The organism is Sphingomonas sp. SP6 (genome assembly GCF_058313435.1).
The window spans coordinates 167,655-281,537 of the sequence record NZ_JBZFLG010000001.1 but is presented as its reverse complement, the minus strand read 5'-3'; the positions used below and the strand labels follow the sequence as shown (position 1 = coordinate 281,537).

The following is a 113,883-nucleotide window of genomic DNA, read 5'->3' as shown; positions in this document are numbered from 1 at the left end:
GCCAGCGCCAGGTTGATGAGTGCGTACCGGTGCGCACGCCTGCGCGCACGCTCCTTCCCGAACGGGATCGGCAGCAGCGCAATCATCGGCGAGTGGCAGCGCTTGGGGCATTTCAGCGCATAGTGAGCGGTTCGCCAGTCGGTGTTGCCGCCATTGTTGCGCACCTCGGTGATCAGCGCATCCAGCTCCCAGATCTCGGTCGCCTTGCAGCTCGTACAGGTGACCCTGACCTGGGCCTCGACGCGGTGGAGGTCGGAGAGGGTCTTCGGCGGGCCGACCACGGCGCCTACAGCGGCAGCGCCATCTGTCCCGCGGGCGCGACCTCGACGGGACGCATAATCCGCTCGGCGATGATCGCGCCCAACTCGAGCGCCGCCGCCTCTCGTATCCGCTCGCTCGGCGCGGCAATGCCGATTCTGACCCAACCGGGGGCGGTGAGGACCATGGCAGCGAGGGCGAAGGGCGAGGGCGTGTCCATGACGAACTTGTTCCCTCTTTGATCTGATTCGTCCAGACCCGTCGATGCGATCTGCGGCGAGTTGATGACGGCGGTGTGCTCCCTATCTCTCGGCGGCGTATGCCAACCTCTTCCCCTCTCATTCTAGCGATCGGCGACAGTCTAATCGCCGGCTACGGCTTGGCGGAGACCGACAGCTTCCCGGCCCAGCTCGAGGCCACGCTGCAGGCGACCCACGCCGGAGCGCGCGTGATCAACGCGGGCGTGTCGGGCGACACGACTGCTGACGTCCGCCGCCGCCTGCCCAAGGTGCTGTCGAAGCTTCAGGTGCTTCCCGCGCTCGCGATCGTCCAGGCTGGACCCAACGATGTGCTGAGAAGCGTCCCGCCCGCACAGACCCGCGAGAACCTGTCTGCGATCCTCGTCGAGCTTGGTCGTTGCGGGATGCCGGTGCTGTTGACCACCGTCGAGCCGCCGGCGTTTCTTCGCGACCGCACCCGCGCCTACGCGGGGCTGCACACCGAGGTCGCTGCGGAGCAGGGCGCCGTCACCTGCGGCTTCTTCCCCCCCGGCGTGCTCGGGCACCCTGACATGGTCCTCTGGGACCGGGTCCATCCAAAAGCGCGCGCGATCGCGGCGGTCACGCGGGGCAATGCTGCCGACCGTCGTGCGGCTGCTCGACGGCCCAGTCGCGGCCACCGGATCGCCGGTTTAGCTCCGGAGCGATCCTCTCCAAGACGCCGATGCAGGGTTGCCAGCTAAGGACCGGGGCGCGGCGCTCTAGGGGAGGAGCACGTTCTTAGACTTCGTTCTCTTTACGTTCTGTCCTACAGTGCTGGACTGGGCTAGATGGACGGGCGAAAAGGAGAGGCTTCATGATTCCCCTCGACGCATCACTCTTGCTTGCCGGCGCGGCGTTGGTCACCAGTTTGTCGTCGCTGGTGTGGTCATTTCGGCGGAAGCCGTGACGGGAGAGGCAGGGAAGCATTCGTGACGGCACCGTCCACGATCTCCCCGCCGACGGCCGCCGCTTCATGCAGCGCGCCGAGGTGGCGTTGATCGCTCCGGCGGCGGTCGGCGCGAATAGCCGTTCTGAGATCCTCCACGGCCAGTACGGCTCCTCGGCACCAGCACCTGCCAAAGATCACCCCGATCGCGGAGTCGATTTACGAAAAAGCGACGGGGTGCCTTGGCGGCGAACGGTAACCCCGCGGATGTCGCGCATTAGTAAAGCCCACGCGGCAGCAAAGACTACATGATCCTGGCGGCTCAGTGATTCAGGAGACTTCCAACACGCACTGGATGCGTGACGTCGCGATCAACATGCCGAGTAGAACGCCGTCGCCGTCCGGCTGTACCAGCTTTCCCTCAACAAAGCGTTGGCGGGTGATGCGCTCAGCAAGCTCGCCCAACGTGGCGACGGCGACATCAAGTTCAACCACCTGGGTAGAGCCTAAGAGATGAAAATGAAAATTCGCCATGGATTGCTTAATCGCCGAAAAAGTCTGAAAACGATCTCGATAAAGCGCCCTTTGGTACCAAAATGCTGCTTAAATTTTCGGCGGGCTGCCTGTGCTAGCCGCTGTGATCACTCAACACACTCAGATTTGCTCAGGGACTGACGAAAAACACGATCTAGGATCGTGGCGATTCTGCGCCACTCTTCACCGATCCGGCCTCCCTGGCTCGCCTTGGCCATCACACGCCCAAGCATCAGCTCGCGCTCCACGTAGGCAACAATCTTCCGATAATCCTCCCGGTGTTCCGCCGCTCCGCGGTCGGCCAAAGCCTGAAGCTCGCACAAGTCATGTGGGCCCTTGAGACGGTTGGCGCGGTCGCAAATCACGCGCACGTTTCCGGGCACGTAACCTCTTGATGGCACAATGCGATCGAGCGACGGAGACGCCCCTGTTCGGCGACTCCCAATCTCCAGCCGCACTCCAAAAACCGGGCAAGTCAACGGCAACGTGATCGATCCCCGGGGCAGCGCGAATGTGATGCCGCGCTGTTTGGCGCGCTTGTACGCACGATCCCAGATCGACCGCTCCGGCTGCTCGAGTCGGCGACGGCGAAGGTAGCCCCGCATGTACGCCGCATTGCACTCGCGGCAGACGTCGCGCTTCGTCGGCTTGCCGTGATGAGGACATTCAGGAAAGAGGCTGTTCGAAGAGCTCATGCACCACGCTCCATGCGAGTCGTTGGCGTTATATTGCAATGTTGGTGCTAAAGGTCAACGCAGATGGCGACCGAGGTGGTTACGGGATCTCAGCTTCGCGCAGCTCGCGGCTTGTTGAACATCTCCGTGGCCGAGATTGCCGAGCAGACCGGATTGGCGGTCAACACGGTTCGTAGAGCGGAGGCGACCAATGGACCTGCTCCGGTCACCACTGCCAACATGAACGCTCTCAGGGGCAAGCTTGAGGAGGCGGGAGTGATGTTCATCCCGCCCGATGATCATGGCCCTGGCGTGCGGCTTCGCGCGATTGAGCCATTGCCTTCGCAGGCGCGGCGGCGATCCGGAGGCGGAATCACGCCCGCCTAGCCCCATCGGTCGACCACCCCTAATTTCGGCGTAGCACGACGAACAGCCGTCCTGATTTTGGCCCCGGTTTCGGTTCGGGGGACCCAGACCGGATACCCCCTACTAAGGGGTAAAGCACGCCGTAGGTGCCCCTCCGAACCACTATAGCTCGCGCTCACGAGTTCGATCAAACGATGGGATCCCGCTACCGGCGCGGTAGACGACCACTGTCCCCATGACTCGTCGCCCTCCTATGCGGCCCAGAGGAACATCGCAGGTCGTCTGGACTCTGTGGAATTCCGCCATCCCCTTACGGCAGCAAAACTCGCTTCTTACCCGGATGCGTGACGCTTTTGGGTACCTACCGAATCTGATTGTCGCGGTCTACCCTGTGGGCATTGAGCCGAGTCAGCTTGCGAACGTGAGCGGCCGGCACCCTCACGCCGGTGTCGCGTAGAGGGACCCCATCCGGGATGGCTTCCCCCCTTGCACTTAGGCCCTGGCAGGTCGTATCACAGTCGCGCCTCGCAATGGCTTAGTCACCAGCGCGGGGTGTGCATCACGCACGGAACACGGGTCCGCTCAGTCGGGCGGCCCGCTGAATAAAATAGCCCCGCGAGGGGTGAATATGCGGGGCGTGCCTTCCCCGTGTTCGCGCGTGACTAACCGTCCCGGCGTTGCCGCCGGGCGAGCGCGGGAGAGTCACACAGTGAGGTCAATCATCATCGCCATCTGCGTCGCGGCCATTCCGGCAGCGGCGTTCGCCGCACCCCGGCCGCTCACCCCGGCCGAGAGGCAGATGATACAACACGAAATCCAGTCGGGACTTGCTGATCCGGAGAGCGCGCAGTTCAAGCTCGGGCCGGACCAGACCGGAACGGATGAGTACTGCGGCATCGTGAATGCGAAGAACGCGATGGGCGGATACGTCGGCTTTCGACCATTCAAGGTCTTCGTGGTTCGGGATAAGGCCGGGCGCATCACGAGGGCTCACGACGGCTCAGTTATGAGCGTCCCCTCGGGCGGTAGCGACGATCTGCTGGCCGTGTCCCACTCGATTGCGATCCGGAACTGCAAGAGCGAGGGGTTCACCATCGACTACTAAGGGTTCGCCTCACCCACAACTGAATCCGCCCTGCCGGGATCAGCACGCCGCAACTTGCGCCCTCCTCCACAAGGATGCCCTCAAGGAGCGGCTGCAAGCGAGCATCTGATGAGCTTCGCTGATCCCGAGACCGGCACGTCCAGGATGGGTGCCTGCTAGCCGCCGATCAGGAGGAAGCGAAAGCGTGCCATTAAACACCCTCCCGCTGACGATACCATGCCCCTTTCCATTTCACCTCCTGGACACCGGCTTTTGGGTACCTTCAGGTAAAAGGACGAGTAAGTTCGCCCCGCTACTGCCCAGGCGCCGATTCTCGCGCTACAACAATTCGTTGACGTACTCACCAATGGCCGATCTGCGATCCGACGGTCCGGGTCGTACACAAAAAGCGACCTGATCCGAGCGCTGCGTCGTCAACATAGCCCCCAAGAACACTGGAGAACACGACTTAAATTCGAGGTGTACCAGATCAAACGCACGATTTCAGCGGTTTCACACTGATCCCACATGGTACACGGTCAAAATGATGATTTCTAACGCGCTCTTTGAACATCATGCCAGGTTTTTTCGCGCCGGCCGCTCAAGTGCTGACTTGATACCTCAGCCAGGATGCAGGTTCCAGCTGTAGCTTTTGATTATTGTCGTACAAGCTAGTATCAGAGCTCGTCAATCAAAGTCATAGATACTGGAATCGGCTTCCTGTCCGGTTGCAATTTGAATGTGGAGCGCGATTCTTCGGCAGCGTAGTATCGGTGCGCAGATCAAAGACAATCCGCCGCAGGTTCGGCGAGGGTCGCGCGTGCCGGGTCGCCCAATTTTTCTGTTCCTTGTAGGTCCCACCCTTGGCCGACTTGGGATTACGATCCCTGCTCAGAGCTGCTAGGAACACCCCGGCGGGTCCGCCGAAGCAGAATTCATTCCGCACAAAAAGCTAACTCTGCAGGCCAGCCTATTGACGGCTAATGCGCTCGATTGACGAGCTCGCGGTGCGGGGCGGCAATCAATATCCGCCCGGTCGCACATGCTGTTCGGTGGTGGCAACTTGAGGAGGCGGTCCGCTCAAACGAGCTAAGCGGCAGAACGACTGGCCCATATATAACAGGATCGCACCGTCGTCGTGGCGAACGCTTCAAGGCCTTTCTGAAATTGTCGGTGCTAGCCTGACGCTAGAGGCATCAAGCTGCGCGAGATTGCCGGGCGGATCTCATCCGCGCGCTTATCCCGTGCTTATCCTTTATCAACCGGCAATCTCGCAACCGGCGAGACTGCCGCTAAGTAACTGAAAAAGTGGCGCGAGTGACGGGGCTCGAACCCGCGACCTCCGGCGTGACAGGCCGGCGCTCTAACCAACTGAGCTACACCCGCTTGAGAAAGCGTTGAGGCGCGCCCTCTATGGAAGGGGCTCGGGGGTGTCAACGACGGATTTCGACGCTCGCCCGCGCTCCCGCGGCGGTCGGACGAGCGCGCCGTGCTCGAACAGGAACCCGGCGATGTCGGGCTTGCCCGCACCCGCCGCGATCGTCTGGACGATGATCAGGATCGGCACCGCCAGGAGCGCGCCCAGCGTCCCCCACACCCATCCCCAAAAGCTGATCGAGATGAGGATCAGCACCGGGTTGATCGTCAGCCGATGCCCGACGATCAACGGCGTCACCACGTTCGCCTCGACCAGGTGAATCCCGTACATCGTCGCCGGGGCAGCGAGCGCGGTCCAGATGTCCGAGAAGGTCATCAGCCCACCCACCGCCAGCAGCAGCGCCGCGATGACCGGCCCGAAATAAGGGATGTAGTTGAACAGCGCCACGATGCCGCCCCACATCAGCGGGAACGGCATTCCCAGCAGATGCATCGCGAAGGCGACGATCAGCCCCAGCACGATGTTGATGGCGGTGATCGTGCCGAGATAGGCCGACACGTCGTCCACCACGTCCTGGATCACCCGCGCGGTCGCCATCGCCCCGCCGAAGCTCGACCGCCCGGTGATCGTGCGCTCGCGCATGCCGGACCAGCCGGAAAGGAAGAAGAACACGACGAGGATAGAGTAGAGCGTCTGGATGATCACTCCGGGCGCCGAAGTCGCGGCGAGTTCGAGGATCGAGCTGGGCGGCGCCACCGCGGAGGTCGGCGAGGGACGGACCGGGGTCGACGCGATCTGCCGCATCGCCCGGTTCGCATAATGCTCCAGATTCGAATACAGATCGAGCAGCGGTGCCAGATTGTGCTGGATCCGCCCGATCCGCGTCGGCAGCAGCCGGAAGAACTCGGTCGCCGGCACCACGATCGCGGCGAGCGCGACATTGGCGGCGATCAGGAACAGCAGCACGCAGGTCAGCGCCGCCACTGCCGAGGGGATCCGGCGCCGCTCCAGCCATTCCAGCAACGGGATCAGCGCGATCGCGATGACGATGGCGGCGGCGGTCGGCAGGAAGAACTCGGACCCCGCCGACAGCGCAAACGGCATCCCCACGCACAGCCCGATCCCGGCGATCAGCGTCAACGCCGCCAGCAACCGGTCCCGGCGAAGCACGACGCTCCCGTCCTCCACCGGCTCCGTCGATACTCCCAGATCGGCCACGCATCCTCCTCGCTCGGCCGGCGAACGTAGCGGCTTTCCCGAGCCTTGTAATCCCGGCTAGCAGCGGCGCCATGAGCGAGACGATCCTGGTCATCGACGAGGGCACCACCTCCACCCGCGCGATGCTGTTTGCGGCGGACGGCCGCTGCCTGGCGACCGAACAGACCGAACTGACCCAATCCTATCCGCGCCCCGGCTGGGTCGAGCACGACGCCGCCGAGATCTGGCGCAAGACGCTCTCCGCCGCGGGCGCGATGGTGGCGCAGGCAGGCGGCCCCGCGAACGTCGCCGCGATCGGGATCACCAATCAGCGCGAGACGATCGTCTTCTGGGACAAGGCGACCGGCGAGCCGCTCGCCCCCGCGATCGTCTGGCAGGACCGCCGCACCGCCGAAGATTGCCGCGCGCTTCGCGATGCCGGTCACGAGAGCGCGGTGCAGGCGAAGACCGGCCTGCTGCTCGATCCGTATTTCTCGGCCTCCAAGATCGGCTGGGCGCTGCGCGAATGGCCGCAGTTGCGCGCCGCCGGCGACCGGCTCGCGATCGGCACGGTCGAGAGCTGGCTGGTCTGGAAGCTCACCGGCGCGCACGTCACCGACGCCTCGAACGCCAGCCGCACCAACCTGATGACATTAGCGGGCGGCTGGGACGAGGGATTGTGCGACCTCTTCGGCGTCCCCCGCGCGGCGCTGCCCGAGATCGTCGACTGCGCCGGGCGCTTCGGCGAGACCCGCCAGTTCGGCGACGCCATCGCGATCTGCGGCCTAGCCGGGGACCAGCAGGCCGCGACCGTCGGCCAGGCGTGCCTGAGCATCGGCGACACCAAGGCGACCTTCGGCACCGGCGCGTTCGTGCTGACCCAGTGCGGCACGACCCCGCGGACATCCACCCACCGCCTGCTCTCGACAGTGGCGTGGCAGATCGGCGGCGAGCGGCATTATGCGCTCGAAGGCTCGGTGTTCGTCGCCGGCAGCCTGATCAAATGGCTCCGCGACTCGCTCGGGCTGATCGCCGACGCCCGCGAGACCGCCGCGCTCGCGCGTTCGGTCCCCGACAATGGCGGGGTCTATCTCGTCCCCGCGCTCTCCGGCCTCGGCGCGCCGTGGTGGGAACCGGGAGCCCGCGCCGCGCTCTCCGGCCTCAGCTTCTCGTCCACCAAGGCGCATGTCGTCCGCGCCGCGCTGGAGGCGATGGCGCACCAGGCGCACGATCTGAAGACCGCCTTCGCCGCCGACGGAGCGGACTGGGGCACGCTCAAGGTCGACGGCGGTATGGTCGCCAACGACTGGATGGCGCAGGATCTCGCCGACATGCTCGCGGTGCGCGTCGAGCGGCCCCGCTTCGCCGAGACGACCGCACTCGGCGCCGCGATGCTCGCGGGCGTCGGCTGCGGGCTGTTCCGCGACCTGGCCGAGGCGAGCGCGATGCGTGGCGCGGTTGAGGCGTTCACCTCGAAGCTCGATGACGCGGCGCGCGACACGCGACTCGCGGGCTGGCGAAAGGCGGTTGATGCCGTCCTCGCCTGATTGGGAGGTTGCCGATCTGGGCGGCGCGCGCGTGCTGTTCGTGATGGCGGTCGGCCAGGAATATGGCGCGCACCTCTCGGCGCGCTTCCGCCCGCTCTTCACCGGCGTCGGTCCGATCGAGGCGGCGCTGGAGACCGGCGTCGCCCTCGCATCACTGGCGGAAAAGCCCGACCTCGTCGTCTCCCTCGGCTCCGCCGGCTCGCGCCGCTGCGAACTCGGCACAGTCTGTCAGGTCTCGTCAGTCTCGTGGCGCGACATGGACGCAAGCCGCCTCGGCTTCGACCGCGGCGTCACCCCCTTCCTAGACCGCCCCGCCGTCGAGCCGTTGCCGACCCCCCTCTCGCTCCCGACCGCGACGCTCGCGACCGGCTCCACCATCGTCGGCGGCGACGATTACGACGGCATCGACGCCGACCTCGTGGACATGGAGACCTACGCCGTCCTGCGCGCCTGCCACCGTTTCGGCGTGCCGATGATCGGCCTTCGCGGCGTGTCGGACGGACCCGGCGAGTTAGAGGGGATCGACGGCTGGACCGCGCTCCTCGAGCATCTCGACGAGCGGCTGGCGGTCGCGGTGGACGAACTGGCCAAGGTCCTGAGCGAAGGGTGGCCCACGCCGGCAGAGTGACCGCTCGCTTCCAAGGCCGGAGCCCCGCTATTCCGCAGTCATGGCCGTTCCGGCGCGTTCAGCTTCACCAGTGCGCAAAAGCCGTTCGCCTGCCGCTCCGCCAGCGCGGTCTTCATCATCCGCGCCTGAAACCAGCTGTAGTTCATCGGATTGAGCGGCCCATCCTCGCCGCGCGAAAAAGCCGGGTAGGCGCGATTGAAGAAGGCGACGGCGTCCTCTGCCGGCGGCACCGGGTCGGGCAGATCGTCGGTAAATCCCGTGATGTTCGCGATCCGCTTCGCGACCTGACCATCGGCTCCCGGCTGCAGCGACCAGAATGCGACCCCGATCCGGTTCGCCTCGAGCTCCGAGTCCCAATAGGACAGCCTTTTGTAGCGACCCGAAAGCCCTTGGAGGTAATGCCCCAACTCGTGCGGCACGATGTAGCTGTCGAACATCTCCCGATACATCGCCTCCGGCGCCAGACCGAGCGTGCCCTTCTCCGACCAGGCCGTGATTGCGCCCCGGCTGTCCGCATCGAGGTTCGCCCAGTTGGTTAGATGCACTGTCCGGTCGTCCTCCGAATAATGGACATCGATCGACTTGGCCGGATCGACCGTCACCTTGGGCACGAATGGCGGCGTCACGCCGCACGCCCGCACCGAAGCGACGAAACGGTCGCGGATCGACTCGCCTAGCTGCTGCACGCTCGGCGACGACGGCGCGGGGGCCGTCGCCCCGACGCACCCGATCGCGGCGACGGCGGCGAACGCCCTTACGCTCTTGACCTTACGCAGCATCGTCGATCTCCCGTTGAAAGTCCTCACGCCCGCGGTACCTGTCGCCGGTAGCTCAGCGCCTCCGCGACATGGATGCGCCCCACGCCCTCGCTGCCCGCCAGGTCCGCCACCGTCCGCGCGACCCGCAGGATGCGCGTATAGCCACGCGCCGTCAGCCGCATCGCCTCCGCCGCCTGCGCGAGCAGCTTTCGCCCCGCTTCGTCCGGCGTGGCGATCGCCTCCAGCACGTCGCCGTCCGCCTCGGCGTTGGTCCGCAGGCCCTTCCCCGCGAACCGCTCGCGCTGGAGGCCCCTCGCCTCCGCCACCCGCGCAGCGACCTCGGCAGACCCCTCCGCCGGAGCGGGCAGCACCAGATCGGCGGCGGTCACCGCCTGCACCTCGACGTGGAGGTCGATGCGGTCGAGCAGCGGCCCCGACACCTTCGCCTGATAATCCGCCGCGCATTTCGGCGCGCGCGAGCAGGCCAGCGACGCATCGCCGAGATGGCCGCAGCGGCACGGGTTCATCGCCGCGACCAGCTGAACGCGCGCCGGAAAGGTCACATGCGCGTTCGCCCGCGCCACCGACACCTCCCCTGTCTCCAGCGGCTGGCGCAGCGAATCGAGCACCGCGCGCTGGAACTCGGGGAGCTCGTCGAGGAACAGGACGCCCAGGTGCGCCATCGACACCTCGCCCGGCTTCACCTTCAGCCCGCCCCCGGTCAGCGCCGCCATCGACGCCGAATGGTGCGGCGATCGGAACGGACGAGTCCGCGTCAGCCGCCCGCCGGTGAGCGTGCCGGCGACCGACTGGACCATCGACACCTCCAGCGCCTCGGCGGCGTCGAGCGGCGGCAGGATGCCGGGCAGGCACGACGCCATCAGCGACTTGCCCGCGCCGGGCGGGCCGACCATCAGCAGGTTGTGGCCCCCGGCGGCGGCGATCTCCAAAGCGCGCTTGGCGGTCTCCTGGCCTTTGACCTGCTTGAGGTCCGGCCCCCTGCCCATCGCCTCGACCTCGCCCGAGGCCGGCGCGGCGAGCAGCCCCTGCCCGCGCAGATGGTTCATCAGCGACAGCAGATCGGGCGCGGCGAGCACCTCGACCTGCCCCGCCCACGCGGCTTCGGAGCCCTGCGCCGCCGGGCAAATCAGCCCCTTGCCCTCCTGCCCGGCATGGATCGCCGCCAGCAGCACCCCCGGCGACGGCGCGAGCCGCCCGTCGAGGCTCAGCTCGCCGACCACCACGTACTCCGCCAGCGTCTCGACATCCAGGATGCCCATGGCGCCGAGCAGCGCCAGCGCGATCGGCAGGTCGAAGTGCGATCCTTCCTTGGGAAGGTCGGCCGGTGACAGATTGACCGCGATCCGCTTGGGGGGCAGCGACAGCCCCATGCTCGCGACCGCGCCGCGCACCCGCTCGCGGCTCTCGCTCACTTCCTTGCCGCCCAGCCCGACGACGTTGAAGGCGGGCAGGCCGGGGATCAGCTGCACCTGCACCTCGACCGCACGCGCATCGAGCCCGAGATACGCGACGGACGAGACGATCGAGACCATGATTCCCCCTGGCTGGGCGAACGTTAGCGAGGACATCGGGGGGAACAAACCCCCGACCCCGCTCCTCAGCATGAGGAGGTCGCGCTTGGCCACCGTCTTGCATCGGCAACACACCGGCTCCACATGCACCGGCGTTGACGAACATGGCCCCTTCCTCTATGCGCGCGCCTTCCAGGGCCGTCCCCATCTCCTTCGGAGCTGTGGCGGCCTTTCGTATTTCAGATTCGGGAATGAGCGATGAAGCGGACCTTTCAGCCGAGCAACCTGGTGCGGGCGCGCCGTCACGGCTTCCGCGCGCGGATGGCGACGGTGGGCGGCCGGTCGGTGATCCGGGCGCGCCGCAACCGCGGGCGCAAGAAGCTCAGCGCCTAACCGGTTCGCGAAGCGAAGCGGCCACAAAGATCGTCACCCTGACGAAGCGCCGCGATTTCCTTGCGGCGAATGCGGGGAAGCGCGCGGCAATGCCGGGGTTCGTGCTGCTGGTGCATCCCCGCCGCGATGGCGACCCGGCGATCCGGGTCGGCTTCACCGTCACCAAGAAGATCGGCAACGCGGTCGTGCGCAACCGGATGAAGCGCCGGCTGCGCGCGTTGGCACGCGAACTGCTGCCGACCCTCGGCGTGGCGGGTGCCGATCACGTCCTGATCGGCCGATCGAGCGGGATCGAGCGCGACTATGCGGCGCTTCGCGGCGAACTCGCGAAAGCGCTGGGCAAGGTGGCGCGGTGATCGCGCGCCTCCTCATCCTCGTCGCGCGCGCGTGGCAGCTCGGGCCGTCGGTGATCCTGCCGCCCTCGTGCCGCTACAGCCCCTCGTGTTCGGCCTATGCAATCACCGCGCTTCGCCGCTATGGCGCGGCCAAGGGAAGCTGGCTCGCGGCGAAGCGGATCGCGCGATGCCATCCGTGGGGCGGCCACGGCTACGATCCGGTGCCCTGATGGCGGGGCGAACGACCAACTTGGGGCACCAGTGAGCAACGACAACCGAAACTTCGTGCTGTTCGCGGTGATCGCGGCGCTGATCCTGTTCGGCTGGCCGCTGGTCCAGTCGCGCGTGTTCCCCACCGCCAACCCGCCCGCCACCAAGATGGTCGACGGCAGGAGCAAGCCGGTGGCGAACCCGGGCGCGGACCCGACCGCCGACGGCCCCGTCGCGGTTCGCAACCGCCAGGTCGTCCTCGCCGAGACCCCTCGGGTCCGCATCCAGACCCCGCGGCTTGAGGGTTCGATCAATCTCAAGGGCGCGCGGATCGACGATCTGGTGTTGACCCAGTACAAGGAAACGATCGCCAAGGGCTCGGCGCCGATCCGGCTGCTGTCCCCCGCAGGTTCGCCCGACGCCTATTTCGCCGGTTTCGGCTGGCGCGGCGACGGGCTCCAGGCGCCGTCGCCGGACACCGTCTGGACCGCGTCGGCGCCGGTCCTCTCGCCCGATCGGCCGGTGACGCTCACCGCGGCGAATGCGGCCGGACAGAGGTTCGCGATCGAGCTCACGGTCGACAAGGACTATATGTTCACCGTGCGTCAGACCGTCGCGAACGGCGGCGCGCAGCCGGTCTCGGTCGCCGCCTATGGGCTCGTCAACCGGGTCGGCATTTCCAAGGACCCGGACACCTGGACGATCCATATCGGTCCGATGGCCGCCCATAACGACCGCGCCGATTACGACATTGACTTCAAGACGATCGACAAGGGGACGCAGCGTTTCTCGACCACGGGCGGCTGGCTGGGCTTCGTCGACAAATACTGGCTGACCGCGATGATCCCCGATCAGGCGCGACCGTTCGACGGTCAGTTCCGGCCGGGCGCGAACAAGGCCTATCAGGCCGACTTCTCCGGGGCGGCGCAGCAGCTCGCACCGGGTCAGGCGCTGACCCAGACCACCCGCTTCTTCGCCGGTGCCAAGGAGGTCAACACGCTCGACCGCTACGAGGACCGGCTCGGCATCGCCCACTTCGGCAAGGCAATCGACTGGGGCTGGTTCGAGATCGTCGAGAAGCCGATCTTCAAGTACCTCGACTGGCTGTTCCGCATGATCGGCAACTTCGGCGTCGCGATCATCGTCCTCACCTTCACGATCCGCGGCCTGATGTTCCCGATCGCGCAACGCCAATTCGCCTCGATGGCGAAGATGCGCGCGGTGCAGCCGAAGATGAAGGCGATCCAGGAGCGGCACAAGGACGACAAGGTCCGCCAGCAGCAGGAGATCATGGCGCTTTACAAGGCGGAGAAGGTCAATCCGCTCGCCGGCTGCGCGCCGACGCTGCTCCAAATCCCGGTGTTCTACGCGCTCTACAAGGTGCTGATGCTGACGATCGAGATGCGCCACCAGCCGTTCGCGCTGTGGATCAAGGATTTGTCCGCGCCCGATCCGGCGACGATCCTCAACCTCTTCGGCTATCTCAACTTCACGCCGCCGCACCTGCTCGCGATCGGGGTGATCCCGGTGCTGCTCGGTATCTCAATGTACTTCCAGTTCAAGCTCAACCCGCAGCCGATGGACGACGCGCAGAAGCAGGTCTTCGCGCTGATGCCCTGGGTGCTGATGTTCGTGATGGGCGGGTTCGCGGTGGGCTTGCAGATCTACTGGATCACCTCGAACTGCCTGACGATCCTCCAGCAGCAGCTGCTCTACGCGCGGCATCTCGAGCTGAAGGCGGCTCCGGCAAAGTGACGGACGAAGACATTGAGGCCGCGCGCAAGGTCTTCGCCGGCCCGATTTCGTTCCTGAAGTCGGCTCCCACGCTCAGTTTCCTCCCGGACGCCGACGTGCCCGAGGTGGCGTTCGCCGGCCGCTCGAACGTCGGCAAGTCGTCGCTCCTCAACGCGCTGACCGGCCGCAAAGCGCTCGCCCGCACCTCCGTGACGCCAGGGCGGACGCAGGAGCTCAACTTCTTCGACGTCGGCGAGCCGCTCCGCTTTCGCCTCGTCGACATGCCCGGCTACGGCTTCGCCAAGGCGCCCAAGGACATGGTCAAGCGGTGGCGCTTCCTGATTAACGATTTCCTGCGCGGGCGGCAGGCGCTCAAGCGCACGCTGGTGCTGATCGACAGCCGTCACGGCATCAAGGATGTGGACCGCGAGATCATGGCGATGCTCGATACGGCGGCGGTGAGCTACCGGCTCGTCCTGACCAAGGCCGACAAGATCAAGGCAACCGACCTCGCCGAAGTGACCTCGCGGACCGCCGAGGAGGCGCGCAAGCGCCCCGCCGCCCACCCCGAGATCATCGCCACCTCCAGCGAAGGCGGCCTGGGCATCCCCGAGCTCCGGGCGGCAGTGCTGGACGCGATCGGCTGAGACGGCGGCTGCCCACGCCGCCGACGCGATCTTTCCCCTCGTCGGTCAGAAGACGACGTGGACCTCGCCGCCGATGACCCGCGGCTCGCTGATCATCCCGGTAAGATTGTTGAAGTCGATTGCCGAGATCGCCCGGTACTGGTTGGTGATGTTGCGCGCGAACGCGCCGACCTCGATCCCGCTCGGCATCCGCCACGCCAGCTTCAGCCCGCCCTCGAGCTGCGGGCGGCCGCGGAATTCGGCGGCGTCGTAGAGGAAATAGTTGATCTCGCTGCGATACGCCCAGTCGGTATAGGCGTAGATCTCGCCCCCGCCGATCGGCACGCCGTAGCGCACCGTCCAGTTGGCGACCCAGCGCGGTGCCTGGGGCAGCCGGTTGCCGTCGATCAGCACCCGCGTCGCCCCGTCGGAATCGAGAACGGTCGGGTCAAGGATAGTGCAGGTCGCGCACAGGCCGACGCGCAACGACGGATCGTGGATCTGGGTAAAGTTGTAGCTTCCCGAGGCGGTGATCGCGAGTTCCGGCGTCGGCCGCGCCTCGATCTCGGCCTCGGCACCATAGCCGATCGCATGGTCGGCGCTCAGCAGCCGCGCCGAGTTCGACGCGCCGCCGACCGCGGTCAGCTGGAGGTCGTCGGTGCGATACCAATAGCCGTCCACCGCGAAGTTGAGCCTGCGGTCGAAGGTCGTCCCCTTGATCCCGCCCTCACCCGAAATGGTGGTCTGCTTGGGCGCGGTGGTCTGGCGGCTGCCGAAGGTCACACGGTCCTGGATCGCGGGACCCTGATACCCCGTCGCCGCGCGCGCATAGAGGTTGACCTCGGGCGTCACCGCATAGGTGGCGCTCGCGTCCCAGGTCACCTCGCCACCCTTCACCCGCGCCTGCACCGGCAGCTGATAACCGAACAGATTGGGCGAATAGCCGCTGACCCGATCGTATTTATTGTCATGCGAGTAGCGCAGACCGCCCCGCAACGTCAGATCGCCGATCGTGTAGTCGAGCGAGGCAAAGACCCCGTAGTTTTCGTTGCGATTATTGTGGAAGATGTCCTGGTTGTTATCGGCGGCCCGGTCGCCGGTTGCGGCGGCGTAATTATACTCGTGATAGGTCAGTTGCTGGTTGAAGTAATAGACGCCGGCCTGGACGATGAACCCACCGAAGCTGTCGGAGGCGAAGCGGAACTCCTGGCTCAGCTCGGTCGGGCGCGTCAGCCCTCCCGTGTTGGACGGGAACAGGCCGACGTTCAGCGTGCCGATCGTACAGCCGGGAATGAAGGCGTAGCAATTGCCGCCGTCGATATCGCCGGTCGACTCGACCTTTGCATGCTCCAGCCCGAACACCGAGTAGAAGGTGCCGAGCCCGTCCTCGTGGTGGTCGATCCGCAGGTTGACCCCCAACTGCGTCATGCTCTGGCTGGTATAGCCGTCGAGCGCGACCTCGCGCGGGTCGAAGCCGGCGTTGAACTCGTTGCTGCCGGGTTCGAACAGCCCGGCGCGGAAGACGCGCGGCGTTCCGTCGAGATCGCGGACGTGGACGCCGAGCAGCGCGTTCCAGTCGCCGCCCGAATAGCCGAGCTGGAATCGACCGGCGGCGTCGCGATACCCCTCGAGGTTCCGGTTCGCGACGCCGGTCGTCGAAGTGTTGTGGACGTAATCGTCACGCCGCTGGAGCAGCCCGGACGCGCGGAACGCGAAGCCGTTGCCGAGCGGCAGGTTGACCGCGGCATCGGTATTGACCGTGTTGAACGTGCCCCAGCTCGCGTTGAGGTGGCCGGAGACCTCGGTGTCCGTCGGCTTGGCGGAGTCGAGCTTGATCACGCCCGCCGGGGTGTTTCGCCCGAACAGCGTTCCCTGCGGCCCGCGCAGCACCTGGACGGTCTGTAGGTCGAACACCGGGAACGCCTTGAGCATCGGATTCTCGAGCGCGACGTCGTCGAGCACGACCGAGACCGGCTGCTGCGCGTTAGGGTCGAAGTCCGTGTTGCCGAGGCCGCGGATGTAGAAGCGCGGGAAGGTCCGCCCGAACGATGATTCGGCTTGGAGGCTCGGCACGCGCGCCGCGAGGAACCGGATGTCGAGGCCGGACGAGTTGATGACGTCCAGCTTCTCGCCCGAAATGGCCGTGACCGCGACCGGCACGTCCTTGGCCAGCTGCTGACGGCGCAAGGCGGTAACGACGATATCGCCCGGCTGATCGCTCTCTGCGGCAGCCGGCGCGGGCTGCGCGATCTCGGCGTCGCTCGCGCTGATCGTCTGGGAGGCCGCCGGAACCGCGGTCAGCATGGCCAGCGCGCTGCTGGTCAGGACAAGTTTCGTCATCGCGCGCATCGCGGCATCCCCCCGTTCGGATTGGTCTCAGGCCCTCACCCGGCAGCGCGCGCCCTCTCCCCCGAAGCGCTGCGCCGCCTTCCCCATCGGGCCGGACCGGCTCGGTCGCAACCGATTCGTCACAGCCGCGTCACGAAGCCGACACGCAGTGACTTCGCGGTCACAGTCCCGGCGCACCGATCGCGCATTCGGTCGGAAGCTCAGACGCTTGCCGGGCTGGTCCATAAAGAGGGCGGCGGCTCTTACGGATGGACGCTCGCCGGCAGCGCGCTCGGCAGCGGCCGCGGCAGCCGGCCGAGCGGCGCGTCGAGGGTGGCGAGATCAGCGCGTCCGCAAAGGGTTCGCGTCACATCGGGCAGCGCCGCCTCTTCGGCGTCGTCCTGCGGCCTGGGCAGTTGCGCGCGCACTGCGGTCGGAACGGCGACCGTCAGCAGCGCGGCGGCGAGCGAACCGCCCGGCACCGTCCTCGCCCCCTCATCGCACTCTCCCGCGGCCCCATCGCGTTATCATCCGGCGATCGCGGGCTCGTCCAGCGGCTTGCGGCTCGACTCCCGCCGTTCCGCTCGCCAAGGACGGCGGCATGAAGCTCATCATCGGCAACAAGGCCTATTCCTCCTGGTCGCTTCGCGGCTGGCTCGCCTGTCGGCACTCGGGGCTGCCGTTCGAGGAAGTCGTGGTCCCGCTCTACGACGAGGAATGGGAACACCGGCGCGAGGGGGCGGAGTTCGCGCCCTCTTCGGGCAAGGTCCCGATCCTCTGGGACGGCGATGTCGTCGCCTGGGACAGCCTGGCGATTATCGAGTTCCTCGCCGACCGGGTGGGCCGCGACCGCTTCTGGCCGGCGGATGAGGCGGCACGCGCGACGGCGCGGTCGGTGGCCGCGGAAATGCATTCCAGCTTCACCGCGCTCCGCCGCAAGCATTCGATGAACATCCGTCAGGTGTTCGCCGCGACGCCGCCTGACGACGACGTGATCGCGGACCTCACCCGGATCATGCAGCTCTGGGCGGACGCGCGGGCGCGCTGGGGCGGGCGCGGCGATTTCCTGTTCGGCGAGTTCGGGGCCGCCGACATCATGTTCGCGCCGGTCTGCACCCGGATCGTCACCTATTCGCTCCCCGTCCCGCGCTTCGCCCAGGCCTATATCGCCGCCGTCCTCCAGCATCCCTTCCTGCAAGACTGGATCGCCGGCGCGCAGGAGGAGGACTGGGTCATCGAACAGTTCGAGCAGCCGGCGAGCGCCGTGTGACCGATCCGCTCGCGCTCGCGACCGCGCTGATCGCCTGTTCCAGCGTGACGCCGGCGCGGGGGGCGGTGTTCGACGTGCTAGAGGCGGCGCTCATCCCGCTGGGCTTCACGACCCGGCGGTTCGTCGAGGGCGAGCCGCCCGACGGCCCGGTCGAGAACCTGCTCGCGGTGCGCGGCGGCGACGGCCCGCACCTCGCCTTCGCCGGGCATGTCGACGTCGTCCCGCCGGGCGAGGGCTGGACCGCCGACGCCTTCGCCCCGGAAGTGCGCGACGGACTCCTCTACGGCCGCGGTGCGGTCGACATGAAGGGCGCGGTCGCCGCCTTCGTCGCCGCCGCCGCGCGCGAGCCGGACGCCGCGATGAGCCTGATCGTCACGGGTGACGAAGAAGGCCCGGCGACCTTCGGCACCCAGGCGCTGATCGCGCGGATGGCCGATCTCGGGGTCGCGCCCGACCTCTGCCTGGTCGGCGAGCCGACGTCGGATCAGCGCTTCGGCGACACGATCAAGATCGGCCGTCGCGGCTCGACCAACATCTGGATCGACGTCCCGGGCCGACAGGGCCACGTCGCGTACCCCCGGCTCGCCGACAATCCGATCCGCAGGTTGATCGCAGCGCTCGCCGAGATCGACGCGGTCGTGCTCGACGACGGGACCGAGTGGTTCCAGCCGTCCAACATCGAGGTCACCGATCTCACCGTCGGCAATCCGGCGACCAACGTCATCCCGGCGAAGGCGTCGGCGCGGCTGAGCATTCGATTCAACGACCGGCATCGCGGCGCGGACCTGATCGCGCGAGTCGAGGGAATCGTGCATCGCCACGCGCCCGCCGCGACCGTCCGTGGGCGCGTGTACGGAGAGGCGTTCGTGACCGCGCCCGGCGTGCTTTCGACGATCGTCGCGGATGCGATCACCGCCCGCCTCGGTCAGCCGCCCGCGCTGTCCACCACCGGCGGCACCTCCGACGCGCGCTTCCTGTCGAGGCTCTGCCCGACCGTCGAGTTCGGCCTGGTGAATGCGACGATGCACAAGGTCGACGAGGCGGTGGCGGTCGCGGACCTCTACGCGCTCGCCGACATCTACGCCGACGTCATCCGGCGTGTGGCCCTGAGCGGCTGACGCCGGGCGATCCGGTCAAGACCTCGCCTCCCGCGCCCGGCGAAGGATCAGATAAAGCGCGCCGGCGCCGCCGTGACGCGGATGCGCGCCTCGTATCGCCGCGATATGCGCCGCGTGCCGCGATGCCGCGATCCAATCGCCGACGGCCGCGCGGATCGCCCCGCGCGCATGCGGACGCTCGCTCTCGGGACGCGGCGGGCGGCCGGTGACGAGCAGCACGACCCGGTCCCCCCGGGCGATCGCCCGATCGAGCGCCGCGTCGAGCAGGTCGTGCGCCGAGTGGAGCGTGTGACCATGCAGGTCGACCGTCACGTCGGGAGACACCATCCCGCGCGCCAACCGCTTGTCCCAGCCGCCGTCGAGAGTGGCGGACGGCGGCGCGAGCGTCGAAGGCTTCGGCCCGAAAGCAGACGCGGTGCGGCGGCCGCCGACGCCGGCACGCAGCAGATCGGCGAATTCGGTCTGGGGCGGGACGGGCGAGGACCGGATCGCCGGAACGACGCTTGGAGAGGTGACGGCAGCACGCTGGGCTCTGGCGGGTTGGGAGCGAACAGGCTTGCGGACGGCCGCAGGGGCGGTCGCGGGCGTAGGTGCGCGGAGCGGTCGGACGCTCTCCATCACGCGCTTCCACAGCGCGGCCTCGTCAGGGAAGAGGTTGCGCGCCACCGACCCGGCCCCCGCCCGCCTGGAATCGCGCCAGCGTGCCGACCGGCAGCAGGACGAATGCCGTACCCCGCGCGCTCATCCCCCCGGCGATCGCCTCGGCCTCCTCGCCTGCGCCCCAGAAGGTGTCGAAGCGGTTCGGGCCCTTGATCGCGCCGCCGGTGTCCTGCGCGATCCAGACGCCGTTCGCGTCGGCGCGGTCCATCGACAGCAGCACGGGCGCGCCGAGCGGCACGAACTTCACGTCGGCGGCGACCGTCGTCCCGTCCGCGACGGGAATGCCGAGCGCGCCGAGCGGCGGCCCGGACAGCTCGCGGAAAAACACGAAGCTCTTGTTCTCGCGCATGATCGCCCGGCCTTCATCCGGGTGCGCGTGGAGCCAGGCGACGATCCCCTGCATGTTCGCCTGTCCGGGCGCGAGCAGCCCGCGCGCCTTCATCAGCGCGCCGATCCCGGTATAGTCGCGCCCGTTCTGCGTGTCGTAGCCGATGCGGAGCACATCGCCGTCGGGCAGCCGGACGAGCCCCGATCCCTGGACCTGGAGGAAGAACAAGGCGACGGGGTCGGCCGCCCAGGCGAGCACCCGCGCACGCCCGTCGAGCGCCCCGCCCTCGATCGCCGTGCGGTCGTAATACGGGACGAAGCTGGTTCCCTGGACGCGGCCCCTGATCTTTCGACCCTTGAGCGAGTCCGAGAACAGCCCGAGGTCGACATCGACCAGATCGGTGGGACGCGCATAGATCGGCGTGTCATAACCCCTGCGACGCTCGCGCGCGCCGGCGATCTCGGGAACGTAATAGCCGGTCGCGAAGGCGCGGCCGTCGCCGATCTGCACCGCCTCGAAGCTCGTCCGGAAGAAAGCGGGCGCGTCGCGGTCGCCGGTCGCCGCGGCGGCGTCGCACGCCGCGCGCCAATCCGCGCCGCGGGTCAGCCCGGAGGTATCGACGCGGCGGATCAGCGAGGGGCAGGACGCGCGGAACGCGGCGAGCGCGCGGGCGGCATTGGCCGGATCGATCCGCAGCGTCCCGGCCTGCGGCGCCGGGCTCAGCGGCGTCTGCGCCCCGGTCGGCCCGGGCGGGACGGCCGCCACCGGCACGGGAGCGATCGGCGTCGCCGGGGTCGGCTGGCGAACCGGCAAGCGTGGTCCGGGGCGATACGGCTGGGCTACCTCGCCGATCCGGGTCGGCGACGACGGGGCGACGCCGCCCACGCAGGCGGACAGCGCCAGCGCGCCCGCCAGCGCCGCGGCCCGCATCGCCCGCATCACGCCTCGTCGGTGTCCGCGAGCTTCCAATTGGGATCGCCGCTGCGGAGCGTGCGTGCGAACGTCCACACGTCGTTCGTCACCACCGCATCGTCGGTGGAGCCGGCGATCGCCTGGCCGTCGGCATCGCGGGTCACCGCCGCGATGTCCGCGTCGAAGCGGACCATGATCCGCGCCTCACGACCGGACAACGTGGCATCCACCACTTTCGCGCGCTCGATCGAGACCAGTCGATTGTCCAGCGTGTGTCCCGCCTCCTCGCGCGCCCGAATCGCATCGTCGAAGGAGGCGAAGACCTCGCCGGTCACCAACTCACGCAGCGCCTCGCGGTCGCCGCGCCAGAACGCCTCGAGCACCATCCGGTAGGCGGCCTGTGCGCCTTCCAGGAACTGCGACACGTCGAAACCCGGCTCGGCGGCGATGATACCGCGCATCCCACCTTCAGCCCCGGTGTCGATCACCCGCGGCGCCGCCTCGCGGACCTCGGGCGTGGCGTCGACCGTGCGCGACGGCGGCTTGACGCCAAGCCGCTCCTCCGCCGGGCGCGGCAGCGGCTGTTCGTGCCCCGTGCGCTTGCCGAGGACCGTGTAGAGCCTCAGCGCCAGGAACGCGGCCACCATCATGAGCAGGATTGCGTAGAACACCGTTCCTCCGATCGGGGCGAACGCATTATATAGGCCAAGGTTGCCCCATTTCCAACCGCCCGCCCGCGTTGAACTCGCGCGCCGCCGCTGCTACGCGCCCCGCGACCAGCTGGCGGGCGACCCGCCGCCTCTCTCGCAGGACACTCTTCGATGACCGATTTCGGCGGACCCCAGAACGATCCGGTGGGGAATGGTGCAGACACCCTCCCCGCGGTCGGCATGATCTCGCAATATGTGAAGGATCTGTCGTTCGAGAATCCGAACGCGCCGGCAATCTACCAGAACGAGCAGCCGCCCGAGATCGCGGTCCAGTTCGACATCGCGGCCAACCAGGTCGGGGACGAGATCCACGAGGTCACGTTGAAGGTCGAGGTGCGCGCCGAGGCCAATGGCCAGGTCGCGTTCATCGTCGAACTGTCGTTCGCCGGTCTATTCGGGCTGCGCAACGTCCCCGCCGATGCGCTGCAGCCCTTTCTGCTGGGCGAGGCCCCCCGCCTCCTGTTCCCGTTCGCGCGCCGCGTCGTCGCCGACGCGATCCGCGACGGCGGCTTCCCGCCGCTGATGCTCGATCCGATCGACTTCAACCTGCTCTATCACCAGCAGGCGGCGCAGCAAGCGGGTGGCGCGCTGCCGGGCCAGTTCGGGCACGCTTGAGGCCCGTCGGCGGGCCGATCGGATGAATCTCACCCGCGCCCTCGGCTCGGTCGGAGGGCTGACGCTCGCCAGCCGGGTGCTGGGCCTGGTCCGCGATTCGCTGTTCGCGCGCTTCGTCGGCGCGGGCTTCGCGTCCGACGCTTTCCTGATCGCCTTCCGCCTGCCCAATCTGTTCCGCGCGTTGTTCGCGGAAGGGGCGTTCTCGGCGGCGTTCATCCCGATGTTCAACCGCAAGGTCGCCGATCCGGACGGTAAGGGTCTGCCCGACGGCGTGTCGTTCGCGACCGACGCGCTCTCGGTGCTGCTCCCGGTCCTGGTCGTGATGACCGCCTTGGTCGAGCTGGCGGCCTGGCCCGTGACCTGGCTCCTCACCTTCGGCTACAATGGCGCGAGCCCCGATCGGTTCGCCGATATCGTCGAGCTCTGCCGGCTGACCTTCCCCTATCTGCTCCTCATCAGCCTCGTCTCGCTGCTCGGTGGCATCCTCAACTCGCTCGGACGCTTCTGGGTTGCCGCCGCCGCGCCGATCCTCCTGAACCTGACGCTGATCGCGGCGCTGCTGTTCCTCCACACCGCCCAGCCGCTCGCGACTGCGCGGACGCAGGCGATCGCGGTGACCGTCTCGGGCGCGCTCCAGCTGCTGTGGCTGTGGTGGGCGTGCCGCCGCGCCGGCGTGTCGCTGCCGCTGCGCCGGCCGCGGCTGTCACCGGACGTGAAGCGGCTGATGTCGCTCATCTGGCCCGCCGCCGCGGGCGCGGGCGCGGTGCAGATCAATCTCGTCGTCTCGACCGCGCTCGCCGCCTCGCTGCTCGCGCACGGCTCGGTCACCTACATCTACATGGCGGACCGGGTGAACCAGCTCCCCCTCGGCCTCGTCGGCATCGGGCTCGGCACGGTCCTCCTCCCCACCATCTCGCGCCAGCTCGGCCGTGGCGAGGAGGCGGCGGCGATGGGGACGCAAAACAGGGGCATGGAGCTGGCACTGTTCCTCACCCTGCCCGCGACCGTCGCGCTGATCGTCGCCGGGCTGCCGATCGTCTCGGCGCTGTTCCAGCACGGCCATTACACCCCCGCGGACGGCGTCGCGACGGCGCAGGCGCTCGCCGCCTTCTCAGTCGGGCTGCCGAGCTACATCCTCGTGAAGGTCCTGACCCCCGGCTATTATGCGCGCTCGGACACCCGCACGCCCGTGCGCTACGCCACGATCTCGATGGCGGTGAACCTCGTCCTCAACCTCGCGCTGATCGTGCCCTTGCAGCACATGGGCCCTCCGCTCGCGACCGCGATCGCCTCGACCGTCAACGTGGCGCTCCTCTATCGGACGCTGGTCAAGCGCGGGCAGTTCGTCCCCGACGCGCAGCTCCGCCGCCGCGCGCCGCGCTTGGTGATCGCGTCGCTGCTCATGGGCGTCGCGCTGTATTTCGCGAGCGACCTGTTCCGTCCATATGTGACCGGGCCGAGCCTCACCCGCTGGGTCGCGCTTGCCATGCTGGTCGCAGGCGGCGGGCTCGTCTATGCGGCGGCGGTGTTCGCGACCGGGGCGCTGCGCCCGCGCGACCTCCGCCAGCTCCTCCGTTCCCGCTAAGGAAATCCATGCGCGTCGTCTCCGGCATTAAGCCCACCGGCAATCTCCACCTCGGCAATTATCTCGGCGCGGTGAAGCAGTGGGTGGCGATGCAGGACGCGGTGCAGGCGCAGGGCGGCGAGACGATGTACTTCATCGCCGACCTCCACGGCCTGACCGAGTTCATCGCCCCCGTCGAGCTCCGCACTAACACGATCGAGATGACCGCGACCCTGGTCGCCGCCGGGATCGACCCCGCGCGTTCGATCCTCTGGAACCAGACCCGCGTCCCCGCGCACAGCGAGCTCGCCTGGCTGCTCAACAACGTCGCCCGCGTCGGCTGGCTCAACCGCATGACTCAGTTCAAGGACAAGGCGGGGAAGAACCGCGAGGGCGCGTCGGTCGGCCTCTACGACTATCCCGTGCTGATGGCCGCCGACGTTCTGCTCTACAACGCCACCCATGTCCCGGTCGGCGAGGACCAGAAGCAGCATCTGGAGCTGGCCCGCGATATCGCTGCCAAGTTCAACCTGGACTATGCGGTCGAGCTGTTCACCCAGCCCGAACCGCTCGTCAGCCAAGCCGCGCCGCGGATCATGTCCTTGCGCGATGCGGCGGCGAAGATGTCCAAGTCGAACCCGTCGGAACAATCGGTCGTCAAGCTGATCGATTCGGACGAGACGATCGCCGACAAGTTCAGGAAGGCCAAGACCGACCCCGAGGTCCTCCCGGCGACGCTCGACGAGCTAGCGGGCCGGGCCGAGGCGCGGAACCTCGTGACCATCTTCGCGGCGCTCGCCGATCGCGAGGCGCAGGATGTGCTGACCGACTATGCCGGCAAGGGCTTCGGCCAGTTCAAGCCCGCGCTCGCCGATCTCGCCGTCGCCAAACTCGCGCCGATCCGCGACGAAATGGTGCGGCTGCTGGCGGATCCCACCGCGATTGAGGCGATCCTGGCGGACGGCGCGGACAAGGCGCGGACGCTGGCGGCGCCGCTGCTGGCGAAGGCGCAGTCGGCGATGGGGCTGGCCGCCTGACTTTCGCTGCGGCGAGGAACAAGGCCGGGGTTGCCAGCGAAAAGCCGACCTTTGTCTATGCGGCACTGCAATCGACGTCGTCTCTACGATACGCTCATTCTCGACGGTGCGGTGGCTCTCGTCGCCAGAGGTAAGGTCCTAACTACGGAGGCCCATAGCAACGCCCCAGCGTGTGCGTGTTGATGATGGCATCGTACCGTGCCCTATCCCCCCAATTCTCCCATCAGCACCCGCACTGCCGCATCCACCTCGCGGTCGGTGTCGCGCAGCTCCTCGATCCGTCGCACCGCGTGGATCACCGTCGAATGGTCGCGGCCGCCGAACTTGCGGCCGATCTCGGGCAGCGAGCGCGTCGTCAGCCGCTTGGCAAGGTACATCGCGATCTGCCGCGGCCGCGCGATCGCGCGCGCGCGGCGGGCGGAGATCAGGTCGAGCGGCTTCATGTCGAAATGCTCGCAGACGCGCTTCTGGATCTCGTCGATCGTGACCCGCCGCACCGCCCCGCGGAGCGTGTCGCCCAGCGTTGCCACCGCGAAATCGAGGTCGACGCCCACGCCGGTCAGCTGCGCATAGGCGATCACCCGGTTGAGCGCACCTTCCAGCTCACGCACGCTCGCCGTGATGCGGGTGGCGAGTAGCGTCAGCACGTCCTCGGGCACCTCCGCGCCAAGGTCGGCGACCTTCCGGTCGAGGATCGCGCGGCGCAGCGCCGGCTCCGGCGCCCGGATGTCCGCGATCAGTCCGGAGGTCATCCGTCCGGTGATCCGCGGATCGATGCCGTCGAGCGCTTGCGGGCAGCGGTCCGCGGCGATCACCAGCCGCTTGCCCGCAGCCATCACCTCGTTGACGGTGTGGAAGAACTCCTCCTGGGTCGCGTCCTTGCCGGCGATGAACTGGAGGTCGTCGATCAGCAGCAGGTCGCACCCGCGCAGGCGCGCCTTGAACGCGAAGGTGTCGCGCGCGCGCATCGCCTGGACGAAGTCGAACATGAAGCGCTCGGCCGACATCACCAGCACGCGGGCCTCGGGCGAATGCGCCAGAAAGGCGTGGGCGATCGCGTGGCACAGGTGGGTCTTGCCGTTCCCTGTCCCGCCGTGGAGGTAGAGCGGGCTGAACCGCACCGGCCCGCCGTCGGCCAGCGCGCGCGCGGCGTTGAACGCGACCCGGTTGGAGGCGTCGACCACGAAGCGATTGAAGGTGAAGCGGGGGTCGAGCGCGGGGCGTTCGGCGGGGGCGGTCTGCTCGGCGGGCGCCGCCGCGCGTGGGGCCGCCGCGATCACCGCGACGTCATTGGCCGCGCGGGTCTCGATCGAGACGCTGCGGACGCCCGGCAGCACCTGACGGAACTCGAGGAGCAGCCGGTCGGCGTAATGATTGCGGACCCAGTTGGTCATGAACGCCGACGGCAGCGTCAGCCGGACGGCGGTGTCGTCCCCGCCTTCGGCCAGCTCCATCGGCTTCAGCCATTGGTCGAACAGACGGACGCCGGCCGATTCGCGCAAATTCCTACGCACCCGCCCCCATGCGCTGACGACCACGCTCGCTTCGTTCCGGTCCGCCTGCGACTGCACCACGCAACACCTCTCCCGTCGTCGAAGCGCCCCCGCCCCGACGTCCTGATTTCCGACTCACAGTCCCCCCGTGGCGGCGCGATGGCCGCAGCGGACCCGACGATGTTCAAGTGGGCGCACCGGCGATCACCGACGCGACACGCAGGGTGTACGAACACCGGCGGGAGTCGATCAAGGCCCGGATCGTGACGTTTCTGTGAATCTTCCCGCTTGACTCGGATTCATGCGCAGAAATCCGTCGAAAATCTTACAAAGCATTGTTTTTATGAGAGGAACACAGCTCAGAGCCGGTTCGGGCCCAGACGAATCGTGGATGGACCTAGACTTGCCTGGCGGCTCCGGGTCGAGCGTACGCGGGCATGAAAAAAGCCCGCCGGACTCGGTCCGGCGGGCCACGATCGGTGACGGCCGTTCGGGGTCAGGCGAGCGCCGACACCCGCTTGGTCAGGCGCGAATATTTCCGGCTCGCGGTGTTCTTGTGGAGCACGCCGCGCGCGACGCCGCGCTGCAATTCGGGCTGCACCGCCGCCAGCGCCTCGGTCGCCGTGGCCTTGTCACCCGAGTCCAACGCCGACTCGACCTTCTTGATGAAGGTGCGGATGCGGCCGAGACGGTTGCCGTTGATCTCGGCCCGACGCTCGTTCCGACGGATCCGCTTCTTGGCCTGCGGCGTGTTCGCCATGATATTCCCTTGATCTCGCGACGATGAAAAAAGGGCGCGCAGGCGCCCTTGTGAAGCGAGGTCCCTAGCGAAAGAGCCGCGTCGCGTCAACTCCGCTGGCAGGTCGGGCACCAGAAGGTCGAGCGCCCGCCGTCGGCCCGCCGCCGGACCATGCCCCCGCAGCCGCACGGCTCACCCTCGCGGCCGTAGACCTTGAACTGCTTGGAGAAATAGCCGAGTTCCCCCGACGGATGCGCGAAATCGCGCAGAGTCGATCCGCCCGCCGCGATCGCCTCCTCCAGCACGCGCCGGATCGCCGCGACCAGCCGGGTGAGGCGGGCGCGCGAGATCTGCCCCCCTTGCCGCCCCGGCGCGATCCGCGCCTCGTACAGCGCCTCGCACACGTAGATGTTGCCGAGTCCCGCGACGATCCGCTGATCGAGCAGCAGCGCCTTGATCGGCGCGGTGCGCCCGTCGAGCGCCTTCGCCAGGCTGGCGGCGGTCAGCGCGTCGCTCAGCGGCTCGGGGCCGAGCGCCGCGAACGGCGGATAGGCGGTGAGCGACGCCGTCGGCCACAGATCCACCGAGCCGAACCGCCGCGCGTCGTTGAGCGCGAGCCTGTGCCCCGCTCCGGTCTCGATCACGAGATGGTCGTGCTTGCCGATCTCCTCGGGATCGACGCGCCACCGCCCGCTCATCCCCAGATGGAAGATCATCGTGTCGCCGCGATCGGTCTCGATCAGACCGTATTTTGCCCGGCGACCGAGCGCGACCACCGCCGCCCCGGTCAGCCGCTGGCGCAGATCGGGCGGGAAGGCGCGGCGCAGGTCGCCCCGGCGCGTGTCGACGCGCGCGATCCGCTGCCCCGCCAGAACGGGGCGCAGGCCCCGCACGGTGGTTTCGACTTCGGGAAGCTCGGGCACGCGCCCCAGCTAGGTTGCGTTTGCCCGCCCCACAACCGCCCGCTAGAGCGCGCGCCATGAGCAATGCTGCGAGCGATACCGTTTCCTTCGGCTATCAGGACGTCGACCCTGCCGAGAAGACCGCGCGGGTCGGCGGCGTGTTCAAGAGCGTCGCTCCCAAATACGATCTGATGAACGACGCCATGTCGGCGGGGATGCACCGGCTGTGGAAGGATCGCTTCGTGCGCCGGGTCCAGCCGCGCGCCGGCGAGCAGGTCCTCGACATGGCCGGCGGCACCGGCGACGTCGCCTTCCGCCTCGCGGCGGCGGGCGCGAGCGTGACCGTTGCCGACATCAACCCGGCGATGCTCGAGGTCGGGATGGGCCGCGCGCAGAAGCGCGGAATTACCGGGCTCGTCTGGTCGGAGGCGAACGCCGAAACCCTCACCTTCCCCCACCGCTTCTTCGACGCCTATACGATCGCCTTCGGCATCCGGAACGTCACCGACATCCCGGCGGCGCTGCGCGAGGCGCACCGGGTGCTCAAGCGCGGCGGGCGCTTCTTCTGCCTGGAGTTCTCGACGACGCTCTGGCCCGGCTTCGCCGAGGTGTACGACGCTTATTCGCACAAGGTCGTGCCCCGGATCGGGCAGGCGCTGGCGGGTGACGCCGACAGCTATCGCTATCTCATCGAGTCGATCCGGCGTTTTCCCGACATGCCCACGTTCGAGGGGATGATCGGAGAGGCAGGATTCGTGCGCACGGCCGTCGAGCCGATCATGGGCGGGCTGGTCGCGATCCATTCGGGCTGGAAGATCTGACGCATTGACCCGCCCCGCCGTCCACCTCTGGCGGCTCCTGAAATGGGGTCGCATCCTCGCGCGTCACGGGGCGCTTCGCGGGATCGAGCGCGATCCGAACACCCCGCCGCCGGTCCGCCGCCTGGCGCGGATCGCGCGCTTCGGCGCGCGCGTGCCGAAGACACCGCGCTACGCCGATGCGCTCCAGGCGATCGGCCCGGCGGCGATCAAGCTCGGCCAGACGCTCGCGACCCGGCCCGACATCATCGGCGACGACGCCGCGCACGACCTCGTCCGCCTCCAGGACGCGCTCCCGCCGGTGCCGTTCGCCGCGATCTGCGAGCAGATGACCGCCAGCCTCGGGCGGCCCCCGTCAGAGGTCTTCGCCAGCATCGAGGAGGCGCCGATCGGCGCCGCCTCGATCGCGCAGGTCCACCGCGCGGTCACCACCGAGGGCCGCACGGTCGCGGTCAAGGTGCTGCGTCCCGGCGTGATCGAGGAGTTCGCGCGCGCGATCGACACCTACGAATGGGCGGCCGCCCAGCTGGAGGCGATGGGCGGCGAGCTCGCGCGGCTCCGCCCCCGGCTCGTCATCGCCACCTTCCGCCGCTGGACCGCGCGCGAGCTCGACCTGCGGCGCGAGGCGGCATCGGCGTCCGAGCTCAAGGAGGCGATGGAGGCGGAGCCCGGCTTCCACGTCCCCGCGATCGACTGGCAGCGGACCTCGGGCCGCGTGCTCACGCTCGAATGGATCGACGGGATCAAGCTCGGCGATCGCGAGGCGTTGCGCGCCGCCGGCTACGACCTGCCGACGCTCGGCCGCACCTTGGTCCACGCCTTTCTCCGGCAGACGATCGTCGACGGTTTCTTCCACGCCGACCTCCACCAGGGCAATCTGTTCGCGATTCCGGGCGCCAACGGGCAGGGGCGCATCGCCGCGATCGACTTCGGGATCATGGGCCGGATCGATGCGCGCGCCAAACGCTGGCTCGCCGAGATCCTCTACGGCCTGATCACCGGCAACTACCGCCGCGTCGCCGAGATCCACTTCGAGGCGGGCTACGTCCCCGCGCACCACAATGTCGCCGAGTTCGCGACCGCGCTGCGGGCGGTGGGCGAGCCGACGCGGGGCCTGCCCGTCAAGGACATGTCGATCGGGCTGATGCTCGATTCGCTGTTCTCGATCACGCGCGATTTCGAGATGCAGACCCAGCCGCACCTGCTGCTGCTCCAGAAATCGATGGTGATGGTCGAGGGCGTGGCGACCTCGCTCGATCCGGACATCAACCTCTGGGACACCGCGCGCCCGGTGGTCGAGGACTGGATCAGGACCGAGCTGGGGCCGGAGGCGGCGATCGCCGACCGGCTGGTCAAGGACCTGCGTACGCTCGTCGGCCTGCCCGATCTCGTTCGGCGGATCGAGGAGCGCTTTCCCGCCCCCGGCGGTGCGCCTCCCACCCCGCCGCTCAAGGAGATCGAGCTGGTCCGGATCGGCGGCGGCTGGCGCTATGCGGTCATCTCCGCGATCTCGGCGGCAGCAGGCGTGGCGGTCACCTGGGGGCTGCTCCACTGAGCGCGCGGACGACGCTGTGGCTCGCCGAGCCGTCGCGCTTCGCAGGCTGGCGCACGGGCCCGGCGCGGGCGGTGCTCGCGCTCGCGCTGCTGCTGATGGCCGCCTGCTTCCTCAATCCGGAGTTCTGGCCCGCCACGCCCGACACTCCGCGGTCCTATCAGGTCGCGCCCGAGGATTCGGACCTCGCGCTGTACGATGCGATCGTCGAGCAGGTGCGCCACGGCGGCAATTATTATCAAGTCACCGCACAGGAACTGCGTGCGCGCGAAGGCTATCCGCTGCGCCCGTTCGTCACGTTCCGGATGCCCACGCTCGCCAGGCTCCAGGCAGCGCTTCCACCGGTCCTCGGCAGAGTGCTGCTTGATCTGCTCGTCGCGGCGGTCGCGCTCGTCTGGATCGTCCGGATCATGGCGGCCTTTCCGGACGGTCCGGCGCGGATCGTCGCCGCGCTGCTGCTCGGGGCGGCGCTATTCACCCCCGTCCAGCCGCTTCTCTATCCCTCGCACGAGGTCTGGTCGGGGCTGCTGATCGCGCTCTCGCTCGGCGTCTGGCGACCGGGCCGGTGGGTCGAGGCGGTTGCGCTCGGCACCGCGGCGGTGCTGATCCGCGAACTCGCGGCGCTGTACCTGGTCGTGATGATGGCGTTCGCTTGGTGCGCGGGCTCGCGGCGGGAGGCGCTGGGCTGGGCCGCCGGCCTCGCGCTGTTCGCCGCCGCGCTGGCGGCTCACGCCTGGGCGGTCGGGCAGGTGACCAACCCCGCCGACGTCGCCTCCGACGGGTGGCGCGGGATGAACGGCGTCTGGTTCTTCGTCCAGACGGTCCGCCACACCAGCGTGCTGGAGGCGTTCCCGTACATCGTCTCGATCCCCGTCGTCGTGCTCGCGACGCTCGGCTGGGGGTCGTGGCGCGACCCGGCGGGAGCCCGGATGCTGGCGACGATCGCATCCTTTGCGGTGCTGATCGGTGTCGCCGCCCGGCTCAACAACTTCTACTGGGGTCTGATGATCGGCCCGGTGATCCTGCTTGGACTGACCTTCGCGCCCGACGGCATACGGGACCTGGTGCGCGCCGCGCGCGGCGGCCGCCGGATCACGGTCACGCGAGTGACCCGCGAAAGGCGCGCCGGGTGAGCCGCATCCTGCTGATCGTCGGCGGCGGGATCGCCGCGTACAAGGCGAGCGAGCTGATCCGCCTGCTGAAGAAGCGCGGCCACGCGGTCCGCTGCGTGGCGACCGAGGCCGCGACCCGTTTCGTCACCCCGATGACCCTCGCCGCGCTCAGCGAGGACAAGGTCTACACCACCCTCTGGGACCTCAAGGACGAGGCCGAGATGGGCCACATCCAGCTGAGCCGGGAGGCCGATCTCGTCGTCGTCGCACCCGCCACTGCCGATCTGCTCGCGAAGATGGCCGCCGGGCTCGCCGACGATCTCGCAACCACCGTGCTGCTCGCGACCGACAAGCCGGTGCTCGCCGCGCCGGCGATGAACGTCCGCATGTGGCTCCACGCAGCGACCCGGCGCAACGTCGCGCGGCTCCGCGACGACGGCGTGACGGTGATGACGCCCGGCGAAGGGCCGATGGCCTGCGGCGAATACGGTCCCGGCCGCCTGCCGGAGCCGGAGGCGATCGCGGCGGCGATCGAACAGGCACTCTCGACACCGTTCGTCCCGACCGAAGTCGAGGGGCTCCGGCTGGATCGTGCCTCGACTTCGCCGCGCACGAACGGCAGGCTCGCGGGCCGTCGCATCCTCGTCACCGCCGGTCCGACGCACGAGCCGATCGACCCGGTCCGCTACATCGCCAACCGTTCCTCCGGAAAGCAGGGCTTCGCGATCGCGGCGGCGCTCGCCGAACTCGGCGCGGAGGTGACGCTCGTCGCCGGTCCGGTCACCCTCCCCGACCCACCCGGCGTCCGCCGCATCGACGTCGAGACCGCGCAGCAGATGGCCGATGCGGTGGGCGGAGCTCTTCCCGTCGACGCCGCGGTGATGGTCGCCGCGGTAGCCGACTGGCGCGTCGAGACGGCGGGCGACCAGAAGATCAAGAAGGGCGAGGCCACCCCGGCGCTGCGCCTCGTCGAGAACCCCGACATCCTCGCCGACCTAGCGAAATCGCCCGACCGTCCCGGCCTCCTCATCGGCTTCGCCGCCGAGACCGAGCGCGTCGTCGAGCACGCGACTGCCAAGCGCCAGCGCAAGGGCGCCGACTGGATCGTCGCCAACGACGTCTCGGGCGATGTGATGGGCGGGGAGGCGAACACCGTCCACCTCGTCACCGCGGACGGCGTCGAGACCTGGGAGACACTCCCCAAGCCCGCGGTCGCGCGGCGGCTGGCCGAGAGGATCGCCGATGCCCTCTGATCCCGTCCGCATTCCGGTGAAGCGCCTCGCCAACGGTGAGGGCCTGCCCCTCCCCACCTACGCCACCGCCGGTGCGGCGGGGCTGGACGTCGTCGCCGCCGAGGCGTTGACGCTCGCGCCCGGGGCGCGCGCGGCGGTCGCGACCGGCTTCGCGCTCGCCATTCCGCCGGGTTACGAGGTCCAGGTCCGCCCACGCTCGGGACTCGCGCTTAAGCACGGCGTCACCTGCCTCAACACGCCGGGCACGATCGACAGCGATTATCGCGGCGAGGTCAAGGTCATCCTCGCCAATCTCGGCGCCGACGATTTTGCGATCCGCCGTGGCGACCGGATCGCCCAGTTGGTCCCGGCTGCCGTCCTTCACGCGACGCTGGACGAGGTCGCGACGCTCGACGATACTGAGCGGGGTTCGGGAGGCTTCGGATCGACAGGGACATGAAGGTCGCGCTCGCCCTGCTGCTGGTGATGACGTCGGTCGGGACGGCGGCGCAGATCGTGCCGGCCCAGCCGGCGCGCCCGGTCGGCGCGCTGCCGCCGCAGGATTGGTCGGCGCTGCCGCAGCTGCGCTACCAGCACCCGCTCCCCGCGATGGGGCCGCTCTCCGCGTTCGTCCGTGCCGAGATCGAGAGCGGGCGCTGCGCCGCGGTGTCGCGCTCCGCGACCAGCGCGGTGGTGCGGGTCGACATGGCGGTGCTCGTCACCGCGGACAGCCGGATTCGCCGCATCGTCCCGCGCGCGATCGACTGCGTGACGGTCGAACAATATGCCGCGGGCCTCGTCTCCAAGCTGTCGCGCGACAATGTCGACAACCTGGGCGTCGAGAAGGACACCTGGTTCCGAACCACCCTCATCTTCGCGTGGCCGGTCTGACCCTCTCCGACGACGAGCTCGCCCGCTACGCCCGCCAGATCGTCCTGAAGGAGTTCGGCGGCGGCGGGCAGATGCGGCTGAAGGCCGCGCACGTCGCGGTGATCGGCGCGGGCGGGATCGGCTCGCCCGCGGTCCAGTATCTCGCCGCCGCCGGGATCGGCAAGTTGACCCTGGTCGACGACGACCGGGTCGACGCCACCAACCTCCAGCGCCAGACGATCTACGCCACGAATGACGTGGGCCGGCGCAAGGTCGCCGCCGCCGCCGACCGCGCCCGCGCGATCAACCCGCACGTCGAGGTGGTCGAGCGCGCCGCCCGGATCGACGCGGGCGATGCGGCGACGCTGGTCGGGGGCGCGGATGTGGTGCTCGACGGCTGTGACAATTTCGCGACCCGCTTCGCCGTCGCCGATGCGGCCCTCTCGCTGCGGATCCCGCTGGTCTCGGCGGCAGTCGGCCAGTTCGAGGGACAGCTCGGCGTCTATCGCGGGTGGGAGGTGGAGAGACCGTGCTACCGCTGCTTCGTCGGCGACGCGCCCGAGCAGGCCGAGACCAGCTGCGCCGAGGACGGCATCCTGGGGCCGGTCGCAGGCGTCCTAGGAACGCTCGCTGCCTTGGAGGCGCTCCGCGCGATCGCGCCGTTCGGGGCCGATCCGGCCGGCACGCTGCTGCTCGTCGACCTGCTCGGCTCGCGCTTCCGGACCATCCGCTTGCCCAAGGACCCGGGCTGCGCCACCTGCGCGCAGCTCAGCCCTGCCGCCGGTTCTTGAGGGCGGGCGGCCCCAGCCGATCGAGGTTGACGGCCTCCGAGAACTCGAGCCCCGCCCGCCCGTCGCGCGCCCAGCGTAGCCGCGCCGGGACGAAATAGCCGTCCTCGAGTTCGAGGGTCAGCTCCAGCCCCGCCGCCTGACCGTCGACGTCGATCCCGTCGATCATCGCGCCGCTCGCCGAGATGTTGCGGATCCGGACCTCGCCGCTCTCGTCGCCGATCGAAACGCGCGCGGCGCGCAGCACCCGCTGCCGCGGCGCGCGGCTGGTCTTGAACCCCGTCGGATCGAGCGTCGGGCCCTGACGCAATTGTTCGTGCACCGCCTCGGCACGGATGCCGCGACCATAGACGAAGCCCTGAATGTGGCTGCATCCGATCGAGCGGACGAGGTCGATCTCGTCCTGGATCTCGACGCCCTCCGCGGTCGTCTCCATCCCCATCGTGCGCGCCAGCGTGACGATCGCGGCGATGATCGCGGCGTTGCGGTTGCCCGGCGTCGCCGACCCGCGAACGAACGACTGGTCGATCTTGATCTTGTCGAAGGGCGCGGTGCGCAGATAGCCCAGGCTCGAATAGCCGGTGCCGAAGTCGTCGAGGGCGAGCCGGACCCCGAGCGCCTTCAGCGCCCGGAACTGCGAATCGGATTGGACCGTCTCGTCGAGGAACACGCCCTCGGTGATCTCCAGCTCGAGCCGTCCGGGGGCCAGCCCCGCCCTCGCGAGCGCACTCGTCACCAGCGCCGGGAAGGCGGGACTCGCGAATTGGATGGGCGAGACGTTGACCGCGACGCGGACCGACCCCGGCCACCCCGACGCCTCAAGGCAGGCGGTCCTGAGCGCCCACTCGCCGATCGCGGTGATCAGTCCGCACTCCTCGGCGACGGGGATGAATTCGGCGGGACTGATCGGACCGCGTTCCGGATGCTCCCAGCGCAGCAGCGCCTCATAGCCGCTGATCCGTGCGTCCTCGCTCGAGACCACCGGCTGATAGACCAGGTGGAAGCCGCCACTCGCCACCGCTTCGCGCAGATCGTCCTCCAGCCGCTTGCGGTCCTTCGCACCCGCCAGCAGCCGGTCGTGGAAGAAGCGGTGGACGCCCCGGCCGTCGCCCTTCGCCGCATAGAGCGCTAGGTCGGCGTTGCGGACCAGATCTTCCGCGTTGCCGCCGTCTCCCGGCGCGACCGCGATCCCGATCGAAACGCCGATGGTGATGGCCGAACCCGCGATGAAATAGGGCTGGCTGACGTCGGTGATGATCTTGGTCGCGATCTCGCTCAACCGGTCGTGCCGCCCCTCGCCCGTCACCAGCACCTGGAACTCGTCGCCGCCCAGCCGCCCGACCAGTCCGACGTCGCCGACGGCGCGCTCCAGCCGCTGCGCGACCTGCTTGAGCAGCGAGTCGCCGACCTGGTGGCCGAGCGTATCGTTGACCGCCTTGAAGCGGTCGAGGTCGAGGAGCAGCAGCGCGGTCGACCGGTACGATCGCGCCGTTTGCTGGAGCGCCTGGTCGAGCGTGAGGCGCATCCGCTGGCGGTTGGCGAGGCCCGTGAGCGCGTCGAACATCGCGAGCCGCGTGATCTCCGCCTCGGATCGGCGTTTCTCGGTCAGATCGCTGCCATGCCCGACGAAACCTTGGAAGTTGCCGTGCTCGTCGTGGCGCGGCCGGCCCGAGATCGACCACCATCGCTCCTCGCCGTTGACCGGCGAATGCACCGAATAGTCGCTGAACGACGTACGCGAGGAGAAGTGGAAGGCGAGCGAGCGTTCGGACTCGCCCGGATCGGATTCGAACAGCTCGGTCAGCCGCCGGCCGATCGACGCTTCGTCCAGGCCGATCACCTTCGCGACCTTGTCCGACAGATAGGTGATCAGCCCCAGCCGGTCGGTGACCCAGAACCAACCGCTCGAATTGCCCTCATATTCCTCGACGATCGCCCGCGCCTGCTCGCCGCGCTGCCGCTCCTCGTCGGTCGGCGCGACCGAACGCTTGGCAAGCAGACGTACTCCCGAGAGCATCGACGATCCCTAACTCACCCGCCGATTTCGTTTAGGCACGGCGTCTTGCCGCTTCGCTCGCGACCGTGGTTAACGGATGCCTCTTCACGGATTGCGCGTCTCATACGCCCGCACCCCTGGCCCCAGCCGGTTACCCGCCGCGGCGAGCTGCTGGCCGCTGACGTTGGCAAGGAACGCCGGACTTTTCGTCTGCCCGGGCGCCAGCGTCGCGGTGTTGTTCTCGACGCGGAGCCCGGCCGAGGGGAAGCTGCGCGATTCGGCGGCGATGACGATGAACCCCGTCCAATTCTCCTTCGCCTTACCCTGGACGAAGGTGTTGCGCGCGATCAGCCCGGTGCCGCCATTGGGCATATCGATCATGTAGTTGGTCTTCGTGCCCTGCGTGTCGTCGAAGCTGTTGTCAGTGATCATCACGTGCGGCAGCCGCAGCTTGACGTAATGCCCGCCCCGCCCGCGCTCGAAGCGCGAGTTGGTGATCGTCACGTCCCCGCCCGAGCCGCCGAGATAGACCGAGTGGGCGCAGTCGGGCGTCTCGTCGCACTGACCCAGACCGGAGAAGGTCGAGCGGTCGATCAGGATCTTGTGCGGCAAATCGCTCGAGCCAAGGATGCCCTCCTGGCTGTCGAGGAACATCGCGTTGCGGACGGTGAGGTCGCCGATCTCGATCCGGATGCCCGCGCCATTGCCGTCGCCGACGCGCATGTTGCGGAAGACGATGCCATCCACGGTCGCCTTGCCCGCGCGGATCACCAGCGCCGCCTTGCCCTCGCAGGTGACGCCGTCGAAGATCACGGTGCCCGGCTTCGCCGCCTTAAAGACGACGCTCGCCGCCTGCTGGATCGCGCATTCGCGGTAGGTGCCGGGCGCGATCGTGATCGTCGCGTCGCGACCCCGGACGGCGTTGAGCGCGTCCTGGAGATGCTGGAATCCCTCCCCCGTCTCGGCGACGGTGAACGGCGCGCCGCCTTGCGCCATGGCGGGCGCGGTGAGGAGCGCGGCGAGGACGGGCAGGAAGTGACGCATGGAGACGAGTCCTTTCCCCTCGCCGCTGCACCCGCGCCGCTCAACAGACCACCGACGAAGACGGTTAACGCCGCCTGCGTGCGCGCACAGAGGTTAACGCACGTGCGAACCGTCCCGCCGCGGCACGCCCGCGTTTCGTCTTGCAACCCGTTCGCACCCGCCGCATGAGAATACCCGAGTCTCGAAAACCGGGCGGAGAGGGAAGACATGCAGAGCTACCTGAAGCACTATATCGACGGCCAGTGGGTCGAGAGCGAGGGCGGGACGATCTATCAGGTCATCGATCCGTCGACTGAGCAGCCCTGCACCGAGATCACGCTCGGCACCCCGGCCGACGTCGACAAGGCGGTCGACGCCGCGCGCCGCGCGTTCGAGACCTGGTCGCAATCCTCGATCGACGAGCGCAAGGCGCTGCTCGGCCGGATCATCGAGGAATATAAGAAGCGCATCCCCGATCTCGCCAAGTCGATGAGCCAGGAGATGGGCGCGCCGATGGCGCTGTCCTCGGCGGCGCAGGCCCCGACCGGCCTCGCCCATTTCGCGACGACGCTGAAGGCGCTTGACGAGTTCACCTTCGAGGAGACGGTCGGCAAGGCCAAAGTCGTCCACGAGCCGCTGGGCGTGGTGGCGATGATCACCCCGTGGAACTGGCCGCTCAACCAGATCTGCGCCAAGGTCGCCCCCGCGCTCGCCGCCGGCGACACGATGATCCTCAAGCCGTCGGAGGAAGCTCCCGGCTGCGCCGCGATCCTCGCCGAGATCCTCGACGCGGCGGGCGTCCCCGCGGGCGTGTTCAACCTCGTCAACGGCGACGGCCCGGGCGTCGGTGCGGCGCTCAGCGCGCACAAGGGCGTCGACATGGTCAGCTTCACCGGCTCGACCCGCGCCGGCATCGCCATCGCCCAGGCGGCGGCGGCGACCGTCAAGCGCGTCCACCAGGAGCTCGGCGGCAAGGCCGCGAACCTCGTGCTCGAAGGCGCCGAGCTCGGCGCGGTGCTGCCGCCGACCGTCGCGGGCGTGCTCGCCAATTCCGGGCAGAGCTGCATCGCGCCGACCCGCCTGCTCGTCCACAAGAGCCAGGTCGCCGAGGCGGTCGCGGTGGTGAAGTCGATGATGGAGGCGACCCAGGTCGGCGATCCGGCCGAGGTCGGCGCGCACATCGGCCCGGTCGTCAACAAGGCGCAGTTCGAGAAGATCCAGGGCCTGATCCAGTCGGCGATCGACGAGGGCGCCACCCTCGTCACCGGCGGCGTCGGTCGTCCCGACGGGCGCAACGCCGGCTTCTACATCAAGCCGACGCTGTTCACCGACGTGACCCCGGACATGCGGATCGCCAAGGAAGAGACCTTCGGCCCGGTCGCGACGATCACCGCCTACGACGGGCTCGACGAGGGCGTCCGGATCGCCAACGACACCGAATATGGCCTGTCGGCGACGATCTCGGGCGATCCCGCGGAGGCCGCCAAGGTCGCGCCACGGCTGCGCGCCGGTCTCGTCACGATCAACGGCTGGTCGCCCGACATCGCCGCCCCGTTCGGCGGCTACAAGCAGTCGGGCAACGGCCGCGAGAACGGCAAGTTCGGCCTGACCGACTTCATGGAGGTCAAGACCATCGTCGGCGCGCCCGCCTGACGCATCGGAACGGCGCGCCGGCCCGCTGGCGCGCCGCTTCAGAACAGATCGAGCGACTGATCGCGGAGATCGGCGGCGACATAGGCGATCGCGACGATCCAGCCGGCCGCGCAGAAGATCCAGAGCAGCCACCACTGCCAACGGACGGATTTCATCGGGCGTGTCCCTCGTCAGACTGTCACCCGGACCGCCCCTTTCGACCCTCCTGAGGCCCGATGCAAGTCAGTGGAGCGGCCACACCGCCAGGATCAGCGGCGTTCCGACGATCAGCACCAGGAGCGATAGCGGCGCGCCGAGCCGGGCATAGTCGCCGAACCGGTAGCCTCCCGGCCCCATCACCAGCGTGTTGCACTGGTGCCCGATCGGCGTGAGGAAATCGCATCCCGCCCCCACCGCGGTCGCCATCAGGAAGGCATCGGGCCGGTAGCCGAGATCGTGCGCGAAGGTCGCCGCGATCGGGGCCATCACCAGCACGGTCGCGGCGTTGTTGAGGAAGGGCGTCACCGCCATCGCCGCCAGCAGGATCACCCCGACCGCGCCCCACGCCGGCAGCGTCGCCGCGACCTGCGCCAGCCAGGTCGCCAGCACGTCCGAAGCGCCCGTCGTCCGCAGCGTGTCCGCTACAGGGATCAGCGCGCCGAGCATGACGAGGATCGGCCATTCGACATGCTCGTACGCCTCGCGCACCGGCAGCGCGCCGAGCGCGACGATCAGCCCCGCCGCCGCGAAGAAGGCGACCGCGACCGGCACCCACGCCATCGCCGTCGCGACCATCGCCGCCGCCAGGATCGCGATCGGCAGCCACGATCGCTTCGACGTCCCCAGCCGCAGGTCGCGTTCGGCGAGCGGCAGGCACCCGAGATCGCGCAGCTTCTCGGGCAGCGCTTCCAGCCGCCCCTGGAGCACGATCACGTCGCCGCCGCGGAGCGTAATCTCGCCCAGGCGTCGCGACAGATGCTCGCCCTGTCTCGAGATCGCGATCAGATTGACCCCGAACCGCGCCTGCAGGTCGAGCCGTCCCGCGGTCTGTCCGATCAGCGGCGAGCCGACGTTCACGACCGCCTCGATCACACCGACCTCGTCGGTCCCCGCGTCCGCCGCCGCCGCGCGGTCCTCGCCCTCCAGCTTGAGCCGGTCGCCCGCGATCGCGCGTTCGAGCGCATCCGGTTCGCCGCCCAGGATCAGCACGTCGCCCTCGGCCAGCACCATGTCGTGCGTTGGCGAGGTTCGAAGTCCCGCGCGGAGCAACTTGGTGATCGTCACCTCGCGCTCGTGCCGATCGAGGAAGGCGTCGACCGTCTCGCCGATCGCCGGCGAGCCCTCGGTCACCTCCGCCTCGGTGACGTAGCCCTTGATGTCGAGCGCCTCGCCCAAGGTCGGCGCCGCGCGCCGGCCCGCCGGGATCAGCCGATAGGCGAAGGCGAGATAGACCAGCCCCATCGTGAGCAGCCCGAACCCGACCGGCAGGTAGTCGAACATTCCGAACGGCTGCCCGATCATCTGCTCGCGCACGCGGCTGACGATGATGTTGGGCGAGGTGCCGACCAGCGTCATCAGCCCGCCCAGCAGCGACGCCGTCGCCATCGGCATCAGGAACACCGATGGATTGGTCTCGCTCTTCTTCGCCATCTGGAACGCGGCGGGCATCAGCATCGCCAGCGCGCCGATGTTCTTGACCAAGGCCGAGGCGAAGCCGACCGATCCGGTCAGCACCAGCAGCTGCCCGCGCGTCCGCTTGATCCGCCGCGAGACGAAGGCGAGCGCGGTCTCGATCACGCCCGACCGCTGCACCGCCGCCGAGATGACGAGCGCCGAGGCGACGATGATGACGATGTCGTCGGAAAAGCCGGTGAAGGCGTCCTTCGGCTTGACGATCCCCAGCGCCAGGCCCGCCAGCAGTGCCAGGATCGCGGTGACGTCGTACCGGAACCTCCCCCAGATGAACATCGCCATCATCCCGATGAGCGTCGCGATCGAGAGATATTGCGGCGTGGTCATCAGGTCTCCGGGTGGGGCGGAACGAGAACGGGCCGCAGGTCGAAGGGTTGCGGATGGATCGCCGCGGACGGTCACACCAAGTTCACACCAGCTTGATCCCCCGGTCGTCCGGCGGGGGGCGGAAGGTGCGCGTAACGCCGCGCGTCTGTCACCTTCCACCCGCGGCGGCGCCGCGAGACCCTGCGAGGATCGACGCTGGAAAAGAGCGGAGTTGGGTATGGCAGGATGGAGCCGTGTAGGACAGCGCGGTAGCGTGTACGGCCGCCCAGCAGCGGACGGGCTGAAGGCGCCCACTTGCGGACATTCTGAGGGTTTAGGGGTGACCGCGGCTTATGTGCCGGTTAGGTGAGACCGCTAATGGCGATCTGAAGTCGATCGGCCTTCAGGAGAGTATGCGTGCTTTTTCACACCATGGTCGGATCGAACGACATTGAACGGTCCAAGCGCTTCTACGACACGGTGCTCGGCACGTTGGGTGCAGGGGAAGGGACGAGGAACATCGCCGACAGCGGCCATACACGTCTGATCTACAATAACGGCAACGGGACCAACTTCATCGTCAGCCAGCCGATCAACGACGAACCGGCAAGCGTCGCCAACGGCAGCACCGTCGCCTTTTCCTGCGACTCCCCCGAGCAGGTGAAGCAGCTTCACGATACCGCCGTTGCCGCTGGCGGGACCTCGATCGAAGCTCCGCCCGGACCGCGCGAAACTGCCTCCATGGGCACCATCGAACTGGCCTATTTTCGCGACCCCGACGGTAACAAACTGTGCGGAATTCATTTTCCTGCCTGATCCGTCCGGCACCAGTCCGCTTCTGACCTAGCGGGCCTCGATCATGCGATCCCGCGAATGTCCGCTCGCCCCCAGAGCCGGACATCCATGAGCCGACCTCACGCCCACGCCGCATCCTCCACATGCAGCTCCGCGGCCGGGGTCCGGCCCCAGTCGTCGAGCTTGGCGCGCCCCGCCAGCCACAGCCGCTTGTGCGTCCCCGCCCCCAGCAGCGCAGCGCCCAGCGGCGTGTCGGCGGCGCGGAAGGCCATCGCCTTGAGGCTGCGCCCGTCGTCACCGGAGACGATCGTGCGGACGTGGCCGTTGCCGACGACGTCCGCCTTCACCACCCGCACCGGCCCCGCGACCACCAACGGCGAGGGCCAGCCGACGCCGTACGGTCCGCCCGCCTCCATCGCGTCGACCAGCGCGGCATTGACCCCGCCGGGCGCGAGCACGCTGTCGACCAGCAGCGCCCGGTCCGCCCGCGCCCGCGCGACCGGCGCCGCAAGTCGCTCCTCCAGGAAGGCGGCGAACGCCTCGACATTGGCGGCGGCGATGGTCAGCCCCGCCGCCATCGCGTGCCCCCCGCCCGCGATCAGCAGCCCCGCCTCGCGCGCGGCCATCACCGCCTGGCCGAGGTCGACGCCGGTGATCGAGCGGCCCGATCCCTTGCCGATCCCGTCCTCGCCGATCGCGATCACGATCGCCGGCCGCTCGGTCTTCTCCTTCAGCCGCCCGGCGACGATGCCGATGACGCCCGGATGCCATCCTGCCCCCGCGACGACGTTCACCGCGTCGCCGCCCAGCAGCGTCTCGGCATGCGCCTGCACCCCGGCCTCGATCGTGCGCCGTTCCTCGTTGAGGCGGTCGAGCTCGCCGGCGATCCCGCGCGCCTCGTCGGGGTCCTCGGTCGTCAGCAGCCGCACCCCCAGGTCGGCGCGTCCGACCCGCCCGCCGGCGTTGATCCGCGGCCCCAGCGCGAAGCCCAGGTCGCTGCACGTCGGCACGCGGGTCAGCCGCGACGCCTCGATCAGCGCGGCCAGCCCGACGTTGCGGCGCTGCGCCATCACCTTCAGCCCCTGTGCCACGAACGCCCGGTTGAGCCCGCGCAGCTGGGCGACGTCGGCGACCGTTCCCAGCGCGACCAGATCGAGCAGGTCGAGCAGCTTCGGTTCCGGCCGACCGGCGAAGAAGCCCCGCGCCCGCAGCGTCCGCACCAGCGCCGCCGCGAGCAGGAAGCAGACGCCGACCGCCGCCAGATGCCCATGCGCGCCGTCCTCGTCGATCCGATTGGGGTTCACCACCGCCACCGCGCGGGGCAGCCGGGTCTCGCACTTGTGGTGATCGGCGACGATCACGTCGACGCTCGCGGCCTCCAGCACCTCGAACGCCAGCGCGCCGCAGTCGACGGTGACGATCAGCGTCGCCCCTTCCGCCGCGAGCGTCCGGAACGCCTGCGGGTTGGGGCCGTAGCCCTCCGCCATCCGATCCGGGATATAGACCCGCGGCGCGCGGCCGAGCTGCGCCAGCACGCGCGACAGCAGCGCCGCCGAGGTCGCGCCGTCGACGTCATAGTCGCCGAAAATCGCCACCTGCTCGCCCCGCTCGATCGCGTCGGCGAGCCGGGCGGCGGCGGCATCCATGTCGCGGAAGGCGGACGGATCGGGCATGAAGTGCCGGATCGAGGGGCTGCGGTGCGCGTCCAGCGCCTCCCGCGGGCATCCGCGGGCGAGGAGCAGCGTCGTCACCAGATCGTCCAGACTGCCGTCGGTCGAGAGTCCGCGCCACCGCCACGCGCGGCCGAGGATCGAGGAGGTAACGTCGAGGACGGGGGGCATGGGCGGGCGTTAACCCGTTTGCAGCGCCGGCGGAATCCCTTGCGTCACGCCACCCACGCCCCCTCGCGGAACCACTTGGTCACGATGTACTTCACCCCTTCGACCACGGCCATGCCCTCGTGGATCGTCGCGGGGTTCGGGCGGCCGTCGGCAGCCATGTTGTTCCACGCGAGCAGCCGGCCCCGCTTCGGCGCCATCCGTACGCCGGCGAGCGGGAACCAGGTCGCCCCGCCCTCCTCGACGTCGTTGAGATAGATCATCGCGGTCCACGTCCGCTGCCCGCCGCTGTCGCGCATCCGGGGCCAATAGGGTTCGCTCTCGTGGAAATAATCGTGATGCGCGCGAAAATGCTGGCCGGGGGCGTAGCGCTGGCCCTGCATCGTCTCCCCGCTCTCCGGCGGCAGGCCGAGCAGCGCGGCGATCGCCTCGTCGATCGGGCGGACCAGATCGGAATAGCGGTGCATATCGCAGCTGTCGCTGGTCCGGAACGCGGAGTCGGCCTTGTCGGACAGCAAGGTCGAGGGTCGCCGGTTGCGCTCGATCTCCGCGATCAGCGCGGCGCATTGCTCCGCGGAAAGGAAATCGTCGACGCGGAAGAACTGGACGTCCTTGAGGCCCACGTCCTGCGCGCGCGGGTCCGCCGCCAGTCGCGCGGCGACATCGCGGCCGATCTGGGCGCGCAGCTTGGAGGGGCCACCCGGCGGCTTGGTGTTGATCGCCATCGCCCGGCTTTCGCGCCGCTCGCCGCGCAAGACAAGACCCCGGCGGAGATGCTCCGCCGGGGTCTGCGCGTCACCAGAAGATGCCGTAGATCACGTCCGCGACATAGCCAGTACGGACATCGACGAGCACCGCGTCGTTGTAATAGCGGACCCAGCGATACGGACCGTAGGCCGCGGGCAGGCGATATGCCCAGGGGTCCGCGATCCAGTAGTTGCGCCCGAACAGCGCGCCCGAAATCCGCACGCCCACTCCGAACCGGCGATAGCCGTAACCCCAGCCGCCCGGCGCATAGTAGCGCGGCAACCGGAACGCCTCGCGATTGTACTGGCGATAGCGGTTCCAGTCGTAACGTCCGTCGCGACGCCAGTCGTTCGACCAGCGCTGAGCGACGCCGGGCCGGGCATAGCCGGGGCGGTTCCAGCCGGGACCGCGATTGTCGCCGGGCCGGTCGTACCCGCCGCGATGATCGCCCGGACGGTCGTAACCGCCGCGATCGCCGCCGGGGCGGTTCCAGCCCGGTCCGCGGCCGTCCCGGTCGTCGGGGCGGTCGCCGCGACCGTCGGGGCCGCCGCGATCGTTGGGGCGGTCGCCGCGCCCGTCCTGCCCGCCTCGGTCGTCGGATCGGCCGACCCCCGCCTGCGGCACGGGACGATCGCGACCGGGGTCGCCGCGGTCCGCGCGCGCCTGACGCTCGGCGCGCGTCGGCCGGTCGCCGCGGTCCTGCGCCGCCGCCACGTTCGGAAGAATGCTGCTCGCAGCCATCAGCGCCGCGATGAAAGCCTTGGTCATCACACACCCTCCTGTTCGCGACCGGCGGAAGCGCCGGACCACGCGATGGGTTCCGTCTAGGCGCCGCGAGTCGAACGGTTTCTGAACCCCTCGGTCAGCGATGCGAAAGGTGGCTTACCCCTCATCCCCCATTCTGAGCGCCGCGATGAACGCCTCCTGCGGGATGCTCACGTTGCCGTATTCCCGCATCCGCGCCTTGCCCTTCTTCTGCTTGTCCAGCAGCTTGCGCTTGCGGGTCGCGTCGCCGCCGTAGCATTTGGCGGTCACGTCCTTCCTCATCGCGCTGATCGTCTCGCGCGCGATCACCTTGCCGCCGATCGCCGCCTGGATCGGGATTTTGAACAGGTGCCTCGGGATCAGTTCCTTCAGCCGCTCGCACATCCCGCGGCCGCGCGTCTCGGCGGTGCCGCGGTGGACGATCATGCTGAGCGCGTCGACCGGCTCCTCGTTGACGAGGATGCTCATCTTGACGAGGTCGCCCTCGCGGTAGCCGATCTGGTGATAGTCGAAGCTGGCATATCCCTTCGAGAGCGACTTCAGCCGATCGTAGAAGTCGAACACCACCTCATTGAGCGGCAGTTCGTAGGTCGCCTGGGCGCGACCGCCGACATAGGTCAGGTTCTTCTGGATGCCGCGACGGTCCTGGCAGAGCTTGAGGATGCTGCCCAGATATTCGTCGGGGACGTAGATCGTCGCCTCGATCCACGGCTCGGCGATGCTCGCGATCTTGTTGGGATCGGGCATGTCGGCGGGGTTGTGGAGCTCGAGATGCCCCGCGCCGTGGGTCAGCTCGATCTGATAGACCACGCTCGGCGCGGTGGTGATCAGGTCCAGGTCGTATTCGCGGGTCAGCCGCTCCTGGATGATCTCCAGGTGCAGCAGCCCCAGGAACCCGCAGCGGAAGCCGAAGCCGAGCGCGGCGGAGGTTTCCATCTCGAAGCTGAAGCTCGCGTCGTTGAGCCGCAGCCGGCTGATCGACTCGCGCAGTTTCTCGAAGTCCGCCGCGTCGACCGGGAACAGGCCGCAGAAGACGACCGGCTGAACCTCCTTGAAGCCCGGCAGCGCCTCGGCGGCGGGGCGCTTGGCGTCGGTGATCGTGTCGCCGACGCGCGTCTGGGCGACTTCCTTGATCTGCGCGGTGATGAAGCCGATCTCGCCGGGGCCGAGATCGGGCAGCTGCTCGATCTTGGGGCGGAAGCAGCCGACGCGGTCGACCAGATGGACGGTGCCCGTCGCCATGAACTTGATCTGCTGACCGCGCTTGAGCGTTCCGTCGATGATCCGGATCAGGATGACGACGCCCAGATACGGATCGTACCAGCTGTCGACCAGCATCGCCTTGAGCGGCGCGGCCGGATCGCCGCTGGGCGCGGGGATGCGCTCGACGATCGCGTCGAGGATGGCCTCGATGCCGATGCCGCTCTTGGCGCTGGCCAGGATCGCGCCGCTGGCGTCGATCCCGATCACGTCCTCGATCTCCTTGCGCACCTGCTCGGGCTCGGCGGCGGGGAGATCGATCTTGTTGATGACGGGGACGATCTCGTGATCGTGCTCGATCGACTGATAGACGTTCGCGAGCGTCTGCGCCTCCACCCCTTGCGCGGCGTCGACGACCAGCAGCGCGCCCTCGCATGCCGCGAGCGAGCGGGAGACCTCGTAGGCGAAGTCGACGTGGCCGGGCGTGTCCATCAGGTTGAGCTCGTGGCCCTTCCACTCCAAACGCACGGTCTGCGCCTTGATGGTGATCCCGCGTTCCTTCTCGATGTCCATGTTGTCGAGGACCTGCGCCGACATCTCGCGCTCGGACAGCCCGCCGGTGACCTGGATCAGCCGGTCGGCCAGCGTCGACTTCCCGTGGTCGATATGCGCGATGATCGAGAAGTTGCGGATCTTGGAAATGTCGGTGGCCATGGTGGCGCGGCGCGTAGCAGGGTGGCGCGCCGGGGGCAAAGCGGCGCAACGGCCGCCCCTTTCGTCGCCCGCCCGTCGCAGCGCGCTCCCCTCCCAACGCCGCTCTGGATAGCGACCGCAACCAATGGTACGGCGTCCGTCAGGGACGCGCGGCGGGCGCGGTGACCGGGACAGCCGGCATCGCTTGCGTGACACTGAGGGGAACACGAACATGAAGACGATGCTGGTCGCCGCCACGATGCTGGCCGGAACGATCGCCACGACCGATGCGACCGCTCAAGCGCGGCCGTCGGGGACGCAGAAGACGCAGCAGCAGATGATGAGCGACGTGCCGCATTGCGCGCGCAAGCTCGGCACGATCTCGGTCGTCGACGGCGACGATCCGACCTGGACGCAATATCAGCTCGCCGGGCCGCAGAAGCTGCTCAAGGTCATGATCCAGCGATCCGGCTGCTTCAACCTGGTCGATCGCGGTTCCGGCCTGTCGGCGGCGCAGAAGGAGCGCGCGATCGGCGGCGACCTGGGGCTCCAGCGCGGCTCGAACGTCGGCCAGGGCCAGATCAAGGCGGCGGACTACGTCCTCGTCGCCGAGCTCCAGGCGTCGAACCGCAATTCCGGCGGCAGCGCGGTCGGCGCGGGGATCGGCGGTCTGATCGGCGGGCGGTTCGGCGCGCTGGCGGGCGGGATCGGTTCGAAGAAGATGGAGGCGAACACCGTCCTGTCGATCACCAACGTCCGCACGACCGAGACGATCGCGACCACCGACGGTTACGCCGCGAAGAACAGCCTGTCGTTCGGACTGGGCGGCGGCGCGGGATTCCTGGGCGGCGGCGTCGGCGCGGTCGGTGGCGGATACGACAACACCGACATCGGCCGGATCGTGACGCTCTCGTTCATCCAGGCCTATTCGAAGCTGGTCAACGAACTCGGGCTGGTCAATCCCGGTGACGCCGGCACCGCTCAGGCGGCGCCGAAGAAGACCTTCACCGCGCAGGCGCCGGTCGCGATGCGCGTGGCCGCCGCCGCCTCGGGCAAGGTCATCCGCACGCTGCAGCCCGGATCGATCGTCTATCCGACGGGCAAGCAGGACGGCCTGTGGTGGGAGGTCGCCGACGAGAACGACAATGTCGGCTGGGTGATGAACACCAAGCTCGCACCCTCGAACTGACCCGGGCAAGCACGGGCGGCGCGTCCCGCCCGTGCTTGCCCCGTCCGATCACCAAGCCCACACTGCGTCCCGTCAGAGGAGCAGTCGCCGATGCGCCACGTCGCCGTGATCGGTTCGGGCCCAGCGGGATATTATGTCGCGGAGGCCTGCTTGAAGCAGTTCGGCGACGGCGTCCGCGTCGATGTCCTCGATCGGCTGCCGGTGCCCTACGGCCTGATCCGCTTCGGCGTCGCGCCCGATCACCAGTCGATCAAGGCGGTCAGCCGCCGCTACGAGGCGACCGCGCTGGGCGAGGCGGTCCGCTTCCTCGGCAACGTGACGGTCGGGCGCGACGTCTCGGTCGAGGAGCTGCGCGCGCGCTACGACGCGGTCGTGGTCGCGACCGGCGCGCCCGCCGACCGGCCGCTGGGCATCCCTGGCGCCGACCTGCCGGGGGTGGTCGGTTCGGCGGCGTTCGTCGGCTGGTACAACGGCCACCCCGAGTTCGCCGACCTCGCGCCGCCGCTCGACGGGCCGGCGGTGATCGTCGGGGCCGGGAACGTCGCGCTCGACGTCGCGCGCATCCTCGCCAAGACCCAGGCCGAGTTCGCGGGATCGGACATCGCCGCCTATGCGCTCACCCGGCTCGGCGGCGCGGCGGTCGGCCGGATCACCCTGCTCGCTCGGCGCGGCCCGCACGAGATCGCGATGACGCCCAAGGAGCTGGGCGAGCTCGGTCGGCTTGCGCGCGCCCAGCCCCGGGTCAATCCGGCCGATCTGCCCCCGATCGACAGCGACGCGGCGCTCGATCCCGGCCGCCGGAGATCGGTCGCGCACCTCCGCAACTTCGCGACCGCCGGCGAGAGCGGCAAGCCGATCGCGATCGCGTTCGAGTTCTTCGCGATGCCGGTGCGGGTCGAGGGCGACGGACGCACCGAACGGGTCGTCGTCGAGCGCACCCAGGTCGAACCCGGAGGTCGGATTCGCGGCACGGGCGAGACCTTCGTCCTTCCCGCCGCGCTGGTGGTGTCGTGCATCGGCTACCGCACCCCACCGATCCCGGGCCTGCCGTATGATGAGCGACTGGGCAGGTTCGCGAACGTCGACGGGCGGATCGCGCCGGGCGTGTACGCGGCGGGCTGGGCGCGACGGGGACCGACCGGCACGATCGGGACCAATCGGCCCGACGGCTTCCTCATCGCCGAGCAGATCGCCGCCGATCTCCCGCCCGGCGAGGCCAAGGCGGGCGGGGCCGGGCTGGACGCCTTGCTCGGCCGACGCGGGATCGATGTCGTCACCTTCCGCGACTGGCAGGCGATCGAACGCGCCGAGATCGCGGGCGCACGCGCCGGCTCGCCGCGCGAGAAGTTCACCTCGGTCGCGGCGATGCTGGGGGCGCGCCACGGCTGAAACGGCTTGCAGCACGAACAGGCTGCCGTTATGGCCCCCCGACCGGCTGCCGGAGGTCCTCGCGATCCCCGGCCCACACTCCGTCGGGGAGTAGCTCAGCCTGGTAGAGCACTGCCTTCGGGAGGCAGGGGCCGGAGGTTCGAATCCTCTCTCCCCGACCATCATCGCGCGTCGAGATTGCCGGACGGCGAACCAGGCCGTATGGGCGCGCGCTGCACGGCAATCTCCGGAATCCTGATGCTTCGCAAGGCGATCGTCCACATCGGACCGATGAAGACCGGATCCAGCTCGATCCAGCATTGGCTCGTCCACAAGGCCGATCTGCTCGAACGCTGCGGCGTCCACGTCGTCCGTGCGTTGGGACCGAACATGTCGCGGCTGGCCGGGCTGGTGTTCGCGCGGATGCTCGATCAGCCGCCGGTCGCGTCGGACCAGGAGAAGCTCGACAATGCCCGTGTCGAGCTCGCCGCGCTGCCGGAGACGATCCACACGATCGTCGTCTCGGGCGAGATGCTGGGACATCAGCTGCACCGCGCGCCGGAGGTGGAGGCGTTCAAGTCGCTGCTCGATCCGTTCTGCGGCGACTATCGGATCATCGCCTATCTGCGCCGCCAGGACGAGCTTTCGACCTCGCTCTATTCGACAGCGCTTCGCCGCGGCGAGCGCAACGCCCGCAAGCTGACCCGTCCCTTCGATTATGAGGCGATGCTGACGGCATGGTCGCAGGTGTTCGGGCGCGAGGCGATCGTGGCGCGGATCTTCGACCGCGCATCGCTGAGCGAAGGCGACGTGATCCGCGACTTCGCGCAGGCCGCCGGCTTACCGTTCGAGCCCGTCCAGACCCCGATCGGCAACCTGAACCCCTCGCTCGGGCCGGAGGCGCAGCGCTTCTTGCAGCTGCTCAAACAGCGGACCATGGCGAACGGCCATGAAGGGCCGCTCGCGGCGTTCGGACGAATGGACGAGATCAACCGGGTGCTGAACCGCAGCTATACCGGCAAGGGCGCGAAGCCGACGCGAGCCGAGGCCGTGGCGTTCGTCGAAGCGGCGTACGACGGCAACGAAGCGGTCCGCCGGGCCTATTTCCCCGATCGCCAAACCCTCTTCAGCGAGGATTACTCGAGCTATCCCGAGGCGGAGCCCGCCCTGCCCCCCGCCGAAGCGGTGCTCGACATCGCGATGGCGGTGCTGGCGCAGCTCGTCACGCAGCAGACCGAGCGCCCCGGCGGCGACCGCGACGCGAAGGAACGCGGCGCGCTGTCGGCGCGGATGCGCGAGCAGCGCAAGCAGCGGGCCGCGGGCGCGGGCGGGCGGCGGGCGCGCGCCGGCGGCTGACGGCGCATCTTGTCGGATTGCCGAAACTTGCTAACCGCTTGCCGGCAGCGACGGCGATGAACTGAACGGGAGCGGGTGAGATCACGACGTTGGCGCCCTTGGCCCTGAGCCTGAACGGCCGGACGCTCACGTTCGAGATCGACGCCCGCCCGGCCGAGCACGCATGGTTCGCGCTGGGCGTCCGCAAATCGGGCAGCTCGATCTTCAGCAGCATCGTCAACGCGCTGGCGATCTTCAACGGCATCCACGCCGTCGACCTGCCCGGCGCCATGTTCGCGCACGGCATTCCCTATATCGAGTGGAACAGCGATCCGCGGATCGCCGACGTCGTCTGGCGCGGCAACCTCTACATCGGCTTCCGCGACCCGCCGAGCGCGTTCTTCGGCGATCCGGTGTTCAAGGCGGCCCGCAAGATCCTGCTGGTCCGCGATCCGCGCGACGCGCTGGTCAGCGAATATTTCTCGAACGCCTTTTCCCATTCGCTGCCGACCGCGCCGACCGGCGGGACGGTGATGGAGGTCGAGCGCCGCCGTGCGCTTCAGTCGAGCCTGGAGGAGTATGTGCTGGAGCGCGTCGACCAGCTCAACCGCACGGTCGCGGCATACAAGCACCTGATCGGCGACCCGAACCTGCTGATTCTTCGGTACGAGGACGTGATCTTCCGCAAGGCCCGCTGGATCGACCAGATCGTCGCCCATTTCGGCTGGCGCGTGACCGACGAGCATGCCCGTCGTATCCTCGAATGGGCCGATGTGCGGCCCAGTGCGGAGGATCCGAACGCCTTCGTCCGCCGGGTCGACCCCGGCGATCACCTGAACAAATTGTCGGCCGGGGTCATCGCGAAGGTGAACGGCAAACTGTCCGACGTGTGGAGCAGCTTCGGCTATGTCCTGGGGGAGTAGGTTCCTGAAGGGCCGCCGCAGGCCGGTGGAAAAATCCCCTTCGTCGCCAGCCGCCGCGCCGGCCGCGCCGCCCGCTTCGTGCGAGCCGCAAGCGCCCGAGCCGGCGCTCTCGGTCGCCCAGGCCGAAGCCCTGCTCGCCCAGGGCGTCGACACGCCCGACGCGGACCGCGCACGGGCGATCTTCGACGAGGTGGAGGCGTCAGGCCGGCTGGCGGAGTGGGCGGCCTTCCGGATCGGGCTGCTCGAGCGCGCCCGCGGCGACGAGGAGGCAGCCGACGCGGCGTTCACGCGCGCGATCGGGCATGCGCCGGCGCTGTTCTGGGCGCATTACGAGCGGCTGGGATTGCCGAGCGTCCGCGCCGATCGCGGGCGGCGCGATCGTTACGTCGATGCGGTGATCGAGATCGAATGGGAGCCGCTCCAGGCGCCGCACGTCCACGAGTTCGAGGCGGTGGCGCAGGCCGTTTGGCGCGATGGCAAGCGCGACTTGGCCGGGCGGCTACTCGCGCGGCTGTTCCCTTCCGACGCCCTCGGCGCCGATTCGCTCGCCCGGATCGTCGAGACCGCGCTCGATCCTGCGTTGGTCGAGGCCGCGTCGGCGCGCCGTGAGGCGGTGCTCGGCCGGCTTGACGGCGGCGCGAAGGCGACGGGCGCGCCGCAGGGCGGACACAATGCCTTCGACGCGGCCGTCGCGGACTTCAACGCGGGCCGCCTCAGGGCCGCCGCCGCAACGCTGGAGGCGTTGAAGGGGTCGCCGGAGTTCGGCGGATGGGTGCACTTTTACCTCGGGCGGATCTACGCGGACGAGGCGGACCAGAGCCGGGGACTGAACGCCTTCGACGCCGCGGTCGCCGCCGAGCCGAAGCTGTTCTGGGCGCATTTCGAGCGCGTGGTGCTGGGGAGTTCGCTGGGCGTCCCCGACGTCCGGCTGACCGACTACGTGACCCGTCTCGAGGCGCTGGCCTGGGAGCCGCTCCAGCCGCAGCACGTCCGCCAACTCGAGCAGGTCGGGCACGCCTTGTGGGAGCGCGGCGACCGCCAGGGCGCGGGACGATTGCTGGGCCGGCTGTGGCCGTCAACCGAACTGGGCCTTCACGCCCTCGTTCGGATCGTCGAGCGCGCGCCCGACCGGGACGTACAACGGCAGGCGGCGGACCGGCTTCACGGCCGGGCCGATCTCGACGCGACCGCGCTGCGCGTGCTGTCCGAATATCATGCGCGGCACGGCGAGGGCGACCGCGAGATCGAATCGCGTGAGCGCGCGTTCGAGCTGAAGTCCTTCGACTTCGACACCTGGGTCGGCCTCGTGAAGTCCTACGCCGCGAACGGTGAGCGCGAGCGCGCCTTCGCGACGATCGCGCAGGGCGATCATTTCTCGGCCAAGCAGCACGAATATGCGGTTCTCGTCGCCCAGGTCGAGCTGGGCGACACCGACGAGGCGTTCCTGGCCTTCCGGACTTATTGCCGCATCCACGGCGACGTTCCGAAATACCCGGGCATTCGGACCGCATACCGGCTCGCCGACCGGTTCGACCTCGCCCGGCGGGACGAGGTGACCGGCATTCTCGCGGCAACCTATCCCGGCGACCGCGATGTCGCGCTCGTGCTGATCAACGCGGCGATGCGTGATCAGCGCTGGGCCGACGCCCGCGCGGTGTTCGATACCCATTTCGGCGACGGGAAGGACACCGGACAGGATGTCCGCCTCGCGCGGGTCGACGTCCTCGCCTTCGGTGGCGAGCTCGACGAGGCGGCACGGCTGCTTGAGGCCGAGCGAGTGGACGGCGTACTGCCGCCGCCGTTCCTGCGCTCGAGCATCCGCATCCTGTCCGAGATGGAACGCTGGTCGGAGGTGTTCGAGATCGGGCTGGCGCAGCTCGGCGACGAGGATTCGTTTCCCCAGTTCTTGTCGGTGCTGGTCCGCGCCGCGCGCAAGCTCGACGGCGGCGAGCGGCTGCTCGACGCCTTGCTGGCGCTGCCCCGTCCGCTCGCGTCCGAGCAGACCGCCGCGATCCACGCGGTGATGGAGGATCTCGCCGAACGGGGTCAGGACGTCCTCGCGCGGGCCGCAGACATCGAACTGCCGTTCGAACGCCGCCATCGGATCGAACTGAAGCTGCGCGGAGACGCCGGACCGGGGCCGGCGGCAAAGGACCTCTGCATCTATTACTGCGCCGACGAAGCGTATCTGACCCCCGCGCTGGTGTCGCTCACCTCGCTGGCGTTGAGCAACGTCAGCGTGGCGCGGCGCGCGGTCTTCCACATCGTCGTGGACTCAAATGTGGTCGCGCGGGCGCGGGCGGCAGCCGGCTCGCTGGCCCGACGACTCGGGCTGACCATCGAGGTCGTCGACGCGGTGATGGTGGTGGCCTCCACCGAAGGGCTGCGCACAAGTTACGGCCTGTTCACCGGCGGTCAGCAGCTCGCGCTCGCCGCTTATTACCGCATCTTCTTCGCGCGCTGGCTGGTCGACCAGAAGCGGTTCGCGCAGGCGCTCTATGTCGACGCCGACACGATCGTGCGCAGCGGGCTCGAAGAGATGTTCGCACTCGATCTGGACGCCCCGATCATGGCGCGCCGCGATGACGATCGGCCGGAGGTTCGTCACGCGACGGCGCTCCACAAGCTGCAAGGGGCCTATTTCAATAGTGGGGTCCTGCGCTTTGCGCTGGACCACGCCGAGCTTCCGGAGCTGCTCGACCGGACGATCGCGGCGGCGACCGACCCCAGCGTCGAGCTGATCTTCCAGGATCAATGCGCGCTCAACATCGGCTTCGATACACGCGCAGCCGACCTGCCGGCGCGCTTCAACGCCTTCACGCCGCCGAGCGTGTCGGGGGACGGGATCCCTGCGTCGGAGGCGGTGATCGTCCACTTCCTGGATCGGCCGAAGCCCTGGGACAGCCTGTATCGGAAGCCGGCACGCGAGTGGTTCGAATGGTTCGACCTGGTCGAGACGCTGATTCAGGAGCCGACCGCGGCCGGCTGACGCCGCTCTGGATCGCGCGCCGCGAAATTGCTATCCTGGGCGCGGCGCAGCGGCGTCCCTGGCTTCTGACATGGATCGGTTCGATGGCTCTACTCAGCAAGTTCGACCTCAGCAGTGATTTCTCCCAATTCTATCTTTGGGGCCTGATTATCATGATGATCTTCGTGGTCCTGATGACGTGGGTGTCGCCGCGCGGCAAACAGAAGACGCGCGGCCGCCCGACCAAGATCGACGAGCGCTTTCAGAGCGTCGAGGGCGAGCTGATCGACTGACGGGCGCGGCTCGCGACCGCGGTCACCAGTCGCGAAGCGGGGGGATAGTGCGACTGGTCCGGCCGTTGCTGGTCGCGATGCCGTGGTCCTCAAACGCGCGGCGCATGGTTTCGCGGCCGCGCGCGAACGAATGCGTCTCCTCGACATAGCGGCGCCCGGCGTTGCTGACCGCGGTCCAACGCTGCGGGTCGTCGTAGAGCGAGATGATCGCCTCCGCCCACGCGCGCGGCGTCGTCGCGATCAGCGCCTCCGTACCGTCGCGAACTCCGATCCCCTCGGCCGCAATCGGCGACAGGACGGAAGGGATGCCGCTCGCGAGCGCCTCGAGCACCTTGCCCTTGATCCCCGCGCCGGTGGTGAGTGGCGCCACGAACACACGTGAGCGGTCGAGCGCTTGATCCACGCTCTCGACGAAGCCTTCGATCACGACATCCGCCGCGGCGAAGCGGGCGAACTCGGGCGGGACCGAGCTGCCATAGACGTGGAAGCTGATCCCCGTGCCCAGCCGGCGCAGCTCCGGCATGATCGCCTCGATGAAATACTCGACCGCGCGGCGGTTGGGAGGATGGCGATAGCCGCCGAGGAACGCGATCCCGTGCCGTTCGAGATAGCCCGGCGGTGCCGGCCGCGGCTCGACGACCCACGGGCAAAGCGCGACCTTGGCGCGACCCAGGGTATGCGACTCGATCACCGCATGTTCGACGACATTGTACGACAGCGTCAGGTCCACCGACTCGATCACGGCCAGCTCGGCGTCGCGGACGGTCTGCGCGTCGGCGATCAGCGCGGCGTCGCCGCCGGCGTCGTTCGCGTCGCGGATCGCGCGAAGAAAATGCAGATCGGCGTTGTTGAAGACGATCGGCGCTCGCGGATGGTGTTCGCGGACCGCGTCGATCATCTGCGCGGCGACCGAGTAGCGGGTGATGTAGATCAGGTCGAAATCGCCCGCGCGCTCCTCCAGGAACTCATGGGCGCTGAGCACGAAGGGCGCGGTCGCGCACTCGACGCCGAGTGACGCGAGCAGATCGTTGTACTTGCCGAGATAGGCCAGATTGAGGGGCAGGAACGTGACCCGGTAGCCGAGCGACTGGAGCAGCCGGATCTCCTGAATGGCGGCGTGCGCCCCTGCCGAGCGGTCGGGCTGTGGCACCTCGACATCGATCACGAGCGCCTGACGGGAATAGGTCCGCTCGAGCGCGCGCGCGCCGCGCGAGCCCGGCTCCCCGTTCCCGTCGAGGGCGGCGGACCAGCGCGCGATGAACTTGGGCTCGTTGATCGCCTGATAGCGCTTGAACCCGGTCGTCAGATCGAGCCCGTTCGAGATTCCTTCGAAATGGATGATCTCGGCAAGCGGCTGGTAGACGACGCGCTTGCCCGCGGCGCGGACGCGGAAGGCAAGGTCGGTGTCTTCGTAGTAAGCGGGGGCGAACGTCTCGTCGAACCCGCCCAACGTACGCCACAAGGGCGTAGGGACAAGGATGCACGCGCCCGAGCAATAATCCGTCTCGCGCAGGAAATTGTACCGCGGATCGCGTGCGCTGCCGAGACGACCGTAATTCCACGCCGCGCCGTTGCTCCAGACGACGCCGCCAGCCTCCTGGAGGCGGCCGTCGCCATAGACCAGCTTGGCGCCGACGAGCCCGACGTCGTCGTAATTGTCGAAGGGCTCGATCAGGCGGTCGAGCCAATGCGGCGTGACCTCGGTGTCGTTGTTCAGCAGCAGGACGAACTCGCCGCGCGCGGCCGCGGCGCCGGCGTTGCAGGCATGGACGAAGCCCCTCGCCGCTTCGTGTCGGACGACCCGCACCCCGGGGGCGAGCGCCGCGAGGTCGCGCGTCTGGTCGCTCGAACCGTCATCGACGACGATGACCTCGAAGGCGGTTCTGTTCGGCATCAGCACCAGCGACGCCAGGCACCGATAGGTGTAGTCGAACTTGTCGTGGACCGGGATTACGATGGTGACCCGCGGCGTCTCGCCGACCGGAAGCGACAGCGGGACATAGCTCCGTCCCAGCCCTACGCGCGGCGCGCCCTCGACCAGGAAGCGGTGAGCGACGGCGTAATCGGCGGCGGTCTGCGCGTCGGGTGTCTCGGTCAGGCGCTCGGCGAGCGCGGCGTAGCGGTGGGCCGCGCTCGTCGACAGGCGGCCGAGCAATCCCTTGCCGGCGTAATCCTGAAGCGTCGATGCGGGCGTGAGCGTCGTCGGGGTGATCGTCGCCAGCCGCGCGATGACGGTCTCGCCGACCAGCACTTCGAAAGCGTGCGGGCGGCCGTCGCAGACCTCGGCGGGCAACCGAATGGCGAACGCGCGTCGCCGGCCCTCCCCCTTCGCGACCGTCCAGCCGAGCATCGCGCCGCCCTCGACGAGCGTTACCCGGACGAGGTCGTCGTAGCCGGACGGCACGTCGACCACGCCCTTGAGGAAGGGCGAGGGCTCGGCCCTCTCGACGAAGATCGGTGGGTCGATCCGCTCCTCGTCGGGCACGGCGGGCAGCCGCTGGCCGAGCGTCGCGAGCTCGCGGTGCGCGTTCCCGGTCGGGTCGCTCACCGCGCTGCGCTGATAATGCTCGATCGCCTCATCCACCCGGCCCATGGCCTTGAACAGGTGGCCCATATTGAGCAGGAGGTCGGGATCGCCGGGCCTCAGCGAGAGCGCGCGTCGGTACGCCTGCTCCGCCCCATGAAAATCCCCCCCCTCCTTGGTGACATGGCCGAGCTGGACCCAGATCGGGAAATGGTCCGGGTTACGCGCCAGATGGGCCCGGTAATGCTCGATCGCCTCCTGCCACAGGCCGCGATCGCGCGCCGCGTCCCCGAGGTCGCGCAGGCGAGACTTGCCGCCTGGGCCCAGAGCCTTCCTCAACCAACGCGCCATCGTATCTCCTGAATCCTATCCGAGCCGTTCGGCGGTCCACATCGCCTCGCGCTCGTCGGCGGCGCGGCCCGGCCGCCACGGCTCGGGACGGCCGGTGCGGTCGATGTGGCGGACGACCTCGACCATCGACGGCTCGCGGATCATGTCGAAGGGATTGCCCGATCGGGCCCAGTACGGGCTCACACCGATGTCTTCGACCATGGATCGGTGGCCCCAGCGCTCGACCAGGTCCGTGCGCTCGCTCTCGTCCCACGCGACGTCGGCCTTGGTCGAGTTGAAGCCGCGGGTGACCGATTCGAAATGGATCGCCTCGATCCGCGGCTCGTATCGGATCGTCAGCCCCCGCTCGCGCAGCTTGAGGCACAGGTCCAGATCGCTGTGAGCGACCCCCATCACGACGTCGATGCCGCCGACCGCCGCCCAGTGCGACCGCGCCATGCCGAGGAACGCGCCGGTCACCGCGCCGACGGTCCGCGGCGTCACCAGCCGGCGGTTCGGGCCTGGATCGCTGGCCGCCACTCCCCTGCCTTCGTGCTCGGTATGGCCGGGCACCATCCCGAAGACCACGCCGCCGTGCTGGACCGTGCCGTTGGGATAGAGGAGCCGCGCGCCGGCCGCGCCGACGCCCGGTTGCGACAGCGTGTCGATCAGCACGTCGTCCCAGTCGCGGCTGAGCATCTCGATATCGTTGTTGGCGAACACGAGCCAGGGCGCGTCGGTCGCCGCCGCGCCCTCATTGTTGACGAGGCCCCAGTTGAACGGCTTGTCGAAGGGGATGCGGCGCGCCGCACCTTCCGCTTCGAGACGCTCCAGCAGCGTGCGGGTCTCTTCCTGCGTGCTTCGGTTGTCGATGACGACGATGTCGAGCCGCTCGGGCATGCGCGCGGTGCGGCGCAGGCTGGCGACGGCCCGCTCGAGCAGGTCCGCGCCATCCCGCGTCGGGATCATCACCGCGATGGGGTCGTCGTTCCGGACGATCCCGGGCACACGGATCAGCGGCGCGACCGGTCCCAGGCGCCCCGCGACAGGGTCCTGCCCGGTCTCGCGCGCCTGACGGGCATTGATCGGCAGCTCGATCACGGTCGCGATCAACCGGGGTACGTGGGCGACCGGCCCGGTGGTCTCCCTCAGCGCGGCGCGTCGCCATGCGTCCGACCCGTCGAAGACCGGCGCGGCGACGGGGGCCGCGTGCATCCAGACCGCAGCCGGCGCCGGCAGCCAGTCGAGCGAGGCGGGATCGAAGGCGCTGAAGAACCAGGGATCCGCGCGCAGGCTGCCGAGGTCGGGATCGAGCACGCCGTGGTCATGGTCGGCGATCACCGCCGCGGCGCCGGTGCGCGTGGCCGCGAAGACGAGCCAGGCGAGCGCGGACGGATCGAGCGCCGTGCCGGCGCTGACGATCAGGCACGGCCCGACCGGCACTTGATATCCATCAGGATCGGCGAACCGGAACCGCGGATCGATGTCGGCGAAGCTCGCGACGGGGTGCGCCCGGATCGCAGGAGGCGCGACGACCACCGCACGCCAGTCGCCGACCGTCTGCTCCTGGAGGCTCCGGAGCGTCTCGCGAAGCAGGAAGGGCGCCGCGACCGAGCCGTCGACGATCACGGTCAGTTCCCCTGCCGAGGGGGTCGCCCCGGGGGGCGGACGCACCGCGTTGTCGCGGCGAAAGCGGTCGTAGGCGGCGAACGGATAGACCGAGCCCGCGCCGAGCTCGCGGATGCGCACGTCGCCGCTCTCCAGCATGGCCGCGATCTCCGCCGTCCGCTCCCACATCGCGAGCGGCCGCAGGTCGAGCGTGCGGATCGCCGCGCGCGACTGGCTGACCATGGCCTCGCTGGCGAAGGCCGGCATAGCCTCCTCGGTCGCCGCGGCAGCCGCTATCGTCGGCGACAGCGCCTCGGGGGCGATCTCGTCTCCGGCGTCGAGGGGCGGCAGCGGCGGCAGGATGATCGATCGTTCGGGCTTGGCCCGGCGCATGGAAGACTCCTTGGTGAGCGTGCATGGCAGGCGTCGCGGCCGACCGCAACCGCGCGCGAAACGCTGATGACGCCTTCGCGGGCTTCGGATATCGCGGTGCCAACATGACCGACACCGCCGCGAGCCAGACCCGCACCACCACGCTCAATGCGTTCGGATTCTGGCCCGCTTCGGCGAGCCGGATTATGGGCTTGGGCGGCAAGGTCGTCGATCCCGACCCGACCTATGCGTTTCACAGCAACTACGCGGAGGTCGGTGCGGGCATCGTGCGCTGCGCGCTGCGCTTCGACCGGCTGGAGGCGGCGATCGGACTGATCACGATCCGCGTCAACGGCCTGCCCCCCGGTCCCGGCGCACGCGCCGAGACGATCCGGACCTGGACCGCGTCGCTCCGCGATCTGGCCGAAGGCGAAGGCGTGGCCGAGGTCTCGTTCCAGGCGAGTGCCGGGACGCGCTATGCGGTCCTGGGTCACATCTATGACGAGACCGATGCGCGGGCGCACGATCTCGAGATTACGCTGATCACCGACCTCGAGGTCGCGTCTTCCGATCACCGTGCCGCAACCCGCAAATCGATCTTCGGTCGCCGCGTCTTCAGGCGCGCGACGCGGATGTTCGTGCCCGACGCCGCGACGCTCGTCGACCCGGTGTCGCAGGCCTGCACCGCCGCCCAGTTCGACGAACCCGCGTACCAGCGCTGGGCCGACGAAATGACGGTGACGCCGGTGCGTCACCGTCGGCAGTGGGAGCTGGTCTACATCCTTCAGACGCTGTGGCGCTACGGGATGCTTCGCCCGGGCGCGCGCGGGCTCGGCTTTGGCGTCGGGGTCGAGCGGCTGCCGGCCGTGATGGCGGCGCACGGCTGCACCGTCGTCGCCACCGATCTAGCGGTGGACGATGCGCGTGCGACGGACTGGAGCGGCGCTCGCGAACGCGCGAGTTCGATCGAATCGCTCCGCTTCCCGACGATCTGCGCCGACGAGGTGTTCGATCGGCAGGTAAGCTTTCGCGCCGTCGAAGCGACGAAGATCCCGCTCGACCTCACGGGGTTCGACTTCACCTGGTCGGCGCGCTCGCTCGCCCATCTCGGCTCCATCGAAGCTGGGCTCGACTTCATCCGCAATTCGGTGAGCTGCCTGACGTTCGGTGGGCTGGCGGTGCACACCGCCGATTTCAACGTCGGTTCGAACCTGGACACGATCGACAACGAGGCGACCGTCCTGTTCCGGAAGCAAGACCTTGAAAAGATCGCGGTCGACCTCGTCTCTCGCGGTCATTACGTCGCTCAGTTCAAGTACGACCTCGGAACCACGCCGCTCGATCGACAGATCGACGTGCCGCCGTATTCGACAAGCGAACAGATCAAGTCGAGAATCGACGACCACGTCGCGACCTCGTTCGGGATTATCGTGCGCCGCGGAGATCGCTGACGCCGTCGATCACGTCGAGGACGATATCGAGGTGATCGCTCCACCCCATCGGGGCCCAGCTGAGCAAGCGATCGAGCTGTGCGATCCGCCTGGCGGAATCGCGCTGCGCATAGTCGAGGATCGCGGTCAGCCAACCAAGCCCGTCGATCGGATCGAGATATTCGGGAACGTCGCCGCCCACTTCGCGCAGGGATTCGAGGTCGCTCGCGATCACCGGCACCCCGGCCGCCAACGCCTCGGCGACCGGCATCCCATAGCCCTCGGCGAACGACGGGATCAGGACCGCGCGGGCGCCCGCGAGCAGCGCGTCGAGCTGACGGTCGGACACGTCCGCCGCCTCCTCGACATGGCCGAACAGGATCGTGCTGCGCTCGAGCACGTCGATGACGTTCTCGTTCTCCCAGCCGCGCCGACCGACCAGGATCAGCCGGGGGGCGCCCTCGCCGAGCTGTTCGACCAGCCGCCGCCACACGTTCAGGAGCAGCAGATGGTTCTTGCGCGGCTCGATCGTCGCGACGCAGACGAAGTAAGGGCGCTCGGCGACCGGTTCGCGAACTCGAAGCGGCGGGACGTCGCCCCATTCCACCCCGAGATGCGCGACCCGCGTGATCCGACGGCGCGCGGGGGAGACGTGCTGGGCGATAGCGTCGAGCGTGGCCTGCGAATTGCCGATGATGCCGTCGGCGTAGAGGTCGATCGTCCGCATCCGTTTCGCGTGCTCGACCGCCCCATTCGGTCGCGCGAACTCCGGATGGGTCAAAGGAATGACGTCGTGGACGAGGATCACGAAGCCGGCGCGTTCGGTCTCGAGGATGCGACCCACCAGCGCCTCGTTCTCGAGGTGGTGCGGCGATGCCTGAAGGTAGATGCGGGGACCTTCGGCGAACGGCACGGCCCGCGGGCGCAGCGCGAACAGGTGGCGGATCGCTTGCGCACGGACCTCCTCGGGTGTGGCGATCTCCCGCGTCTGCCAGCGCGCCTGCGTAAAGGCGAGGAACTGGCGCACCGCCGAAAGCTCGAGCCGACCGTAATAGCCGCCCGCGGGGTGGACTGCGGAGAAGCGCAGCCGCTCGGGCACCCGCCGCAACAGCTCCATCGCATAGGCGAGCTCGACCCGATCGATCCCGGTCGGCGTGGTATGATAGGCGCGGCTGAGCAGGCGCGAGAGGTCGAACACGATCCGTGGCTGCCGCCAGGCCGGGCGCCGCCGTTTGGGCAGCAGCCCCTTGCTGAACAGCATCTGCGCCGGCGCTTTAAACGGTCTTATCGCCAATGGGCGACCCTGACGATGTCGGGTTTGAGCCGCGGGACCGTGAGCCGCGGAATCGCGTTCTCGACGAGCATCGCGAGCCCTTCCTCGCTGAGGAAGCTGCCGCGGATCAACGACCGATCGATCACCACGCGCCGCACCGCCGCCCAGAGCTCGGGATCGGGCGGGGTGGGGTCGGCCCAGAACTCCTCGAGCGGGCCGCTGTGGACGACCCCCTCGACATCGTAGATCGCGTGGCCGAGCACCGCCACCGGCTTGCCCGAGTTCAGCGCAAGCGTGCCCACCGTGCTATTGACCATCACCGTGCCCAGTGCGGGTTCGAGCACCGCCGCGATATCGCCGTCGGTGACGAAGTGGACCCGATCGGCGACGCCCCAGGCGGCCGCGAGCTTGGCGGTGATCCGCCGCCAGGGGATCAGCCCGGCGTCCAGCGGATGGCGCTTGACGAGCAGGTGGGTGTCCGGCGGCGCCGCCTTGGCGAAGCTCTTGATCATGAAGCGCAGCGCGGCGCGCATGTCGCCGAACGGCGAATGGATGCGGATCTGATAGTCGGAATTGAGCTGGAGCGGGATCAGAAAATAGCGTGCCCCGGCGAGCGCCGCGAGCACCCGCTGGGACCGCCGCCGATTCGACCGGCCGACCAGCAGGCGCAGGATCCAGCCCAATCCCTCGGTCGCGGACGAGAGCGGGCGGTGATTACGGTAGAAGGGGTAGAGCGGCTTCGACAGCGCGGTCGCCAGCAGGTGACGCACGGTTTCGTTGACGCGGCGGCGGAAGCTTGCGGGAACGGGCATGGCCGGCGCTTCGGGCGGGAGGCGCGATGCCTCGGCCCGGAACCAATGCGGGTCGCGCGGCATGGGGGAGTGACCGTTGACCCCCCCCTCCTCCAAGGTCACGAAGTCGGGCCGGATGTAGCCCTCCTCCAGCACATGGACGCGCAATCCGCGGAGCTTCGCCATGCCGTGGGCGCTCGCGTGCATCGGGCGGCAGTCGCCGAACAGGATCACGTCGGTGATCCCATGCTCGACGATGAAGTCGTCGAAATAGGTCGGCCAGTTGCGCAGCGTTCCACGATAATCGGCCGCGCGGCCGGGCCAGTCGTGGCGGTCGCCCCCGCACAGATTGATGCGGAACACCCGGTGACCGCGCGCGGCGAGCGCGCCGCCGAGCCGGGCGAAATAGGACCCGTGCGGACCTTGCAGGAACAGGAAGCGACGCGAATCGTCGGCGCTCATACCGCACCAGCCCCGAAGGTCGCCCAGGTCCGGCCGTAGGCGCGCCGGATGCCCGTCAGCGCGGTCTCCTCCCGCCCCTGTCCGGAAATCAGGCGCGCGACCAGGACTTCGGGCGGGCACGGCAGCAGCGTCACGGGATCGCGGTAGCGCGGCGCCAGGATCAGCGCGGCCGCAACGAGCGCGTCCAGCGGCAGCACACGCCCGCGCCGGGGCAGCGCAGGGGCCAGATCGCAGGTGAGCCCCCAGCCCGCGTAGAAGGGCTGGCCGTGGACCGTCACCGCACGGCCGCGGAGCAAGGCTTCGAACCCGGTCAGCGACGAAAGGACATGGACTCCCTGTGCGCGCTCGACCAGCGCGAGCAGCGAGCCGCCGACCACCACCTGGTCGACCAGCCCGGCGCGGACGGGATCCGGGATCCGGCCGCGGCGCAGCCCGGCGGCGACGTCGGGATGTGGGCGGTAGAGGATGTACGCATCGGGCTCTTCCTTGCGGACCCGCGCCAGGAACGCCGCATTCCCGGCGACTCCGGCGCCGCCGCGGACGACCGAAAGGTCGTCGTCGACCTGCCCGACGGCGAGGACCACGCGGTGTCGAGGAGGAAGGTCGAGGTCGAGGTTCCCGCCCGAGTCCACCCCGTATTTGCCCAGCCGGCCCGCCACGATCGACCGGCGCAGCGCGCGGGCGCGAGCGAGCAGCACCGGGCTGAACTCGTGGCTTGCGAGAATGGTCTCCAGTTCGCTCGCCTGCGAGGGATCGAAATACACCCCGCCCTGCCGATCAAGGATGATCGACATCGGCGGCCGACACTCGGCTCCCAGCCCGTCCGACCTCAGGAAGCCGTCCTCGATCGGCCACGCCGGGTGCCCGCGGCGTTCGAGCCCCTCGGCGAAGCCGGCGGGCGCACGCGACGGCCAGAATGCAACCGCCCCCGGGTGGACGCCGGCGCGATTGGGCCCGACGAAAGGCGGCGACCGTTCGCCGTTCCAGAGGAACTGCGCGATGGCGTCGCGCTTCCATCCGGCCATGCCGACGACCGCGCCGATATCGCGATTGGCCTCGATCGTCCGCCGCCAGCCCGCAAGGGTGTTCACCGCAGCCATCGGGTCGGTCTCACGGCCGGTGAAGGGATTGCGATAGGACGCGGCGGCGATTCGGTCGAGCGCCGCCTCGGCCAGCCGCGCCTCGGCGATCTCGGCCCCGTCCCGATCCCGTACGCAGCCGCCGCGGAGCCAGGCGACGATCGCGGCGTCATCGCCGGGGCGAGCGACGACCGTGTCATTTGCGAGCCAGGGGTTGCGCGCGCCCGCCGCCCAGAACGCGCCGCCGACGCGAGCCTTGCGGAGCCGCCCGATCAACGCCGGCGGGTCGACGAGCGCCGAGCAGCCCGGCCGGGAGACCGCGGCGACCTCGTGCGCCACCCATGGAAACGGCGGCGATCGCAGGAACGGGTCGGTCGGTGCCACGGCGGCGGAACTCGTGGCCTTAGTTCGCGTGCTCGCGGACTCCCGTGACCAGCAGCCAGCCGATCGCGTAGATCACGAACAATGCGACCAGGATCGTGAGGATCGTCAGGAAGCGCTGCGGGTAAACGGATTTGACCGGCAGGTTCGGGTTGACGACGCGGACGATGTAGAGCTGCTGCTTGATCGCGTTCTGGCGCGCCTGCTCGTACGACTGGCTGACGGTGATATAGCGCTGCTGCAGGAAGGTCCGCTGGGTCTGGAGGTCCTCGTAGGTCCCGAGGCTGGACGCGATCGCGGAATGATCGCCGGTGAGCCGCCCGTTCTGACTGGCGAGTTGGGTCTCGAGCGATCGGATCTGCTGGCGCAGCGATTCCGACTGCGGGTTGTTGCCCCCGATCAGCTGGCTGGTCGCCTGGAGCTGGGAACGAGCGGCTGCGAGATTGCTCTGAAGCTGGGTGACGAGCCCGATCTGCGCCGAGGCGGAGTTCGCCGGATCGATGTCGCGCTGGGTCTGGCGGAAGTCGGTGACCTTGCCGCCGACGCCGCGAAGCGCCCGCTCGGTCTCGTCGAGCTGACGCTTCGCCAGCGACACCGCGTCATTGTACGACCGGACGTTCATCTCGTTGACCCGGCCTTCGCCGAGCAGCAGCAGCTGGCTGGCGATCGCGTAGGCGTCCTGAGGGCGGAACGCGCGCGCGGTCAGCGTGGTGATGCCGGTATCCGTGTCAAACTGGACCTGCACCTGGCGCTTGTAATAGCCGAGGAGATATTCGGGCGTCGGCCGATCGATCATGAGCCTGCTGAGGAAGTCCGCGCCCGGACGCCGCCACAGGGCGACGAGGTCCAGACGCTTCTGCAGCGCCTCGACCGCATCGTGCGACTGGAGATAATCGTCGACCGTCATCGAATCGCCGATGCTGGTCAGGCTGGATCCGCTGCTGCCGCCGCCGAAAAGGCTGCTGATGCTGCTCGCCCCCGACGAACTGGACGACCCGCTCGACTGGCTCCGCACGATGAAGTGCGCTTCCGAGACGTATTGATCGCTGGCGACGAGATACAGATATGCCGTCGCGATCAGCGTCGGCAGGATCACGAAGATCGCCAGCCACTTGCGACGCTGCCAAAGCGCCAGCAGGCGGCTCGTGAGCTGCTGCGGCGGTGCGGCCTGCACCTCTGCCGGCGACATGAAACCGTGCACTGATCTTCCCCCAACGCCAACCCGGCGCGCCGATCCCGCAGAGGATCAGGCGCGTCACGGCATGTGAATACGCTTGCGTGCCTGAGAAAGCAAAATCAGTCCGACCAGCGTGATGCCCAGGAGCCACGAGGCCAGGAACGGCACACTGAAATACTCGCCCGAGCCGGAGTAGAACCAACCGTAGCGCAGCATCTCGAAAATGTGGGCGAGCGGCACGTACAGGAACGCCGTCCGGATCGGCCCCGGCAGCATGTCCATCGCGAAAAAGGCTCCCGAAAGAGGCAGCATCAGGTAGGTGAAGGGATGAACGAGGCGGCCGATCGCCTTGCGCTCGAAGGTCAGACCCGCAACCACCAGCGACCCGCCGAACGAGAACCAGAACATCGCGAACATGCCGGCCAGCAGCCAGCCGAGGCGCACCGGCGCGTGCGTCATTCCCAGCGACACCGCCGCTGTCATCAGGATGATGAACGAAAGCCAGATCCCGACCGTGTCGAGGAGCGCGCGCGCCAGCAGGATGTCGAGCGGCTTGACCGTCCGATGATACATCAAGGGCAGGTTCGATTCGATCGCCCCCTCGCCGCGATTGAAGATGCTGCGGAAGATCATGAAGTTGCAATAGCCGATGATCGACATCGGCAGCGGCTGCACGTCGCCCTCGTGGATGCGGCTGCCGCGCGCGTGGAGCAGACCGATCATCGAGGCGAGCAGCATCGGCTCGATGATCAGCCACAGCAGACCGATGTTCTCGCGGCCGTAGCGCGTATGCATCTCGCGCAGGATCAGTGCCTTGATGACGCGGCTTTGGATCCGCAAGCCCTCAAGGAAGGTGCCGTGCTTCGGCGTCACATCGTCGCTGAGCGTGGCCATGACCGTCACCTAACCCCGCGCCGTTCCTGGGACGCAGGAGCGCTGCTACCCTAGATTTTCAGCGAGGTCGAGCGGCGTCCGCGCCCAGAACCCGCTCATAAACCGCGTGAAGCGCCCGCCGGTGACGGTCGAGCGAGAAGCGGGCGGCGCGACGCTGTCCGGCCGCGGACAGCTGCGCGCGCAGGCCCGCATCGGTATCGACGCGGCGGATCGCGGCGGCGATCGCGGGAACGTCATAGGGGTCCGCCAGCAGTGCCGCGTCACCGGCGACTTCCGGCAGCGATCCCATCGTACTGGTCACCACCGGCGCGCCGAGCTGCATCGCCTCGAGGACCGGAAGCCCGAACCCCTCGTAGAGCGAAGGGAACAGCACCGCGCGCGCCGAGGCGACCAGCTTCATGAGCAGTCGCCTGGGCAGGTAATCGAGCTGGATCACCCGCTTGGCGCCCGTCCCGCCGGCGCGGCCGATCGCGTCCATCAATCGCAGTTCCTCGTCCTTCTGCCAGGCGCGCGCGCCGACGATCACGAGGGGCGACTGAGTCTCGATCGACAGATACGCCTCGATCAGCCGGGCGACGTTCTTCTTGGGCTCGATCGCGCCGAAATAGAGGAAGTACCCCCCGGCCCCGAGCCCGAACACGCTTGCGACATCCTCGCCATCGCGCGCCATCGCCGACGCCGGCAGCGGCGCATGTTGATACGTGTTGGTGATCCGATCGTCGGCGATGTCGAACATCGCGATCACGTCGTTCCGACTCGCCTCCGACACGGTCACGATGTGCGCGGCGTCGCGGATGCAGCGCGCGACGACGCGGTGATACACGCGCTTCTGGTCGAGCGTCGCGAACGGCAGCTTCAAGGGCACGAGATCGTGGAGCGTGTAGATGTTGTGGGCGCCGGCCAGCCGGACCGCGACCGGATAGGTCCAGTGCATGATCTCGGGCGGATTCTCGATCTCGATCGTCAGAAAGCGGTTGGTCCGTCGAAAATGGAGCTCGGCGCGCTCGAACAGCAGCGCGCCGCTGTGCAGCCGGTCGAACTGCGGGAGCCGGTCGACGAAGCTGCGGCGCTCGATCAGACCCCGATCGTGAACCGGATAGACCGGCAGCCCCTTGATCAACGCCCAGCGATCGATGGCGGGGCGCAGCCATTTGGCGCTTTGGCGGACGACGCCGCGACCGATCGCCTCGTAGAAGAAGACGTCCCGGATCGTCGGATCGCGACCGACGGGGATGCCGAAGATGCCGTCGAGCCCCAGCCCCAGCGCCCGGATCGCCTCGGCAAGGCCGAACCCGTACGTGGCGACGCCGGTGCCATGGGGAAGCGCCAGGTTGTAGCCGTCGATGCCGATCGAGGGCGGCCGGGAGATCGATGCCATAGGCCCCTCCGTTACGGCAGCGCCCCCGGAACGCCAAACACTTCGGCGTAGGCGGCGAGCAGTCTCCGGCCGAAGGCGTCGACACCGAAGGCGGCGGCTGCGCGATCCAGGCCGGCGGCGCGCAGGGCCGCCCGCAGCGCCTCGTCCCGGTCGAGCCGCACGATGGCGGCGGCGAGCGCGGCAACGTCCACGGCGTCGACCATGAGCGCGGCACCGCCCGCGGTCTCCTCCAGCGCCCCGCCCGCGGAGGTGAGGACGGGCGTCCCGAGCGCCATCGCCTCGGCGACGGGCAGGCCGAACCCCTCGGCGAGCGAGGGGAAGAGGAGCGCACGCGCACCGGCGATCAGCGCCAGCAGCTCCTCGCGCGGCAGATAGGGAAGCCGGATCACGCCCGGGGCGTCGGCGTCATCTCCGCCCGCCGGGCCGGCGACGACGAGCGGCCGGGTCACGCCGCTGGCCCGCCATGCCGCGATCAGGCGAGGCAGGTTCTTGCGCGGCTCGGCCATGCCGTGGAACAGAAAATATCCGTCCGGTACCAGCCCGGCCGGAAGCGTACGCGCCGTCGACGGCGCGATCTCGACCGCGAGCCCGGCGTTGAGCACGCGCGCGGGCGCCAGCCCGAGGGTGCGGACGATCGCGTCGCGGCTGTGCTCCGACACGGTCACGATCCCGTCCGCTGCAGCGAGCACCACCGCGAGCCGCGCGCGCAGGCCCGCCGGGTCGGTGTGGGTCAGCTCGGGATGGGTCAGCGGGATCACGTCGTGGATCGTGTAGAGATTGCGCCAGCCTTCGATCCGTGCCGCCACCGGGTAGGTCCAGTGGACCACGCCGGACGGACCCGGCGCGTGCAGCGTGAGCAGCGCGCCGGTTCGCGCGAACCGCGCCTGCGCCAGCGCGAAGAGATCGCCGGCGTAGAATCCGTCGGGCTCGCGCCGCAGCCGCAGCGACCCGGTCCGCCCCGCCTCGAGCCACCGCCGCCACCGGCGGACCCGTCCCTCGCGACGCCCGAACCGACCTCGCGCGGCATCGTCGAGGATCAGCGGCGGCGCACCGACCCGCGTCAGCGCGGCCCGGACGGTGCGGGCGTAGGTCGCGACGCCGGTCGCCTCCGCGGCGAGCATCCGGCCGTCGAGGCAAAGCGGCACCTTTTGCTCCACGCGCCGATCCTGTAGCAGCGCCCCCGCGCCCGTCCATCCCGGCCCCGCGCGCGGACCCGCTCCCCGGAAAGAGCCCCATGATCATCCTCGATCGCGTCAGTAAGTCCTACCAGGGCCAGAGCGGCGTCAACGAAGTCCTCCAGGACGTAACGTTCACGATCAATCGCGGCGACAGCATCGGCATCTGCGGGGCGAACGGCGCCGGCAAGTCGACGCTGATGAAGCTGCTCTCCGGCGTCGAGCGACCGACCAGTGGCACCGTCACACGCAAGATGTCCGTGTCGTGGCCGATCGGCCTCAGCCAGGCATTCCAGACGTCGCTCACCGGTGCCGACAACGCGCGCTTCATCGCCCGCATCTATGGTAAGGACGAGCGCCAGCTGCTCGACTTCGTCGACGACTTCGCCCAGCTCGGCCGGTACATGCACGAGCCGATCAAGGTCTACTCGGCCGGCATGGGCGCGCGCTTGGCCTTCGGGATCTCGCTGGCGATCCGGTTCGACTGCTATCTGGTCGACGAGATCACCGGCGTCGGCGACGAGCGGTTCCGCGCGCGCTCGGAGGAGGCGCTGCAGGAGCGCAAGCGCGACGGCACGCTGATCATGGTGTCGCACGACAGCAACACGCTGCTGCGCTACTGCGACAAGGGCGCGGTGGTCTATGCGGGCGCGGTGACGCTTTACGATACCGTCCGCGAGGCGGTCGACGTCCACCACCGGCTGCAAAGTTTCCCGCAACAGCGGCGCTGACGCATTGTGTTGGCCGCGGGCCTCGGATAATCGGCGCTTCTTCCTGGGCCGTACCGACCCGGCGCAAGGCGGGGTGAGACTGCGAAGTATGCGTATACGCTCGGTTCCGGGTCGTCTGCCGGCGATTATCCTCACCGGCGCACTGACGCTTGCCGGCTGTTCGACTCTGCCGTCCAGCGGTCCGACCTCGACCCAGATCAACTCGGCGCAGAAGAACCACAACGACATCGGCTTTTCGATCGTCGACATCGACGCAGCAGCGACCGAGAAGCTCGCCTCGCTACCGCCTGCCGACGGTGGCCTCGCCAAGCTGACCCGCCCGGGCCGGATCGACACGATCGGCGCGGGCGACGTGCTGACGATCATGGTGTACGAGGTCGGCGTCACGCTATTCCAGGGCGCGACGGGAACGCTGGGCCAGGGAGGCCAGTTCAACCCCTCGGCGCGGTCGACGCTGCTCGACGACGTGCTGGTCGGTTCGGACGGAACGATCTCCCTTCCCTATGTCGGTCGGCTGAAGGTCGCGGACAAGACGCCGGCCGAGGTCGCGCGGATGATCGAGCGTGGCCTCCGCGGACTCTCGCAGCGGCCGCAGGCGCAGGTCGGCGTCAAACTGAACGCCCATAACAATTTCTACATACTTGGGGACGTCCGCGCACCGGGCAAGTTTCCGCTGACGTTGCCCGAGGAACGGCTGATCGACGCGCTCGCCCGTGCCGGCGGCGCCACCGTCCAGCCCGACGACGCGGTGATCCGGGTGACTCGCGACGGCCAGTCCGCCGAGACGCGGCTGAGCGCGATCGACGCCGCCAGTTCGCAGAACATCGCGCTGCTCCCCGGCGACCGGGTCCAGGTCTTCACGCGGCCACGCACCTTCCTCGCCTTCGGATCGACCAGCAAGGTGAGCCAAGTAGCGTTCAGCGCGAACGAACTCTCGCTCGCCGAGGCGCTGGCGCGCATCGCCGGTCCCAACGAGAACAGCGCCGACGCGGCGGCGGTGTACCTGTTCCGCTACGACCGGACCGCCGACGCTCCGGGCGGCAAGCCGGTCATCTATCGTCTCAACATGCTCCGCGCCGAAAGCTACTTCTTGTCCCAGCGCATCGGGATGCGCGACAAGGACGTCATCTATATCGCGAGCGCCAAGGCCAACCAGCCGGGCAAGCTCGCCCAGATCCTGGGCCAGCTGTTCAGCCCGATCATCGCCGTCCGGAACTTGGGCAACTAACCGGCCACGCGGGGGCGATGATCAGGGGAGATCGACTCCCGCCCATTTCAGGGATGTCATCTTGCGTCGGGTAAGCTATCGCTGGTGCAACTTTTAGGGTCCGCGTCTCGCGCCCGGTCGTCGACACCGGCCGTGGATGGAACCGGGAGTGTTGACCACGACTTCCCGTTCGGACAGCGGTCTGGACCCGCGGCGAGACAGGGGTAAGACATGGGCACCAAGCCGGATCCGATCGTTCCGTTCCGAAAGCGGAGCGCGGCGTCGGTCGCGGCACGGACCATCGCGGTCGAGGTCGGCGGTCTTCGCGCGCTCGAGGCCTGTTTCACCGAACCGGATTTCGCCGCAGGGTTCGATCGGCTGGTCGAGACGATCGCGCAGGCCAGCGGCCGTGTGATCGTCGCGGGGATGGGCAAGAGCGGGATCATCGCGCGCAAGATCACCGCGACGCTGACCTCCACCGGCTCCCCCGCGATGTTCCTGCACCCGGCCGAAGCGGGCCACGGCGATCTCGGCATGGTGGGTGAGGACGACATCGTCCTGATCATCAGCCGATCGGGCGAGACCGCCGAGTTCGCGCCGATCTTCAGTTACTGCAAGCGCTTCGGCATCAAGCTGGTGACCATCACCGCGCGCGGCAATTCGACCGCGGCGCGCGCCGCCGACTTCTTCATCCGGCTGCCGTCGGTGCGCGAGGCGTGCCCGATCGAGCTGACGCCGACCACGTCCACCACCGTGCAACTGGTGTTCGGCGACGCACTGGCGATCGCGCTGATGCACCGGCGCGGCTTTTCGGCCGACGATTTCTACAAATTCCATCCCAATGGCCGGCTGGGAGCGCGGCTGCTGAAGGTGCGCGACGTGATGGCGCGCGGACCGGACGTCCCCAAGGTCCGCGCCGACGCGACGCTGCTCGACGCGACGATCGAGATGACGCGCGCGCGGCTGGGCGCGACCGCGGTGGTCGACGACGACGGCAAGCTGATCGGCGCCTTCACCGACGGCGACCTGCGCCGCACGATCACGGGCGACCGCAACATGGAGGTCCCGGTCGCCGAGGTGATGACCCGCGAGCCGCGCTGGATCGGCCCGGGCGAGCTCGCGTCCGATGCGATCCGCCAGATGCACGACGCCAACGTCCTGGTCCTGTTCGTGCGCGACGGCGAGCGCCTGGTCGGCGCCGTCCACATGCACGACGTGTTGAGCGCGGGGGTCGCCTGACCGCCGGTTCCCGACTGCTGGTGGTGATCCCGGCGCGGGCGGGGTCGACCCGGCTGCCGATGAAGCCGCTGCTGCCGATCGCGGGAGTCTCGCTGCTGCACCGCACGATCGCGCTCGCGCGCCGTGCTCTCAGCGATCTCCCGGAGGCTCAGCTGCTCGTCGCGACCGACGACCGGCGGATCGCGGACCACGCCGCCGTCGCCGGGTGCGAGGCGGTGATGACGGCCGCCGCCATCTCCACCGGCTCCGGCCGCGCGCTCGCCGCCGCTGAGACGCTGTCGACGCCGCCGGCGATCGTCGTCAATCTTCAGGGCGATTCCCCGTTCCAACCAGACGAGGCGCTCGGCGCGATGATCCGGGCGCTGGACGAGGGCGCGGCGCACGTCGCGACCCCGGTCGTGCGCCTGAGCTGGGAGGCGCTCGATGCGTTGCGGGCCCACAAACAGGTCGCGCCGTTCAGCGGCACGACCTGCGTCCGATCTGCCGATGGTCGCGCAATCTGGTTCTCCAAGCAGATCCTGCCGGCGATCCGCGACGAGCGGCGGCTGCGCGACGAGTCGCCGCTGTCGCCGGTGTGGCGCCATGTCGGCCTCTACGCCTATCGCCTCGCCGCGCTGCGGGCGTTCGAGGCCGAGCCGCCGACCGCGCTCGAGCGGCTCGAGGGGCTCGAGCAGCTCCGGTTGCTGGAGATGGGCGTTCCCATCGCCGCGGTCGAGATCGCCCCGCCGTCGTTCGACATCTCCGGGATCGACACCCCTGCCGATCTGGCGCGCGCCGAGGCGCTGATCGCCCGCCACGGCGATCCGCTCGGCTCATGACGCAGCGGATCGTCATCGTCCGCCACGGCGACACCTTCGCACCCGGCGAAGCGCCCCGGCGGATCGGCGCGCGGACCGACCTGCCGCTGGTCGAGAGCGGGCGCGCGCAGGCCCGTGCGCTCGCCGCGGAGTTCGCCGAACGCGAGCTGGTGTTCCAGCGCGTCCTCGCCTCGCCACTTCGCCGGACGCGCGAGACCGCGGAAACGATCGCGCCCGGCCGGATCGAGATCGCGCGCTGGCTGCGTGAGATCGATCACGGACCGGACGAGGATCGGACCGAGGCGGAGGTGGTGGCCCGCGTCGGGCGGGCCGCGCTCGACGCCTGGGAGCATTCGGCCACGCCGCCGCCGGGCTGGACCGTGGACGCCGACGAGCGGCTGGCGGCGTGGCGCGCCTTCTTCGCGCGGGCGACGGGGGCCGCGCTGCTGGTGACGAGCAACGGCGCGGCCCGTTTCGCCCTCCTCGCGCTCGACGAGCCGCCGCGGAAGATCAGGACCGGCGCGTACGGCGTGATCGAGGCCGGACGGCTGATCTGCTGGGACCGGCGCCCCGACTGACCGGTCAGCGCGCGCGCACGATCTCGCAGCCGATCCGCGCGTCGGGGTAGATGTCGGTCTTGACCGTCCGCACCCGCACCCGCTGCACCCGTCCGTCGGCGAGACAGAGCGCCGCGATCGCCTCGCACAGCGTCTCCTGGAGCGCGAAGCGGCGGGTCGACGCGAGCGCCAGCACCCCGGCGCGGACGAAATCATAGTCCAGCACCTCGTCGATCGCATCCGCGGCGGGTGCGCCCGGATAGGCGACCGTCATCTCGACCGACACGGTGACGGGCTGCGGCTCCGCTTCCTCGGGATGGATGCCGAGGCGGATGCGCACGGTGAGCCCGTCGAGCAGCGTGGTGAACTCAGCCATCGCGCCCCTCGAACATCACGTCGCCGTCCCGCTTGCAGAAGCGCTGGCCGCAATCGACGAACAGGTTCTGCCCGGTGACGCTCCGCGCGCCGAGCAGATAGGCGACCGCCTCCGCCACCGCGCCCGCCCCGACCGGCCGCCCGAGCAGATTGCGGCTGCCCGTCCGTGCGAACTCGTCCGCCGACTGGTCGCCGCTCGGCAGCGTCAGACCCGGCGACACGGCGTTGACCCGGACCCTGGGCGCCAGCGCCTGCGCCAGCATCGTCGTCGCCCCCTCCAACGCGATCTTGGTCAGCGAATAGGAGAAGAAGTCCGGGTTGAGGTTGACGACCTTCTGATCGAGCAGGTTGACGATCGATCCGTCCTCGAGGCCCGGCTGCGCCGCGAGCGCGGAGGCGAGGAGACTCGGGGCGGTCAGGTTGACGGCGGTCAGCCTTGCGAGCAGCGCGGCATCGACCGCAGGCGGCCGATCATACTCGAAGAGCGAGGCCGAATTGACCAGCCCGTCGATCGTCCGCCCGGCCAGGCGCTGCGCTGCAGCAAGGATAAGCGCGGGAGCGGACGGGTCGGCGAGGTCGCCCTCGACCACGCCGATCGCACCGATCGCGGCGGCGGTCGCACGGGCCTCGTCCGGAGAGGAATGGGCGTGGATCACCACCGCATGGCCATCCGCGGCAAGCCGCGTCGCGATCGCCGCGCCGATCCGGCGCGTTCCCCCCGTGACCAGAATCGTCCGCGTCATCCGAGCCCCATCAACGCCAGGACCTCCTTGCGGCTCCGATCGTCGTCGCGGAACACCCCCATCATCCGGCTGGTGACCATCGCCACCCCGGGCGTCCGGACGCCGCGCGCGGTCATGCAGGCGTGGCTCGCCTCGATCACGACGGCGACGCCCTGCGGCCGCAGTCCGTTCCAGATGCAGTCCGCGACCTCGGCCGTCAGCCGCTCCTGGACCTGGAGCCGCCGCGCGAAGCCGTGGAGAACGCGGGCGAGTTTCGAGATGCCGACGACGTGATCGGTCGGCAGATAGGCGATGTGCGCGCGCCCGATGATCGGGGCCATGTGGTGCTCGCAATGCGACTGGAAGGGGATGTCCTTCAGCAGCACGATCTCGTCATAGCCGCCGACCTCCTCGAACACGCGGGCGAGATGGCGCGAGGGATCCTCGTCGTAGCCCGCGCAATATTCACGCCACGCGCGCGCCACCCGGCGCGGGGTGTCGCGCAGCCCCTCTCGCGCCGGGTCGTCGCCTGTCCACGCGATCAGCGTACGGACCGCGGCGAGGACGTCGGCCGGTATCTCGGGGCCGTCGGGGGCGCGGAGCAGGTCTCCGTCATCGGGCTCGCCCGGGATCACATCAGCCACTCTTCGTCTCCGATCTCTTGCACCGCACCATGACGTACGTTCTAAATTGCAACTGTTTCATTTCGGCAACAACCCTCAGGAGCGTACCCTTCCCTCACATTTTCATTTGACGAAGGAAATTTTCGATCGCTACCTTCCATACCGAACCATGGAAGATGACCCAACCGGCTTCAGACCGGCGGGGCAGGGAGAGGGGAAGACGATGAGGAAGTTTCAGCTTCTGACGGCTACGGCGTTCGTGATGCTGCCGGCGCTGCCGGCGATGGCGCAGACCGCGGACACCACGTCCGCGCAGAATACCGCTCCCACGAACGGGCCCGGCCAGGAGGCGCCTTCCACCCCGTCCGGCGGCCAGGACGGCTATCCCGGCGACATCGTCGTTACCGCCCAGCGCCAGTCGCAGCGGCTTCAGGACGTGCCGATCGCGGTCAGCGCATTCACCGCGCAGAACCTGGAGAAGCAGCAGATCGTCAACACGACCTCGCTTCAACAGAGCCTCCCCAACGTCACCTTCACCAAGACCAACTTCACCTCCTCCAGCTTCGCGATCCGCGGCGTCAGCAACCTGTGCGTCGGCGTGACCTGCGACGAATCGACCGCGATCGCCGTCAACGACATGCCGCTGCTCGGCACCCGCCTGTTCGAGACCGAGTTCTTCGACCTCGAGCGGGTCGAGGTCCTGCGCGGCCCGCAGGGAACGCTGTTCGGACGTAACGCGACCTCGGGCGCGATCAACTTCATCTCCGCCAAGGCCGATCTGTCGGGGATCCACGCGGCGGGCGAGGCCGAATACGGCAATTACAATTCGATCCGCGTCAAGGGCATGTTCAACCTGCCGATCACCGACACGCTGGGCGTGCGCGTGGCAGGCACCTACCTCAACCGCGACGGCTATACCAAGAACCTCTACGACGGGAAGCGGATCGACGACCGCGATCTCTACTCGCTGCGCGGTACGCTGACCTGGGAACCGACCAGCGACACCCGCGTCGACCTGATCGGCTATTATTTCCACGAGCGCGACAATCGCAGCCGCATCCAAAAACAGCTCTGCCACCGCGATCCGACGGGCGTGATGGGCTGTCTGCCCGACACCCTGCGATACGAGACCACCAACGCCAACTCGACACTGTCGACGGCGCTGACCTCGAAGGAGTTCATCGGCATCGGCGTCAGCCCGGCCCTGGTCCCCTTCGCGCTCGGCAGCGTGTACGGCACCGACACGTTCGCCGGCGTCGTCAATCCGGCGGACGTCCGCACCGTCAACGTCGACTACACGCCGACCTATTTCGCCGAGGAGGAGCAGTACACCGCCAAGATCTTCCATGACTTCGGCAAGGTCTCGCTGAACATCACCGGCGGCTATATGCGCAACACGGTGAACTCGACCTCCGACTACAACCTCGCGGTCGAGAATCCCTACGTCAACAACCCCGGCCTGATCGCGCTCGACGCGGCCGGTCGTCCCGGTGGTCCGGCGGCGTTCCTGAATAACCTGCGCCAGTATCTGATCCCGAACGGTCCGAACGGCGGGCTTTGCCAGTCGGCGACGACCACCACCAACACCGGCATCTACGGCGGCAACAGCATCGGCTGCTACCCGCAGAGCATCGACTACGATCGGTCGCTCGGCAAGGTTCGCCAGTACAGCATCGAAGCGCACCTCGACAGTTCGTTCGACGGGATGTTCAACTTCCTGCTGGGCGGCATCTATTTCGACTCGAAGGCGACGAACGTCGACTATTACGTCAACTCGTTCGGGCTCGACTATGCCACCGGCCTGCTCGGCTCGGCGGCGACCGGCGGCACCTCCTATCTGGCGTCGCCGTTCTTCCGCAGCAACTCGCCGGATTTCCGGCTGAAGTCCTACGGCATCTTCGGTGAGACCTATTTCGCCTTCACCGACAAGCTCAAGCTCACGCTCGGTCTGCGCTACACGCACGACGACAAGGCCGTGATCGCGCGCACGACGCTGGCCAACGCGCCGGTGCCGTTCGGCACGCCCGATGCCAACCCGATCCTCGATAGCGGCAACTTCGACTTCGACTCGACGAGGGACGGCAATCAGGCCTTCGCCAACGACTCGGTCCAGTTCTCGCGGCTGACCGGACGCGCGGTGCTCGATTACAAGATCACGCCGGACAATCTGCTCTACGCATCCTATTCGCGCGGCTACAAATCGGGCGGCATCAATCCGCCGCTGTCGCCGGTCTTCGCGGTGCCGACCACGTTCACCCCCGAATCGGTCGACTCGTTCGAGATCGGCTCGAAGAACACCTTCGGCAACGGCGCGTTCCGGCTGAATCTCACCGGCTTCTACTACAAGTACAAGGGCCTCCAGCTCAGCCGCATCGTCGCCCGCACCTCGGTCAACGACAACGTCGACGTCAACATCTACGGCGTCGAAGCGGAGGCGATCGCGAGCCCGACGCCGGCGATGCTGGTCAACATGAACTTCAGCTACCTGCACACCAGCGTGGCGAACGACAAGTTCCTGGCCAATCCGCGCGACGTCTCCGGCGGGCGTTCCGACGCGGTGATCATCAAGGACCTGACCAACGCCTCGAACTGCGCGGTGGTCTCCACCACCGGCAACGTCGCGGGAGTCAACGGCTATGTCGCCGCGATCAACGGCAGCATCGGCCTGCAGGCGCCGGTCGCGATCCCGGGAACCAACACCACGGGCGCGTTCAGCATCTGCTCGGCGCTCGACGCCAATGCGGCCACGGTCGGCGCGGCGTTCGGCGGCATCCAGGTGCTCGGGTCGGGCGTGGAGGTCAGCGTCAAGGGCAATCAGCTGCCCAACGCGCCGACCTACAAGGCGTCGGCCGGCATCCAATACACCATCGACATGGGGACGGGCGGCTACACCCTCGTCCCGCGTGCCGACATCAACTACACGGGCAATCAGTGGGGTACGATCTTCAACAAGAACCCCATCGACAAGATCCAGGGCTATGCCGTGATCAACGCCCAGCTTCAGCTGAACGCTCCGGACGACCGCTTCTACGTCCGCGGGTTCGTGCAGAACCTGACCAACAACAATGCGGTGACGGGAATGTACGTGACCGACCAGTCGTCGGGGCTGTTCACCAACATCTTCACGGTCGAACCCCGCCGCTACGGCATCGCTGCGGGCTTCAAGTTCTGATCGGCGTCCGGCGGAGCGACCGCGCTCCGCCGGGCCCTCTCCTCCCGAAGATGATGACAAGGGTGCCCAGGCGAGGCACAAGCGACCGTACGCGCCGCCTGGAGGCGCCGACGTTCAGGCCGGGCAGTCCGGCGCAACAGGAAGGATCGACATGGCCACGCCACCCAAGACCAGCGGCATTCACGCGCCCGTCCAGCCGTCGCCCGAGCTCGGCGCGATCGTCGGCGACGACAAGCTGCCGCGCAGCCAGGTGATCAGCAAGGTCTGGGATTACATCAAGTCGAACAAGCTCCAGAACCCGGAGAACAAGCGCGAGATCGTCGCCGACGACAAGCTGAAGAAGGTCTTCGGCCGCGACCGGGTGACGATGTTCGAGATGAACAAATATCTCGCGCAGCACGTCACTGCGTGATGCACCGGGCGGGCGGCGGCCGGCACCCGGCTCCTCCCGCTGTCGCGCGGCCGACCCTGGTCGCGCATCACCTGCGCAACGAACCCCCGAGATGTGCGTAGTTGCGCGAGAACCAATCAAACGGAGGACCAGAGCGATGGCGCGATCGGCTGAAAAGCGGGGCAAGGACGAGACCAAGGCGGCCGAAAAGACGGTCAAGGCGACCGGCAAGCCCGCGACCGGCGCCCGCGGCGGCATCACCGCGCCGGTTCAGCCCTCTCCCGAGCTCGCCGAGATCGTCGGCAAGGATTCGCTTCCCCGGAGCGAGGTCGTCAAGAAGGTCTGGGACTATATCAAGAAGCACGACCTTCAGGACGCCAAGGATCGCCGCCAGATCAACGGCGACGACAAGCTCCAGAAGATCTTCGGCAAGAAATCGGTCAGCATGTTCGAGATGAACAAGCATCTCAGCAAGCATCTGTCGGCGATCAAGGACTGACGACCAACACCGCCGCCCACCGCGACGTGGGCGGCGAGTGGTGCCCCCGGCGAGATTCGAACACGCGGCCTACGGTTTAGGAAACCGTCGCTCTATCCGGCTGAGCTACGGGGGCATCGCCGCTCCGCTACCCGCCCAGCCGACGACGGTCAATCGCGAGGGTCAGTTCGACCGCTCGGGAGGGACCACCGGAAGGGGCAAGGGCGCGACCGGCACTCCGTCGGCCATCAGCGCCTTGGCCTCGGCGACGCTCGCCTGACCGTGGATCGTCTCCTGCTTGCGGTCGCCCTCGTGCATCGCGCGCGCCTCGACGGCGAAGCGGTCGCCCACCCAGCGCGACGATGCGAGCGCCTTGGCCTGCGCGCCGGCGAGCGCGCCCAACATCGCCTTGACCTCCTCGGGCGAGCGCCGGCCCTCACCGCGCGAGGCAAGCCGCGGCGCCATGATCGCCTTCTCGATCGCGGTCGAGGCGCAGACCGGGCAGGCGATCAGCCCGCGCGCGCGCTGGTCCTCATAGCCGTCGCTCGATCCGAACCACGCCTCGAACACGTGATCGCCGTCGCACCGGAGATCGAAGACGATCATGCGCGCGCGACGCCGGGGATCGCGCGGCGATGCTCCAGCACGGGGATGCGCGCGCGCACCGCATCGACCGCCGCGGGATCGATCTCGACGAGGCCCAGCCCCGCCGCCTCGCCCATGTCCAGCAGCACCTCGCCCCAGGGATCGACCACCAGCGCGTGGCCGTGGGTCTCGCGCCCGTCGGCATGGACCCCGGTCTGCGCCGCCGCGACCACGAACGCCGCCTGTTCGATCGCGCGGGCGCGGAGCAGCGTCTCCCAATGCGCCCGTCCGGTCGGACGGGTGAAGGCGGCCGGGACCGCAAGGATCGTCGCGCCGGCGCCGGTCAGCGCGGTGTAGAGCGCCGGAAACCGCAGATCGTAACAGATCGACAGCCCGAGTCTGCCGAGCGGCGTCGCGACCGCCACCGCTCCCTCCCCCGCCGCATAGGCCGCCGATTCGCGCCACGTCTCGCCGCTGGGCAGGGCGACGTCGAACAGGTGCAGCTTGTCGTAACGCGCGCGGATCGCCCCGGCGGCGTCGATCACGAAGCCGCGATTGGCGTAGCGCCCGTCGTCGCGCCGCACGGCGAGCGAGCCGAGATGGACCCACAGGCCGTGTCGCGCCGCTGCCGCTCGCACCGCGGCGAGCACGACATCCTCGCTCTCCGGTACGATTGCGGTCGCGGCGCGCGCGCGATCGCGGTCGAGCAGACCCGACATCTCGGGCGTGAACAGCATCGCCGCCCCAGCGGCTTGAGCCTCGCCGATCGCCCGGACGAGGGTGCGTCCATTCTCCGCGGGATCGATCCCGCTGGTCATTTGCAGGATTGCGGCGATCATGCCGCCAGGAGAGGATCGAGCCCGCCGCGCGCGTCGAGGGCGGCGAGGTCGTCCGAGCCGCCGATGTGGCGGCCGTCGATGAAGACCTGCGGCACCGTCATCCGGCCACCAGATCGCGCGAGCATCTCGGCGCGGCGCGGGCCGCCCATCGTGATGTCGTGCTCCTCGGGACGAACGCCCTTCGCGTCCAGCAGCCGCATCGCTCGCGTGCAATAGGGACAGAACGCCTTGGTGTAGATCTCGACTTTCGCCATGGACTTCAAGTGTGTGCCTGACCCGCGCTTGTCAATCGGCGGCGGTCTGGTCGATCACCCGCGCCCAGCAGGCGATCGCCACGCTCGCCGCGCCCGCGCCGAGCAGCACGCGCGCGCACGCCTCAGTTGTGGCGCCGCTGGTATAGACGTCGTCGACCAGGACGACGCGCTTGCCCTCGACCGACCCGGCGCGTCGCGGATCGAGGTCGAACGCCGCCCGCACCTCCTGCGCGCGGGCCCGACGGCCCAGCCCGCGTAGCGCGGCGGTCGCGCGGATGCGGCGCAGCGCAGCGCGCTCCACCGGCAGGCCGAGGAGCGGGGCCAGCGCGTCGGCGATGAGCGCGGCCTGATTATACCCGCGCGACCACAGCCGCCAGCGGTGGAGCGGGACCGGGATCAGCACGTCGCCCGGCGGCATCCCCCGCCGCATCAGCCCCGCGGCCGTCCGCGCGAGCGCAGTCCGTCCGCCGTATTTGAGCCCGAGCGCGACCGCCCGCGCGACCTCGCCATAAGCCACGGCCGCGTGGACGCCGGCATGGACCGGCGGGCGGGCCGCACAGTCGCGACACCGCGCCTCAACGCCGCAGTCCGCCTCGAACGGCGCGCCGCACCCGGCGCAGCATGGCGGTCCGAGAAAGCGGAGGCTCGCCCAGCAGCGCGCGCAGAACCGGTGGTCGCCGCGGACGATGTCGCCGCAACCCGGGCACCGCGGCGGCAACGCGAGGGAGAGCGCGGCGAGCAGGCGATCGGCGGGGGTCACGCACCGGTTGTCGCGTGCGCCGTCCGCGGGCACAAGCCGCCGGGTGGATACCCCCGAGATCTTCGACCGCCGCCGTCGCCGCCTCGCGCGCGACCGCGCCGCGGCCCGCTTCGCCGATCATGCGTTCGTGCGGACCGCGATGCTGGAGACGATCGCCGAGCGGCTCGCGGCGGTGAAGCGCGTCTTCGCCGAGGTGCTCGACCTTGGCTGCGCTGACGGCGGCCTCGCCCTGCCCGACGCGCGGATCGCACGGGCCGATCCCGGCCGGACGTTCGCCGCCCGCGCCGGCGGCGTCCAGGCGGACGAGGACCGGCTGCCGTTCGGGGACGAACGCTTCGACCTCGCCATCGCGGCGGGGACGCTCGACACGGTCAACGACCTGCCGGGCGCGCTCACGCTGATCCGCCGCGCGCTGCGCCCCGACGGATTGTTCCTGGGTGCGTTCCTCGGCGCGGGCACGCTCCAGACGCTGCGCGCGATCTTCCGCGAGGCGGAAGCGGATCGGCCCGCGGCGCGCTTCCATCCGCTCGTCGACGTCCGCTCGGCAGGCGATCTGCTGGTGCGCGCCGGCTTCGCGCTGCCGGTCGCCGACGCGGAGACGCTGACGGTGCGCTACGCCAGCCTGGCGCGGCTGCTGGCCGACGTGCGCGGGATGGCCGGGGGCAACCAGCTCGCCGAAGTCGCCCCGCTCCGCCGGGAGACGATCGCCCGCGTCACGGCGGCGTTCGAGGCCCGCCGCGACGCGGAGGGCCGGGTCGCCGAGCGGTTCGAGATCGTGGTGCTGACCGGCTGGGCGCCCTCGCCCGATCAGCCCCGGCCGGCGCGCCGGGGCAGCGCCACCGCCTCGCTGAAAGCGGCGCTCGGTCCGGGTTAGATCATCCCGTCGTCGTCGCGCTCGGCAAGCAGGCGGCCCATCGCATCGAACAGCGCATCCATCGCGACGGGCTTGAAGATCACGTCGTCGGCGCCCGCCGCCAGGCAGCGTTCCCGAAGGTCGATGGCAGTATCCGCGGTGACGACGATGATCGGCAGTTCGCCCTTGGCGTCGCCGCGGGCGCGGATGTGGCGGATCGCGGTCAGACCGTCCATGCCGGGCATCCGGAGATCGACCAGCACCATGTCGACGCTCTGCTCGCCGAGGAGGGTGAGGCCCTCTTCGGCGCTTTCGGCCTCCACCATCGTCGCGCCCGCCACATCGAGCATATCGCGAACGACCCGACGATTCATCCGGTCGTCCTCGATAAACAACACGTTCACGAGAATGCGCCGGAATGGAGGCTTTTCGTCGTCGGCTTCATGAGGGTCGCTATACCTGTCATGCCGCCCGGGCTGCAACCATCCTGACAGGCTCGGGCGCGCAGTCGGCCAACGCCGCGATCAGGGCGTCGCGCGCGATCGGGCGATCGAGAACCAGGGACGCGCCCGCCGCGATCAACGTTTCGCGCGCAGTCCCGTCGGCGCGCCGCAGGATGACCAGACTGGCCGCCCCGGTCGCCGCCTCCCGAAGCGTTCGGACGGACGTGTCCGCCGCCTCGCCCAGCACGCCGTCGTCGACGAGCACCAGCGGGCATCGCCGAGCCGCGAGCGTAGCGGTCGCCGCCGCGAGATCGCCGACCGCGACGATCGGGCCGTGCGTGGGCTCGAGCAGGGACCTGAGCTTGGCGCGCGCGATCGGATTGCCTTCGATCAGCATCAGCGCCGGCGTCTCGGACTCCGCCGTCTCGGCGACGCAGGACCCGCTCTCGCGCAGCGGCAGCGAGACGGTGAAGGTGGCGCCCTGCCCCTCCTCGCTCTCGACCGTGACGTCGCCGCCCATCGCGCGGGCGAGATTGCGGCAGATCGTCAGCCCGAGGCCCGTGCCGCCGAACTGCCGGGTCGTGCTCGTGTCGGCCTGCTGGAAGGATTCGAAGATCAATTCATGGCGCGCCCGGGCGATGCCGATGCCGGTGTCGCGGACCGAGATCTCGTAGCGCTCGCCGCAGCGCCGCGCGCACAGCGCGACGGACCCCGCCGGCGTGAACTTGAGCGCGTTCGACAGCAGGTTGAAGACGATCTGCCGCAGGCGCCCCGCGTCGCCGACGATCCCGGCCGGGCAGTCCCGAAGATCGGCGCTGAACGCCAGGCCCTTGGCGTTCGCCTGCTCCTCCCACATCCGCGTCGATTCGGTGAGCGCATGGCGAAGGTCGAACGCGCCCTCCTCGATGGTGAGGTTGCCCGTCTCCATCTTGGCGACGTCGAGGATGTCGTCGACCAGCGCGCGCATGGTGACACCGGCGCCGTGGACCACCGACACCCGGTCACGGATCGAGCCGTCGACCTTCGGATCGGCGAGCATCACCTGGGTCATGCCGAGGATGCCGTTGAGCGGCGTGCGGATCTCGTGGCTGGTCGTCGCCAGGAACTCGGTCTTCGCCGCCAGCGCCTTTTCGAGCGCGACGTTGGTCGTCTCGAGCGTCACGTTCGCCGCGCTGACCTTGTCGCGGCTGCGCCGGACCGTCCGCAGAGCATAGGCGAGCGCCGCGATGATCAGCAGCGTGGCGGCGACGCCCCCGAGCAGCACGTTGCGCTGGGTCTGCGCGCGCGAACGTTCGTAGGCGACGCTCTTGCGCAGATCGTCCGCCTTGAGGTTGGCGATCCGGACCTCCTGGTTCGCGAAGTCGAACCGGGCCGCCATCAGCGCGGCGCCGTTCGACCGTGCCAGTTCGGTCGCCTCGTCGTCCAGCCGCTTGAGCGCGGTCAGATGCGCAAGCGCGCGGTCGCTCCGCCCCGCGGCCGCATAGACGTCGTACGCGGTCTGGTGCGAATCGCGATCGTCGAGCCCGGTCCGGGCGACGTCGACGCCGTCGAACGCCCTGTCGACCAGCCGTTCCGCCGCGGCCAGGTCATGCTTCTGGTAGAGCGCCTGGGCGAGGAGGACCTGCTGGCGTCGGCGATAGTCGGGCGGCGCGGCGCTGCCGGCGATCGCGATGCTTTCCCGGATGGCGCCGATCGCCGCGTCGGGCTGACCGTTCGTCAGCAGCGCCCAGGAGAGATTCCGCAACACGGTCGCGGTCACGCTCGGGCTCTTCAGCTCGCGGGCGAGGTCGAGCGCCCGGCGGAACGTCGCCAGCGCACGGGGGACCTGCTCGAGCTTGAGGAGCGCGAGGCCCTCGCCATTGTAGATCGCGACCGCCAGCCCCGGGTCCGCGTCATAGACCTCCAGCGCCTCGGCGAAATACTTCAGCGCGTTGGTCCAGTCGTTGGCGGTGACATAAAGGTTGGCGATCTGCGCGAACGCGCGCGCGCGCCCGCGGTCCTCGCCCAGGGTCTGGAACAGGTCGTGCGCGGCATGAAGGTCGGTCATGGCGCCCGCGACCTGCCCCGCCGACGCGCGGAGATTGCCACGCGAGAGCAGGGCGTCGGCGAGCAGCCGGCTCCCTGGCGCGACCCGCGCCGCCTGCGCCGCGGCGGCGTCGATCAGCGGGCGCGCCCGGTCGTTCTGCCCGGTGCGGGCATAGGCCTCCCCCAGCAGCCACGTGGCGGTGGCGAGCATCAGATCGCGCTGCCGTCCCGACGGGCGGCCCACCGCATAGTCGCGCGCCCGCTCGGCCTGGCGGACCGCGAGCGCGGGATCGGCGAGCATCTTGGCCTTAACGTCGGCGGAGATCGCGTCGAAGGTCGCGTCGGTCTGCGCCGACGGCGCGGGCTCCGCCGCCAACGGAACCGCGACCGCGAGCAGGACGGACGCCGCCAGTCCGCGCAGGATCACGCCTGTTGCCCGACGCGCGCGCGGCGCAGGAACGACACCTTGGCATCCTGCGGGGCCGCGCGGTGCATGTCCTCGTCCAGAAAGGTGATCAGCGCCTCCAGCCCGATCGGCCGGCTGATCAGGAAGCCCTGCACCATGTCGCAGCCCATGACCGTCAGCAGCGCCAGTGCGGCATGGGTCTCCACTCCCTCGGCGACGACCTCCATCTCCAGCGCGTGCGCGAGATCGATGGTCGACCGGACGATAAGCGGATCGCGGTTCGAGCTGGTCAGCTGGGTGACGAACAGCTTGTCGATCTTGAGCTCGCGCGCCGGCAGCTGCTTCAGATAGGCGAGCGAGGAGAGGCCTGCGCCGTAATCGTCGATCGCGATCATCACCCCGCTGTCCGCGAAGACCTGCAGATTGGCGATGGCGCTGCCGGGATCGCGGATCACCGACGTCTCGGTGATCTCGAAGCCGAGCTTCGCGTCGCTGCTCGCGACGAGCGCGCACGCCTCGCGCACGAACGTCTCGTCGGCGAGCAATTGCCCCGAGATGTTGATGAACAGCCTCAAGTCGTGACCATGCCGCGCCAGATCCTGCTGGTCGGCGATCGCCTGGCGGATGGTCCACAGCGTCAGCCGGTCGATGACGTGGAATTCCTCCGCCGCCGGGATGAAGTCGCCCGGCAGGACCAGCCCGCGCTCGGGATGCCGCCAGCGCACCAGCGCCTCGGCGCTGGTGATCTCCTGGCGCCGGACATGCACCTTGGGCTGGTATTGGATCAGCAGCTCGCCGTTCGTCAGCGCTCGGTCGAGGTCGGCGGCGATGCGACGCGCGATGCGTGGCTGCTGGGCGCTGAGGTCGTGCGTCACCGCGCCTTCGCTCGCCCGGGCCTGCGCCAGCGCGGATTCCGCCTCTTCGATCAGCCGTACATCCTCGGCCCGGCTCGCCGGCGCCAAGGCCGCGCCGAGCGCGAGCAGAACGACGTGCTGTTCCCCATCGAGGTCGAACGGCGCGTCGCAGGCGGTGCGGATCGCGGTCAGCCCGGCGTCGAGGTCCGCCGGGGTCTCGCCCTCGAACTCGATCTCGATCGTGCGACCGGCCGGGCGGAGCCTGGCCTCCGGCGCGACCGCGGCGATCCGCGCGATCACGTCCTCGGTGAGCAGCGCCGCCCGCGCCCGCCCCACGTGTCGGCGCAGCGCTGCGAAGTTCGTGATCTCGGCTGCGACCTGAAAGCGCCACGCCTGCCGCGGCGCGGCCTGGGCGGCGGCGGGGTCCCGGGCTTCACCGGTGGGCGGAATGTGGCCGGCCATGCCCGAACGCTACCCGTGCAATCGCGAACATATCCTTAACTCGGAAAAAACGAGTCCCGATCTGGACCAAGTTCAACCGTGAACGGATTTGAGGTACGGTAAAAAATCTGTTAACGCGGATGCGCACCACCGGTGCGGACAAGGGAGAAAAACCATGCTCGCGTTCCTCATCTCGCTGATCTTCGGCGAGACCATCAAGCCCTGGTAAGCAGGCATCCGGTTCGGGTGCGGCGGCCGGCTTGCGCCCAGCAAGCCCGGCCGAAGCGGCCGAACCGGACTTCGACGCAGATCGCCGGCGTCTCGATCCGGGACGGAATGTCGTTCCGAATCATGTAATTGGTTAATGACGCTCAGGCCGCCTCCGCGGCCTTTGTCTTGCCGAGGCGAGCCGGCGCGGGGTTCGAGAAGACCATATCGTTGTCCACCGAGCCGAACTTCAGCGCCATCACGTCAAGCGCGTAATTCTGGTTGAGCCGCCAGGGCTTCTTCGCCCCCTGCTTAGGCAGCCGATCCGCGGCACGCTGGATGTACCCCGACGAGAAATCGACGAACGGCTCCGCCGCCATCCCACCTTCGCCGATCCGCGGCGTCGCCTGGCGCATTCCCCGCCGCGTCATGGTATTGAGCAAACGGCAGACGTACATCGCGACCAGATCCGCCTTCAGCGTCCAGGAAGCGTTGGTGTAGCCGAAGGTGAACGACAGGTTCGGCACGTCGTCGAACATCATTCCCTTATACTGGAGCTTGTCGCCGATGCGGACGGCTCGGCCGTCGACCGTCAGGTCCGCTCCGCTGAGCATCTGGACTTCGAGCCCGGTAGCGGTGACGATCACGTCCGCGGGAACGTCGCGCCCCGACGTCAGCTCGATCCCGGTCGGGGTGAAGCGCTCGATCGTGTCGGTGACGACCTCGGCGCGACCGGCCTTGATCGTCGCGAACAGGTCCGCGTCGGGCACCAGGCACAGCCGCTGATCCCAGGGATTGTAGCGCGGGGTGAAATGGGTGGCGACGTCGTAATCGGGGCCGAGATGCTCGCGCACCATTCCGAGCAGCCTCGCCTTGACCTTCTGCGGCTGCCGCCGCGTCATCCGGTAGAAGAACATGCTCATCGCCACGTTCTTCCACCGCGTGATCCCATAAGCCGCCTTGTCGGGGAGCTTCGACCGTAGCCAATTCGCCACCCGGTCCTGCGCCGGTCGGGAGACGACATAGGTCGGCGAGCGCTGGAGCATGATGACGTGCGCGGCGGTTTTCGCCATTTCGGGGACCAGCGTCACCGCGGTGGCGCCGCTGCCGATCACGACCACGCGCTTCCCCACATAATCGAGGTCCTCCGGCCAGAATTGCGGATGGACGATGCGACCGGCGAAGTCCTCCGCGCCCGCGAACTCGGGCGCGTGGCCGCGCGCGTAATCGTAATAGCCCGAACACATCATCAGGAAATTGCAGCTGATCGCACGCTCGCCCGCGTCCGTGGCGACCCGCACTGTCCACGTCGCGTCGGCGCTCGACCAGTCGGCGGCGAGCACCTTGTGACCGTAGCGGATGTGGCGATCGATCCCCGCCTCGCGCGCGGTCTCCTCGATATAGTCGCGGATCGAAGGGCCGTCGGCGATCGACTTCGCCTGGGTCCAGGGTTTGAAGCTGTAGCCGAGCGTGTGCATGTCCGAGTCGGAACGGATGCCGGGATAGCGGAACAGGTCCCACGTTCCCCCCATCGCCTGCCGCGCCTCCAGGATCGCGTAGCTGCGATCGGGGCAGCGCCGCTGGAGGTGGTGTGCGGCGCCGACGCCGGACAGTCCCGCGCCGACGATGATGACGTCGAAATGCTCTGACATTCTCAGGTCCTCTCCCGACCGATGCTATCCCAGCGATCGGGTGCGGGAAAGGACCTAACTTACCCGCCTGTCAGTAGTCCCTCGAATACTTCAGCTGGACGTTCGAGCCGCCGAACGACCCGGTCTGCGACAGCACGCTGAGCGCCTTGGTCAGCGCCACCGTGAGCTGGGTCGCGGTGAGGCCGCGGGCGTCGGTGACGATCTCGATATAGATGTCGTCGGTCAGATACTTGCCCGCCGCCAGCGCGGTCCCGCGGCCGCTCGCCTCGTCGGCGCCCAGCACGCGCAGCCGGTCGAACCCGGTCGCCGAGCGCAGCTTGCCGAGCGGGTTCAGGCCGCCGCCCGATCCCCGCAGCGAGTTGAGCGCCGCGGCGAGCTGGATCGCCTCGGTCGCCGACAGATTCTCCGGATTGGTCCCGAACAGCAGCCGGCTCAGCACCTCGTCCTGCGGCAGCGCGGGCGAGGAGGTGAAGGCGATCTGCGGGCGCTGGCCGGTTCCCGTCACGTTAATGACGAAGCTGGTGCCGTTCTTGGACGTGGTCGCCTGGATGTCGATGTCGGGATCGGTCAACGCGCCGCCGCGGAAGCGCACCTGGCCCTTGGTCACCTCGAACCGGGTGCCGGCGAAGCTGTAGGTGCCGCGAACGACGTCGAGTCCGCCGGTGATCACCGGCGCCGACGAAGTGCCGCCGATCGTCATGTTGGTCGACCATTCGGATTCGAGACCCATGCCCGAGACGAACAGCTTGTTGTTCGCGCGGACGCTGAGGTCGAGCTTGAACACCCCCGCCGGGGCCGGCGGCGCCGGCCGATCGGTCGGACGACCGGGGCGCAGGTCGCGCTTGAAGCGGACGCCCGTCAGTTCGGGCACTTCGGCCGCGCCCTGACGGATGATCTCGTACCGCGCCTCGGGAATGGTGATGGCCCCCTGGATCAGTCCGCCCTTGGCGTCCTTGGTGACGTGGAGCTGCCCGGTCGCCGTCGCGCCGAGGGAATCGGACTTGGCGAGCCGTGCATTCTGGAAGCGTGCGGTGAGGTCGATCGGATAGCCCTGCGCGGCGGCGAGGCTGACGCTTCCCTGCGCCTGCACGGTCCCGTCGCCGGCCTTGGCGGACAGCGACGACAGTTCGAACCGGTCGTTGTTGAACCGGGCGGCGATCTTCATCTGCGACAGCCGGGTCCCGAACGCCTCGTTGTCGTAGGTGAGATTGTCAGCCCGGACGATGCCGTTGAGGCGCGGCGCATTGACCGTGCCGGCGAAGTCGGCGGCGATCGCGATCGGGCCGGAGAGCTGCTGCTGCGGCAATGCGGCCAGGCTGAACAGCACCCCCGACGGACCGTTATAGCGGATCCCGCCGGAGAGCGGCGCGGCCATGATCCGGGTCGCCCACGATCCCGAGCCCGGCGGCAGCGGCCTGAGCGTCGCCACCATGCGGCCGACCGGCGTGCCGCCGCGCTTGACCAGCGCGCGCGCCTCGCCGCCGTTCTGGACGAGACGACCGGCGAAGACGACGTCGACCGGCTCCGACACCGCGGCGATGCCCGAGCGGGTGAAGTTGCTGACGGTGACCCGCGCGTCGGCGGTCGGGAAGGCGCTGGCACCCGCCTGGGTGAAGTCGAGGCTCCCGGTCGCGGTCCCGCCGAGCCCCAGATTGGGGACCAGCGCGTTGGCGATCGACAGATCGAGCGAGTCGAGCCGCGCCTGCGCGGCGAGACCGTTGCCGTATCGCCCGGCGATGCGGAGCGCGCCGCCCTTCCCACCCTTGTCGAACGCGATCCGCGTCGCGGCGAGCGTGTAGGCGCCCTTCGCCGACGTGACGTGCATCGGATTGCCGGTGCGGAAATTGACTCCGTTCGCCTGACCTTGGGCGGCGATCAGATAGTCGTTGGGCGCAAGCTTGGCGTTGACCGCCAGGCGGAACGGCACGCCGTTCGATCCGGTCAGCAGCGCCCGCGCGGTCCCGCGACCGCCGGCGTAATTGACCTTGGCGCGCGCCGCCTCGATCACGGTCGGGCCGTAGCGCATGTCGGCGACCTGTGCGTCCGCGACGACCTGCGGCGTGTCGGCGAGCACCACGCTCGCGGTCACCAGAGCGCGGCCGATGGTGAAGTCCACCGAGCCGGGGATCTTGGCGTTGTAGGCGCGCGCATTGACGTCGGCGCGCTGGTACTTGCCCTGCGCCGCGAGGAGCGCCGCGCCCGACAGCCCCGAGCCGGCGAAATTGACGCGGCCGGCAAACGGGCCGGCGGGGGTCTGCTGGACGCGGCCCGTGAAGTTCACGCCCGCGAACAGCACGCGGTTGAGGTCCACGGTCAGCCGCGGGCTCGGGCGCACCAGGACGTTGGCGTCGAACGGGCCGTAGGTCGTTCCGCCGGTGGCTTTCACCGCATAGGCGCCGCTCCGACCGATCACGGTCGCGTTGAGGTTGGCAAGGCCGATGCCCACGCCCGGCCGGGGTGCGCGCAGGTTGACGACCGGGTTGGTCTGCGATCCGCTCACCCGCGCGAACAGCGGGCCGTATTGCGCAGAATAGGCGTCGGCGTTGACCAGCACCGATCCGTTGCGGGTGTCGTACCGGCCCTCCCCCCGCGTGACGCGGAACTTGGGCGCGTTCAGCTTGAGGTTGCGGAAGGTCGCGATCCCCTCCGGCGAATAACCGACGTCGGCGGCGACATAGGCGTTCCCGCCCAGGAAAGTCCGCGCTCCGTCGTTGAACAGCTTCTTGGTCTGGGCGACCACCCGCCCGGTGATCCCGAAGCCCTTGGGCGTTGCGACCAGCTTGGCGTCGGTCGACAGATCGAGGATGCCGACGCTATCGACGAGATAGTTGTTGATCCGCCCCTTGAGCCCGCCGGTGTAGCGCCCCGTCTGCATGTTCGCGACGACGATCGCGGTCGCGTCGACCTTGTCGGAACGGATGCGAAGGTTGTCCGAGAGGATGTTGGGCATCGCCACCGCGAAGTCGCCGTCGATCCGCGCGTTGGTCGTCAGACCGCCGATCGCCGGATTGAGGCCGAACACGCGCCTCGCCCGCGCGTGGACGGGGACGAGGATGCGGTCCGCATTCACTCGCGCGAGGCCCTCGGCGTAAAGATTGTCGACACCCAGCTCGCCGAAACCCATCTGCGCGGCGCGGACCTTGTAGTCGACCACCGGCCGCGCGAACGCCTCGTTCAGCACGACCCGCGCCAGCACGTCCTTGCCGCGAAGGTTCGGCGCGATCGCGCCCGGAGTCAGCAGCTTGGCGTCGACCGCGAAATTGCCGAAGCGGCTGTTCGCGAAGTCGAGCAGTCCGCCCGCATCGACCATCAGCGCCGCCGAGCGCAGCGTGACCCGCGTGTCGACTTTCCTCGCCTCGCCCAGCGTCGCGTCGATCGCCACCTGGAGCGCAGGCGCGGTCAGGCGCTCGACCGGCCCTTCGAGGTAGAGCCCCGGTAGGGTCGGGCCGCGCACCTCGAAATGCCCGTTCTTCGCGGTGATCGCGAGGTTCGCCAGCTCGCCCCCGCCGAGCGTCGAGACGAGCTTGCCGGTCCAGCTCTTCCAGCTTCCCTGCCCGCCGATCGTCGCGGTCAGCGGCGCCTTGAGCCCGGCCATCGAGGCGACCAGTCCGCCCGCCGGCGCGGCCACGCGCGCGTCGATGTCGAGCTTGTCGTCGTCGGGCACCGCGTCGAGCTTGAGCCTGAGCGTGTCGCCGCCGGCGACGCCCACGGCACGGATCGCGGCGGCATCGACGGTCAGCTGCGCGCGCCGGTCGGCGATATGCGCGCCGCCGGTCGCCCGGACGATATGGCGCTGTCCGGCGACCGGCGCCTCCATGACGAAGCGGTCGATCTTGAGGCGGTCGATGTCGATGTCGAGATCGGGGAGCGTCGGCGCATCGGGATCGCTCGGCTGCGGGATCAGCTGCGGGTTGCGCAGCATCGTGATCAGCCCGCTCTCCAGGCTCTTCACGTCGACATGGTTGTTGACGAAGGCGAACGGCCGCCAGTCGACGTCGAGCCGCGGCGAGGTCACGAACACGCCCTTGGGATCGCTGACCCGCAGGTCCCGCAGCGTCATCCGGCCGTAGATCGAGCCGTCGATCCGTCCGACCCGGATGTTGAGCCCGCTCGCGGTCTTGTAGTTGCCGATCTGGTCGGCGACGAAACGGTGCCCCGGATCGGTATTGATGCCGAGGAGCACCACCCCGACCAGCGCCAGCAAGGCGAGGATCGCGACGCCGATCCACTTGACGATCCGCTGCCACAAGGGGCGTCGCACGACGACGGTCTCGATTTCGTCGGCCATCAGAACGCCTGTCCGATCGAGATATAGAGCGCGACCTTGCCGTCGCCCGGCCGCGGGTTGAGCGGTGTCGCGATATCGACCCGCATCGGCCCGAAATTGGTATAGAAGCGCCCGCCGATCCCCGCGCCGAAGCGCAGGTCGGATGCGGTCGGATAGATGCTCTCATAGGCGTTGCCGCCGTCGAAGAAGGGCACGATCCCGAAATTGCCGAACCGATAGCGCGCCTCGATCGCGAACTCGTTCAGCGAGCGCCCGCCGACCGGATCGCCCTTCGGGTCGAGCGGCCCGAGCCGCTGATAGCCGTATCCGCGCACCGATCCGCCGCCGCCGCCGTAATAGCGCCGGGAGGGGGCGAGGTCGTCGCGGTCGATCCCCGCGATCGTCGCCGCGCGCAGCCGGCCCGCGATCACGATGCTGTCGCTCGCCGGAAAGTAGCCGGTCGCCTCGATCATCGCGCGCACGTACGGGCTGAAGCCGCCCCGGACCGATCCTTCCGGGCTCAGGTTCAGTTTGACGCGGTAGCCCTTGGTCGGGTTGAGCAGGTCGTTCGAGCGATCGAACAGCACCTGCCCCGGCAGCGCGGCGATGAAGTACTTGCCGCGCGTGTCCTCGCCCAAACCGAAATCATAGACGCTCTCGTTCGTCCCGACGAGCTCGAAGCCGTAGGCGTAGGTCAGCTTCTTCTGCCAGATCGGCGTCGAATCGTAGCTGATCCGACCCGCGAGGGTGATCGTCTGCGCGTCGAAGGCGTCGTAGTTCGAATGGTTGACGCTGGCGTTCAGCGTCACCGTCCGGTCGCGCTTGCCCGCATTCGATCGGCGGAAGGTCGCCGACACGCCCTGCTCCTGCGTGCCCCCTGTCAGCCCGAGAATCAGCGCGCCTTCGGGCGAGAACAGGTTGCGGTGGGTCCAGGTGCCCTCCGCCAGGAAGCCCTGCCCGGTGGCGTAGCCCGCGGTCGCGGCGAGCGAACGCTGCTTGCCCTTGGCCTGGGTCACGAGCAGGTCGACGAGTTCCGTCCCGTCGGGTCCCGGCTGCCCGGTGCGGACCGGCTGGACCGTGATGTTCGAGAACAGCCCGGTCGCGACGAGTGCCTGGCGCAGGTCGTCGGTCTTGCGCACGTCGTACAGGTCGCCCTGGTCGAACCGCGGGAAGACGTTCAGATGATCGAGCTTGAACACCGGATCGCCTGCGGTGCGCAGCACCCCGAACGACGAGCGCGGGCCGGTATCGACCGGCAACGTATAGTCGCCGAGGTGCGTCTGGTCGTCGAGCAGGATGTCGCGGTCGCCGACCTTGACGAAGGGATAACCGCGCTGCGGCAGGATCAGGCTGACGTTCGCCTCCGCCCCCTGCACCCGAGCCGCTTCGATCGGATCGCCCGACTTGAGCGGCAACTGCTCGCGGATCAGGTCGGGTGGGGTGGTCGCGTCCGCCGTCACCGCGATCACGCCGAGCTTGTAGAGCGGCCCCGGCGTCGCCGAGACGATCGCGCGCAGCCTGCCCCCACCCTTTTCGTCGGCGGTGTCGGGGATCGTCTCGATCGTCGAGATCGCGGAGGCGTCGTAATAGCCGAGCGACTTCATCAGCCGCACGGCCAGCCCCTCGTCCTCCTTGGCGCGCGCCGACACCTGCGTCGCGTTCGCCGCCTTGCCGCCGCCCTTCTTGAGCGCGGACAACGATTTGAACTCGTCGGCCAGCTTGAGCTCGTCCAACCCCTTGACCACCAGTTCGTACCGGAGCTCGGGCGCGTCCTTGTCCTTCACGTCGGCCGCGGTCTCGAGCGGGACGGTGTCGAAGGTCTGGAGCGGCGTCAGCGGCTGCGCGAGCTGCGGGTCCTCGGGGCCGACGGGGGCGATCGCGACGCCGTCGGTCGGCATGACGGCGGTGGCCGGCGAAGCCGGGATCGGCTCGAGCGGCGCGTTGATGTCGCTCGAGATCGGCGGGATCGCCGCGTCGAATTCCTGCTCGGGCACGATCGGCCGGTCGCCCTGCGGGTCGGCTCCGGCGGGCGCATCCTTGACGTCGTCGGGAACGTCGGGGCCCCGGGCGGGGGCCGTCCCGGGCTGGTTCATCTGGGCGAGCGCCGTCGCCGGAAGGACCGCGAGCGCAATCGCCAGCCAGTGTGTTCCGCTCGTAACCCGACGCAAGCCCGACCCCTTCTGTCCCGGCGCCCGGTTCTCCGACCCACCCCGTGAACGCCGCAAACGCTTAATCCGGAACAAGGTTTCCGCATCGTGAACCATGGGCTGGCGCGGCGCGAACGTTCGGCTAGAGAGTGGCTCGAAAGCCACAGGAGAGGCGCGCGGCCATGAATTTCGACCTCGACGAAGACCACCGGATGATCGCGGACCTGGTCCGCCGGTTCGTCGACGACGAGCTGGTCCCGCTCGAAGGCAAGGTGCTCGCCCGGGATATCGCCGGCGAGGGCCTCAAGCTTTCGGCGGAGGAGCGCGAACGGATCGACCGGGTCTCGCGCGAACTGGGACTGTGGGGGCTCGACGCGCCCCAGGATGTCGGTGGGACCGATCTGCCCGCAGTCGCGATGGTCGCCGTGAACGAGGCGCTGGGGCGCTCGATCGTGCCCTTCACGCTGCCCCCCGACTCGCCGAACCTGCGGATGCTCGCCGCGACCGTGAACGACCGCCAGCGCGAGGCGTATCTCGCCCCCTACGTCCGCGGCGAGACGGTCAGCGCGATCGGCATCTCGGAGCCGGGCGCCGGCTCCGACCCGGCGGGGATGAAGACCCACGCGGTCCGGAAGGGCGACGACTGGATCATCAACGGCCGCAAGATCTGGATCACCAAGGCCGCGACCGCCGACTTCACGATCCTCATGGCGGTGACCGACAAGGAGAAGGGTGCCCGCGGCGGCATGAGCGCGTTCCTGGTCGACCGCGACACGCCCGGCTTCAACGTCGTCCGCCCGATCCCGGTGATCGGCGGCGAGACGCTCTACGAAGTGGTGCTGGAGGACGCGCGGGTGCCGGGCTGGAAGCTGCTCGGGGTCGAGGGGCAGGGCTTCGCGCCGATGCAGCTCCGCCTCGCCACCCGCCGCGCGGAGATGGCGGCGAACGCGATCGGCATGGCGCAGCGCGCACTGGAGATGATGATCGACTACGCGCCCCAGCGCACAACGTTCGGCAAGCCCCTGTCGGAGCGCCAGACGGTGCAGAACTGGATCAGCGACGCCGCGATCCGGATCCATGCGGCGCGGCTGATGACCTACGACTGCGCGTGGAAGCTCGATCAGCAGCGCGACGTCCGCACCGAAATCTCGATGATCAAGAGCTATGCGCTGGAGATGGCATGGGAGGTCGTCGACCACGCGATGCAGTGCTTCGGCGCGATGGGCATGACGAAGGAAATGCCGTTGCAGCAGATGGCCGGCAAGCTGCGGCTGATGCGGATCTACGACGGCCCGACCGAGATCCATAATTGGGTGGTCGCGCGCAACCTGCTGGGGACCCGGGCATGAGAGAGCATATCAGCGTCGCCACGGCCGATCACGTCGCCACCGTCGTGATCGACCGGCCGCCGCACAATCACGTCAACGCCGCGCTGGTGGGCGCGCTCGCCGACGTGTTCGAGGAACTGGACGCCGACGGCGACACCCGTGCGATCGTGCTCGCGACCGCGGGCCGCGTCTTCTGCGGCGGCGCGGACCTGTCGGGTGACAAGCCGCTCGCCGACGAGAGCGGCGAGAGCGAGACGCCGGCGCTCTATCGCGGCGCCGTCCGCCTGTTCGCGGCGCAGACCCCGATCGTCGCCGCGGTGCAGGGCGCGGCGGTCGGCGCGGGGCTGGGGCTGGCGTTGGTCGCCGACTTCCGCGTCGCCGCGCCCGAGGCGCGGTTCTCGGCGAATTTCGTCACGCTCGGCTTCCACGCCGGGTTCGGGATCACCCACACGCTGCCCCGCGTGGTCGGCGAGCAGGCGGCGCCGCTGATGCTGCTGACCGGTCGGCGCGTGAAGCCCGACGAGGCGCTGCGTTACGGCCTGGTCGACCAGATCGCGACCGCCGAAACGCTGCGCGACGAGGCGACCGCGCTTGCCCGCGAGATCGCCGCCAACGCCCCGCTCGCGGTCCGCGCCACCCGCGCGACTTTGCGCGCCGGCCTTGCCGAAGCGGTCAAGCAGCGCACCGATCACGAACGCGCCGAGCAGGACCGGCTGATGCGGACCGCCGATTTCCGCGAGGGCATCGCCGCGGTGGCGGAGCGGCGGGCGGGCCGGTTCGTCGGGGGCTGACTGCTACCGTACCGACAGCGACCCTGACACATCCTGCGACAAACCGAACGTTTACCCACGTCAACTCCTCGCCTAGCGAATACGGCGTGGCTGCCAGAGATTGGGTTATCGGTTTGACGGGTGAAGCTCCCGCGCGCCGCTCGCGCGCGCTCCTCGGCATCGTGACGGGCGTCGCCGCGCTGGCGCTCGCGGCGTGCGGCGGCGGCGCAGGCGGCAACGAGTCCGCGCAGACGAAGGGCAAAGGCGGACCGGGTGGCGGCCGCGGCGGCCCGGCACAGGTCGGCTATGTGGTCGTGCGCCCCACCAATGTCGCGGTGACCAGCGAGCTGGCCGGGCGCGTCGTCGCCTATCAGAGTTCGGAGGTCCGGCCGCAGGTCTCCGGCGTCATCCAGCGACGGTTCTTCACCGAAGGGTCGCTGGTGCGAAGGGGTCAGCCGCTCTACCAGATCGACCCCAGGCTCTACCGCGCCTCCGCCAACGAGGCCTCGGCCAATCTCGCCAGCGCACGCGCGACGGCGGAGGCGGCGAAGATCCGCGCCGACCGCTATCGCCCGCTCGCCGCGGCGGAGGCGATCGCCAAGCAGGACTATACCGACGCGCTGTCGACCTACCGCCAGGCGCAGGCAGCCATTGCGCAGAACGCGGCCTCGCTCGACACCGCGCGGATCAATCTGCGCTTCACCACTGTCCCCGCGCCGATCAGCGGGCGGATCGGGCGGTCGCTGTTCACCGTCGGGGCGCTCGTCTCGGCCAGCCAGACCGAGCCGCTGGCGACCATCCAGGCGCTCGACCCGATCTACGTCGACATCCAGCAATCGTCGGCGTCGCTGCTCGCCCTGCGACGCGCGCTCGCGACCGGCGGCGCGGCGCCCGCCAGCGCCGACGTCCGGCTGAAGCTGGAGGACGGCAGCGACTATGGTCAGGTCGGGCGCGTCGAGTTCGGCGAGGTCGTCGTCGACCAGTCGACCGGCACGGTGACGTTGCGAGCGCGCTTCCCCAATCCCGGCGGCCTGCTGTTGCCGGGCATGTTCGTCCGCGCGGTGTTCGCGCAGTCGATCGAGCAAGGCGCGTTCCTGGTGCCGCAACAAGCGATCGCGCGCGACCCGAAGGGCAATGCGACGCTCTACGTCGTCGGGCCGGGCGACAAGGCGATCCAGCGAACCGTCCAAGCGGGCCGCGCTCAGGGCGCCTTCTGGGTCGTCAGCGGCGGCCTCAAGGAAGGCGACAAGGTCATCACTCAAGGGACCGCGAATCTGAAGCCCAATGCGCCGATCAAGCCGGTTCCCGCCGACGCGCCTCAGAACCTGACGCCGCCCAAGGACACGAACGGCCGGACGCAAAGCAAGGCCGGCTGAGTGCTCTCCCGCATCTTCATCGATCGGCCGATCTTCGCCTGGGTGCTCGCCATCATCGTCATGATGGCGGGCGTGGGCGCGATCATGGCGCTGCCGATCGCGCAATATCCCGACGTCGCGCCGCCGCAGGTGACGGTCTCCGCCACCTATCCCGGCGCCAACGCGCTCACCATCCAGAACTCGGTGACCCAGGTCATCGAGCAGCAGCTGACCGGGATCGACGGGCTGCTGTATTTCAGCTCGTCGTCCAGCTCGCGCGGCTCGGTGAACATCACGGTCACGTTCGAGAAGGGCACCGACCCCGACATCGCCCAGGTCCAGGTCCAGAACCAGGTCCAGCAGGCGGTCAGCCGGCTGCCCCAGCAGGTCCAGCAGCAGGGGCTTCGCGTCCGCAAGTCGAACCCGGATTTCCTGCTGATCGCCGGCGTTTACGACACGACCGACAAGCTGACCAACGTCGACGTCGCCGACTATCTGGTCTCGAACCTCCAGGACCCGCTCGGGCGTGTCCAGGGCGTGGGCGACACCAACGTCTTCGGCTCGCAATATGCGATGCGGATCTGGCTCGATCCGGCGAGGCTGGCCAACTACGCGCTGATGCCCTCCGACGTGATCACCGCGATCACCAACCAGAACACCGAGGTCGCCGCGGGCGAGATCGGCGGACAGCCGATGCCGCTGACGCAGATGCTCAACGCGACCGTCACCGCCCAGTCGCGGCTCCAGACGCCGGAGCAGTTCGCGAACATCATCCTGAAGACGCAGGTGAACGGCGCGACCGTGCGCCTGTCGGACGTCGCCCGGATCGAGCTTGGCGCGGAGAGCTACGCCGCGATCAGCCGCGTCAACCGTCACCCCGGTGCCGGCATCGCGGTGCTGCTCGCCCCCGGTGCCGACGCGCTGGAGACCGCCGAGCTGGTGAAGGCGGAGGTGGCGCGCATCGCCAAGACGTTCCCGCCCAACCTCAAGATCGCCTACGCCAACGACACCACCGCCTTCATCAAGCTGTCGATCGAGGAAGTCGTCAAGACGCTGGTCGAGGCCATCATCCTCGTCGTCATCGTCATGTTCGTCTTCCTCCAGAGCTGGCGCGCCACGCTGATCCCCGCGATCGCCGTGCCGGTGGTGCTGTTGGGGACGTTCGCAGTCTTCTATCTCGCGGGCTTCTCGATCAACACGCTGACGCTGTTCGGGCTGGTCCTCGCCATCGGCCTGCTCGTCGACGACGCGATCGTCGTGGTCGAGAACGTCGAGCGGCTGATGGAGGAGGATCCGGAGAAGTCGCCCCGCGACGCGACCATCGAATCGATGGACGAGATCACCGTCGCGCTGATCGCGATCGCGCTGGTGCTCTCCGCGGTGTTCCTGCCGATGGCGTTCTTCGGCGGCTCGACCGGCGTGATCTACCGCCAGTTCTCCCTCACGATCATCTCGGCGATGGTGCTGTCGGTGCTGGTCGCGCTGATCCTCTCGCCCGCGCTCACCTCGCACCTGCTCAAGCAGAAGACAAAGGATCAGGACGACAACGTCGAGCAGGGCTGGCTCGGCCGCCATTGGCCGTGGGGCGCGCACAAGCTTCAGCAGGGCAAGGACGGGTTCAACCGCACCTTCGATCGCGGCGTCGTGCGCTACACCGGCGCGGTGCAGACGGTGGTCGACCGCAAGTGGCTGTTCCTGCTGATCTACGCCGCGGTGGTCGCACTGCTGGCGGTGCTGTTCCTGCGCCTCCCGACCGGCTTTCTCCCCACCGAGGACCAGGGGACCGTGTCGGTCCAGTTCCGCCTGCCCGCGGGCGCGACCCAGGCGCGGACGCTTGAGGTCCAGAAGGCGCTGGAGACGTATTTCGTCCGCAATGAGCGGGCGAACATCGTCACCGCCTTCACCGTCTCGGGCGGCGGCGGCGGTGGGGTCAGCGGGCAGAACACGGGCCAGGGGTTCGTCTCGCTCGCCGACTGGAAGGATCGCAAGGGCAAGGAGAACAACGCCGACGCGATCGTCGCGCGCGCCTCCGGGGCGTTCCGCGCCTTCCGCGATGCGCAGGTGTTCGCGCTGATCCCGCCCGCCATCCGCGGCCTCGGCCAGTCGGAGGGCTTCACCATGGAGCTCCAGAACGCCTCCGGGATGAGCCTCCAGCAGTTCAACGCCGCCCGCGACAAGTTGCTGGCGCTGGCCAACGCCGATCCGGAGCTGAAAGGCGTCCGTCTGACCGAGCTGCCCGACATCGGCACGCTCCAGGTCGACACCGACGCGCAGAAGCTGTCGGCGCTGGGGCTGTCGCAATCGAGCGTCAACTCCACGCTGTCGACCGCCTGGGGCGGGTCCTACGTCAACGACTTCGTCGACCGCGGGCGGGTCAAGCGCGTCTATGTCCAGGGGGACGCGCCGTACCGGTCGAACCCCGACGACCTCAACCAATGGTTCGTGCGCGGCGCGGACGGGCAGATGGTCCCCTTCTCCTCGTTCGCGAAGACGCGCTGGTCGCAGGCGCCGACGACGATCTCGCGCTTCAACGGCATCCAGTCGTTCGAATTTCAGGGCTCGGGCGCCGCGGGCAAGAGCTCGGGCGACGCGATGGCGCGGATCACCCAGCTGGCGCAGCAGATCCCGGGCACCTCGATCGCCTGGTCGGGCATCTCCTTCCAGGAGCGGCTTTCGTCCGGGCAGGCCCCGATCCTCTACGGCCTGTCGATCGTCGTGGTCTTCCTGTGCCTGGCGGCGCTCTACGAGAGCTGGTCGATCCCGCTCGCGGTGCTGCTGGTGATCCCCTTGGGGCTGATCGGCGCGATCGCGTTCGTCACGCTCAGGGGCCTCACCAACGACGTCTATCTTCAGATCGGGCTGCTGACGACGATGGGGCTGGCGGCGAAGAATGCGATCCTCATGATCGAGTTCGCCGAACAGGCCGAGCGCAAGGGAGCGAGCGTCCTCGACGCCGCGCTGGAGGCCGCCAAGCTCCGGCTCCGCCCGATCCTCATGACCAGCCTGGCGTTCATCTTCGGCGTGCTGCCGCTGGCGATCTCGACCGGGGCGGGCGCGAACAGCCGCATCGCGATCGGCACCGCGGTGATCGGCGGGATGCTCACCGCGACGGTGCTGGCGATCTTCTACATCCCGATGTTCTTCGTCCTCGTCCGCCTCGGCTTCGGCGAGGGCATGCGCAAGCTGCGCGAGCGGTTCGGCAAGCGCCGCGGCGACGGGGACGGCGGCGACGGCCCGCCTTCGCCGCCCCAACTGCCCGCCCCGCCCGATCGCCCATTGCTGCCGGAGCCCGCATGATCCGCCGTCCGACCCTCATCGCGGCGCTGCTCGCGACCGCCGGGTGCAGCATGGCGCCGAAGTACGTCCGGACCGAGCTCCCGGTCCCGCCGTCCTGGCCGGTCGGCGACGCCTATCTGCGCCAGAACGAAGCGGCACTCCCCAGCGTCGCCTACCGCGACGTCTTCCGCGATCCGCGGCTCCAGCGGCTCATCGAGCAGGCGCTCGCCAACAACCGCGACCTGCGCGTCTCGCTCGCGAACATCGCCGCCGCCCGCGCGCAATATCGGATTCAGCGCGCCGAGCTGTTCCCGACGGTCGATGCGACGGGCTCGTACGCCTATCGCGACAGCGGCACCGGCGGGAGCACGGTGGCGGGGCTCGCGACCACGTCGAGCAGCTGGAGCGCCAACGTCGGCGTCACCGCCTTCGAGATCGACCTGTTCGGTCGCGTCCGCTCGCTCACATCCGCAGCGCTGAACCGCTATTTCGAGCAGGAGGCCGCCGCCCGGGCGACCCGGCTGACGTTGGTCGGCGACATCGCGTCGGCCTGGCTCACCTACGCCTCCGACCGGAGCCTGGTCGCGATCGCCGAGGAAACGGCGCGGAGCGCGCAGGCGAGCGTCCGCCTCACCGATCTGCGGCTGCGGGGCGGGATCGCGCCGCGCACCGATCTGCGGCAGGCGCAGCAGGTGCTCGAGACCGCCAACGCCGATCTCGCCGACCTGAAGACCGCGCTCGCGCAGGACGTCAACGCGCTGCAACTGCTGGTCGGCACGCCGGTCGACCCGGCGCTGCTCCCGGCGTCGATCGAAGTCGCCGGGGCGACGGTCGGCGATCTCCCCGCCGGGCTCGACTCGCGCATCCTGCTACGCCGCCCGGACGTGGTGCAGGCGGAATATGAGCTGCGCGCGGTGAATGCCGAGATCGGCGCGGCGCGCGCGGCGCTGTTTCCCCGCATCTCGCTGACCGCGCTCGCGGGCTTCGCCTCGACCGCGCTGACCAGCCTCTTCACGGGTGGCGCGTTCAACTATTCGGTCTCGCCGAGCGCCTCCTATTCGATCTTCCAGGCAGGCGCGGCGCGCGCCAACGTCCGCTACTCGCAGGCGCAGCGCGACGCCGCGCTCGCGACCTACGAGAGGACGATCCAGAGCGCGTTCCGCGAGGTTTCGGACGGCCTTGCGCGCCAGGGCACGATCGCCGACCAGCTCGCCGCCAACCGCCGCTTCCTTGCCGCCGCGGACGATACCTACCGTCTCGCCGAGCAGCGCTACAGGGGCGGCATCGACACCTTCCTCGCCACCCTAGACGCCCAGCGCTCGCTCTATTCGGCGCGGCGGACGGTGGTGCAGAGCGAACTGACCCGCGCGACGACCGCGGTGACGCTGTACCGCGCGCTCGGCGGCGATTCGACGCTGGACGTTTCGGCGAGCGGACCGAATCCCGCGCCGGGTGACCCCGCCGCCGTTTCGCGGCCGTAACCGTTCTGCGGTAGAGTGGAGCGGCAGGCGCGATCATGCGTTGCCCAGCCGACCCCTGACCGAGACCAACGATCATGCGCGCCGCGCCCCCTTTGCTCCTCGCCCTCCTCGCCGCGGCGCCTGCCGTGGCGCACGCGGCAGCCACCGATCCGGCCTGCACCGCCGCCCGCCCGGCGTTGCCGCCCGAGCTGGCCGCGTGGAGCGCGCAGATCCCGGTCAGCGCGGGGGTGAAGCCGGGCGACGGCGCGACCGTCGAGGTCGGCAAGGCCGCGCTCGTCTCGCTTCATCCCGCCAAGCACCTCGGCTTCTCGCTTCCGGGCAAGACCGCGGCGGACGCGAGCGGCGGCACGCTCGCGCTCGCGATCCTGAAGGCGGGGACCTACCGCGTCGCGCTCGGTGGGGGCGCGTGGGTCGATCTGGTCCACGACGGCAAGCCGGTCGCGTCGAAGGCCCATGCGCACGGGGCGAAATGCACCGGGATCGCCAAGATCGTCGATTATGCGCTCGCCCCCGGCAATTACACCGTCCAGCTGTCCGGCAGCGCCACCGACACCGTCGCGCTCCTGGTCGCGAGGGCGGGATGAGGCTCGCGCTCGCGCTCCTCGCCGCCATCCTCGCCGCGCCGGCGATCGCGCAGACGCCGCCCGCGCCGCCGCCGGCCGCCGCACCCTCCGATCTCGTCCGGGTGACGCTCACCACCACGCGAGGGCCGATCGTGCTGGAGCTCGATCGCGGCCACGCGCCGGTCACCGTGCGCAACTTCCTTCGCTACGTCGACAGCAAGCGGCTCGACGGCGCCGCCTTCTACCGCACGATGCGGCTCGGCGACGCAGGCGCGCTCGGCCTCATCCAGTTCGGCACGCGCAACGATCCCAAGCGCACCTTGCCGCCGATCGCGCACGAGCCGACGTCGCAGACCGGACTGTCGCACACCGATGGGGCGATCTCGATGGCGATGCTGAAGCCCGGCACCGCGGCGGGGGACTTCTTCATCGTCGTCGGCGATCTGACCACGATGGACGCGACCGCGACCGACCCCGGCTATGCGGTGTTCGGCCACGTCGTGGCAGGGATGGACCTGATCCATGCGATCCACGCCGCGCCGACCTCGCCGACGCTCGGCGCGGGCGTGATGAAGGGTCAGATGCTCGCCCCGACGATCACGATCGTGACCGCGCGGCGAAGTCCTTCGCCCCCTGCCCCCTGATCGGCAAACCGGCTAGGAAGGGCCATGTCCCTCACCTACCGCTCCTACCTTCGCCTGCCCGAGCTGCTCGCGGTGCAATCCCCGCTCAGCGACGCGCACGACGAGCTGCTGTTCATCACCATCCACCAGGCGTCGGAGTTGTGGATGAAGCTCAGCCTCCACGAGCTCGCGGAGGCGCGTCGGCGGATCGCGGCGGACGACGTGCCGCCTGCACTCAAGATGATGGCGCGGGTCAGCCGCATCCAGGCTCAGATGATCCAGTCGTGGGAAGTGCTCGCGACGATGACTCCTGCGGACTACAGCCGGATGCGCGGCAAACTGGGCACCAGCTCGGGCTTCCAGTCCGACCAGTACCGGATGCTCGAGTTCCTGCTGGGCAACCGCGCCGCGACGATGGTCGACGTGTTCGGCGAAGACCCGGACGTCCAGCAGGACTTGCGCGAGGAGCTGGCGCGCCCCAGCCTCTACGACGAGGCGCTACGCCTGCTCGCCCGCGCCGGGCTGCCGGTTCCCGCAGACCGGATCGAGCGTGCCTGGGGGAGCACCCCACCCGCATCCGCGGGCGTCGAAGCGGCGTGGCGGCAGGTCTATGCCGACCCCGATGGCTATTGGGACCTGTACGAACTGGCGGAAAAGCTGGTCGACCTCGAATATCATCTCCAGCTCTGGCGGTTCGGCCACCTCAAGACCGTCGAGCGGGTGATCGGGTTCAAGCGCGGCACCGGCGGCACCTCGGGGGTCAATTATCTCGCGAAGGTCGTCGAGCAGCGCGTCTTTCCCGAATTGCTCGACGTCCGCACCACGCTCTGACGGCAGTGCGGCGTTGCTGCCTTGAGCGCGTCAGTCGGCGTCCCCGGCGTGGCGCGGCGCATATGGATTGGGCGTGGTCGCCTTGGCGCCTTGAGGCTTGGTATCCACGAAGCGGTAGCTCTCGATCCGTGTCTCCAAGCGGTTGTTGAGCCTGGTGTTGAGCCGTCTGAACGCCCGCCGATCGGACGGGTCGTCCTCCTCGCCGGGCGACGTCAGGCGGTAGCCGTACCCCGTCCGCGCGGTCTGGCCGCCGGGGATGTCCGCAGGCGGAGGCTGCGGCGCCGCCTGCGGCTGGCCGTCGCCGGTCTGGTCCTCCAGCGGGATCACCGCCCAGGCGGGAACCGCGGCCACCGAAACCGCAATCGCAAGCAGGAGCCTCATTGCGGTGGATTACCCGTTCGATCGGACAAAAGCCACCGACTCCATGCTCTTCTCCGCTGGGCGATCGGCCATCGAGCGACTATGAGGCCCCCGCCCGGGCGAACGGGACAGGAGTTGCATGTGCTGATGAAGCCGGAGCGATCGGTGCGCGCGCGCCGCCGCTCGACGATAATCGGATCCTGGACCGTCCAGCTCGTCCTGCTGCTGTTCGCCGGGACGGTGGTGCCGGCGCTCGCGACCGTGGCGTTCCTGCGCTGGCGTGTCGTCACCGAACCGCAATTCCAGGCGAGCCTGCTCGCGTCTGCGGTCGCGATCCTCGTCGGCTTCGTACTGGTGCGCAAGGTCTCCGCTTACCCCGGCACCGGCGTGTTCGGGGTGCTGCTGCCCTCGTTCGGGACCGCGTTCGGGGTGATGACCGCGGTCCTGCTCGGTCTGCGCGCCGATTATTCGGGGGTCTTCCTGTCGATCAGCGTGGTCTCGGTGCTCGCGGGCGCGTTCCTGATCTTCCTCGCGCGAGAGCGGAGGAGCCGGGCGCACTTCTACGTCGTCCCGCACGGCCGCATCGAATTGCTGTTCGAGGCCAACGAGGTCGACTGGACGGTGATGGAGACCCCGGACGTGCCGCACGACCCCCATGCGGCCATCGTCGCCGATCTCCGCCACGATCATGAGGACGCCTGGGAGCGGATGCTGGCCGAGGCGGCGATCCGCGGCCATCCGGTCTATCACACCAAGCAGGTCTGGGAATCGCTGACCGGACGGGTGTCGATCGAGCATCTGTCGGAAAACGGCTTCGGCTCGCTGCTTCCCGATCTGGCGTACCGCCGGGCGAAGCGGCTGATCGATCTCGCCGCGGCGGTGATGCTGATCCCGTTCCTCGCACTGCCCATGGCGGCGATCGCCCTGGCGATCCGGCTGGACTCGCGCGGCCCGGTCTTCTTCGTGCAGGAGCGGATGGGCTATCGCGGGCGCGTCTTCCGGATGCTCAAGTTCCGGTCGATGCACCCGCGCGGCCCCGAGCCCGACACGCAGGCGGCGCGGCTCGACGCGATCACCCAGAGCAACGACGCCCGCATCACCCGCGTCGGCCGGTTCCTGCGGACCAGCCGCCTCGACGAGCTGCCGCAGATCCTCAACGTCCTGCGCGGCGAGATGAGCATCATCGGTCCGCGCCCGGAGGCGGCGGCGCTCTCCGAATGGTACGAGGCGGAGATCCCCTTCTACCGTTACCGCCACATCGTCCGCCCCGGCATCACGGGCTGGGCGCAGGTGAAGCAGGGGCACGTGTCCGAGCTGTGCGACGTCGACCGCAAGCTCAACTACGACTTCTACTACATCAAGAACTTCTCGCTCTGGCTCGACGTGCTGATCGCGCTCAGGACGGTGCCGACGATGCTGTCGGGGTTCGGCGCGAAATAACCAGCCGGCGGACCGCCGCCGCGATCGGCGCCAGCGCGGCGTCCCAGCCGTGGCGGCGTTCGACGAAGCGCCGGCCGCGTTCGGCGAGGGTGCGGAACAGCGCCTCGTCCTCGTTCAGCCGGCGGATCGCCGCGACGAACTCCGCCGGATCGCGCGCGACGATCAGCTCTTCGCCCGCGGTCGCGTCGATCCCCTCGTGCCCGACCGGCGAGCAGATCGCCGGGAGTCCCAGCGCCATATATTCGAGGACCTTGTTCTGGACGCCGGCGCCGATGCGCACCGGACAGATCCCGATCCGCGCATCGGCGACCGCGTCCGGTATCGAGGGGACCTCCCCCGTCACCGTCACCCGCGGGCGCGCGCGCAGCCAGGCCGCATCGCTCTCGCGAATCCTGCCGACGACGCGGAACTCGGTCAGATCGTCCTGCGACAGGAGCGGCAGGATGTCCGCGACGAAGTGGCGACAGGCGTCCATGTTCTGCGCCGAATGGACGTTGCCGATGAACACCGCGACCCGCTTCGCCGCGGCGCGCTCGCGGAACGGCAGCCGCTCGGTGTCGACCCCGTTCGACGCGACCACGACGTTGGCCGGGACCTGTTCCCCCCACAGGTATCGCGCGTCCGCCGCGGCGACCAGGCTCACCGCCGAGACGGCGGACGGCATGCGCCGCTCATAGGCGAGCAGTCGCGACTGTTCGGCGGCATAGACCCGGCCGCGCAGCCCGGGCGCGCCCTGGCGACGGACCCGCTCGTAATTCATCGAGATCGCGTCGGTCATCTCGATCATCGTCGGACCGCCCGCCGATTGCAGGAGATAGTCGCCGGTCCGGATCAGGTGCGCGAACGTCAGGTCGTGCTGCGGCCGCAACTCGGCGACCCGCCGGGCGAACGCGCGCGAGCGGTAATAGGCGACCTGGAGCGGCGTGCGCCCCGGCAGCGTCGCGGCGACCTGCGCCAGCGAGCGCCAACGGGGCAGGATCACGCGCTCGATCCGGTCGAAGACGCCGTCGGCGACGATCGCTGGGTCGAACTCGTCGCGCGTCTCGCAGAGCGACAGAAGGGTGAGAGAATGCTCGCGGGCGAGCGTCCGGCAGATCGCGTGGATGCGCAGCCGATCACCACCGATCACCGGATAGGGGAAACGGGGAGCGAGGACGAGGACGCGCGCGCGCGCGCTCATGAGGCGTAGGGCTCCGGATCGACCTCCCGCAGCGGCGCGCGGCGCTGGCTCAGCCGCGCATAGGCGTCCGCCCCCAGCAGGATGGCGATGAACGGCGCCGCCTTGATCGCCGGCACCGCCATCTGCCACAGTTCGGCGCGCCAGATGTAGAAGCCGATCGGCAGCACGCATGCTCCGTAGAGGAACGTCCAGTTCGCGCGCGACGTCACCGCCGATTTGATCGTGGTGACCAATCCGAACACGAGGATCGGATAGGCGAAGCCGGAGACGACAGGGCCGAGCAGCATCACCGTCTCGGTCAGCGCGGCGGAGGAATAGCCGTAGCCGGTGTTGTACATGAGCGGCGTAAAGGTGGCGCTCAGCAGCTTGGCGACCGTGTCGATATCGTTGAGCGGCGTGGGCGCGAGCAGCGGGACCACTTGCCCCACGACGATCGGCGCGGTGCCCGGGATCTGCGCTCCGAACACCCCAGCTTCGAAGATGCCGAACAGGCTTTCTAGCACGATCCAGAAATAGTCGTTCGCGGTCGCGGTATTCTGCTCGCGGTAATAGCCGATCGCGATGATCGCGAGCAGGCCGAGCACCGCGCCACCCACGATCAGCAGCTTGCGGCTCAGCGTCAGGTTGAACCGATATTGCGTCAGCGCCAGCGCCGACAGCAGGATGAACAGCGGCCGGCTGCGGATGCCGATGGCGAACTCCAGCAGGATCGCCAGCGCCCCGAGCAGGCGGCACCATCGCGGCAGCCCCGGCTGGGTGATCGCCAGCAGCGCGATCAGCGGCGCGCCCGCGGCCAGGATGCGGACCGGCGCGGGGGAATAATCGCGCAGCGCGTCGCCTTCGGTGTAGATCGCCAGGTGATCGCCGCCCTGAAGCCCGATGAAGCGCAGGTAGATGCCGAACTTGATCAGCGCCGCGGTGCAGACCACGACCGCGCAGATCGCCAGCACGCGCGGGTCCAGCACCGCGCGCGTCCGCAGCGGCCCGTTGGACAGCATCATCACGCCCAGCATCAGCTGACCGGCGAGGCCAAGCAGCGCCATCTGGTCGTACAGCAGGTCTTGCGGATATTGCTCGAGCCGGAAGGTCACGGTCAGCGCCGCCGCCCCGGTCGCCACCATGTGGAACAGATAGGCGAAGAACTCGAACCAGCCGCGCTCGAACACGCGGCGCAGCACGAAGCCGAACTGAACCAGAACCGCCCAGCCGAAGCAGAGCTGCGCGGTGCGGAACGCGCCGGGCATGTCGCTTTGCCAGAACAGGATGGCGACGAAGCTCGCGAACGGGATGAACAGGATCGGCGCGATGAACCGCAGCCGCGTCCATGGCATCACCGGCGAGGCGGTGGAGGCGAAGGCCGCATCGGTCATGCCGCGAGCAGCTCCTCGAACCCCGCAGCGGCTTCGTCGCGCAGCCGATCCAACAGGCGATAGGGCGGTGCCCCCGACGCCGACGCCAGGGCCCGCGACAGTGCCGCGGCGAACGCGCCGTCGTCGTCGTTGGCGTAGGCGAAGGTGCCGGCGTCGGCGAGCGTGCGGAACACCGCCAGCCGGCTCATCACCACCGGTCGCCCGGCCAGCCGCCCCTCGACGACGACCCGGCCGAAGCCCTCGGCGCGGGTGTGCGCCCAGGTGAGTGCGTTGCCGGCGAGCAGCGCGTCGAGCGCGGCGCGTGGCAGCAGGGGATGAACGGTGACTTCGGGCAGGGCCAGCCCGCGCGCGCGCGCGTCCGCGATCGCCGCCGTCGCGCGGGGGTGCTCGGGACCGAAGCCGACCACGTCGAATTCGAGGTCCGCAGTCCGTGCGTCGCGATGCGCCGCAGCGATCAGCGCCAGCGCGCGCGCGAAATCCTTGTTCGGCCCGATCCCGGAGATCAAGGTCACCCGCCGCCGCGGCGCGGGCAGCGACGCCGGGTCGAGCGCGGGCGGCGCGGCGGTGAAGCAATTGGGAATGGTGATCACCGGCGCCCCCGCGAAACGCGGCAGGGCCTTGAGCGTCCGTGCGGTGAACGGCGAGACCGCGACGAACCGCCGCCCCAGCCGCGCGTGCCAGCGCGCGGTGCAGGCGACATAGGCGAAGGCGAGCCCCGATCCTCGGTTCGCCGGCCGGTACGGGATCAGGTCGTGGATCACGCACACCGTCCGGCGCGAGAGCGACAACAGGACGGAGCAGGAATTGTACGGGAAGACGATCAGGTCCGGACGCCGGATCAGGGCGTACAAGGGGACGACCAGCTGCTCGTGGAGCACCATGAGCAGGTTCTGCACGCCCTGAGGCCGCCGGCGCACCCAGGCGGGGGCGCGCAGCGTCACCACCTCCGCCCTCGGCGCGGCGATCGCCTCCAGATCGCGGACGTACGCCGCGATCCCGCGCTCCTTCACCGTTCCGAAGAAGTCCGCGAACAGCACGGTCCTGCGCCTCGTCGACCCCATGTCAGCCGCCTTTGCGCAGCACCACCACGACGCTGGGCGCCAGCGCGGTGAGCTTGCCGTAATACGCGAAGCTGAAGACGAACTCGATCACCGATCGGGTCGCATAGGCGAGCGGCTTGAGCAGCGCGCGGACGCCACGCCCGCCGCCCAGGATGGTCGCGGCATTGGCGGTCCGCACCGCCTCGAACCCCGCAACCCGCGCGACCTGCGCGAAGGAGTTCGGCGACAGGCCGGTGATGTGGGTGATGTCGCCGTATTGGTTCACCAGCCCGAACGGGCTCGCCATGTTCGGGAAGCGCGCGAGCAGCCGTCCGCCCGGCCCGACCAGCGCCCCGAGCTGGCGAAGCACGTCGCTCAGTTCGGGGAGTGCGATATGCTCGAATACGTCGAACGCCACGATCAGGTCGAATGTCCGCCCCGCGAACGCATCCGGCCCGCCTGCCCGCGCGTCGATCCCGGTTCCCGCCAGAACGTCGATCGAGGCCGCGCTCCGCTCGAGCCCGGCGCAGTCGTAGCCGAGCGCCTTGGCGCGTTTCAGGAAGGCGCCGTCGCCATAGCCGATCTCCAGCAGCCGCGCCGGCGGCGGGACCTCGGCCATCTTCAGCTCGGCGACCGCACGCGCGACCTCGCCCTCGGCGTCGCGCCCGGCTCCCCAGCCCTTCCAGCCGTGATAGTCGGCATAGGCCTCGTCGAGCCAGCGTTCAGTCATCGATCCGTCCAGCGATCGCCGCGCGCCGCGGCCCGCCTCCCGCTAGCAGAAGGACGGTCTGGAACAAGAGATTGCCCGCCTCCGCGACGATCACTCCCGTCGCGAGCCCGTGCGCGCCGTAGCGTGATCCGAACAGCCAGCACAGCACCGGCACCAGCAAAGTGGTGGCCGTCGCCACCCTGACCAGCAGCCAGTCGCGCCATTGCGCGAGCAGGATCATCGTCGTCACCGCCAACCCGATCCGGATCACCGCGATCACCGCGATCAGCAGCCGCAGCGTGGCGTCGCCCGCATAGGCCGGGTTGAGCATCGCGCCGAGCGCGACCAGGACGAACGGTGCGGCGGCGAGCCCGAGCCCGAGCACGATCAACGCAGGAGCGTTCCGCCGCACATCGAAGCCCGCGATCTTGCCCACCAGCGGCAGCGCCACCCCGGTCGTCAGCATCGGCGCGAAATCGACGAAACGGGCGAGATAGAGATATCGCCCCGCTTCCTCCGGATGAAGCAGCCGTCCGACCAGCAGCGCGTCGGCGCGCGTGTTGACGAAGGCGAGCAGCATGATCCCCGCCATCGGCAGCGCCTTCGGCACCAAGGTCGCATAGCCCGTCGCCAGATCGCGCCGCCTGGGTCGCGAGAGCGGCGCCAGCAAGCGCACCGCGATCAGCGCCTCTCCCGTCAGCAGCAGCGGCAGCGGGATGCCACCCAGCTCGGGCCGGACATAGGCGAACGCCGCCAGTCCGGCGACCGTCGCGTAGAACGCGAGGAGCGCGGGGGCGGCGCGGTGGGCGTCGTTGTTCACCTGCCGCCAGTTGAGCCCGAGCTGAAGCCATCCCTGCGAGAGGAACTGGAGCCCGGAGGCGAGCAGCAGCAGATCGAGCGGGAACGACGCGGCGAGGATCGCCAGCACGATCAGGGCGGCGATCAGCCCGTGGGTCAGCCGGACGGAGAGCGCGGCGCGGATCATCGGGCGCTGCGCGTCCGGCCCCAGCCCTTCGGCACGGCGCAACACCAGCGGATCGAGCCCGAAGTCGGTCGCGCACCGCGCCAATTCCGACAGCACGAACGCGGTGGCGTAATGCGCGAACCGCTCCGCCGGCATCCCGGCGGCGAGCGTCAGCAGCCCCAGCGAGCGCGCCGCCACGCCGGCGGACCGCACCGTCACCAGGCTGGCGGTGCTGAGCATCGTGGGAAGCGCGAGCGCCATGCGGAGCGCTAGACGGCTTAACGCGCCGTCCGTCAATCGCACCCCGGTTGCCGCTCCTCCGCAGAGCCGGTAGGAGCCCGACCCCGTGACGCCCGCTCTCCAGCTTCGCCCGACCCCGTGATCGCGACCCTCAGGAGCGCGCTCGGCCGCCGCGTCCGGCTCGTCACCCGGCATTTGCCGAGCCGGAACCTGTTCGGGACGATCTACCGGACGCCGACCGGC

100 protein-coding genes and 3 tRNA genes (2 of these 103 running past the window's edge) are annotated in these 113,883 nt (G+C 69.1%); 51 read left to right on the top strand and 52 right to left on the bottom strand.

The window, feature by feature from the left end; translation table 11 throughout:
* Together AC4GYY_RS01310 and AC4GYY_RS01305 are read right to left on the bottom strand one after the other, a co-directional pair.
* Positions 1-281 carry the 5' portion of a hypothetical protein gene (locus AC4GYY_RS01310; protein WP_491118061.1) on the bottom strand. 238 nt of this gene lie to the left of the window's left edge, so 281 of the gene's 519 nt are visible here — the first part of the coding sequence; it begins with the start codon at positions 279-281; the stop codon falls past the left edge of the window.
* Between the two features lie 5 nt (positions 282-286).
* Positions 287-478: a DUF6771 family protein gene (locus AC4GYY_RS01305; protein ID WP_491118059.1), complete on the bottom strand. Its 192-nt coding sequence runs from the start codon at positions 476-478 to the stop codon at positions 287-289.
* Positions 479-577: 99 nt separating this feature from the next.
* Between AC4GYY_RS01305 and AC4GYY_RS01300 the strand changes: the two genes are divergently transcribed.
* Positions 578-1,219: a GDSL-type esterase/lipase family protein gene (locus AC4GYY_RS01300; RefSeq protein ID WP_491118057.1), complete on the top strand. Its 642-nt coding sequence runs from the start codon at positions 578-580 to the stop codon at positions 1,217-1,219.
* A 515-nt stretch (positions 1,220-1,734) separates the two neighbouring features.
* Here the strand turns inward: AC4GYY_RS01300 and AC4GYY_RS01295 are convergent.
* Positions 1,735-1,938, bottom strand: coding sequence for a hypothetical protein (locus tag AC4GYY_RS01295; RefSeq protein WP_491118055.1), 204 nt, complete (start codon positions 1,936-1,938; stop codon positions 1,735-1,737).
* 107 nt (positions 1,939-2,045) lie between these two features.
* Positions 2,046-2,633 (bottom strand): hypothetical protein, encoded by a 588-nt coding sequence (locus AC4GYY_RS01290; protein ID WP_491118053.1) that lies wholly within the window; start codon positions 2,631-2,633, stop codon positions 2,046-2,048.
* Positions 2,634-2,696: 63 nt separating this feature from the next.
* On the opposite strand from AC4GYY_RS01290, the gene AC4GYY_RS01285 reads away from it, so the two are divergent.
* Complete coding sequence (locus AC4GYY_RS01285; protein WP_491118051.1) at positions 2,697-2,999, top strand: helix-turn-helix domain-containing protein; 303 nt, start codon at positions 2,697-2,699, stop codon at positions 2,997-2,999.
* A 688-nt stretch (positions 3,000-3,687) separates the two neighbouring features.
* The gene (locus AC4GYY_RS01280; RefSeq protein WP_491118049.1) at positions 3,688-4,083 is read left to right on the top strand and encodes a hypothetical protein; all 396 of its coding nucleotides are present in this window, start codon (positions 3,688-3,690) and stop codon (positions 4,081-4,083) included.
* Positions 4,084-5,371: 1,288 nt separating this feature from the next.
* Here AC4GYY_RS01280 and AC4GYY_RS01275 read toward each other — a convergent pair.
* Together AC4GYY_RS01275 and AC4GYY_RS01270 are read right to left on the bottom strand one after the other, a co-directional pair.
* Positions 5,372-5,448 (bottom strand) — tRNA-Asp (locus tag AC4GYY_RS01275).
* A 25-nt stretch (positions 5,449-5,473) separates the two neighbouring features.
* Complete coding sequence (locus AC4GYY_RS01270; RefSeq protein ID WP_491118047.1) at positions 5,474-6,658, bottom strand: AI-2E family transporter; 1,185 nt, start codon at positions 6,656-6,658, stop codon at positions 5,474-5,476.
* 71 nt (positions 6,659-6,729) lie between these two features.
* On the opposite strand from AC4GYY_RS01270, the gene AC4GYY_RS01265 reads away from it, so the two are divergent.
* A complete protein-coding gene (locus tag AC4GYY_RS01265; protein WP_491118045.1) occupies positions 6,730-8,184 on the top strand; it encodes an FGGY family carbohydrate kinase in 1,455 nt (484 codons plus the stop codon).
* Positions 8,168-8,812, top strand: a complete 645-nt coding sequence (locus AC4GYY_RS01260) for a 5'-methylthioadenosine/S-adenosylhomocysteine nucleosidase (protein ID WP_491118043.1) — start codon at positions 8,168-8,170, stop codon at positions 8,810-8,812. The genes AC4GYY_RS01265 and AC4GYY_RS01260 overlap by 17 nt, the downstream gene beginning before the upstream one ends.
* A 38-nt stretch (positions 8,813-8,850) precedes the next feature.
* Here the strand turns inward: AC4GYY_RS01260 and AC4GYY_RS01255 are convergent, their stop codons facing one another.
* Both AC4GYY_RS01255 and AC4GYY_RS01250 read right to left on the bottom strand, forming a co-directional pair.
* Positions 8,851-9,591, bottom strand: coding sequence for a hypothetical protein (locus AC4GYY_RS01255; protein WP_491118041.1), 741 nt, complete (start codon positions 9,589-9,591; stop codon positions 8,851-8,853).
* 23 nt (positions 9,592-9,614) lie between these two features.
* A complete protein-coding gene (locus AC4GYY_RS01250) occupies positions 9,615-11,123 on the bottom strand; it encodes a YifB family Mg chelatase-like AAA ATPase (RefSeq protein ID WP_491118039.1) in 1,509 nt (502 codons plus the stop codon).
* Positions 11,124-11,360: 237 nt separating this feature from the next.
* On the opposite strand from AC4GYY_RS01250, the gene rpmH reads away from it, so the two are divergent.
* The 5 genes from rpmH to yihA all read left to right on the top strand — a co-directional run bounded on the left by rpmH (position 11,361) and on the right by yihA (position 14,421).
* On the top strand, positions 11,361-11,495 hold the full coding sequence (rpmH, locus tag AC4GYY_RS01245; protein ID WP_174292372.1) for a 50S ribosomal protein L34: 135 nt from the start codon (positions 11,361-11,363) through the stop codon (positions 11,493-11,495).
* A gap of 89 nt (positions 11,496-11,584) precedes the next feature.
* Entirely contained in the window at positions 11,585-11,851 is a 267-nt protein-coding gene (gene rnpA / locus AC4GYY_RS01240; RefSeq protein ID WP_491118037.1) for a ribonuclease P protein component, read from the top strand.
* Complete coding sequence (gene yidD, locus AC4GYY_RS01235; protein ID WP_491118035.1) at positions 11,848-12,060, top strand: membrane protein insertion efficiency factor YidD; 213 nt, start codon at positions 11,848-11,850, stop codon at positions 12,058-12,060. The genes rnpA and yidD overlap by 4 nt, the downstream gene beginning before the upstream one ends.
* A 31-nt stretch (positions 12,061-12,091) precedes the next feature.
* The gene (gene yidC, locus AC4GYY_RS01230) at positions 12,092-13,795 is read left to right on the top strand and encodes a membrane protein insertase YidC (RefSeq protein ID WP_491118033.1); all 1,704 of its coding nucleotides are present in this window, start codon (positions 12,092-12,094) and stop codon (positions 13,793-13,795) included.
* Positions 13,792-14,421: a ribosome biogenesis GTP-binding protein YihA/YsxC gene (gene yihA, locus AC4GYY_RS01225; RefSeq protein ID WP_491118031.1), complete on the top strand. Its 630-nt coding sequence runs from the start codon at positions 13,792-13,794 to the stop codon at positions 14,419-14,421. Before yidC ends, yihA begins: the two co-directional genes overlap by 4 nt.
* 45 nt (positions 14,422-14,466) lie before the next feature.
* Here the strand turns inward: yihA and AC4GYY_RS01220 are convergent, their stop codons facing one another.
* The gene (locus AC4GYY_RS01220; RefSeq protein ID WP_491118029.1) at positions 14,467-16,740 is read right to left on the bottom strand and encodes a TonB-dependent receptor; all 2,274 of its coding nucleotides are present in this window, start codon (positions 16,738-16,740) and stop codon (positions 14,467-14,469) included.
* Between the two features lie 251 nt (positions 16,741-16,991).
* Entirely contained in the window at positions 16,992-17,210 is a 219-nt protein-coding gene (locus AC4GYY_RS01215; RefSeq protein ID WP_491118027.1) for a hypothetical protein, read from the bottom strand.
* 119 nt (positions 17,211-17,329) lie between these two features.
* On the opposite strand from AC4GYY_RS01215, the gene AC4GYY_RS01210 reads away from it, so the two are divergent.
* The gene (locus AC4GYY_RS01210) at positions 17,330-17,998 is read left to right on the top strand and encodes a glutathione S-transferase family protein (protein ID WP_491118025.1); all 669 of its coding nucleotides are present in this window, start codon (positions 17,330-17,332) and stop codon (positions 17,996-17,998) included.
* Positions 17,995-19,116: a succinyl-diaminopimelate desuccinylase gene (gene dapE, locus AC4GYY_RS01205; RefSeq protein ID WP_491118023.1), complete on the top strand. Its 1,122-nt coding sequence runs from the start codon at positions 17,995-17,997 to the stop codon at positions 19,114-19,116. The genes AC4GYY_RS01210 and dapE overlap by 4 nt, the downstream gene beginning before the upstream one ends.
* A 15-nt stretch (positions 19,117-19,131) precedes the next feature.
* On the opposite strand, the gene AC4GYY_RS01200 is transcribed toward dapE, so the two are convergent.
* From AC4GYY_RS01200 to AC4GYY_RS01190, 3 genes are read right to left on the bottom strand one after another with little or no spacing between them, the layout of a single operon-like run.
* Complete coding sequence (locus tag AC4GYY_RS01200) at positions 19,132-19,734, bottom strand: Smr/MutS family protein (RefSeq protein ID WP_491119265.1); 603 nt, start codon at positions 19,732-19,734, stop codon at positions 19,132-19,134.
* Between the two features lie 25 nt (positions 19,735-19,759).
* Positions 19,760-21,043: a murein transglycosylase A gene (mltA, locus tag AC4GYY_RS01195; protein ID WP_491118021.1), complete on the bottom strand. Its 1,284-nt coding sequence runs from the start codon at positions 21,041-21,043 to the stop codon at positions 19,760-19,762.
* The gene (locus tag AC4GYY_RS01190) at positions 21,043-21,687 is read right to left on the bottom strand and encodes a Tim44/TimA family putative adaptor protein (RefSeq protein WP_491118019.1); all 645 of its coding nucleotides are present in this window, start codon (positions 21,685-21,687) and stop codon (positions 21,043-21,045) included. The genes mltA and AC4GYY_RS01190 overlap by 1 nt, the downstream gene beginning before the upstream one ends.
* A gap of 150 nt (positions 21,688-21,837) precedes the next feature.
* On the opposite strand from AC4GYY_RS01190, the gene secB reads away from it, so the two are divergent.
* Genes secB through trpS form a run of 3 tightly spaced genes read left to right on the top strand, consistent with a single transcriptional unit; the run spans position 21,838 to position 24,942 of the window.
* Positions 21,838-22,341 carry a protein-export chaperone SecB gene (gene secB / locus AC4GYY_RS01185; RefSeq protein ID WP_491118017.1) on the top strand — a complete coding sequence of 168 codons (504 nt, stop codon included), beginning with the start codon at positions 21,838-21,840 and terminating at the stop codon, positions 22,339-22,341.
* A gap of 22 nt (positions 22,342-22,363) precedes the next feature.
* The gene (gene murJ / locus AC4GYY_RS01180) at positions 22,364-23,926 is read left to right on the top strand and encodes a murein biosynthesis integral membrane protein MurJ (RefSeq protein WP_491118015.1); all 1,563 of its coding nucleotides are present in this window, start codon (positions 22,364-22,366) and stop codon (positions 23,924-23,926) included.
* Between the two features lie 8 nt (positions 23,927-23,934).
* Positions 23,935-24,942 carry a tryptophan--tRNA ligase gene (gene trpS / locus AC4GYY_RS01175; RefSeq protein ID WP_491118014.1) on the top strand — a complete coding sequence of 336 codons (1,008 nt, stop codon included), beginning with the start codon at positions 23,935-23,937 and terminating at the stop codon, positions 24,940-24,942.
* A 203-nt stretch (positions 24,943-25,145) separates the two neighbouring features.
* Here trpS and dnaA read toward each other — a convergent pair whose 3' ends face one another.
* The 3 genes from dnaA to mutM all read right to left on the bottom strand — a co-directional run bounded on the left by dnaA (position 25,146) and on the right by mutM (position 28,097).
* On the bottom strand, positions 25,146-26,456 hold the full coding sequence (gene dnaA, locus AC4GYY_RS01170) for a chromosomal replication initiator protein DnaA (RefSeq protein ID WP_491118012.1): 1,311 nt from the start codon (positions 26,454-26,456) through the stop codon (positions 25,146-25,148).
* Between the two features lie 475 nt (positions 26,457-26,931).
* The gene (gene rpsT, locus AC4GYY_RS01165) at positions 26,932-27,195 is read right to left on the bottom strand and encodes a 30S ribosomal protein S20 (RefSeq protein WP_491118010.1); all 264 of its coding nucleotides are present in this window, start codon (positions 27,193-27,195) and stop codon (positions 26,932-26,934) included.
* Positions 27,196-27,281: 86 nt separating this feature from the next.
* Positions 27,282-28,097 (bottom strand): bifunctional DNA-formamidopyrimidine glycosylase/DNA-(apurinic or apyrimidinic site) lyase, encoded by an 816-nt coding sequence (mutM, locus tag AC4GYY_RS01160; RefSeq protein WP_491118008.1) that lies wholly within the window; start codon positions 28,095-28,097, stop codon positions 27,282-27,284.
* 56 nt (positions 28,098-28,153) lie between these two features.
* On the opposite strand from mutM, the gene AC4GYY_RS01155 reads away from it, so the two are divergent.
* The 7 genes from AC4GYY_RS01155 to AC4GYY_RS01125 all read left to right on the top strand — a co-directional run bounded on the left by AC4GYY_RS01155 (position 28,154) and on the right by AC4GYY_RS01125 (position 34,451).
* Positions 28,154-28,897 carry a class I SAM-dependent methyltransferase gene (locus AC4GYY_RS01155; RefSeq protein WP_491118006.1) on the top strand — a complete coding sequence of 248 codons (744 nt, stop codon included), beginning with the start codon at positions 28,154-28,156 and terminating at the stop codon, positions 28,895-28,897.
* A gap of 4 nt (positions 28,898-28,901) precedes the next feature.
* Positions 28,902-30,449 (top strand): 2-polyprenylphenol 6-hydroxylase, encoded by a 1,548-nt coding sequence (gene ubiB, locus AC4GYY_RS01150; protein WP_491118004.1) that lies wholly within the window; start codon positions 28,902-28,904, stop codon positions 30,447-30,449.
* A gap of 71 nt (positions 30,450-30,520) precedes the next feature.
* A complete protein-coding gene (locus AC4GYY_RS01145) occupies positions 30,521-31,579 on the top strand; it encodes a hypothetical protein (RefSeq protein WP_491118002.1) in 1,059 nt (352 codons plus the stop codon).
* On the top strand, positions 31,576-32,811 hold the full coding sequence (gene coaBC, locus AC4GYY_RS01140) for a bifunctional phosphopantothenoylcysteine decarboxylase/phosphopantothenate--cysteine ligase CoaBC (protein ID WP_491118000.1): 1,236 nt from the start codon (positions 31,576-31,578) through the stop codon (positions 32,809-32,811). Before AC4GYY_RS01145 ends, coaBC begins: the two co-directional genes overlap by 4 nt.
* A complete protein-coding gene (dut, locus tag AC4GYY_RS01135; RefSeq protein WP_491117998.1) occupies positions 32,801-33,250 on the top strand; it encodes a dUTP diphosphatase in 450 nt (149 codons plus the stop codon). The genes coaBC and dut overlap by 11 nt, the downstream gene beginning before the upstream one ends.
* Positions 33,247-33,681: a hypothetical protein gene (locus tag AC4GYY_RS01130; RefSeq protein WP_491117996.1), complete on the top strand. Its 435-nt coding sequence runs from the start codon at positions 33,247-33,249 to the stop codon at positions 33,679-33,681. The genes dut and AC4GYY_RS01130 overlap by 4 nt, the downstream gene beginning before the upstream one ends.
* Positions 33,678-34,451, top strand: coding sequence for a HesA/MoeB/ThiF family protein (locus AC4GYY_RS01125; RefSeq protein ID WP_491119264.1), 774 nt, complete (start codon positions 33,678-33,680; stop codon positions 34,449-34,451). Before AC4GYY_RS01130 ends, AC4GYY_RS01125 begins: the two co-directional genes overlap by 4 nt.
* Here AC4GYY_RS01125 and AC4GYY_RS01120 read toward each other — a convergent pair.
* The gene (locus AC4GYY_RS01120) at positions 34,429-36,465 is read right to left on the bottom strand and encodes an EAL domain-containing protein (RefSeq protein ID WP_491117994.1); all 2,037 of its coding nucleotides are present in this window, start codon (positions 36,463-36,465) and stop codon (positions 34,429-34,431) included. The two genes, AC4GYY_RS01125 and AC4GYY_RS01120, sit on opposite strands and share 23 nt — an antisense overlap.
* Positions 36,466-36,549: 84 nt before the next feature.
* Positions 36,550-37,488, bottom strand: coding sequence for a right-handed parallel beta-helix repeat-containing protein (locus AC4GYY_RS01115; protein ID WP_491117992.1), 939 nt, complete (start codon positions 37,486-37,488; stop codon positions 36,550-36,552).
* 207 nt (positions 37,489-37,695) lie between these two features.
* Between AC4GYY_RS01115 and AC4GYY_RS01110 the strand changes: the two genes are divergently transcribed.
* Positions 37,696-39,120, top strand: coding sequence for an aldehyde dehydrogenase family protein (locus tag AC4GYY_RS01110; protein WP_491117990.1), 1,425 nt, complete (start codon positions 37,696-37,698; stop codon positions 39,118-39,120).
* Positions 39,121-39,342: 222 nt separating this feature from the next.
* Here the strand turns inward: AC4GYY_RS01110 and AC4GYY_RS01105 are convergent, their stop codons facing one another.
* Complete coding sequence (locus AC4GYY_RS01105) at positions 39,343-41,118, bottom strand: SLC13 family permease (protein ID WP_491117988.1); 1,776 nt, start codon at positions 41,116-41,118, stop codon at positions 39,343-39,345.
* A 396-nt stretch (positions 41,119-41,514) separates the two neighbouring features.
* Here AC4GYY_RS01105 and AC4GYY_RS01100 point away from each other — a divergent pair, with 396 nt between their 5' ends.
* Entirely contained in the window at positions 41,515-41,913 is a 399-nt protein-coding gene (locus AC4GYY_RS01100) for a VOC family protein (RefSeq protein WP_056422467.1), read from the top strand.
* Positions 41,914-42,011: 98 nt separating this feature from the next.
* Here the strand turns inward: AC4GYY_RS01100 and recJ are convergent, their stop codons facing one another.
* From recJ to lepA, 4 genes are all read right to left on the bottom strand, one after another.
* Positions 42,012-43,733: a single-stranded-DNA-specific exonuclease RecJ gene (gene recJ, locus AC4GYY_RS01095; RefSeq protein ID WP_491117986.1), complete on the bottom strand. Its 1,722-nt coding sequence runs from the start codon at positions 43,731-43,733 to the stop codon at positions 42,012-42,014.
* Positions 43,734-43,777: 44 nt separating this feature from the next.
* Positions 43,778-44,455: a prolyl hydroxylase family protein gene (locus AC4GYY_RS01090; protein WP_491117984.1), complete on the bottom strand. Its 678-nt coding sequence runs from the start codon at positions 44,453-44,455 to the stop codon at positions 43,778-43,780.
* Between the two features lie 70 nt (positions 44,456-44,525).
* Positions 44,526-45,245: an RcnB family protein gene (locus tag AC4GYY_RS01085; protein ID WP_491117982.1), complete on the bottom strand. Its 720-nt coding sequence runs from the start codon at positions 45,243-45,245 to the stop codon at positions 44,526-44,528.
* Positions 45,246-45,359: 114 nt separating this feature from the next.
* Positions 45,360-47,156, bottom strand: a complete 1,797-nt coding sequence (gene lepA, locus AC4GYY_RS01080; protein ID WP_491117980.1) for a translation elongation factor 4 — start codon at positions 47,154-47,156, stop codon at positions 45,360-45,362.
* Positions 47,157-47,367: 211 nt separating this feature from the next.
* On the opposite strand from lepA, the gene AC4GYY_RS01075 reads away from it, so the two are divergent.
* From AC4GYY_RS01075 to AC4GYY_RS01045, 7 genes are all read left to right on the top strand, one after another.
* Entirely contained in the window at positions 47,368-48,324 is a 957-nt protein-coding gene (locus tag AC4GYY_RS01075; RefSeq protein ID WP_491117978.1) for a CsgG/HfaB family protein, read from the top strand.
* A 90-nt stretch (positions 48,325-48,414) separates the two neighbouring features.
* Complete coding sequence (locus AC4GYY_RS01070; protein ID WP_491117976.1) at positions 48,415-49,713, top strand: FAD-dependent oxidoreductase; 1,299 nt, start codon at positions 48,415-48,417, stop codon at positions 49,711-49,713.
* 84 nt (positions 49,714-49,797) lie between these two features.
* Positions 49,798-49,874: transfer RNA gene (locus AC4GYY_RS01065), tRNA-Pro, on the top strand.
* 109 nt (positions 49,875-49,983) lie between these two features.
* A complete protein-coding gene (locus AC4GYY_RS01060) occupies positions 49,984-51,048 on the top strand; it encodes a hypothetical protein (RefSeq protein ID WP_491117974.1) in 1,065 nt (354 codons plus the stop codon).
* A 98-nt stretch (positions 51,049-51,146) separates the two neighbouring features.
* Positions 51,147-51,950 carry a sulfotransferase domain-containing protein gene (locus tag AC4GYY_RS01055; protein ID WP_491117972.1) on the top strand — a complete coding sequence of 268 codons (804 nt, stop codon included), beginning with the start codon at positions 51,147-51,149 and terminating at the stop codon, positions 51,948-51,950.
* Between the two features lie 25 nt (positions 51,951-51,975).
* The gene (locus tag AC4GYY_RS01050; RefSeq protein ID WP_491117970.1) at positions 51,976-54,939 is read left to right on the top strand and encodes a glycosyltransferase; all 2,964 of its coding nucleotides are present in this window, start codon (positions 51,976-51,978) and stop codon (positions 54,937-54,939) included.
* An 83-nt stretch (positions 54,940-55,022) separates the two neighbouring features.
* Entirely contained in the window at positions 55,023-55,211 is a 189-nt protein-coding gene (locus AC4GYY_RS01045) for a hypothetical protein (protein ID WP_491117968.1), read from the top strand.
* A gap of 22 nt (positions 55,212-55,233) precedes the next feature.
* Here the strand turns inward: AC4GYY_RS01045 and AC4GYY_RS01040 are convergent, their stop codons facing one another.
* Together AC4GYY_RS01040 and AC4GYY_RS01035 are read right to left on the bottom strand one after the other, a co-directional pair.
* The gene (locus AC4GYY_RS01040) at positions 55,234-58,086 is read right to left on the bottom strand and encodes a glycosyltransferase (RefSeq protein ID WP_491117966.1); all 2,853 of its coding nucleotides are present in this window, start codon (positions 58,084-58,086) and stop codon (positions 55,234-55,236) included.
* A gap of 15 nt (positions 58,087-58,101) precedes the next feature.
* Complete coding sequence (locus AC4GYY_RS01035) at positions 58,102-60,066, bottom strand: glycosyltransferase (RefSeq protein ID WP_491117965.1); 1,965 nt, start codon at positions 60,064-60,066, stop codon at positions 58,102-58,104.
* 104 nt (positions 60,067-60,170) lie between these two features.
* On the opposite strand from AC4GYY_RS01035, the gene AC4GYY_RS01030 reads away from it, so the two are divergent.
* The gene (locus AC4GYY_RS01030; RefSeq protein ID WP_491117963.1) at positions 60,171-61,496 is read left to right on the top strand and encodes a class I SAM-dependent methyltransferase; all 1,326 of its coding nucleotides are present in this window, start codon (positions 60,171-60,173) and stop codon (positions 61,494-61,496) included.
* On the opposite strand, the gene AC4GYY_RS01025 is transcribed toward AC4GYY_RS01030, so the two are convergent.
* Genes AC4GYY_RS01025 through AC4GYY_RS00995 form a run of 7 tightly spaced genes read right to left on the bottom strand, consistent with a single transcriptional unit; the run spans position 61,471 to position 70,055 of the window.
* A complete protein-coding gene (locus tag AC4GYY_RS01025; protein ID WP_491117961.1) occupies positions 61,471-62,769 on the bottom strand; it encodes a glycosyltransferase family 4 protein in 1,299 nt (432 codons plus the stop codon). The two genes, AC4GYY_RS01030 and AC4GYY_RS01025, sit on opposite strands and share 26 nt — an antisense overlap.
* The gene (locus AC4GYY_RS01020) at positions 62,760-64,001 is read right to left on the bottom strand and encodes a capsule polysaccharide biogenesis protein (RefSeq protein WP_491117959.1); all 1,242 of its coding nucleotides are present in this window, start codon (positions 63,999-64,001) and stop codon (positions 62,760-62,762) included. The genes AC4GYY_RS01025 and AC4GYY_RS01020 overlap by 10 nt, the downstream gene beginning before the upstream one ends.
* Positions 63,998-65,464: a capsular polysaccharide export protein, LipB/KpsS family gene (locus tag AC4GYY_RS01015; RefSeq protein WP_491117957.1), complete on the bottom strand. Its 1,467-nt coding sequence runs from the start codon at positions 65,462-65,464 to the stop codon at positions 63,998-64,000. Before AC4GYY_RS01015 ends, AC4GYY_RS01020 begins: the two co-directional genes overlap by 4 nt.
* 19 nt (positions 65,465-65,483) lie before the next feature.
* Positions 65,484-66,662, bottom strand: a complete 1,179-nt coding sequence (locus tag AC4GYY_RS01010; RefSeq protein ID WP_491117955.1) for a KpsE/RkpR family capsule polysaccharide export protein — start codon at positions 66,660-66,662, stop codon at positions 65,484-65,486.
* A 54-nt stretch (positions 66,663-66,716) separates the two neighbouring features.
* On the bottom strand, positions 66,717-67,532 hold the full coding sequence (locus AC4GYY_RS01005; RefSeq protein WP_491117953.1) for an ABC transporter permease: 816 nt from the start codon (positions 67,530-67,532) through the stop codon (positions 66,717-66,719).
* A gap of 58 nt (positions 67,533-67,590) precedes the next feature.
* Positions 67,591-68,910: a glycosyltransferase family 4 protein gene (locus tag AC4GYY_RS01000; protein ID WP_491117951.1), complete on the bottom strand. Its 1,320-nt coding sequence runs from the start codon at positions 68,908-68,910 to the stop codon at positions 67,591-67,593.
* An 11-nt stretch (positions 68,911-68,921) separates the two neighbouring features.
* Positions 68,922-70,055 carry a glycosyltransferase gene (locus AC4GYY_RS00995; protein ID WP_491117949.1) on the bottom strand — a complete coding sequence of 378 codons (1,134 nt, stop codon included), beginning with the start codon at positions 70,053-70,055 and terminating at the stop codon, positions 68,922-68,924.
* An 89-nt stretch (positions 70,056-70,144) separates the two neighbouring features.
* On the opposite strand from AC4GYY_RS00995, the gene AC4GYY_RS00990 reads away from it, so the two are divergent.
* From AC4GYY_RS00990 to AC4GYY_RS00970, 5 genes are all read left to right on the top strand, one after another.
* Positions 70,145-70,816 carry an ABC transporter ATP-binding protein gene (locus tag AC4GYY_RS00990; RefSeq protein ID WP_491117947.1) on the top strand — a complete coding sequence of 224 codons (672 nt, stop codon included), beginning with the start codon at positions 70,145-70,147 and terminating at the stop codon, positions 70,814-70,816.
* An 88-nt stretch (positions 70,817-70,904) separates the two neighbouring features.
* The gene (locus tag AC4GYY_RS00985) at positions 70,905-72,044 is read left to right on the top strand and encodes a polysaccharide biosynthesis/export family protein (RefSeq protein ID WP_491117945.1); all 1,140 of its coding nucleotides are present in this window, start codon (positions 70,905-70,907) and stop codon (positions 72,042-72,044) included.
* Positions 72,045-72,254: 210 nt separating this feature from the next.
* Positions 72,255-73,262, top strand: coding sequence for a KpsF/GutQ family sugar-phosphate isomerase (locus tag AC4GYY_RS00980; RefSeq protein ID WP_491117943.1), 1,008 nt, complete (start codon positions 72,255-72,257; stop codon positions 73,260-73,262).
* Positions 73,263-73,282: 20 nt separating this feature from the next.
* Positions 73,283-74,080, top strand: a complete 798-nt coding sequence (locus AC4GYY_RS00975) for a 3-deoxy-manno-octulosonate cytidylyltransferase (RefSeq protein WP_491117941.1) — start codon at positions 73,283-73,285, stop codon at positions 74,078-74,080.
* Entirely contained in the window at positions 74,077-74,637 is a 561-nt protein-coding gene (locus AC4GYY_RS00970) for a histidine phosphatase family protein (RefSeq protein ID WP_491117939.1), read from the top strand. Before AC4GYY_RS00975 ends, AC4GYY_RS00970 begins: the two co-directional genes overlap by 4 nt.
* Positions 74,638-74,641: 4 nt before the next feature.
* On the opposite strand, the gene AC4GYY_RS00965 is transcribed toward AC4GYY_RS00970, so the two are convergent.
* From AC4GYY_RS00965 to folE, 3 genes are read right to left on the bottom strand one after another with little or no spacing between them, the layout of a single operon-like run.
* Complete coding sequence (locus AC4GYY_RS00965) at positions 74,642-74,992, bottom strand: dihydroneopterin aldolase (protein WP_491117937.1); 351 nt, start codon at positions 74,990-74,992, stop codon at positions 74,642-74,644.
* Positions 74,985-75,734 carry an SDR family oxidoreductase gene (locus AC4GYY_RS00960; RefSeq protein WP_491117935.1) on the bottom strand — a complete coding sequence of 250 codons (750 nt, stop codon included), beginning with the start codon at positions 75,732-75,734 and terminating at the stop codon, positions 74,985-74,987. The genes AC4GYY_RS00965 and AC4GYY_RS00960 overlap by 8 nt, the downstream gene beginning before the upstream one ends.
* Entirely contained in the window at positions 75,731-76,348 is a 618-nt protein-coding gene (folE, locus tag AC4GYY_RS00955) for a GTP cyclohydrolase I FolE (RefSeq protein ID WP_491119263.1), read from the bottom strand. The genes AC4GYY_RS00960 and folE overlap by 4 nt, the downstream gene beginning before the upstream one ends.
* 211 nt (positions 76,349-76,559) lie before the next feature.
* On the opposite strand from folE, the gene AC4GYY_RS00950 reads away from it, so the two are divergent.
* The 3 genes from AC4GYY_RS00950 (at position 76,560) to AC4GYY_RS00940 (ending at position 80,398) form a co-directional block, all read left to right on the top strand.
* Positions 76,560-79,508: a TonB-dependent receptor gene (locus AC4GYY_RS00950; RefSeq protein ID WP_491117933.1), complete on the top strand. Its 2,949-nt coding sequence runs from the start codon at positions 76,560-76,562 to the stop codon at positions 79,506-79,508.
* 151 nt (positions 79,509-79,659) lie between these two features.
* Entirely contained in the window at positions 79,660-79,920 is a 261-nt protein-coding gene (locus AC4GYY_RS00945; RefSeq protein ID WP_491117931.1) for an SWIB/MDM2 domain-containing protein, read from the top strand.
* A 136-nt stretch (positions 79,921-80,056) separates the two neighbouring features.
* The gene (locus AC4GYY_RS00940; RefSeq protein ID WP_491117929.1) at positions 80,057-80,398 is read left to right on the top strand and encodes an SWIB/MDM2 domain-containing protein; all 342 of its coding nucleotides are present in this window, start codon (positions 80,057-80,059) and stop codon (positions 80,396-80,398) included.
* A 38-nt stretch (positions 80,399-80,436) separates the two neighbouring features.
* Here AC4GYY_RS00940 and AC4GYY_RS00935 read toward each other — a convergent pair.
* The 5 genes from AC4GYY_RS00935 to AC4GYY_RS00915 all read right to left on the bottom strand — a co-directional run bounded on the left by AC4GYY_RS00935 (position 80,437) and on the right by AC4GYY_RS00915 (position 82,815).
* Positions 80,437-80,513, bottom strand: a tRNA-Arg gene (locus AC4GYY_RS00935).
* Positions 80,514-80,560: 47 nt separating this feature from the next.
* The gene (locus AC4GYY_RS00930) at positions 80,561-80,983 is read right to left on the bottom strand and encodes a DUF1178 family protein (RefSeq protein WP_491117927.1); all 423 of its coding nucleotides are present in this window, start codon (positions 80,981-80,983) and stop codon (positions 80,561-80,563) included.
* On the bottom strand, positions 80,980-81,801 hold the full coding sequence (locus AC4GYY_RS00925) for a carbon-nitrogen hydrolase family protein (protein ID WP_491117925.1): 822 nt from the start codon (positions 81,799-81,801) through the stop codon (positions 80,980-80,982). The genes AC4GYY_RS00930 and AC4GYY_RS00925 overlap by 4 nt, the downstream gene beginning before the upstream one ends.
* Positions 81,798-82,055 carry a glutaredoxin 3 gene (gene grxC, locus AC4GYY_RS00920; RefSeq protein ID WP_491117923.1) on the bottom strand — a complete coding sequence of 86 codons (258 nt, stop codon included), beginning with the start codon at positions 82,053-82,055 and terminating at the stop codon, positions 81,798-81,800. The genes AC4GYY_RS00925 and grxC overlap by 4 nt, the downstream gene beginning before the upstream one ends.
* Positions 82,056-82,086: 31 nt before the next feature.
* Positions 82,087-82,815 carry a ComF family protein gene (locus AC4GYY_RS00915; protein WP_491117921.1) on the bottom strand — a complete coding sequence of 243 codons (729 nt, stop codon included), beginning with the start codon at positions 82,813-82,815 and terminating at the stop codon, positions 82,087-82,089.
* Between the two features lie 43 nt (positions 82,816-82,858).
* On the opposite strand from AC4GYY_RS00915, the gene AC4GYY_RS00910 reads away from it, so the two are divergent.
* Positions 82,859-83,689: a methyltransferase domain-containing protein gene (locus tag AC4GYY_RS00910; protein ID WP_491117920.1), complete on the top strand. Its 831-nt coding sequence runs from the start codon at positions 82,859-82,861 to the stop codon at positions 83,687-83,689.
* On the opposite strand, the gene AC4GYY_RS00905 is transcribed toward AC4GYY_RS00910, so the two are convergent.
* The 6 genes from AC4GYY_RS00905 to AC4GYY_RS00880 all read right to left on the bottom strand — a co-directional run bounded on the left by AC4GYY_RS00905 (position 83,686) and on the right by AC4GYY_RS00880 (position 96,056).
* On the bottom strand, positions 83,686-84,072 hold the full coding sequence (locus tag AC4GYY_RS00905) for a response regulator (protein ID WP_491117919.1): 387 nt from the start codon (positions 84,070-84,072) through the stop codon (positions 83,686-83,688). The genes AC4GYY_RS00910 and AC4GYY_RS00905 overlap by 4 nt on opposite strands.
* 58 nt (positions 84,073-84,130) lie before the next feature.
* Positions 84,131-86,563: an ATP-binding protein gene (locus AC4GYY_RS00900; protein ID WP_491117917.1), complete on the bottom strand. Its 2,433-nt coding sequence runs from the start codon at positions 86,561-86,563 to the stop codon at positions 84,131-84,133.
* Complete coding sequence (locus AC4GYY_RS00895) at positions 86,560-87,858, bottom strand: EAL domain-containing protein (RefSeq protein WP_491117916.1); 1,299 nt, start codon at positions 87,856-87,858, stop codon at positions 86,560-86,562. The genes AC4GYY_RS00900 and AC4GYY_RS00895 overlap by 4 nt, the downstream gene beginning before the upstream one ends.
* A 350-nt stretch (positions 87,859-88,208) precedes the next feature.
* Positions 88,209-89,696 (bottom strand): flavin-containing monooxygenase, encoded by a 1,488-nt coding sequence (locus tag AC4GYY_RS00890; RefSeq protein WP_491117914.1) that lies wholly within the window; start codon positions 89,694-89,696, stop codon positions 88,209-88,211.
* 70 nt (positions 89,697-89,766) lie between these two features.
* Positions 89,767-93,984 (bottom strand): translocation/assembly module TamB domain-containing protein, encoded by a 4,218-nt coding sequence (locus tag AC4GYY_RS00885; protein ID WP_491117911.1) that lies wholly within the window; start codon positions 93,982-93,984, stop codon positions 89,767-89,769.
* Positions 93,984-96,056, bottom strand: coding sequence for an autotransporter assembly complex protein TamA (locus tag AC4GYY_RS00880; protein WP_491119262.1), 2,073 nt, complete (start codon positions 96,054-96,056; stop codon positions 93,984-93,986). The genes AC4GYY_RS00885 and AC4GYY_RS00880 overlap by 1 nt, the downstream gene beginning before the upstream one ends.
* A 236-nt stretch (positions 96,057-96,292) precedes the next feature.
* Between AC4GYY_RS00880 and AC4GYY_RS00875 the strand changes: the two genes are divergently transcribed.
* The 8 genes from AC4GYY_RS00875 (at position 96,293) to AC4GYY_RS00840 (ending at position 106,337) form a co-directional block, all read left to right on the top strand.
* A complete protein-coding gene (locus tag AC4GYY_RS00875; RefSeq protein WP_491117909.1) occupies positions 96,293-97,459 on the top strand; it encodes an acyl-CoA dehydrogenase family protein in 1,167 nt (388 codons plus the stop codon).
* Positions 97,456-98,229 carry an enoyl-CoA hydratase/isomerase family protein gene (locus tag AC4GYY_RS00870; protein ID WP_491117907.1) on the top strand — a complete coding sequence of 258 codons (774 nt, stop codon included), beginning with the start codon at positions 97,456-97,458 and terminating at the stop codon, positions 98,227-98,229. Before AC4GYY_RS00875 ends, AC4GYY_RS00870 begins: the two co-directional genes overlap by 4 nt.
* A gap of 113 nt (positions 98,230-98,342) precedes the next feature.
* Positions 98,343-99,584, top strand: coding sequence for an efflux RND transporter periplasmic adaptor subunit (locus AC4GYY_RS00865; protein WP_491117905.1), 1,242 nt, complete (start codon positions 98,343-98,345; stop codon positions 99,582-99,584).
* The gene (locus AC4GYY_RS00860) at positions 99,585-102,860 is read left to right on the top strand and encodes an efflux RND transporter permease subunit (protein WP_491117903.1); all 3,276 of its coding nucleotides are present in this window, start codon (positions 99,585-99,587) and stop codon (positions 102,858-102,860) included.
* Complete coding sequence (locus tag AC4GYY_RS00855; RefSeq protein ID WP_491117901.1) at positions 102,857-104,320, top strand: efflux transporter outer membrane subunit; 1,464 nt, start codon at positions 102,857-102,859, stop codon at positions 104,318-104,320. The genes AC4GYY_RS00860 and AC4GYY_RS00855 overlap by 4 nt, the downstream gene beginning before the upstream one ends.
* 74 nt (positions 104,321-104,394) lie before the next feature.
* Complete coding sequence (locus AC4GYY_RS00850) at positions 104,395-104,904, top strand: homogentisate 1,2-dioxygenase (protein WP_491117899.1); 510 nt, start codon at positions 104,395-104,397, stop codon at positions 104,902-104,904.
* The gene (locus AC4GYY_RS00845; RefSeq protein ID WP_491117897.1) at positions 104,901-105,527 is read left to right on the top strand and encodes a peptidylprolyl isomerase; all 627 of its coding nucleotides are present in this window, start codon (positions 104,901-104,903) and stop codon (positions 105,525-105,527) included. Before AC4GYY_RS00850 ends, AC4GYY_RS00845 begins: the two co-directional genes overlap by 4 nt.
* A 24-nt stretch (positions 105,528-105,551) precedes the next feature.
* Positions 105,552-106,337, top strand: coding sequence for a tryptophan 2,3-dioxygenase (locus tag AC4GYY_RS00840; protein ID WP_491117895.1), 786 nt, complete (start codon positions 105,552-105,554; stop codon positions 106,335-106,337).
* Between the two features lie 30 nt (positions 106,338-106,367).
* On the opposite strand, the gene AC4GYY_RS00835 is transcribed toward AC4GYY_RS00840, so the two are convergent.
* Entirely contained in the window at positions 106,368-106,718 is a 351-nt protein-coding gene (locus tag AC4GYY_RS00835) for a hypothetical protein (protein WP_491117893.1), read from the bottom strand.
* A 126-nt stretch (positions 106,719-106,844) separates the two neighbouring features.
* On the opposite strand from AC4GYY_RS00835, the gene AC4GYY_RS00830 reads away from it, so the two are divergent.
* Positions 106,845-108,137: an exopolysaccharide biosynthesis polyprenyl glycosylphosphotransferase gene (locus AC4GYY_RS00830; RefSeq protein ID WP_491119261.1), complete on the top strand. Its 1,293-nt coding sequence runs from the start codon at positions 106,845-106,847 to the stop codon at positions 108,135-108,137.
* On the opposite strand, the gene AC4GYY_RS00825 is transcribed toward AC4GYY_RS00830, so the two are convergent.
* From AC4GYY_RS00825 to AC4GYY_RS00805, 5 genes are read right to left on the bottom strand one after another with little or no spacing between them, the layout of a single operon-like run.
* Positions 108,094-109,317 carry a glycosyltransferase gene (locus tag AC4GYY_RS00825; RefSeq protein WP_491117891.1) on the bottom strand — a complete coding sequence of 408 codons (1,224 nt, stop codon included), beginning with the start codon at positions 109,315-109,317 and terminating at the stop codon, positions 108,094-108,096. The two genes, AC4GYY_RS00830 and AC4GYY_RS00825, sit on opposite strands and share 44 nt — an antisense overlap.
* A complete protein-coding gene (locus AC4GYY_RS00820) occupies positions 109,314-110,687 on the bottom strand; it encodes a hypothetical protein (RefSeq protein ID WP_491117889.1) in 1,374 nt (457 codons plus the stop codon). The genes AC4GYY_RS00825 and AC4GYY_RS00820 overlap by 4 nt, the downstream gene beginning before the upstream one ends.
* Positions 110,684-111,748 carry a glycosyltransferase gene (locus AC4GYY_RS00815; RefSeq protein WP_491117887.1) on the bottom strand — a complete coding sequence of 355 codons (1,065 nt, stop codon included), beginning with the start codon at positions 111,746-111,748 and terminating at the stop codon, positions 110,684-110,686. Before AC4GYY_RS00815 ends, AC4GYY_RS00820 begins: the two co-directional genes overlap by 4 nt.
* Position 111,749: 1 nt before the next feature.
* Positions 111,750-112,457 carry a class I SAM-dependent methyltransferase gene (locus AC4GYY_RS00810; RefSeq protein WP_491117885.1) on the bottom strand — a complete coding sequence of 236 codons (708 nt, stop codon included), beginning with the start codon at positions 112,455-112,457 and terminating at the stop codon, positions 111,750-111,752.
* Positions 112,450-113,661, bottom strand: coding sequence for a lipopolysaccharide biosynthesis protein (locus AC4GYY_RS00805; RefSeq protein WP_491117883.1), 1,212 nt, complete (start codon positions 113,659-113,661; stop codon positions 112,450-112,452). Before AC4GYY_RS00805 ends, AC4GYY_RS00810 begins: the two co-directional genes overlap by 8 nt.
* Positions 113,662-113,778: 117 nt before the next feature.
* Between AC4GYY_RS00805 and AC4GYY_RS00800 the strand changes: the two genes are divergently transcribed.
* Positions 113,779-113,883, top strand: partial view of an FkbM family methyltransferase gene (locus tag AC4GYY_RS00800; protein WP_491117881.1) — the start only. The gene runs 720 nt beyond the window's last position; 105 of the gene's 825 nt are visible here — the first part of the coding sequence; it begins with the start codon at positions 113,779-113,781; the stop codon falls past the right edge of the window.

Excerpts from the sequence above, each read along its gene's own strand:
- AC4GYY_RS00840 (WP_491117895.1), top strand. The coding sequence starts at position 105,552 with ATGTCCCTCACCTACCGCTCCTACCTTCGCCTGCCCGAGCTGCTCGCG.
- murJ (WP_491118015.1), top strand. The coding sequence starts at position 22,364 with ATGAATCTCACCCGCGCCCTCGGCTCGGTCGGAGGGCTGACGCTCGCC.
- lepA (WP_491117980.1), bottom strand. The coding sequence starts at position 47,156 with ATGGCCACCGACATTTCCAAGATCCGCAACTTCTCGATCATCGCGCAT.
- AC4GYY_RS00820 (WP_491117889.1), bottom strand. The coding sequence starts at position 110,687 with ATGACCGATGCGGCCTTCGCCTCCACCGCCTCGCCGGTGATGCCATGG.
- AC4GYY_RS00830 (WP_491119261.1), top strand. The coding sequence starts at position 106,845 with ATGAAGCCGGAGCGATCGGTGCGCGCGCGCCGCCGCTCGACGATAATC.
- AC4GYY_RS00925 (WP_491117925.1), bottom strand. The coding sequence starts at position 81,801 with ATGATCGCCGCAATCCTGCAAATGACCAGCGGGATCGATCCCGCGGAG.
- AC4GYY_RS00855 (WP_491117901.1), top strand. The coding sequence starts at position 102,857 with ATGATCCGCCGTCCGACCCTCATCGCGGCGCTGCTCGCGACCGCCGGG.
- AC4GYY_RS01060 (WP_491117974.1), top strand. The coding sequence starts at position 49,984 with ATGAAGACCGGATCCAGCTCGATCCAGCATTGGCTCGTCCACAAGGCC.
- AC4GYY_RS01005 (WP_491117953.1), bottom strand. The coding sequence starts at position 67,532 with ATGGCCACGCTCAGCGACGATGTGACGCCGAAGCACGGCACCTTCCTT.
- secB (WP_491118017.1), top strand. The coding sequence starts at position 21,838 with ATGACCGATTTCGGCGGACCCCAGAACGATCCGGTGGGGAATGGTGCA.
- AC4GYY_RS00825 (WP_491117891.1), bottom strand. The coding sequence starts at position 109,317 with ATGAGCGCGCGCGCGCGCGTCCTCGTCCTCGCTCCCCGTTTCCCCTAT.
- trpS (WP_491118014.1), top strand. The coding sequence starts at position 23,935 with ATGCGCGTCGTCTCCGGCATTAAGCCCACCGGCAATCTCCACCTCGGC.
- AC4GYY_RS00940 (WP_491117929.1), top strand. The coding sequence starts at position 80,057 with ATGGCGCGATCGGCTGAAAAGCGGGGCAAGGACGAGACCAAGGCGGCC.
- AC4GYY_RS01070 (WP_491117976.1), top strand. The coding sequence starts at position 48,415 with ATGCGCCACGTCGCCGTGATCGGTTCGGGCCCAGCGGGATATTATGTC.
- AC4GYY_RS01255 (WP_491118041.1), bottom strand. The coding sequence starts at position 9,591 with ATGCTGCGTAAGGTCAAGAGCGTAAGGGCGTTCGCCGCCGTCGCCGCG.
- AC4GYY_RS00895 (WP_491117916.1), bottom strand. The coding sequence starts at position 87,858 with ATGGCCGGCCACATTCCGCCCACCGGTGAAGCCCGGGACCCCGCCGCC.
- AC4GYY_RS00845 (WP_491117897.1), top strand. The coding sequence starts at position 104,901 with ATGAGGCTCGCGCTCGCGCTCCTCGCCGCCATCCTCGCCGCGCCGGCG.
- AC4GYY_RS00960 (WP_491117935.1), bottom strand. The coding sequence starts at position 75,734 with ATGACGCGGACGATTCTGGTCACGGGGGGAACGCGCCGGATCGGCGCG.
- AC4GYY_RS00890 (WP_491117914.1), bottom strand. The coding sequence starts at position 89,696 with ATGTCAGAGCATTTCGACGTCATCATCGTCGGCGCGGGACTGTCCGGC.
- AC4GYY_RS01040 (WP_491117966.1), bottom strand. The coding sequence starts at position 58,086 with ATGGCGCGTTGGTTGAGGAAGGCTCTGGGCCCAGGCGGCAAGTCTCGC.
- AC4GYY_RS00815 (WP_491117887.1), bottom strand. The coding sequence starts at position 111,748 with ATGGGGTCGACGAGGCGCAGGACCGTGCTGTTCGCGGACTTCTTCGGA.
- AC4GYY_RS00850 (WP_491117899.1), top strand. The coding sequence starts at position 104,395 with ATGCGCGCCGCGCCCCCTTTGCTCCTCGCCCTCCTCGCCGCGGCGCCT.
- AC4GYY_RS01075 (WP_491117978.1), top strand. The coding sequence starts at position 47,368 with ATGAAGACGATGCTGGTCGCCGCCACGATGCTGGCCGGAACGATCGCC.
- AC4GYY_RS01035 (WP_491117965.1), bottom strand. The coding sequence starts at position 60,066 with ATGCGCCGGGCCAAGCCCGAACGATCGATCATCCTGCCGCCGCTGCCG.
- AC4GYY_RS01115 (WP_491117992.1), bottom strand. The coding sequence starts at position 37,488 with ATGCGTCACTTCCTGCCCGTCCTCGCCGCGCTCCTCACCGCGCCCGCC.
- AC4GYY_RS01030 (WP_491117963.1), top strand. The coding sequence starts at position 60,171 with ATGACCGACACCGCCGCGAGCCAGACCCGCACCACCACGCTCAATGCG.
- AC4GYY_RS01155 (WP_491118006.1), top strand. The coding sequence starts at position 28,154 with ATGAGCAATGCTGCGAGCGATACCGTTTCCTTCGGCTATCAGGACGTC.
- AC4GYY_RS00930 (WP_491117927.1), bottom strand. The coding sequence starts at position 80,983 with ATGATCGTCTTCGATCTCCGGTGCGACGGCGATCACGTGTTCGAGGCG.
- rpmH (WP_174292372.1), top strand. The coding sequence starts at position 11,361 with ATGAAGCGGACCTTTCAGCCGAGCAACCTGGTGCGGGCGCGCCGTCAC.
- AC4GYY_RS00835 (WP_491117893.1), bottom strand. The coding sequence starts at position 106,718 with ATGAGGCTCCTGCTTGCGATTGCGGTTTCGGTGGCCGCGGTTCCCGCC.
- dut (WP_491117998.1), top strand. The coding sequence starts at position 32,801 with ATGCCCTCTGATCCCGTCCGCATTCCGGTGAAGCGCCTCGCCAACGGT.
- mltA (WP_491118021.1), bottom strand. The coding sequence starts at position 21,043 with ATGCGGGCGATGCGGGCCGCGGCGCTGGCGGGCGCGCTGGCGCTGTCC.
- AC4GYY_RS00805 (WP_491117883.1), bottom strand. The coding sequence starts at position 113,661 with ATGGCGCTCGCGCTTCCCACGATGCTCAGCACCGCCAGCCTGGTGACG.
- AC4GYY_RS01090 (WP_491117984.1), bottom strand. The coding sequence starts at position 44,455 with ATGGCGATCAACACCAAGCCGCCGGGTGGCCCCTCCAAGCTGCGCGCC.
- AC4GYY_RS01045 (WP_491117968.1), top strand. The coding sequence starts at position 55,023 with ATGGCTCTACTCAGCAAGTTCGACCTCAGCAGTGATTTCTCCCAATTC.
- grxC (WP_491117923.1), bottom strand. The coding sequence starts at position 82,055 with ATGGCGAAAGTCGAGATCTACACCAAGGCGTTCTGTCCCTATTGCACG.
- AC4GYY_RS01265 (WP_491118045.1), top strand. The coding sequence starts at position 6,730 with ATGAGCGAGACGATCCTGGTCATCGACGAGGGCACCACCTCCACCCGC.
- AC4GYY_RS01105 (WP_491117988.1), bottom strand. The coding sequence starts at position 41,118 with ATGACCACGCCGCAATATCTCTCGATCGCGACGCTCATCGGGATGATG.
- AC4GYY_RS00875 (WP_491117909.1), top strand. The coding sequence starts at position 96,293 with ATGAATTTCGACCTCGACGAAGACCACCGGATGATCGCGGACCTGGTC.
- AC4GYY_RS00990 (WP_491117947.1), top strand. The coding sequence starts at position 70,145 with ATGATCATCCTCGATCGCGTCAGTAAGTCCTACCAGGGCCAGAGCGGC.
- AC4GYY_RS00980 (WP_491117943.1), top strand. The coding sequence starts at position 72,255 with ATGGGCACCAAGCCGGATCCGATCGTTCCGTTCCGAAAGCGGAGCGCG.
- AC4GYY_RS01290 (WP_491118053.1), bottom strand. The coding sequence starts at position 2,633 with ATGAGCTCTTCGAACAGCCTCTTTCCTGAATGTCCTCATCACGGCAAG.
- AC4GYY_RS01020 (WP_491117959.1), bottom strand. The coding sequence starts at position 64,001 with ATGAGCGCCGACGATTCGCGTCGCTTCCTGTTCCTGCAAGGTCCGCAC.
- AC4GYY_RS01250 (WP_491118039.1), bottom strand. The coding sequence starts at position 11,123 with ATGGTCTCGATCGTCTCGTCCGTCGCGTATCTCGGGCTCGATGCGCGT.
- rnpA (WP_491118037.1), top strand. The coding sequence starts at position 11,585 with ATGCCGGGGTTCGTGCTGCTGGTGCATCCCCGCCGCGATGGCGACCCG.
- AC4GYY_RS01300 (WP_491118057.1), top strand. The coding sequence starts at position 578 with ATGCCAACCTCTTCCCCTCTCATTCTAGCGATCGGCGACAGTCTAATC.
- AC4GYY_RS00945 (WP_491117931.1), top strand. The coding sequence starts at position 79,660 with ATGGCCACGCCACCCAAGACCAGCGGCATTCACGCGCCCGTCCAGCCG.
- AC4GYY_RS01220 (WP_491118029.1), bottom strand. The coding sequence starts at position 16,740 with ATGACGAAACTTGTCCTGACCAGCAGCGCGCTGGCCATGCTGACCGCG.
- AC4GYY_RS01295 (WP_491118055.1), bottom strand. The coding sequence starts at position 1,938 with ATGGCGAATTTTCATTTTCATCTCTTAGGCTCTACCCAGGTGGTTGAA.
- AC4GYY_RS01285 (WP_491118051.1), top strand. The coding sequence starts at position 2,697 with ATGGCGACCGAGGTGGTTACGGGATCTCAGCTTCGCGCAGCTCGCGGC.
- AC4GYY_RS01120 (WP_491117994.1), bottom strand. The coding sequence starts at position 36,465 with ATGCTCTCGGGAGTACGTCTGCTTGCCAAGCGTTCGGTCGCGCCGACC.
- AC4GYY_RS01305 (WP_491118059.1), bottom strand. The coding sequence starts at position 478 with ATGGACACGCCCTCGCCCTTCGCCCTCGCTGCCATGGTCCTCACCGCC.
- AC4GYY_RS00885 (WP_491117911.1), bottom strand. The coding sequence starts at position 93,984 with ATGGCCGACGAAATCGAGACCGTCGTCGTGCGACGCCCCTTGTGGCAG.
- AC4GYY_RS01110 (WP_491117990.1), top strand. The coding sequence starts at position 37,696 with ATGCAGAGCTACCTGAAGCACTATATCGACGGCCAGTGGGTCGAGAGC.
- AC4GYY_RS01000 (WP_491117951.1), bottom strand. The coding sequence starts at position 68,910 with ATGGCATCGATCTCCCGGCCGCCCTCGATCGGCATCGACGGCTACAAC.
- AC4GYY_RS01130 (WP_491117996.1), top strand. The coding sequence starts at position 33,247 with ATGAAGGTCGCGCTCGCCCTGCTGCTGGTGATGACGTCGGTCGGGACG.
- AC4GYY_RS00880 (WP_491119262.1), bottom strand. The coding sequence starts at position 96,056 with ATGAACCAGCCCGGGACGGCCCCCGCCCGGGGCCCCGACGTTCCCGAC.
- rpsT (WP_491118010.1), bottom strand. The coding sequence starts at position 27,195 with ATGGCGAACACGCCGCAGGCCAAGAAGCGGATCCGTCGGAACGAGCGT.
- AC4GYY_RS01260 (WP_491118043.1), top strand. The coding sequence starts at position 8,168 with ATGCCGTCCTCGCCTGATTGGGAGGTTGCCGATCTGGGCGGCGCGCGC.
- AC4GYY_RS01210 (WP_491118025.1), top strand. The coding sequence starts at position 17,330 with ATGAAGCTCATCATCGGCAACAAGGCCTATTCCTCCTGGTCGCTTCGC.
- AC4GYY_RS00810 (WP_491117885.1), bottom strand. The coding sequence starts at position 112,457 with ATGACTGAACGCTGGCTCGACGAGGCCTATGCCGACTATCACGGCTGG.
- AC4GYY_RS00965 (WP_491117937.1), bottom strand. The coding sequence starts at position 74,992 with ATGGCTGAGTTCACCACGCTGCTCGACGGGCTCACCGTGCGCATCCGC.
- recJ (WP_491117986.1), bottom strand. The coding sequence starts at position 43,733 with ATGCCCCCCGTCCTCGACGTTACCTCCTCGATCCTCGGCCGCGCGTGG.
- AC4GYY_RS01200 (WP_491119265.1), bottom strand. The coding sequence starts at position 19,734 with ATGGAGAGCGTCCGACCGCTCCGCGCACCTACGCCCGCGACCGCCCCT.
- AC4GYY_RS00970 (WP_491117939.1), top strand. The coding sequence starts at position 74,077 with ATGACGCAGCGGATCGTCATCGTCCGCCACGGCGACACCTTCGCACCC.
- AC4GYY_RS00870 (WP_491117907.1), top strand. The coding sequence starts at position 97,456 with ATGAGAGAGCATATCAGCGTCGCCACGGCCGATCACGTCGCCACCGTC.
- AC4GYY_RS01085 (WP_491117982.1), bottom strand. The coding sequence starts at position 45,245 with ATGACCAAGGCTTTCATCGCGGCGCTGATGGCTGCGAGCAGCATTCTT.
- AC4GYY_RS00985 (WP_491117945.1), top strand. The coding sequence starts at position 70,905 with ATGCGTATACGCTCGGTTCCGGGTCGTCTGCCGGCGATTATCCTCACC.
- AC4GYY_RS00950 (WP_491117933.1), top strand. The coding sequence starts at position 76,560 with ATGAGGAAGTTTCAGCTTCTGACGGCTACGGCGTTCGTGATGCTGCCG.